General features: G+C 45.4%; 122 protein-coding genes and 3 pseudogenes (2 of these 125 running past the window's edge). 45 read left to right on the top strand and 80 right to left on the bottom strand.

The annotated features are described in order from the left end of the window. Positions 1-215, bottom strand: the 5' portion of a protein-coding gene (gene tamA / locus M4S28_RS15820; RefSeq protein WP_108094167.1) for an autotransporter assembly complex protein TamA. 1498 nt of this gene lie to the left of the window's left edge; the window shows 215 of its 1713 coding nt (coding positions 1-215); its start codon is at positions 213-215; its stop codon lies off the left edge, out of view. Positions 216-410: 195 nt separating this feature from the next. Here tamA and msrA point away from each other — a divergent pair, with 195 nt between their 5' ends. Continuing rightward, on the top strand, positions 411-1040 hold the full coding sequence (msrA, locus tag M4S28_RS15825; RefSeq protein ID WP_017092969.1) for a peptide-methionine (S)-S-oxide reductase MsrA: 630 nt from the start codon (positions 411-413) through the stop codon (positions 1038-1040). A 110-nt stretch (positions 1041-1150) separates the two neighbouring features. Here msrA and M4S28_RS15830 read toward each other — a convergent pair whose 3' ends face one another. Continuing rightward, a complete protein-coding gene (locus tag M4S28_RS15830; protein ID WP_017080878.1) occupies positions 1151-1351 on the bottom strand; it encodes a DUF1107 family protein in 201 nt (66 codons plus the stop codon). A 252-nt stretch (positions 1352-1603) separates the two neighbouring features. Between M4S28_RS15830 and M4S28_RS15835 the strand changes: the two genes are divergently transcribed. The 7 genes from M4S28_RS15835 to M4S28_RS15865 all read left to right on the top strand — a co-directional run bounded on the left by M4S28_RS15835 (position 1604) and on the right by M4S28_RS15865 (position 7393). After that, a complete protein-coding gene (locus M4S28_RS15835) occupies positions 1604-2155 on the top strand; it encodes a YtfJ family protein (protein ID WP_017086687.1) in 552 nt (183 codons plus the stop codon). 90 nt (positions 2156-2245) lie between these two features. Next, a complete protein-coding gene (locus tag M4S28_RS15840) occupies positions 2246-2536 on the top strand; it encodes a DUF2607 family protein (protein ID WP_249632083.1) in 291 nt (96 codons plus the stop codon). Between the two features lie 41 nt (positions 2537-2577). Next, the gene (gene zrgA, locus M4S28_RS15845; protein ID WP_249632084.1) at positions 2578-3315 is read left to right on the top strand and encodes a zinc uptake protein ZrgA; all 738 of its coding nucleotides are present in this window, start codon (positions 2578-2580) and stop codon (positions 3313-3315) included. A gap of 139 nt (positions 3316-3454) precedes the next feature. Beyond that, complete coding sequence (locus tag M4S28_RS15850; protein WP_249632085.1) at positions 3455-4171, top strand: ABC transporter ATP-binding protein; 717 nt, start codon at positions 3455-3457, stop codon at positions 4169-4171. Continuing rightward, positions 4168-5427, top strand: coding sequence for an ABC transporter permease (locus tag M4S28_RS15855; protein WP_004735278.1), 1260 nt, complete (start codon positions 4168-4170; stop codon positions 5425-5427). The genes M4S28_RS15850 and M4S28_RS15855 overlap by 4 nt, the downstream gene beginning before the upstream one ends. 14 nt (positions 5428-5441) lie before the next feature. Further along, positions 5442-5957, top strand: a complete 516-nt coding sequence (locus tag M4S28_RS15860; protein WP_004735277.1) for a DUF3299 domain-containing protein — start codon at positions 5442-5444, stop codon at positions 5955-5957. 527 nt (positions 5958-6484) lie between these two features. Then, a complete protein-coding gene (locus tag M4S28_RS15865; protein ID WP_249632086.1) occupies positions 6485-7393 on the top strand; it encodes a TIGR03899 family protein in 909 nt (302 codons plus the stop codon). A gap of 164 nt (positions 7394-7557) precedes the next feature. On the opposite strand, the gene cysC is transcribed toward M4S28_RS15865, so the two are convergent. From cysC to cysD, 4 genes are all read right to left on the bottom strand, one after another. Further along, a complete protein-coding gene (gene cysC / locus M4S28_RS15870; protein WP_102546400.1) occupies positions 7558-8178 on the bottom strand; it encodes an adenylyl-sulfate kinase in 621 nt (206 codons plus the stop codon). 24 nt (positions 8179-8202) lie between these two features. After that, positions 8203-9927, bottom strand: coding sequence for an SLC13 family permease (locus M4S28_RS15875; protein ID WP_017080873.1), 1725 nt, complete (start codon positions 9925-9927; stop codon positions 8203-8205). A 65-nt stretch (positions 9928-9992) separates the two neighbouring features. Then, entirely contained in the window at positions 9993-11423 is a 1431-nt protein-coding gene (gene cysN / locus M4S28_RS15880; protein WP_249632087.1) for a sulfate adenylyltransferase subunit CysN, read from the bottom strand. An 18-nt stretch (positions 11424-11441) separates the two neighbouring features. Continuing rightward, the gene (gene cysD, locus M4S28_RS15885; protein WP_004735271.1) at positions 11442-12350 is read right to left on the bottom strand and encodes a sulfate adenylyltransferase subunit CysD; all 909 of its coding nucleotides are present in this window, start codon (positions 12348-12350) and stop codon (positions 11442-11444) included. 449 nt (positions 12351-12799) lie between these two features. On the opposite strand from cysD, the gene M4S28_RS15890 reads away from it, so the two are divergent. The 11 genes from M4S28_RS15890 (at position 12800) to M4S28_RS15940 (ending at position 22821) form a co-directional block, all read left to right on the top strand. Next, positions 12800-14776: a bifunctional 2',3'-cyclic-nucleotide 2'-phosphodiesterase/3'-nucleotidase gene (locus M4S28_RS15890; protein ID WP_017069395.1), complete on the top strand. Its 1977-nt coding sequence runs from the start codon at positions 12800-12802 to the stop codon at positions 14774-14776. 349 nt (positions 14777-15125) lie between these two features. Beyond that, positions 15126-15713, top strand: coding sequence for a DedA family protein (locus tag M4S28_RS15895; protein ID WP_017083767.1), 588 nt, complete (start codon positions 15126-15128; stop codon positions 15711-15713). Further along, positions 15710-16843, top strand: a complete 1134-nt coding sequence (locus M4S28_RS15900; protein WP_017078810.1) for an ATP-grasp domain-containing protein — start codon at positions 15710-15712, stop codon at positions 16841-16843. Before M4S28_RS15895 ends, M4S28_RS15900 begins: the two co-directional genes overlap by 4 nt. A gap of 19 nt (positions 16844-16862) precedes the next feature. Continuing rightward, positions 16863-17405 (top strand): DinB family protein, encoded by a 543-nt coding sequence (locus M4S28_RS15905; protein WP_017083769.1) that lies wholly within the window; start codon positions 16863-16865, stop codon positions 17403-17405. Positions 17406-17407: 2 nt separating this feature from the next. Next, a complete protein-coding gene (locus M4S28_RS15910; RefSeq protein ID WP_249632088.1) occupies positions 17408-18157 on the top strand; it encodes an NRDE family protein in 750 nt (249 codons plus the stop codon). Positions 18158-18166: 9 nt separating this feature from the next. Next, positions 18167-18604, top strand: a complete 438-nt coding sequence (locus tag M4S28_RS15915; RefSeq protein ID WP_017091043.1) for a YHS domain-containing (seleno)protein — start codon at positions 18167-18169, stop codon at positions 18602-18604. A 10-nt stretch (positions 18605-18614) separates the two neighbouring features. Continuing rightward, complete coding sequence (locus M4S28_RS15920; RefSeq protein ID WP_004735264.1) at positions 18615-19058, top strand: hypothetical protein; 444 nt, start codon at positions 18615-18617, stop codon at positions 19056-19058. 12 nt (positions 19059-19070) lie between these two features. Continuing rightward, on the top strand, positions 19071-20825 hold the full coding sequence (locus M4S28_RS15925; protein ID WP_249632089.1) for a bifunctional lysophospholipid acyltransferase family protein/GNAT family N-acetyltransferase: 1755 nt from the start codon (positions 19071-19073) through the stop codon (positions 20823-20825). A 71-nt stretch (positions 20826-20896) separates the two neighbouring features. Beyond that, positions 20897-21463 (top strand): Crp/Fnr family transcriptional regulator, encoded by a 567-nt coding sequence (locus tag M4S28_RS15930; RefSeq protein ID WP_004735262.1) that lies wholly within the window; start codon positions 20897-20899, stop codon positions 21461-21463. 57 nt (positions 21464-21520) lie between these two features. Further along, entirely contained in the window at positions 21521-21973 is a 453-nt protein-coding gene (locus M4S28_RS15935) for a GNAT family N-acetyltransferase (protein WP_249632090.1), read from the top strand. Beyond that, the gene (locus M4S28_RS15940; RefSeq protein WP_249632091.1) at positions 21973-22821 is read left to right on the top strand and encodes a DMT family transporter; all 849 of its coding nucleotides are present in this window, start codon (positions 21973-21975) and stop codon (positions 22819-22821) included. Before M4S28_RS15935 ends, M4S28_RS15940 begins: the two co-directional genes overlap by 1 nt. Positions 22822-22880: 59 nt before the next feature. Here M4S28_RS15940 and M4S28_RS15945 read toward each other — a convergent pair whose 3' ends face one another. Continuing rightward, the gene (locus M4S28_RS15945; protein ID WP_249632092.1) at positions 22881-23465 is read right to left on the bottom strand and encodes a LysM-like peptidoglycan-binding domain-containing protein; all 585 of its coding nucleotides are present in this window, start codon (positions 23463-23465) and stop codon (positions 22881-22883) included. A gap of 213 nt (positions 23466-23678) precedes the next feature. Here M4S28_RS15945 and bamJ point away from each other — a divergent pair, with 213 nt between their 5' ends. Together bamJ and M4S28_RS15955 are read left to right on the top strand one after the other, a co-directional pair. Next, positions 23679-24299, top strand: a complete 621-nt coding sequence (bamJ, locus tag M4S28_RS15950; protein ID WP_017078817.1) for a BamJ family beta-barrel-assembly machinery protein — start codon at positions 23679-23681, stop codon at positions 24297-24299. A 134-nt stretch (positions 24300-24433) separates the two neighbouring features. Continuing rightward, positions 24434-24928: a DUF2780 domain-containing protein gene (locus tag M4S28_RS15955; protein ID WP_017083776.1), complete on the top strand. Its 495-nt coding sequence runs from the start codon at positions 24434-24436 to the stop codon at positions 24926-24928. A 304-nt stretch (positions 24929-25232) separates the two neighbouring features. Here M4S28_RS15955 and rplQ read toward each other — a convergent pair whose 3' ends face one another. The 37 genes and pseudogenes from rplQ to fkpA form a co-directional block, all read right to left on the bottom strand. Next, the gene (gene rplQ, locus M4S28_RS15960; protein WP_004729812.1) at positions 25233-25613 is read right to left on the bottom strand and encodes a 50S ribosomal protein L17; all 381 of its coding nucleotides are present in this window, start codon (positions 25611-25613) and stop codon (positions 25233-25235) included. A 24-nt stretch (positions 25614-25637) separates the two neighbouring features. Continuing rightward, entirely contained in the window at positions 25638-26630 is a 993-nt protein-coding gene (locus tag M4S28_RS15965) for a DNA-directed RNA polymerase subunit alpha (RefSeq protein WP_004729813.1), read from the bottom strand. 22 nt (positions 26631-26652) lie between these two features. Next, positions 26653-27273: a 30S ribosomal protein S4 gene (gene rpsD, locus M4S28_RS15970; protein ID WP_004729814.1), complete on the bottom strand. Its 621-nt coding sequence runs from the start codon at positions 27271-27273 to the stop codon at positions 26653-26655. Positions 27274-27304: 31 nt separating this feature from the next. Then, positions 27305-27694, bottom strand: a complete 390-nt coding sequence (gene rpsK / locus M4S28_RS15975) for a 30S ribosomal protein S11 (protein WP_004738778.1) — start codon at positions 27692-27694, stop codon at positions 27305-27307. 19 nt (positions 27695-27713) lie between these two features. Further along, entirely contained in the window at positions 27714-28070 is a 357-nt protein-coding gene (rpsM, locus tag M4S28_RS15980) for a 30S ribosomal protein S13 (RefSeq protein WP_004738779.1), read from the bottom strand. A 149-nt stretch (positions 28071-28219) separates the two neighbouring features. Beyond that, positions 28220-28333, bottom strand: a complete 114-nt coding sequence (gene rpmJ / locus M4S28_RS15985) for a 50S ribosomal protein L36 (protein WP_000868186.1) — start codon at positions 28331-28333, stop codon at positions 28220-28222. 41 nt (positions 28334-28374) lie between these two features. Next, complete coding sequence (gene secY / locus M4S28_RS15990) at positions 28375-29709, bottom strand: preprotein translocase subunit SecY (protein ID WP_004736759.1); 1335 nt, start codon at positions 29707-29709, stop codon at positions 28375-28377. Between the two features lie 20 nt (positions 29710-29729). Further along, positions 29730-30164, bottom strand: coding sequence for a 50S ribosomal protein L15 (rplO, locus tag M4S28_RS15995; RefSeq protein WP_004736758.1), 435 nt, complete (start codon positions 30162-30164; stop codon positions 29730-29732). A gap of 5 nt (positions 30165-30169) precedes the next feature. After that, entirely contained in the window at positions 30170-30346 is a 177-nt protein-coding gene (rpmD, locus tag M4S28_RS16000; protein ID WP_004736756.1) for a 50S ribosomal protein L30, read from the bottom strand. 7 nt (positions 30347-30353) lie between these two features. Beyond that, a complete protein-coding gene (gene rpsE / locus M4S28_RS16005) occupies positions 30354-30854 on the bottom strand; it encodes a 30S ribosomal protein S5 (protein ID WP_004736754.1) in 501 nt (166 codons plus the stop codon). A gap of 14 nt (positions 30855-30868) precedes the next feature. After that, complete coding sequence (rplR, locus tag M4S28_RS16010; RefSeq protein ID WP_004736752.1) at positions 30869-31222, bottom strand: 50S ribosomal protein L18; 354 nt, start codon at positions 31220-31222, stop codon at positions 30869-30871. 9 nt (positions 31223-31231) lie between these two features. Beyond that, positions 31232-31765 (bottom strand): 50S ribosomal protein L6, encoded by a 534-nt coding sequence (gene rplF, locus M4S28_RS16015; protein WP_004736750.1) that lies wholly within the window; start codon positions 31763-31765, stop codon positions 31232-31234. A 10-nt stretch (positions 31766-31775) separates the two neighbouring features. Beyond that, complete coding sequence (gene rpsH / locus M4S28_RS16020) at positions 31776-32168, bottom strand: 30S ribosomal protein S8 (protein WP_004736749.1); 393 nt, start codon at positions 32166-32168, stop codon at positions 31776-31778. Positions 32169-32197: 29 nt separating this feature from the next. Beyond that, positions 32198-32503: a 30S ribosomal protein S14 gene (gene rpsN / locus M4S28_RS16025; RefSeq protein ID WP_004736747.1), complete on the bottom strand. Its 306-nt coding sequence runs from the start codon at positions 32501-32503 to the stop codon at positions 32198-32200. A gap of 16 nt (positions 32504-32519) precedes the next feature. Beyond that, entirely contained in the window at positions 32520-33059 is a 540-nt protein-coding gene (gene rplE, locus M4S28_RS16030; protein ID WP_004736744.1) for a 50S ribosomal protein L5, read from the bottom strand. 24 nt (positions 33060-33083) lie between these two features. Continuing rightward, the gene (gene rplX, locus M4S28_RS16035) at positions 33084-33401 is read right to left on the bottom strand and encodes a 50S ribosomal protein L24 (RefSeq protein WP_004736742.1); all 318 of its coding nucleotides are present in this window, start codon (positions 33399-33401) and stop codon (positions 33084-33086) included. A gap of 11 nt (positions 33402-33412) precedes the next feature. Then, positions 33413-33784 carry a 50S ribosomal protein L14 gene (gene rplN / locus M4S28_RS16040; RefSeq protein ID WP_004736740.1) on the bottom strand — a complete coding sequence of 124 codons (372 nt, stop codon included), beginning with the start codon at positions 33782-33784 and terminating at the stop codon, positions 33413-33415. Positions 33785-33946: 162 nt separating this feature from the next. Further along, positions 33947-34201, bottom strand: coding sequence for a 30S ribosomal protein S17 (rpsQ, locus tag M4S28_RS16045; RefSeq protein ID WP_004736739.1), 255 nt, complete (start codon positions 34199-34201; stop codon positions 33947-33949). After that, on the bottom strand, positions 34201-34392 hold the full coding sequence (gene rpmC, locus M4S28_RS16050) for a 50S ribosomal protein L29 (RefSeq protein WP_004736737.1): 192 nt from the start codon (positions 34390-34392) through the stop codon (positions 34201-34203). Before rpmC ends, rpsQ begins: the two co-directional genes overlap by 1 nt. Then, complete coding sequence (rplP, locus tag M4S28_RS16055) at positions 34392-34802, bottom strand: 50S ribosomal protein L16 (protein WP_004736736.1); 411 nt, start codon at positions 34800-34802, stop codon at positions 34392-34394. Before rplP ends, rpmC begins: the two co-directional genes overlap by 1 nt. A gap of 11 nt (positions 34803-34813) precedes the next feature. After that, positions 34814-35512, bottom strand: coding sequence for a 30S ribosomal protein S3 (gene rpsC, locus M4S28_RS16060; RefSeq protein WP_004736734.1), 699 nt, complete (start codon positions 35510-35512; stop codon positions 34814-34816). An 18-nt stretch (positions 35513-35530) separates the two neighbouring features. Further along, on the bottom strand, positions 35531-35863 hold the full coding sequence (rplV, locus tag M4S28_RS16065; protein ID WP_004736732.1) for a 50S ribosomal protein L22: 333 nt from the start codon (positions 35861-35863) through the stop codon (positions 35531-35533). Between the two features lie 10 nt (positions 35864-35873). Further along, on the bottom strand, positions 35874-36152 hold the full coding sequence (gene rpsS / locus M4S28_RS16070; RefSeq protein WP_004736729.1) for a 30S ribosomal protein S19: 279 nt from the start codon (positions 36150-36152) through the stop codon (positions 35874-35876). 19 nt (positions 36153-36171) lie between these two features. Continuing rightward, positions 36172-36996 carry a 50S ribosomal protein L2 gene (gene rplB / locus M4S28_RS16075; RefSeq protein ID WP_017076297.1) on the bottom strand — a complete coding sequence of 275 codons (825 nt, stop codon included), beginning with the start codon at positions 36994-36996 and terminating at the stop codon, positions 36172-36174. A gap of 14 nt (positions 36997-37010) precedes the next feature. Then, the gene (gene rplW / locus M4S28_RS16080) at positions 37011-37313 is read right to left on the bottom strand and encodes a 50S ribosomal protein L23 (RefSeq protein ID WP_004736765.1); all 303 of its coding nucleotides are present in this window, start codon (positions 37311-37313) and stop codon (positions 37011-37013) included. After that, complete coding sequence (gene rplD, locus M4S28_RS16085; protein WP_004736764.1) at positions 37310-37912, bottom strand: 50S ribosomal protein L4; 603 nt, start codon at positions 37910-37912, stop codon at positions 37310-37312. Before rplD ends, rplW begins: the two co-directional genes overlap by 4 nt. Before the next feature lie 16 nt (positions 37913-37928). After that, positions 37929-38558 (bottom strand): 50S ribosomal protein L3, encoded by a 630-nt coding sequence (gene rplC, locus M4S28_RS16090; protein ID WP_004736763.1) that lies wholly within the window; start codon positions 38556-38558, stop codon positions 37929-37931. A 14-nt stretch (positions 38559-38572) separates the two neighbouring features. After that, positions 38573-38884, bottom strand: a complete 312-nt coding sequence (gene rpsJ, locus M4S28_RS16095) for a 30S ribosomal protein S10 (RefSeq protein ID WP_004736761.1) — start codon at positions 38882-38884, stop codon at positions 38573-38575. Positions 38885-39329: 445 nt separating this feature from the next. Then, complete coding sequence (tuf, locus tag M4S28_RS16100) at positions 39330-40514, bottom strand: elongation factor Tu (RefSeq protein WP_012604914.1); 1185 nt, start codon at positions 40512-40514, stop codon at positions 39330-39332. 146 nt (positions 40515-40660) lie between these two features. Then, on the bottom strand, positions 40661-42757 hold the full coding sequence (gene fusA / locus M4S28_RS16105; RefSeq protein ID WP_017083778.1) for an elongation factor G: 2097 nt from the start codon (positions 42755-42757) through the stop codon (positions 40661-40663). Positions 42758-42923: 166 nt separating this feature from the next. Continuing rightward, complete coding sequence (gene rpsG / locus M4S28_RS16110; protein WP_017073678.1) at positions 42924-43394, bottom strand: 30S ribosomal protein S7; 471 nt, start codon at positions 43392-43394, stop codon at positions 42924-42926. A gap of 103 nt (positions 43395-43497) precedes the next feature. Then, positions 43498-43873: pseudogene (rpsL, locus tag M4S28_RS16115) on the bottom strand (30S ribosomal protein S12). Positions 43874-44054: 181 nt separating this feature from the next. Further along, complete coding sequence (gene tusB, locus M4S28_RS16120) at positions 44055-44330, bottom strand: sulfurtransferase complex subunit TusB (protein ID WP_017083779.1); 276 nt, start codon at positions 44328-44330, stop codon at positions 44055-44057. 8 nt (positions 44331-44338) lie between these two features. Next, on the bottom strand, positions 44339-44695 hold the full coding sequence (gene tusC / locus M4S28_RS16125) for a sulfurtransferase complex subunit TusC (RefSeq protein ID WP_249632093.1): 357 nt from the start codon (positions 44693-44695) through the stop codon (positions 44339-44341). Next, positions 44692-45081, bottom strand: coding sequence for a sulfurtransferase complex subunit TusD (gene tusD, locus M4S28_RS16130; RefSeq protein WP_017083781.1), 390 nt, complete (start codon positions 45079-45081; stop codon positions 44692-44694). The genes tusC and tusD overlap by 4 nt, the downstream gene beginning before the upstream one ends. Next, a complete protein-coding gene (locus M4S28_RS16135; RefSeq protein WP_004729851.1) occupies positions 45075-45800 on the bottom strand; it encodes a helix-turn-helix transcriptional regulator in 726 nt (241 codons plus the stop codon). The genes tusD and M4S28_RS16135 overlap by 7 nt, the downstream gene beginning before the upstream one ends. A gap of 205 nt (positions 45801-46005) precedes the next feature. Then, entirely contained in the window at positions 46006-46782 is a 777-nt protein-coding gene (gene fkpA / locus M4S28_RS16140) for an FKBP-type peptidyl-prolyl cis-trans isomerase (protein WP_249632094.1), read from the bottom strand. Positions 46783-46913: 131 nt separating this feature from the next. On the opposite strand from fkpA, the gene M4S28_RS16145 reads away from it, so the two are divergent. Together M4S28_RS16145 and M4S28_RS16150 are read left to right on the top strand one after the other, a co-directional pair. Further along, positions 46914-47891, top strand: a complete 978-nt coding sequence (locus M4S28_RS16145) for a WD40 repeat domain-containing protein (RefSeq protein WP_249632741.1) — start codon at positions 46914-46916, stop codon at positions 47889-47891. A gap of 5 nt (positions 47892-47896) precedes the next feature. Next, positions 47897-48124, top strand: a complete 228-nt coding sequence (locus M4S28_RS16150) for a SlyX family protein (RefSeq protein WP_004729640.1) — start codon at positions 47897-47899, stop codon at positions 48122-48124. Positions 48125-48304: 180 nt separating this feature from the next. Here the strand turns inward: M4S28_RS16150 and M4S28_RS16155 are convergent, their stop codons facing one another. From M4S28_RS16155 to kefG, 5 genes are all read right to left on the bottom strand, one after another. Continuing rightward, a complete protein-coding gene (locus M4S28_RS16155; RefSeq protein ID WP_249632095.1) occupies positions 48305-49270 on the bottom strand; it encodes an isoaspartyl peptidase/L-asparaginase family protein in 966 nt (321 codons plus the stop codon). A 235-nt stretch (positions 49271-49505) separates the two neighbouring features. Continuing rightward, the gene (slyD, locus tag M4S28_RS16160; protein WP_249632096.1) at positions 49506-50102 is read right to left on the bottom strand and encodes a peptidylprolyl isomerase; all 597 of its coding nucleotides are present in this window, start codon (positions 50100-50102) and stop codon (positions 49506-49508) included. A gap of 94 nt (positions 50103-50196) precedes the next feature. Further along, positions 50197-50397, bottom strand: a complete 201-nt coding sequence (locus M4S28_RS16165) for a YheV family putative zinc ribbon protein (protein WP_086048637.1) — start codon at positions 50395-50397, stop codon at positions 50197-50199. A 169-nt stretch (positions 50398-50566) separates the two neighbouring features. After that, on the bottom strand, positions 50567-52363 hold the full coding sequence (gene kefB / locus M4S28_RS16170) for a glutathione-regulated potassium-efflux system protein KefB (RefSeq protein ID WP_029406061.1): 1797 nt from the start codon (positions 52361-52363) through the stop codon (positions 50567-50569). Then, the gene (gene kefG / locus M4S28_RS16175) at positions 52350-52934 is read right to left on the bottom strand and encodes a glutathione-regulated potassium-efflux system ancillary protein KefG (RefSeq protein WP_004729645.1); all 585 of its coding nucleotides are present in this window, start codon (positions 52932-52934) and stop codon (positions 52350-52352) included. Before kefG ends, kefB begins: the two co-directional genes overlap by 14 nt. A 174-nt stretch (positions 52935-53108) precedes the next feature. Between kefG and M4S28_RS16180 the strand changes: the two genes are divergently transcribed. From M4S28_RS16180 to crp, 6 genes are all read left to right on the top strand, one after another. Then, positions 53109-55031 carry an ABC transporter ATP-binding protein gene (locus tag M4S28_RS16180; RefSeq protein ID WP_249632097.1) on the top strand — a complete coding sequence of 641 codons (1923 nt, stop codon included), beginning with the start codon at positions 53109-53111 and terminating at the stop codon, positions 55029-55031. Then, positions 55028-55498 carry a TIGR02444 family protein gene (locus tag M4S28_RS16185; RefSeq protein ID WP_004729647.1) on the top strand — a complete coding sequence of 157 codons (471 nt, stop codon included), beginning with the start codon at positions 55028-55030 and terminating at the stop codon, positions 55496-55498. The genes M4S28_RS16180 and M4S28_RS16185 overlap by 4 nt, the downstream gene beginning before the upstream one ends. A gap of 275 nt (positions 55499-55773) precedes the next feature. Beyond that, complete coding sequence (locus M4S28_RS16190; protein ID WP_249632098.1) at positions 55774-56766, top strand: hydrolase; 993 nt, start codon at positions 55774-55776, stop codon at positions 56764-56766. 99 nt (positions 56767-56865) lie between these two features. After that, entirely contained in the window at positions 56866-57078 is a 213-nt protein-coding gene (locus M4S28_RS16195) for a YheU family protein (protein WP_004729649.1), read from the top strand. A 77-nt stretch (positions 57079-57155) separates the two neighbouring features. Beyond that, positions 57156-58025 carry a phosphoribulokinase gene (locus M4S28_RS16200; RefSeq protein ID WP_004729650.1) on the top strand — a complete coding sequence of 290 codons (870 nt, stop codon included), beginning with the start codon at positions 57156-57158 and terminating at the stop codon, positions 58023-58025. Positions 58026-58264: 239 nt separating this feature from the next. Next, a complete protein-coding gene (crp, locus tag M4S28_RS16205; protein ID WP_004729651.1) occupies positions 58265-58897 on the top strand; it encodes a cAMP-activated global transcriptional regulator CRP in 633 nt (210 codons plus the stop codon). 183 nt (positions 58898-59080) lie between these two features. On the opposite strand, the gene M4S28_RS16210 is transcribed toward crp, so the two are convergent. From M4S28_RS16210 to pilM, 18 genes are all read right to left on the bottom strand, one after another. Beyond that, positions 59081-59872 carry a DUF1338 domain-containing protein gene (locus tag M4S28_RS16210; protein WP_249632099.1) on the bottom strand — a complete coding sequence of 264 codons (792 nt, stop codon included), beginning with the start codon at positions 59870-59872 and terminating at the stop codon, positions 59081-59083. A 257-nt stretch (positions 59873-60129) separates the two neighbouring features. Continuing rightward, positions 60130-61587: a succinylglutamate-semialdehyde dehydrogenase gene (gene astD, locus M4S28_RS16215; protein WP_108208182.1), complete on the bottom strand. Its 1458-nt coding sequence runs from the start codon at positions 61585-61587 to the stop codon at positions 60130-60132. A gap of 39 nt (positions 61588-61626) precedes the next feature. Beyond that, the gene (gene astA, locus M4S28_RS16220; protein ID WP_065207399.1) at positions 61627-62646 is read right to left on the bottom strand and encodes an arginine N-succinyltransferase; all 1020 of its coding nucleotides are present in this window, start codon (positions 62644-62646) and stop codon (positions 61627-61629) included. 107 nt (positions 62647-62753) lie between these two features. Next, positions 62754-63965, bottom strand: coding sequence for an aspartate aminotransferase family protein (locus tag M4S28_RS16225; protein WP_249632100.1), 1212 nt, complete (start codon positions 63963-63965; stop codon positions 62754-62756). A gap of 465 nt (positions 63966-64430) precedes the next feature. Then, complete coding sequence (locus M4S28_RS16230; RefSeq protein ID WP_017068833.1) at positions 64431-65009, bottom strand: aminodeoxychorismate/anthranilate synthase component II; 579 nt, start codon at positions 65007-65009, stop codon at positions 64431-64433. 200 nt (positions 65010-65209) lie between these two features. Further along, positions 65210-67804, bottom strand: coding sequence for an ExeM/NucH family extracellular endonuclease (locus M4S28_RS16235; RefSeq protein ID WP_249632101.1), 2595 nt, complete (start codon positions 67802-67804; stop codon positions 65210-65212). A gap of 385 nt (positions 67805-68189) precedes the next feature. Beyond that, complete coding sequence (gene trpS / locus M4S28_RS16240; RefSeq protein ID WP_004729658.1) at positions 68190-69206, bottom strand: tryptophan--tRNA ligase; 1017 nt, start codon at positions 69204-69206, stop codon at positions 68190-68192. A gap of 175 nt (positions 69207-69381) precedes the next feature. After that, positions 69382-70068: a phosphoglycolate phosphatase gene (locus M4S28_RS16245; RefSeq protein WP_017083794.1), complete on the bottom strand. Its 687-nt coding sequence runs from the start codon at positions 70066-70068 to the stop codon at positions 69382-69384. A gap of 102 nt (positions 70069-70170) precedes the next feature. Further along, entirely contained in the window at positions 70171-70845 is a 675-nt protein-coding gene (gene rpe, locus M4S28_RS16250) for a ribulose-phosphate 3-epimerase (RefSeq protein ID WP_029222055.1), read from the bottom strand. A gap of 200 nt (positions 70846-71045) precedes the next feature. Then, entirely contained in the window at positions 71046-71894 is an 849-nt protein-coding gene (locus tag M4S28_RS16255; protein ID WP_004729661.1) for a Dam family site-specific DNA-(adenine-N6)-methyltransferase, read from the bottom strand. A 69-nt stretch (positions 71895-71963) separates the two neighbouring features. Beyond that, positions 71964-73481 carry an AAA family ATPase gene (locus M4S28_RS16260; protein WP_249632102.1) on the bottom strand — a complete coding sequence of 506 codons (1518 nt, stop codon included), beginning with the start codon at positions 73479-73481 and terminating at the stop codon, positions 71964-71966. 79 nt (positions 73482-73560) lie between these two features. Continuing rightward, the gene (gene aroB, locus M4S28_RS16265; protein WP_004729663.1) at positions 73561-74649 is read right to left on the bottom strand and encodes a 3-dehydroquinate synthase; all 1089 of its coding nucleotides are present in this window, start codon (positions 74647-74649) and stop codon (positions 73561-73563) included. Positions 74650-74674: 25 nt separating this feature from the next. Next, positions 74675-75193 carry a shikimate kinase AroK gene (gene aroK, locus M4S28_RS16270; RefSeq protein WP_004729664.1) on the bottom strand — a complete coding sequence of 173 codons (519 nt, stop codon included), beginning with the start codon at positions 75191-75193 and terminating at the stop codon, positions 74675-74677. A gap of 176 nt (positions 75194-75369) precedes the next feature. Further along, positions 75370-77088 (bottom strand): type IV pilus secretin PilQ, encoded by a 1719-nt coding sequence (locus tag M4S28_RS16275; protein ID WP_249632103.1) that lies wholly within the window; start codon positions 77086-77088, stop codon positions 75370-75372. Positions 77089-77123: 35 nt separating this feature from the next. Then, positions 77124-77645 (bottom strand): pilus assembly protein PilP, encoded by a 522-nt coding sequence (locus M4S28_RS16280; RefSeq protein ID WP_371995656.1) that lies wholly within the window; start codon positions 77643-77645, stop codon positions 77124-77126. Continuing rightward, positions 77629-78258 carry a type IV pilus inner membrane component PilO gene (locus M4S28_RS16285; RefSeq protein ID WP_249632104.1) on the bottom strand — a complete coding sequence of 210 codons (630 nt, stop codon included), beginning with the start codon at positions 78256-78258 and terminating at the stop codon, positions 77629-77631. Before M4S28_RS16285 ends, M4S28_RS16280 begins: the two co-directional genes overlap by 17 nt. Further along, positions 78251-78850, bottom strand: coding sequence for a PilN domain-containing protein (locus M4S28_RS16290; RefSeq protein WP_102488973.1), 600 nt, complete (start codon positions 78848-78850; stop codon positions 78251-78253). Before M4S28_RS16290 ends, M4S28_RS16285 begins: the two co-directional genes overlap by 8 nt. Next, positions 78834-79859 (bottom strand): type IV pilus assembly protein PilM, encoded by a 1026-nt coding sequence (gene pilM, locus M4S28_RS16295; protein WP_102462300.1) that lies wholly within the window; start codon positions 79857-79859, stop codon positions 78834-78836. Before pilM ends, M4S28_RS16290 begins: the two co-directional genes overlap by 17 nt. Positions 79860-80010: 151 nt before the next feature. Between pilM and M4S28_RS16300 the strand changes: the two genes are divergently transcribed. Continuing rightward, on the top strand, positions 80011-82572 hold the full coding sequence (locus tag M4S28_RS16300; protein WP_249632105.1) for a penicillin-binding protein 1A: 2562 nt from the start codon (positions 80011-80013) through the stop codon (positions 82570-82572). Positions 82573-82684: 112 nt separating this feature from the next. On the opposite strand, the gene oxyR is transcribed toward M4S28_RS16300, so the two are convergent. Then, positions 82685-83578, bottom strand: a complete 894-nt coding sequence (oxyR, locus tag M4S28_RS16305; RefSeq protein WP_017080198.1) for a DNA-binding transcriptional regulator OxyR — start codon at positions 83576-83578, stop codon at positions 82685-82687. Between oxyR and M4S28_RS16310 the strand changes: the two genes are divergently transcribed. The 3 genes from M4S28_RS16310 to M4S28_RS16320 all read left to right on the top strand — a co-directional run bounded on the left by M4S28_RS16310 (position 83577) and on the right by M4S28_RS16320 (position 86319). Further along, complete coding sequence (locus tag M4S28_RS16310; protein ID WP_017080197.1) at positions 83577-83756, top strand: hypothetical protein; 180 nt, start codon at positions 83577-83579, stop codon at positions 83754-83756. The genes oxyR and M4S28_RS16310 overlap by 2 nt on opposite strands. Before the next feature lie 43 nt (positions 83757-83799). Beyond that, on the top strand, positions 83800-84528 hold the full coding sequence (locus M4S28_RS16315) for a glutathione peroxidase (protein ID WP_017073712.1): 729 nt from the start codon (positions 83800-83802) through the stop codon (positions 84526-84528). A gap of 324 nt (positions 84529-84852) precedes the next feature. Further along, complete coding sequence (locus tag M4S28_RS16320; protein ID WP_249632106.1) at positions 84853-86319, top strand: dihydrolipoyl dehydrogenase; 1467 nt, start codon at positions 84853-84855, stop codon at positions 86317-86319. A 329-nt stretch (positions 86320-86648) separates the two neighbouring features. Here M4S28_RS16320 and M4S28_RS16325 read toward each other — a convergent pair whose 3' ends face one another. After that, the gene (locus tag M4S28_RS16325; RefSeq protein ID WP_076656781.1) at positions 86649-86996 is read right to left on the bottom strand and encodes a RidA family protein; all 348 of its coding nucleotides are present in this window, start codon (positions 86994-86996) and stop codon (positions 86649-86651) included. Between the two features lie 86 nt (positions 86997-87082). Between M4S28_RS16325 and M4S28_RS16330 the strand changes: the two genes are divergently transcribed. Continuing rightward, positions 87083-87331 (top strand): DUF3624 domain-containing protein, encoded by a 249-nt coding sequence (locus M4S28_RS16330; protein WP_249632107.1) that lies wholly within the window; start codon positions 87083-87085, stop codon positions 87329-87331. A 254-nt stretch (positions 87332-87585) separates the two neighbouring features. Here M4S28_RS16330 and argH read toward each other — a convergent pair whose 3' ends face one another. The 4 genes from argH to argC all read right to left on the bottom strand — a co-directional run bounded on the left by argH (position 87586) and on the right by argC (position 92938). Then, positions 87586-89460, bottom strand: coding sequence for an argininosuccinate lyase (gene argH / locus M4S28_RS16335; RefSeq protein WP_102447462.1), 1875 nt, complete (start codon positions 89458-89460; stop codon positions 87586-87588). A gap of 347 nt (positions 89461-89807) precedes the next feature. Next, positions 89808-91019, bottom strand: coding sequence for an argininosuccinate synthase (locus M4S28_RS16340; RefSeq protein ID WP_009848894.1), 1212 nt, complete (start codon positions 91017-91019; stop codon positions 89808-89810). A 113-nt stretch (positions 91020-91132) separates the two neighbouring features. Continuing rightward, on the bottom strand, positions 91133-91921 hold the full coding sequence (argB, locus tag M4S28_RS16345) for an acetylglutamate kinase (RefSeq protein ID WP_004729678.1): 789 nt from the start codon (positions 91919-91921) through the stop codon (positions 91133-91135). A 12-nt stretch (positions 91922-91933) separates the two neighbouring features. Then, the gene (argC, locus tag M4S28_RS16350; RefSeq protein ID WP_004729679.1) at positions 91934-92938 is read right to left on the bottom strand and encodes an N-acetyl-gamma-glutamyl-phosphate reductase; all 1005 of its coding nucleotides are present in this window, start codon (positions 92936-92938) and stop codon (positions 91934-91936) included. A 153-nt stretch (positions 92939-93091) separates the two neighbouring features. Between argC and argE the strand changes: the two genes are divergently transcribed. The 3 genes from argE to M4S28_RS16365 all read left to right on the top strand — a co-directional run bounded on the left by argE (position 93092) and on the right by M4S28_RS16365 (position 98029). Then, positions 93092-94228: an acetylornithine deacetylase gene (gene argE / locus M4S28_RS16355; RefSeq protein WP_004729680.1), complete on the top strand. Its 1137-nt coding sequence runs from the start codon at positions 93092-93094 to the stop codon at positions 94226-94228. 251 nt (positions 94229-94479) lie between these two features. Beyond that, positions 94480-97116 carry a phosphoenolpyruvate carboxylase gene (gene ppc / locus M4S28_RS16360; RefSeq protein WP_017077604.1) on the top strand — a complete coding sequence of 879 codons (2637 nt, stop codon included), beginning with the start codon at positions 94480-94482 and terminating at the stop codon, positions 97114-97116. 373 nt (positions 97117-97489) lie between these two features. Continuing rightward, positions 97490-98029: a PadR family transcriptional regulator gene (locus M4S28_RS16365; RefSeq protein WP_004729682.1), complete on the top strand. Its 540-nt coding sequence runs from the start codon at positions 97490-97492 to the stop codon at positions 98027-98029. Positions 98030-98144: 115 nt separating this feature from the next. Here M4S28_RS16365 and metF read toward each other — a convergent pair whose 3' ends face one another. The 3 genes from metF to M4S28_RS16380 all read right to left on the bottom strand — a co-directional run bounded on the left by metF (position 98145) and on the right by M4S28_RS16380 (position 102957). Then, positions 98145-99044 carry a methylenetetrahydrofolate reductase gene (gene metF, locus M4S28_RS16370; RefSeq protein WP_029224094.1) on the bottom strand — a complete coding sequence of 300 codons (900 nt, stop codon included), beginning with the start codon at positions 99042-99044 and terminating at the stop codon, positions 98145-98147. Between the two features lie 317 nt (positions 99045-99361). Continuing rightward, a complete protein-coding gene (locus M4S28_RS16375; RefSeq protein ID WP_249632108.1) occupies positions 99362-101773 on the bottom strand; it encodes a bifunctional aspartate kinase/homoserine dehydrogenase II in 2412 nt (803 codons plus the stop codon). 2 nt (positions 101774-101775) lie between these two features. Then, positions 101776-102957, bottom strand: coding sequence for an O-succinylhomoserine (thiol)-lyase (locus M4S28_RS16380; RefSeq protein ID WP_029224093.1), 1182 nt, complete (start codon positions 102955-102957; stop codon positions 101776-101778). A 208-nt stretch (positions 102958-103165) separates the two neighbouring features. On the opposite strand from M4S28_RS16380, the gene metJ reads away from it, so the two are divergent. Beyond that, a complete protein-coding gene (metJ, locus tag M4S28_RS16385; RefSeq protein ID WP_004729686.1) occupies positions 103166-103486 on the top strand; it encodes a met regulon transcriptional regulator MetJ in 321 nt (106 codons plus the stop codon). A gap of 183 nt (positions 103487-103669) precedes the next feature. Here metJ and M4S28_RS16390 read toward each other — a convergent pair whose 3' ends face one another. Further along, positions 103670-104959, bottom strand: coding sequence for a malic enzyme-like NAD(P)-binding protein (locus M4S28_RS16390; protein ID WP_102457994.1), 1290 nt, complete (start codon positions 104957-104959; stop codon positions 103670-103672). A gap of 332 nt (positions 104960-105291) precedes the next feature. Beyond that, positions 105292-105510, bottom strand: a complete 219-nt coding sequence (gene rpmE / locus M4S28_RS16395) for a 50S ribosomal protein L31 (protein WP_004729688.1) — start codon at positions 105508-105510, stop codon at positions 105292-105294. Between the two features lie 331 nt (positions 105511-105841). On the opposite strand from rpmE, the gene priA reads away from it, so the two are divergent. The 7 genes from priA (at position 105842) to rraA (M4S28_RS16430) (ending at position 113785) form a co-directional block, all read left to right on the top strand. Next, complete coding sequence (gene priA / locus M4S28_RS16400) at positions 105842-108043, top strand: primosomal protein N' (RefSeq protein WP_249632109.1); 2202 nt, start codon at positions 105842-105844, stop codon at positions 108041-108043. Between the two features lie 240 nt (positions 108044-108283). Then, a complete protein-coding gene (cytR, locus tag M4S28_RS16405; RefSeq protein WP_004729690.1) occupies positions 108284-109288 on the top strand; it encodes a DNA-binding transcriptional regulator CytR in 1005 nt (334 codons plus the stop codon). Positions 109289-109410: 122 nt separating this feature from the next. Beyond that, on the top strand, positions 109411-109950 hold the full coding sequence (gene ftsN, locus M4S28_RS16410) for a cell division protein FtsN (protein ID WP_029222060.1): 540 nt from the start codon (positions 109411-109413) through the stop codon (positions 109948-109950). Between the two features lie 222 nt (positions 109951-110172). Next, on the top strand, positions 110173-110721 hold the full coding sequence (gene hslV / locus M4S28_RS16415; protein ID WP_004729692.1) for an ATP-dependent protease subunit HslV: 549 nt from the start codon (positions 110173-110175) through the stop codon (positions 110719-110721). Positions 110722-110779: 58 nt separating this feature from the next. After that, positions 110780-112120 (top strand): ATP-dependent protease ATPase subunit HslU, encoded by a 1341-nt coding sequence (gene hslU / locus M4S28_RS16420; RefSeq protein WP_017077598.1) that lies wholly within the window; start codon positions 110780-110782, stop codon positions 112118-112120. Positions 112121-112275: 155 nt separating this feature from the next. Beyond that, positions 112276-113193: a 1,4-dihydroxy-2-naphthoate polyprenyltransferase gene (locus tag M4S28_RS16425; RefSeq protein WP_017080187.1), complete on the top strand. Its 918-nt coding sequence runs from the start codon at positions 112276-112278 to the stop codon at positions 113191-113193. A gap of 73 nt (positions 113194-113266) precedes the next feature. After that, positions 113267-113785 (top strand): ribonuclease E activity regulator RraA, encoded by a 519-nt coding sequence (rraA, locus tag M4S28_RS16430; RefSeq protein WP_004729695.1) that lies wholly within the window; start codon positions 113267-113269, stop codon positions 113783-113785. Positions 113786-113978: 193 nt separating this feature from the next. Here the strand turns inward: rraA (M4S28_RS16430) and rraA (M4S28_RS16435) are convergent. After that, positions 113979-114464, bottom strand: a pseudogene (gene rraA / locus M4S28_RS16435) (ribonuclease E activity regulator RraA). A gap of 73 nt (positions 114465-114537) precedes the next feature. Then, positions 114538-115343: pseudogene (locus M4S28_RS16440) on the bottom strand (1,4-dihydroxy-2-naphthoate polyprenyltransferase); it runs 109 nt beyond the window's last position.

The raw sequence follows: 115343 nt of genomic DNA on the forward strand, positions 1-115343 counted from the left end.
CCTAACGCATTCAGGGCTTCTTTTATCATAGACTCCAAGCGAGATTGGAACCTTAATGAAACCGAGTACTCTTCTTCAGGAATCGCACTCAGATAAGCATCAACATTATCCTCAAGCGCTCCATTGAGCCCTTTAATTTCAAGGGAAACATCAGCGAAAGCGAGCGTCGATGACAATAGAGTGCCAATCAGAACTGGTAAAGTTTTTCTTATCATGCTTAATTGGTGAAAAAGTTATCAATACGTTAATAAATGAAAAGAAATAATACCGCTAAAAAGACATTGAGTCTGTAATAAATCTTGGAATAACACGGTCTAATTTAAAGACTTAATCAATATGAAGCAGCCGTTAATATGAACCTGGATCTAATGTTAACTTACGCGGTAAACGTATGCGAAAAGGAATATAACATGCTAAACAAACAACAACTGGTTTCCGCAGCAACTGCATTACCGGGAAATGCAGACCCAATCCGAATCACTGAGCGCCATTTTGTCAATCAAACGGACTTGCTCGATGCACCTATGGGTTCCCAACAAGAAGTCCTACTTGGTATGGGATGCTTTTGGGGAGCTGAGCGTTTGTTTTGGCAACTTGATGGTGTTATTTCCACATCCGTTGGCTACGCTGGTGGATACACAGTCAATCCCACTTATGAGCAGGTATGCAGCGGACAAACCGGTCATACCGAAGTCGTTCGTGTCATTTTTGATAGCGAACAAACATCTTTAGCTCGAATACTTGAGACCTTTTGGGAGCGCCATAACCCAACCCAAGGTATGCGCCAAGGCAACGACTTAGGGACTCAGTACCGTTCCGCGATATACACATTCAGCGAACAGCAACAAGCCGTCGCCGAGCACTCTAAACGTGAATATCAACGAGCAATGACTGAATCATTAGGCAACGAGATCACGACGGAAGTTCTGCCTGCTGGAAAATATTTTTTCGCAGAAACCTACCACCAACAATACCTAGCCAAAAATCCTAACGGTTACTGTGGGTTGGGCGGTACGGGTGTGTGCTTCCCTCCGCAATAATGTGTGTTAGGCATACAAACTAGAGCAACATCCATTAAAAAAGGGCTTCCGCTAGGAAGCCCTTTTTCATTGGAAATCTATTTGACGCAATGCAAATCTACAACAGTCAGTTACACCGGCAGCGCAGCAATCGTGCCGTTAACTTCTTTAAAAATAGTGAGCTTTTGTTTGTCTGAAACTTCAGGAAGAAGCACTTTGCCTTGGTCGAAGCGAAACTCTCCGATACCCTCAATAGCAAACTGGCCTTTGAATAGGACTTTAACGAAACGTGCCACCTGACGTGGACGGTAAGTAGAAAATTTTCTTAACATAATACAACCTCAATTCCATTTGAGTACTACAGTCACGTACCTAAACACTAACGTATTCAAAGCACATTCAATCGCTAATTCCTTTAGCAAACAGCAAGATAATCTATTGTTCATCTCGATATTGATGCATTATACCTTTTGGTAACAAGCCTGCAACTTATTTCTACGTCGTACGATAAAAAAGTTAAAGAGGCATTTTTCAAATTTCATATTATACTTCCAGAGCAAACCAATAAGCGGAACAAAAATATAATGAAAAACAAAACTCTACTGGCTTTTTTAGCCGCAGCCTCTCCACTCTTCGCCAATGCTCACAACCTATCTGTAGGTACAACTCTGCCTGCTGTCGATGTTAGCAACTATGGTGAAATCGTACTAAACGACGGAAATACCGGATATCAAGCTTGGGCAACCAATGATCTTCTAGGTAAAGTTCGCGTCGTTCAAGCTATCGCTGGCCGTAGTAGCTCGAAAGAGCTCAACGCACCACTGATGGCAGCCATTACAGCATCGAAATTCGCAGAAGACAGCTACCAAACCACTACTATCATCAACCAAGATGATGCGATTTGGGGTACTGGGTCTTTTGTTAAATCATCAGCCGAAAGCAGCAAAGAAGAATTTCCATGGTCTTCTATGGTGCTAGATGAAGACGGCACGGTAGCGTCATCATGGGCTTTAAAAGAAGAAAGCTCTGCGATTATCGTTCAAGACAAGCAAGGTAAAATATTGTTTGTTAAAGAAGGGGCATTAAACGAATCAGAAGTCACTCAAGTCATTGAGTTGATTAAAGCGAGCCTTTAAGAAGATATTCGCGTCTTTTTCGAGACCTGACCAAAGGATATTGTTATATTATAACAGTATCCTTTTTTAATTCTGTGGTTAAACATACTCATGTGGCAAAACACACCTAACAATGTGAAACGCAAAACAGGCTTCTTGCTTGGGCTGATGCTCATGTTAAGCGTGTTAGCGGCAACACATATGGTGGATATTGACCCCGATCACCACACTTCGCATCACTGTGAGCTGTTTTCGATAAATCAGTTCATTACTGCGCACTCACTGCCACAAGTTCCAGAGTTCCATTCAGAATTTACAGCCACTATTACAGAGCCAGTAATTTCGTTACAGCGCCTGTATTTCGCTTATTTAGCACGTTCACCTCCTGTAAATATCGCTTAATTACCACTACTTTTTAATTAACCTTTATTCAGGAAAAAAACATGAAACCTACTATTTTAGCCGTTGTTATCGGCATGACTGTCTCAACGAATGTTCTAGCTAACGAAGAATTCCGCTCTCACGAAGCACACGTGCACGGTAAAGTTGAAGTGAACATCGCTCAAGATGGGCAAGAGCTGCTTGTTGAAGTAACAGCTCCCGGCGCTGATGTGGTTGGCTTTGAACATGCTCCAGAAACTGCAGAGCAGAAGAAAGTATTTGAACAAGCGATTGCGCAACTGAACAAGCCAGAAGAGCTATTTGGCTTCACAAATGCAAGCTGTACTCTGAAGTTCAAGTCAGTGACGAACACCTTGGAAGACGAACATGACGATCATGAAGGCCATGACCACGCTGAAGGCGAACATGACGACCACGAAGGTCATGACCACGCTGAGCACGATCATGACGACCACAAAGACCATGACCACGCAGAACACGATCATGACGACCACAAAGGCCATGACCACGCAGAACACGATCATGACGACCACAAAGGCCATGACGATGCTGAGCACGATCATGATGACCACGAAGGCCATGACCACTCAGAAGGCGGCCACGGTGAGTTCACTGTCGAGTACCACTACCAATGTTCTGACATTGAAAAACTGGATACCGTGAATACTCAATGGTTCTCTAAGTTCAGCAACACAAAATCAATGACTGTGAACCTGCTAACTGACAGTGCTCAAATTCAAGAAGTGCTTAACGCAGATCGTATTAGTTTTCGATTCTAATTAGCATTAGATTGAATTAAACGTAGATAAGCAGCCAAGTAAGTATTCACTTACTTGGCTGTACAAATCGGTGTGCTCTGGGAATTTATTATTCTAATAACTGTCCAGTAGAGACACCGCTTTAATTATTGGAGCTAATATGTCTTTTGACAGTTCATCACTTGTGGTCAAACTCGAAAATATCAGCTTTCGTTGGAAGCCTGAATTGCCCCCAACGCTAGAGATCCCCTCACTGCATATCCAAGCCCAAGAGCACCTTTTCATCAAAGGACCTAGTGGTTGCGGGAAATCAACATTGTTAGGGTTACTGACCGGAATCAACCAAGCTGAACAAGGCGAAGTATCTATCCTTGGCCAAGATCTCACACAGCTAACACCTCGCCAGAGAGACAAATTCAGAGCCGATCATATTGGTTATATATTCCAACAATTTAACCTGCTTCCTTACTTGTCAGTCATCGACAACGTGACGCTTCCTTGTCAGTTTTCTAAGATTCGTAAGCAGCAAGTCACTGAAAGTCAGAACAGCCTGCAAGCAACCGCTCAAGAGTTGTTGCTCAGATTAAAGCTACCTCAAGCTCTAATGGACAAGCCCGTTACCGAGTTGAGTATTGGTCAACAGCAACGTGTTGCTGCCGCTCGTGCTTTGATCGGCCAACCCAAAATCATTATTGCCGACGAACCGACATCGGCTCTGGATCATGACAACCGAGAAGCCTTTATCGAACTGTTACTAGAACAAGCCAATCAGGCGGATTCTACCCTGATCTTTGTCAGTCACGATCCAACATTAGAAAAACTGTTCACTCGAACCATAGATTTAAAAACCGTTAACCAAGCTAAGGTTGTCGTATGAAAGTAATTACTCACTTAGCCTTAAAAAGCGTACTCAACCGTAAAGCCACAGCCATTCTGACTATTCTCACCGTGGCGGTGTCAGTCATTCTATTACTCGGTGTGGAACGTGTAAGAACCGAAGCTAAGAGCAGCTTTGCGAATACGATTTCAGGTACTGACCTTATCGTCGGTGGCCGCTCTGGTCAGGTAAACCTGCTGCTTTATTCCGTATTTCGAATCGGTAATGCGACCAACAACATCGACTGGAAAAGCTATGAAGAATTTAGCCAGCACAACGCTGTAAAGTGGGCGATCCCAATCTCATTGGGTGATTCACATAAAGGCTTCCGCGTAATGGGCACGAACCATAGCTACTTCGAAAATTATCGCTATGGAAGTAAGCAACCACTTACTTTTCAGCAAGGTAAAGAGTTTAATCAGCTATTTGATGTCGTGATTGGTGCCGATGTCGCGAAGAAGTTAGATTACAAGATTGGTGATCACATCATTCTGGCGCACGGTATCAGTGATGTCGCCTTCAGTCGCCACGACAATCTGCCCTTCACCATTGTCGGAATACTCGCGCCAACCGGCACACCAGTAGATAAAACGGTGCATGTTTCGTTAGAGGCCATTGAAGCGATTCACGTTGGTTGGGAATCGGGGGCTAACCTCGGGCACACACCGAATGCTGAAGCGCTAAAGCAACGTGACTTCCAACCGAAGCAGATTACCGCGATGATGGTTGGCCTTAAATCGAAGATCCAAACCTTTGCACTGCAACGAGAAATCAATAACTACCGCCAAGAACCTTTGAGCGCCATTATGCCAGGCATTGCGCTTCACGAATTATGGGGAATGATGGCAGTAGCAGAACAAGCACTACTGATTGTTTCAGGGTTTGTTGTAATCGCGGGACTGTTAGGGATGCTGAGTAGTCTACTCACTAGCTTGCAAGAAAGACGTCGAGAGATGGCCATTCTGCGCGCGATGGGAGCAAGGCCTCGTCATGTGTTTGGTTTACTGATCAGTGAAGCAAGTGCCCTAACCTTCCTCGGTATCACATTGGGTGTTGCCGTGTTGTTTGCCTTGATCGCAGTAGTTGCTCCTATTGTGCAACAAAGTTATGGTATCAACATATCGATATCCGCAATCACACCTCATGAGTGGAAACTGCTTATGTTGGTGCAAGTTGCTGGAATCATTATCGGCTTTATTCCCGCTTTCAGGGCTTACCGTCAGTCATTGTCTGATGGCATGACTATTCGAATCTAAAATAGGAACCTACGATGCAACGCAAATTCCTACTGATACTTGGGTTACTTATGTTCCCATTTATCAGCACAGCTCACGCTGAAACCACTCAGACTGACGAATCGGTATTAACACTCGATTGGATTGACTTGATTCCAGAATCAGAGCGAGCACAACTCGACTCATTTGGCATGCCGATGGTTAACCACGACAGCATGGACAAACCTCAACAATCGACACTTGGCGCTGTTCGCCCAGAGCTGAATGGCAGCACAGTCAAAATTCCTGGCTTTGTGATTCCATTGGAAGGCGATGAGAACATGATCACTGAGTTTCTGCTGGTACCGTACTTTGGCGCATGTATCCACGTGCCACCGCCACCACCAAACCAAATCATCTACGTGAAGTTCCCTAAAGGTGCACCAATCCAGCAGCTATGGGATGTGATCTATTTAGTGGGTACGCTGAAAACTGAGTCAATAAGCCATGACTTGGCGCAAACCGGTTATCTTATTGAAGGTACTGCGATTGAAGAATATGACGACATGTAGTCATTAGAAGGGTGGCTCAAGGATGAGCTGCCGTCACTGAACGAGTGAGATCATTCAATAACAGTTTAATAACGATTATTTTATTCTAAATTACGCGATGTAATTAGATAAGTACGCTAGAACAGCGACATAAGTAGCGAGTAATAACCCTATACTAAGCTGTTTCTTCAGCTTGTTATCATTGACTTGATTCATAACTCCTCCTTGAGAATTACAACAAATTTAACATTTTATTATCATTAGCAAAAGTAAAATTTTGTTGAAACCTTCAACTCTGCACGCAAAATCTAGCCACCAATAAGATAAAGAGTTACATTTTAGACAGTTATACCAATCACAATAAGTAAGTGTTCAGAAATAGCGTAGGAAAAAGGCTTGAGAACAAGGAAGCTCTTTTCAATAAATAGTTTTGATAAGTAGTTATTCTACAATCAAAAATTCTAACGCAGTTATCGAGCGTTTTAACAAGCTAGGGTGAGCAACTATTTACTACGATTGGTATTGAGTCGTCTCCTAACGGTACTCTTATGTCAGAAACTAAACAGCCAGTGATCATTGAGCATGCTAGCGATACACAGCAAAAGCATGAGAAAAAGCCTCATATTGCCGACAGTGCAAGCAGAATGCTGCACATCGCACAAAGCTTCGGCCTCGATTCCTTAATCAGTCATAGTGCAAAACCCAACGACAAAGCTGAGAGTACGCTTATCGAACGGGCACTATTACGAGAGAAAAAACGTAGAGAGCTTCGCCAAAAGAACCTAGAACAGATTCTAAAGTTGGCACACTCTTCATGTAAGGATGAAGCGGCTGGAGACCCTGATCAGGACTGGCTATACCGTTTCTTCGATATGGCACAAGAGATCCACAATACATCGATGCAGAGGCTATGGGCTCAAGTACTGAAACGAGAAGTCACCAACCCAGGCTCGACGTCGATGAAGGCGCTGCAGATCTTAAAAGACATGACACCAAAAGAAGCGCTCACCCTGCAAAGAGCCGCGTCACTGGGTTGTAGCTTTGGTAGTGATAACAGCAGAAAACTGTTACTCGGCTTTAAATCCCATGCTGGAATCTTCAGCTTTGGCAAAAGGGACACCACCAACACCATCAACCTTGGTGGACACAACCTGCCCTACTCAAGCCTATTACACCTGATTGAACTGGGTATTATTTTGGGGACTGAGTTAGAGTCTGGTGAGATTGATTTCGACCCAGCATTGCACCTAATCTATCAAGGTAAGAGCATGTCACTGGCACCTATCTCAAAAGGGGTCAAGCTGGTTTACTACCGATTCAGCCCAACAGGCAATGAGCTTTGTACCTTGCTTGGTAACAAGCCAAACACGCAATATTACGACCAACTGATAGCGCTATTGAGCCAGAAGTTCACGGTTCAGACAGAAATGAAAAGCAGCGTAAATTACACCGTCTAGACACTCGACGGTGCAAAAAATAGACGGTGTAAAAGTGAAGTGTATTGAGAGGAATAAAGAGAATCTAGAGGTAAGTTTCTTGTCTCGGTAAACCAAGGCTGCACAGCTTATCAGTCATGAATCAGTAGATAAGTAAGCGCTCAGCCTTAGTCATACCAACGATCTCAATTAGCTAAAATATTACGCTTCTCTAAAGCATCAATACACAATTCAACCAGTTCATCGAGTGTCTTCTCACCCGCAGGTAGATCTATCTCAGGGTTCTGAGGCGCTTCGTACACTGAGCTAATGCCAGTAAAATTCGGGATTTCTCCAGCACGCGCTTTCTTATACAAACCTTTAGGGTCACGCTGCTCACAAACCTCGAGTGGTGTGTTCACAAACACTTCTAAAAACTCGCCTTCGGGTAATAAATCTCGCACTAACTGTCTTTCTGCTTGATGTGGGGAAATAAAAGCAGACAACACAATTAAACCCGCATCCGCCATCAATTTAGCAAGTTCACCAATACGACGAATATTCTCTCGGCGATCCTGCTCAGAGAAGCCAAGGTCGCTACATAACCCATGACGCACATTATCGCCATCCAATAAGTAAGTATGGTAACCAAGCTGTGCCAAGCGATTTTCTAATGCTCCAGCGACTGTCGACTTCCCAGAACCAGATAATCCAGTGAACCAGAGCACGGCTGGTTTTTGTGATTTCAGATCAGAGCGGAATGTTTTATCAATCGAGTGTTGATGCCACACAACATTCTCATCTTTTGGTTTGAGTATTGCGGTCATAATTAGTCCTTTAAATAAACAGCATTAAAATGGGAAAAAATAAGGAATTAGGGTCAGCACCAAACCCGAATAGACAATCGAGATTGGGATGCCGATGCGCAAATAATCCGTAAGGTGGTAATTACCTACGCTATAAACAAGTAAGTTGGTTTGGTAGCCGTATGGCGAAATAAAACTGGCACTGGCACCAAACAGAACCGCCATAATAAACGGCATGGGATCGACGCCATAGCCCACGGCCATACTGTAGCCAATGGGGAATGAGAGTGCTGCTGCCGCATTATTGGTCACCAACTCAGTCAGGACCAGCGTCATAAAATAGGTCGCGACTAGCGCTCCAAACACGCCCCAGCCATTAAAGGCCTCCATAAACATCAGTCCCATTCGTTCAGACAACCCAGATGAAATCATCAGTTGAGCAATAGAGAGTGCCGAACCAACAATCACGACAATATCGACGGGGAAGCGGCGGCGAAGCTCACCAAGTTGTACTACACCAAATGCCACCAGCAATAATAAAAATCCCGCTAGCCCTTTAATAATAGGGACTACATCAGCGAGCGATAACCCAATCACACTGGCAAAACCGAGCAACACAAACGTCGATTTATCGGCATCAAGCTTGGCGCTTGAGTCTAGGTCGTTCATCAACACAAACTCTTTATTGTGTTGTTGACGTTGTTCTTCAAAACGTTTTCCTGGAACCAAAATCAAGGTATCGCCAGCGGTTAGAGTGATGTTTCCAAGGCCACCTTCAAGGCGCTCATGACCACGACGAATAGCAACCACAACCGCATCGAAGCGATCTCTAAACTGGCTAGTTTTGAGGGTTTTATTACAGAAGCTTGCCGATGAACTGACTACGACCTCAACAAAGCTCTGGCCGTTCAGGTGATGCTGACCAAACAGGGTTAGTCCTTGGATTTCTTGCAGTGTTGCAACACTCTCGACATCACCACAAAACAGCAATCGATCACGAGCTTGAAGTATGAAGTCAGGGTCTATAGACGCGGTTGTTTTACCGTCTCGAATCACTTCCGCCAAGAACAGTTTTCTCAATGCTCTGAGGTTATTCTCGCTAACGCTGCGGCCAACTAAAGGAGAACCCGGCTCAACTCGCGCCTCGAGAAAGTAAGGTAGATCGTCCTGAGATCCGTCATCGTAGCTTGGTAGGAAGTAACTCAGCGGAATAAGGATCAACACTCCGCCCACCAAAACCGCTAAACCGATCAACGTTGGTGTGAAAAAGTTTAAGCTCGGCAGTCCTGCATCTTCAACAAAACTATTAATGATCAAGTTGGTTGAGGTGCCGATCAATGTCAGGGTTCCACCTAAGATGGCAGCGTATGACAAAGGGATAAGCAGTTTAGATGGCGCATGTTGTTGATTACGTTTGATCGCACCGATCAAAGAAACAACCACCGCGGTATTGTTGGTAAAAGATGAAAGTAACGCTGTGGAAATACCCAACTTCGCAACCACCGTACCTAGCCTACCTTCAGAGATATTACGGCTAACCCAGCTGATTAAGCGAGTTTTCTCCAACGCACTTGAAGCGAGGATCAGAAGAATTAAAGTCAGTAGTGAGGAGTTAGTGAAGTTATTGGCTAGGCTCGACAAATCGATCATGCCAGCCATAAAAGCAATAAACGCCGCGCCAGCAAAGATAAAGCTTGGCTTAATACGGGTAACGAGCAGGCAAGTAATGATGCCGAGCAAAATCGCTAATACAAATCCTTGTTGCCACATATACCCGTCCTTTATGGCGGAAACGATGGGTTTCCGCCTGATTCAATAAGCTGTTACTCAGTCGTTTATGACTTCAGTAGTTGGCTTAGGTCTTTGGCATCCCAATGAGGGAAGTGCTTGCGTACCAATGCGTTGAACTCAAGTTCAAATGCAGAGAAGTTACCGACTTGCTGTTCAACAGAGTCCAAACGGTCTCGAATCAAACCAGCACCAACCGTCACGTTAGTCAGGCGGTCGATAACAATGAAACCACCGGTATCGGCACTCTCACGGTATTTATCCAGCGCGACAGTCTCGTTCAATGACCATTCACACAAACCAATACCATTCAGTGGCAACTCATCAACAGCGTGAGTCGACAGGTTGTTGATGTCATATTGGTGACGAACCGTTTCAACCTGACCGACGGTTTTCTTGCCTGCGATTTTGATGTCGTAAGCTTTGCCCGGTTGTAGTGGTTGCTCTGTCATCCATACGATGTCAGCCAATACATGGTTAGTTGATTCAATTTGAGCATTTTCGAACACAATCAAATCACCACGGCTGATATCGATTTCATCTTCAAGAGTCAGCGTTACTGCCAAACCCGCTTGTGCCGATTCAAGCTCGCCATCAAAGGTCACAATGCTTGCCACCTTAGACGTTTTACCTGATGGCAGCGCCTTGATTTCATCACCCACACTGACACGGCCAGAGGCAACGGTGCCGGCAAAGCCACGGAAATCTAAATTAGGACGATTTACGTACTGAACAGGGAAACGGAATTCGCCCGCAGAACGTTTTTGGTCGATATCGACGTTCTCTAGCACTTCTAATAGCGATGGACCTTCGAACCATGCAAGCTCTTTACTTGGTGCAGCTACGTTAATGCCTTCAAGCGCGGAAACAGGCAGAATTTGAATGTTAGTTTCGCCCTCTAGGTTTTCAGCAAACTCTAGATACTGATCGCGAATCTCCTCAAAACGATCTTGCGAGTATTCCACTAGATCCATCTTGTTGACTGCCACGATGAAATGCTTCAAGCCAAGTAGGTTAGAAATAAACGAGTGACGACGTGTTTGATCCAGGACCCCCTTACGAGCATCAATCAAGATCACAGCCAGATCACACGTTGAAGCGCCTGTTGCCATGTTACGCGTGTACTGCTCATGCCCTGGGGTATCAGCAATAATGAACTTACGCTTTTGAGTCGAGAAGTAACGATAAGCCACATCGATCGTAATCCCTTGCTCACGCTCAGCCTGCAAACCATCAACAAGCAGTGCTAAATCAGGCTTCTCACCGGTAGTACCCACTCGTTGGCTATCAGAGTGAACCGCGGCTAGCTGATCTTCATAAATCTGTTTTGTATCATGGAGTAAGCGACCGATTAACGTACTTTTACCGTCATCTACCGAGCCACAAGTTAAAAATCTAAGCATAGATTTATGCTGATGCTGACTTAGATAACCTTCAATCCCTAGTTCAGCCAATTCGGCTTCTACTGCACTATTCATTTTTCTTTCCTTAGATTCTTAGAAATAACCTTGGCGCTTTTTCAGCTCCATAGAGCCCGACTGATCATGGTCAATCGCTCGACCTTGACGCTCACTAGAGGTCGCCACCAGCATTTCTTCAATAATGCCTGTTAGCGTATTCGCCTCAGATTCAACCGCTCCGGTCAGTGGGTAACAGCCTAAAGTACGAAAACGAACGCTTTTCTCTTCAATCACTTCACCTTCTTGCAGCTCCATACGGTCATCATCAACCATGATCAGCATGCCATCACGCTCAACTACGGGGCGCTTGTCCGAAAGATAAAGTGGAACAATATCGATGCTCTCTAGGTAGATGTATTGCCAGATATCGAGCTCAGTCCAGTTAGATAGCGGGAATACACGAATGCTTTCGCCCTTATTAACCTGACCGTTATAGGTGTGCCAAAGCTCTGGACGCTGGTTTTTTGGATCCCACGTATGGTTCTTATCGCGGAAAGAATAAACACGTTCTTTCGCACGAGATTTTTCTTCATCGCGACGAGCACCACCAAAAGCCGCGTCGAACCCATACTTGTTTAACGCCTGCTTAAGGCCCTGTGTTTTCATGATGTCAGTGTGCTTCGAAGAACCATGTACAAATGGGCTACAACCCATCTCAATACCTTCTGGGTTCTTATGTACTAAAAGGTCGAAGCCGTACTTTTTGGCCGTACGGTCACGAAACTCAATCATCTCGCGGAATTTCCAATCCGTATCAACGTGTAATAATGGGAATGGAATCTTGCCTGGATAAAACGCTTTGCGAGCTAAATGAAGCATCACAGAAGAATCTTTTCCGATGGAGTACATCATCACTGGGTTATCAAACTCAGCCGCTACTTCACGGATAATATGAATACTTTCCGCTTCGAGCTGTTTTAGGTGGGTTAAACGTTCTTGGTCCATTTCAGTGCTTCCTTTAAGGCTCGCGTTACGAGCAATTCATTACTTGGTCTTGCCAAGCAAGGGATTTAACTCATCCACTTGAGTGAATGGGAGTATTGGCACTAGAAGAAAACAGAAGCTTCGTTTGAGCTATCCTTGCTATTCATCTGCCTGATACGTCCTTGATATAGGCATTATGACGAGCCTCTCATATTACTGGAAATTCTAAAATTTCATTTTTTATTCGAAAAGCTAATAAGGGATTGAATTTATCGATAAGCAGGTGAAATGAATGGACTAACATTATCGATATCAATTGAGCATTGATTGAGCAGCTTTGGGAGGCGTCTTGCAGAACACCATAAAGTAATCGATCTAAGTCACGAATTAACATTCGTTGTAATCATTGTTTCATTGGGTTTTGTTACATTACGCAACGAATTTTCTACTATCCACTTTGGAGCTACAAAATGAAAGTTGCAATGAAACCTTTGTCATTGGCTGTACTTGCGGGTCTTGGTTTGACTTTAGCAGGCTGCACAACAACACCAGATACCGATGAAGTGATTAAATTACGTGTCGTAGAAACGACGGATATCCATACCAACCTAATGGATTACGACTACTACAAAGACAAGCCATCGAAAAAAATTGGCTTAGCACGTACTGCAACTCTAGTAAAAGAAGCTCAAAGCGAAGTAACCAACAGCGTATTAGTTGATAACGGTGACTTGCTGCAAGGTAGCCCAATGGGTGACTACATGGCAGACAAAGGCATCGAAGCGGGCGAAGTTCACCCTGCATATAAAGCAATGAATCAACTAAGCTACGACGCTGCAAACCTAGGTAACCACGAATTCAACTACGGTCTTGAGTTCCTAGAAGAGTCTATCAACGACGCTGATTTCCCGTACATCAGTGCTAACGTTTACGACGCAGAAACCAAAGAACACTACTTCACGCCTTATATCATCAAGACGCACACGTTCGAAGATACTGCTGGCGTAGAGCACGAAGTAAAAGTGGGTTACATCGGTTTTGTTCCACCACAAATCATGACGTGGGATAAGAAGAATCTAGAAGGCAAAGTGATCGCTCGCGATATCATTGAGACGGCTAACGAATTAGTGCCTCAAATGAAAGCGGAAGGCGCTGAAGTTATCGTTGCTATCCCTCACTCAGGCGTATCAACTGACCCATACAAAAATGGCGAAGAGAACTCAACGTTCTACCTATCTGAAGTAGACGGCATCGATGCGATCGCATTCGGCCACTCTCACGCAGTGTTCCCAGGTAAAGGTTTTGATGACATTCAAGGCATCGACAACGAAACTGGCACAATGAACGGCGTTGCGGCAGTAATGCCAGGTCGTTGGGGTAGCCACGTTGGTGTTATGGATCTAACACTTGCACAAAAAGACGGTAAGTGGGAAGTCGTTAAAGGCCAATCAGAAGCACGCCCTATCTACGACAAAATAGAGAAGAAATCTCTTGCTGCAGCTGATGAAGGCATCGTAACAGCACTAGAAAAAGACCACGCTGGTACTCGTGAGTTTGTTAACCAACCGATTGGTAAAGCAGACGATGTGATGTACAGCTTCTTGTCTCTAGTACAAGACGATCCAACAGTTCAAATCGTTAACCTTGCACAGAAAGATTACGTTGAACAGTTCATCCAAGGTGACCCTGACCTAGATGGTACGCCAGTACTTTCAGCAGCTGCACCATTCAAGGCCGGTGGCCGTAAGAATGACCCAGCGAACTTCACTGAGGTTGAATCTGGCCAACTGACATTCCGTAACGCAGCTGACTTGTACCTTTACCCGAACACGCTAGTTGCGATGAAGGTAACAGGTCACGAAGTAAAAGAGTGGCTTGAGTGTTCTGCAGGTCAGTTCAACCAAGTGGATGTTAACTCCACAGCACCACAACAGTTGATTGAGTGGGATAACTTCCGTACTTACAACTTCGATGTTATCGACGGTGTTGATTACCAAATCGACGTAACTCAACCTGCTAAATACGATGCAAACTGTAAAGTCGTTAACCCTGACTCACAGCGTATTGTTGGCCTAACTTACCAAGGTAAGCCAATCGACATGAAGCAAGACTTCCTGATCGCAACCAACAACTACCGTGCATACAGCGCTAAGTTCCCAGGTACAGGTGAAGACTTCATCGCATTTGATGCACCAGATGAGAACCGTACTGTTCTTGCAAACTACATCTCTCGCGTAAGCAAAGAGCAAGGTCAAGTGAGCCCAAGCGCGGATAACAATTGGTCATTTGCGCCAATCAAAACAGATAACAAGCTAGATATCCGCTTTGAAACATCTCCAAGCGACAAAGCAGCAGAGTTCATTAAAGAGAAGGGTCAATACCCGATGAAACGTGTTGCGACTGACGATGTTGGTTTTGCTGTTTACCAGATTGACCTAACTAAATAGGTTGCTTAAGTAATCTATAGTTAACGTTATGAAAGGCTGAGTTTAACGACTCAGCCTTTTTCTTTTCTTATAAATGTTCAGTCCAAAGCTCTAATTTGTCGAACGACAAACTCTCGTTCAACCCGCTTCCAAATGCCACGCCTTTAGCTTCAAACAGCAGTCAAACAGCAGTCAAACAGCAGTCAAACAGCAGTCAAACAGCACGACTCAAACCACCAATTGAATAAATCCAACACAAAAAAACACTAATCAGCTGTAAGTTTTTATCTGCTCCTCCTGTCTATTTAATTTACTACACTCAATGAATGGTGGTTAAGCCATTCATCTATAGGATAGATAAGGACATTTGATGAGCACCGTCGAGAGCATTCAAGCATGGTTACATTCAGGAGAAGAGTCGCTGCTATGGCTGATGCTTGGCATCATCGCGCTTTCTTACCTGCTTGAAGATCTTGCGATTGTTACGGCGGCAGGTATAGCGACTCAAGGTCTAATACTTCCTCAATATGCGCTGCTTGCTATTTTCATCGGTATTGCCACGGGTGATCTCGGTCTTTATTACTTAGGGAAGTCAGGACGTTATTTCCGAGGTGTTCGATATAAAGCCCTCACCAATAAGTACTTTCGTTCGCTTCGTACCAAATTACGTCAGAACGCATTCAGCAGCCTTTTTGTTATCCGCTTTATTCCAGGGCTTCGCACCGTCGGGTTTACCTTAAGTGGCTTTTTCGCCATCCCACTGCCTACTTTCTTGTTTGCTGTCATCAGCGCCACCGCGATCTGGACTGGCATTGTCTTCTCTGCCATCTACTATTTAGGGACATCAGCGTGGCTGCAAGCCTCTGAATATCAATGGATCATAATCCCGTGTGCCATCGCTTTGCTGTTTATCGGTAATCGATTAATGAATAAAACCTACTCTAGAGGATTATCATGAGTTCACCGCAAGATATTCGCATCATTCCAGCACATCAAATCAATGCAGGCATGCCTTTGCTTGAAAAAGATACCGTGCGCAGTGTTTCTCCTTATGAGTTTCTTCCAACTTGGTTCTTCTACACGCCAGTGGTGATTCAAAGCCTGATGCAAGGGTTACGGCACTTTGACTGGGCGCTGCCGCTCATCGCCAACCCGAGCATCAAGTTAAGCGGCATGGTAGGCGAATCAAAACACGAGATATTGAGCCTTGCCGGATCTTCAAGTCAGCGTTGGATCTCTCCGTTTATCACCCTCACCAAAACGGATCTCAGCGGTAAGAAACAAGCTGAAGATGCACGCAGCGCACTCATACAATCCGATCTTGATTTCCCGATTGTCGCTAAACCAGATCTTGGCTGTCGAGGCGTAGGCGTCAAGCTGATCAACACACAAGATCAACTTGAGCAATATGTTGAATCTTTCCCAAATAACGCTCGCTTTCTACTGCAAGAAAAGGCGCCTTATCAGGCAGAAGCTGGCGTTTTCTATGTTCGTTACCCAAACAAAAAGCAAGGCGAGATCATCTCGATCACACTCAAATATGCGCCAATGGTGATGGGTGATGGCAAGTCGACACTCAAGCAGTTAATTGAAAATAGCCCGCGTGCTGGGCAGCTCAGTCACCTGTATCTACCAAGGCATGAAGATAAATTGGATCACGTGCTCGCAGAGGGCGAAGAGTTCCAACTCGCGTTCGCAGGTAGCCATAGCCGTGGCTGCATCTTCCGCGATGGCAATCAATACATCACTCGGGCTTTAACTGAACGTTTAGACGAGATATTCGATGACTTCGATGGTTTTCATTTTGGCCGACTCGACGTCAAGTTTAAGGACATGCACAGCCTAATGAACGGCGAGGATTTCACGATCCTTGAGGTCAATGGCGCAAGCAGTGAGGCTGGGCATATCTGGGATCGCAACACACCGCTGCGAGAGATATTTTCTACGCTACTACTGCAATACCGCATTCTTTTTGATATTGGCGCTCAGCAAAAACAACGAGGCCATAAGACTCCTTCTTTCAAAAGCTTATTCGCTGCGTGGCAAGAAGAGCGACGTCTTGTTCAACAATATCCGACCACTGACTAACTTTGTACGAGGACCATGAATGAACCCCATAGCCCAACCAAGCGCCCTCACTTCTTTCTCTCCTAGCATCAAAGGAGCGGTAGAGATATTGAATCAGGGTCTAGAGTTTTTGTTAGCGATATCTGACAGCGACTATCTGACACGAGCAAAGCCGCACGTCACAAGCTCTATTGGTGAGCATACTCGTCACACGCTCGATCTTTTTCACGCTTTAATTTTAAAAGAGAATGCGACCGTTGATTACAACACTCGCCGTCGTGGTCATCCCGTCGAATACGACCGCTCAATTGCAGTAAAAGAGATCCATTATGTGATCAACTGGCTTGAACGACTAGACCGCAGAGATCTCGAAGCGCCTATCATGATCCAAACCGAAGTTTCAATGGATACACAAGTATTCGCCAGCCTGCCTTCTACGTTAGAAAGAGAGGTCACCTTTGCTGCTCTGCATGCCAATCATCACTATGCGATGATCAAGGTGATCACAACCTTTCTTGATGTCGAAACATGCAATACCTTCGGTTATGCCCCAACCACCAGCAGCTATTTGAGGGAGCAATAATCATGTGTTCAGTATCTTGGCTGCTTGAAGACAATGGCTATCAGGTCTTCTTTAATCGTGATGAACAAAAGACACGGGCACTGGCGATGCCACCTAAACAATATCGAGTTAACGGCGTCGATATCATCATGCCACTCGACCCAACCGGCGGTGGTAGCTGGATCAGTATCAATGAATTCGGGCTTTCGCTATGCCTACTCAATAACTATCAAGGCATAGTCCCTGTTGGACCTTTAGTCAGCCGTGGTTTGCTACTCAAGAATCTATCATCGAGTCGTAACATCAGTAAGCTCTCTGATGCATTTCATCAGCTCGACCTGCACTCTTTTGCCCCATTTACCCTGCTGGCTTTCGCGCCGAACTTAACTCAACACCATGGTTTGGTTATCGCCTATATGTGGGATGGCATTCAACAAAAAATAGTCGAAACCGATTCTCCGCTCTTCTCATCCGGTGTTGATTTAGAGCGAGTACAAGCCTATCGACAAGCAAAATACGATCAGCTTATGGCAACGGGTAAGAATCAACAGAACTTACTTCAGTTTCACTCTCACCATCACAGCGAACAACCTCATTTAGCGACCTGTATGCATCGTGAAGACGCGCACACCGTGAGCTTTACACACTTACGCAATCTACACGGCCAAGCCTCTATGTTTTACGCGCCCGGCTCGCCTTGTGAACCCATTAAACCATGCCAGATAAATCAACAGCGTTTTACCTTCGATTTATCACCCGTAATCAATCTATAGGAATCCATCATGAGAAAACTATTAACCATGGTCATGCTACTTGTTAGCCCATACGTATTTGCCGCCGATGAAATCTACACAGGGTTCTTTAGCAGTAAGGCGCTCGATGGCTACGACACTGTGGCTTATTTCACTTCAGGTAAGCCCATTGAAGGCAGTAAAAAATTCAGCACCGAGTACAAAGGCGCGGACTGGTATTTCTCTTCTGAAAAGAATCTGACTTTATTTGTTAATAATCCTGAAAAATATGCCCCTCAATATGGGGGTTATTGCGCTTGGGCTGTTTCAGCAAAAAGTGACTTTGCACCCGGTGACCCGAACCAATGGACAATTGTTGATAACAAGCTTTACCTCAACTACGACCAAGAGATTAAACAGCGTTGGGAACAAGACCAAGCACAACATATTCAAAAAGCCGACACCATTTGGCCGCAACTGATCAAATAAGGGAATAACCATGACATTCACTCCAGCTAAACATATTCCTGCGGCATTTATCGCTTTCGTATTTGTTCAGTCGCTGTTTTTTAAGTTCACAGGCTCATACGAGACTGAGCATATCTTTGGCACCTTGGCGACATGGTCTGGCTTAAGTTGGTTCGGTTCATTTGGCGGCTACTTGATTGGGTTCGCTGAATTGATTGCGGCCATTTTGTTGTTTACTCGTTGGCATGGCCTGGGTGCCATCATGAGCGTGGGAATTATGAGTGGCGCGATTTTCTTCCACCTGTTTACGCCACTCGGTATTCAAATGCCTGAGTTTAATGCAGCGGGTGAAATTGTCGGTTATGACGGCGGATTACTGTTTGGCATGGCATGCCTAGTATGGCTTTGCGGTGCATTTTTAAGTGTAAAAGATTTCAAGAATCAAGACGGTTTCCTAAACAACTTTAGTCAATAAGGTAGCTTCATTATGATTGATAGTCCTTTTCGTTTACCACGTTACACGCCTTTTGGTTTAGGTGAGTCTGTTGTCGAGTGGGCAACTGGGCTATCTAAGCTAGATAAGCTCTATCAAGATAGACCTGATGAGTTATCTAGCTTTGAATTCATGCATCACACCTTGTCAGCATTGAATATCGACTATTCCGTTTCAGCAGGCGCCACTGATAATATTCCCGAACAAGGGCCAGTAGTCATTGTGGCTAACCACCCACTTGGTGCGATTGAAGGCGTGATCCTTGCTGATCTCGTAGGATCGGTAAGAAAGGATGTGAAGGTGTTGGCCAATGAGTTGCTCAAGCGACTGCCTGAACTGGATGATCTTTTCATTGGGGTCGATGTCTTTAACAGTAAAGAATCGAAACGCACCAATGCTAAAGCTATTCGAGATGCCAATCGTCATTTAGCAGACGGTGGACTCTTGATTGTGTTCCCTGCTGGCGAAGTATCGAGTTACCGTAAAGGGGCCAAGACACTAACAGACATCGAGTGGAGCAAATCAGTCGCAAAGTTTGTTAAGCGTCACCAAGCCACCACGGTGCCTATCTTTATCAATGGCAAGAACAGTGAGCTTTTCTACCAAGCGGGTCGTGTTCACCCACTACTGAGAACGGCTTTACTTGGCCGTGAACTTCTTAATAAACAGGCGACGACTATCTCTATCTCGATTGGCTCTTCGATTCCGTATTCAGAGATCAAATCGTTTGAAAAAGAGATGGATATCATCAACTACCTACGACTCAATACCTACCTAATGAGCCAACAAGATAGCCCGAATACGCCAATCCACGCGCCCTCTTTTGACACCCAAGTGATTGCGCCTATTCCACCAGAAGTGTTGGCAATAGAGGTCGGTTCTCTTCCTGAAGAGATGAAGTTACTTGAGCAAGGGGACTTCGAGGTCTACTGTACTCCAAGCCAATCTATTCCTAACTTAATGCGCGATATTGGTCGAGTTAGAGAAGAGAGTTTCCGAGAAGTCGGAGAAGGCAGCGGGCTTGCCTGTGATTTAGATGAGTATGACCTTTACTACCACCAACTGTTTGTTTGGAATAAAACCAAGGCTGAATTAGTGGGTGCATACCGACTTGGTATGGTCGACAAGCTCATCGCTGAGCACGGACTTGATAAGCTCTACTCTCGTAGCCTGTTTAACTACAATCAAGAATTCATCGATACCTTAGACAACAGTATCGAGCTTGGGCGTTCTGTAGTAAGCAAGCCTTATCAAAAGAGCCTTAACTCACTATTACTATTGTGGAAAGGTATCGCGGCCTTCGTGTATCGTCACCCTCAATACACTCACCTATTCGGCCCTGTCAGTATCAGTAATGATTACAGTCATAATGCGCGTCTGTTGATTGCGACGACCTTATCCATACACCATTACGATGAACAAAAGGCGAATCTGGTTTCTCCTTCGTCACCACTCAATACCAGTAATAATGTGTTTTGGCAGAATCACCTGCTATCGTCATTGGCGAGTGTTCCTCTGCTCTCTAAAGTGTTAGCACGTATGGAGCAAGGGAAAGGCCTACCGGTACTGCTACGCCAATACTTAGGGATGAACGGTAAACTTGTGTGCTTTAACGTCGATCCATCGTTTAATGATGCCTTGGATGGCTTGATTGTGGTTAATCTTAAGAAAGTACCATTGAAAACCCTAGGCAAATACATGGGCAGAGACCTCGCTCAAGATTATCTAGAACAGCACGCTCGACATTGATTTAGCCTGCTCTGTACCTCTCCCCAAATAAGTGCGATGATTTCGGCACTTATTTGGGTTAGGTTATTTTCATGCACACCTCTTTTATCGAACAACTACAAAGCTTTGACTTCTCTGAGAGTCAGATTGAATCTCTATTAGCTGTCGCGAAGCCGCTTGAACTGCCAACCCGACACATACTGATCAATCAAGGTGAGATGGCGAGTTCGATCTACTTTGTACTTGAAGGCTTATGCCACGCTTGTTATCTCACTAATGACGGTAAGCAATACAGCAAAGAATTCTACTGGGAACAAGACTGGATCATCGGCTTTGAGAGTTTGATAAAGAACCAAGCGTCCCCTTACCTACTAGAAACGCTCACACCCATCACAATGTTAGAACTGCCAATGAATGCGGTTATCGAGTGGCGTGCATCAAATAACCCTCTGTATTTAAAGCTGTTAGAAACTCAGCTCATGCACAAGGAAAACAAAGAACGCTTTATGTTGCTTTATACCCCAGAGCAACGCTACCAACTGTTCTGCGAACATTACCCCGACCTTGAACAGCGCTTGAACGACAATCAAATTGCGGCTTACCTCGGTATAACCGCGATCAGCCTGAGCAGAATCAAAGGTCGAATTAACAATAGTTAATGCCAACAATCATCGCACATAGTACATTCAGAGCATCGATAATCTCTGGATGTAAACATGATCACTTGGCACTCAATTCCCTTCTCTGAACTTTCAACACAACAGCTTTATCAACTAATTAAATTACGAGTCGATGTGTTCGTTGTTGAGCAAAATTGCCCTTATCCAGAGCTCGATGGTAAAGATACACTCGCAGATGTTGAACACTTGCTTGGCTATGCTGATGCAGAGCTAGTGGCGTGTGCCCGTTTGTTACCACCAGGTACTTCTTACGACAATACCAGCATCGGCCGAGTGGCGACCAAGCAATCAGCAAGAGGTGATGGCTTGGGTCATAAATTGATCAAAGAAGCGTTAACACGCTGTGAGACTCTTTGGCCGAGCAAGACCATCGATATTGGAGCGCAACAACACCTAGAAAACTTCTATGCGAGTCACGGGTTCGAAACTATCTCTGAGATGTATCTGGAAGACGATATTCCGCATGTAGACATGAGATTTGAAAAGTAATGACGAATATCACTGTCGGTATTCTATTGTTGGTTGCAGGTAACTTGTTTGCCTCGCTTTCCGACGTAGCGGTAAAACTGTTGAATGGCGAAGTACCGCCTCTTCAGTATATTTTTTTCCGACAGTTGATATCTCTGCTAATCATCACCCCTTTGTGGCTACAACAGAAAAAAGAACAACGACGCTTACAACAAGCTAAAGTGACCTTTATTCGAGGACAACTGATCCTAATCGGCAGCGGATGTATGGTCGTCGCGATCACCCACCTTTCTTTGGCTACCGCCAACGCAGTATTTTACGTCGCGCCCCTGTTGATGTTACCTCTCTCTATGTTTCTACTGAAAGAGCAACCGGCACTTGGCAAGGTTATCGCCACCACTATCGGTTTTATTGGTGTATTGATTGTCTTGAGGCCATCACAATTTCATTGGGCAGCACTGTTTGCTTTGGGTACAGCACTCACCCTCGCACTATTCAATGTATTGGTAAGAAAGCTTCCTAGTGAGCAAACGGTGGTCACTACGCTGTGGTGGACAACCTTATTCTCTATTCCAGCCTCATTAGTACTGTGCTTCTTATACTGGCAGCCGGTGTCGGTGGAACATTTGGGATACATAGCATTAAGTGCGACGCTAATCTTAAGCTACAACGGACTTGCGGTCGCTGCCTACCAAAAAGCACATTCGAGCCAAATTGCCTTGGCTGAATACTCAGGCTTAGTGTTTGTCGCAATAATAGGCGCTATATGGTTTGATGAGATTCCAGATACGTTAACCTTTATCGGAATTATGCTCATCATCTTACCGCTTGCACCTTTCAAGCGACCAAAAAAAAGAGCTAATCATTAGCTCTTTTCTATCGACTATCTGTATCGGACTAAACGCTTTAACGCAGGATCGGTATTGAGCTACTTACTACGGCCAAAGCCACCGTCAGACAATCGGAAAAACATCACCGAAGTGTTGCCTTTTTCTAGCTGAAGAATGTCTAGTTTCCCGGTCTCGGCGAGTTTGAATCGAACTAGCTGGCCTTTACGAATCTGACTAAGTGGTTTGTCTGCCCCTTCAATACGCACTAGCGCGTTCAAGTCAGACAACGGCAAGTCGTTATTTCGAAAAACCTGCGCTAACGTATCCCCTTGCTTTACAAGATACTCCTGCCAGTTGTTGTTACTCGGTTCTGATGAACTGCTCTTGGCATTTTGCTGTTCGCTTAAGCCAACCGTGTTTATCTCAAGCTCAACGCGCGATGTTGCTGGGGCTACGTCTACTTTAGGTTCTGGTAGCGGCACAAAAAGTAAGATCAATACGATCGGCGAAATCACCATCAATAATCTCTGGTGTAATTTCGGCAATGATCCCCAGGCCTGCAAGGTTGAGGTTTTCATTTTCTTGATATCGATCGAGCTTAATTTCTCTTTGACCTGATTCAGTCGATCCTTGAACTCTGCTAAGTGGTCTACTTTCTGTTTTTTCTTTTGACGACGATTCATGCCACTGCGTCCTATACATTGAATAACTACAGTATAAAAACCAAAGTACCAACAGTATAGATCTTTCCGCTACAACAGAGACCAAAGCAAGAAAATTGACATAGCTGTGATTTGGACACGGTAAAGCGTAAGTGATCAGGGGCTAGCCGTTTATTCAGGCTGCTAATACTGGTATTCTTACCCTTTTCGTACTGACAAAAAGAGTGACTTTTCATGTCTGAAGTAAAATTTGAAACTGTAGAGCAAAAAGCTAGCTACGGTATCGGTCTACAAATGGGCCAACAACTTGCTGGTTCTGGTCTTGAAGGCCTAAACGTTGACGCAATCGCTGCTGGTATCGCAACAGCTCTAGTTGGTGACATGCCAGCTATCGAAGTTGACGAAATCAACAACGCACTACAAGAGCTACACACTCGTGGTGAAGCTGCACGTCAAGAACTAGCTAAAGCAGCTGCTGCTGACGGCGAAGCTTTCCTAACTGACAACGCTCTTCGTTCAGAAGTAACAGTTCTTGAGTCTGGTCTTCAGTACGAAGTACTAACTGAAGGTACTGGCGAAATCCCTACTGCAGACAAGCAAGTACGTGTTCACTACCACGGTGAACTAACTGACGGTACTGTTTTCGACAGCTCTGTATCTCGCGGTCAACCTGCTGAATTCCCAGTAACTGGCGTAATTCAAGGTTGGGTACAAGCTCTACAAATGATGCCTGTTGGCTCTAAGTGGAAGCTATACATCCCTCAAGATCTAGCATACGGTGAGCGCGGCGCAGGTGCTGCAATTCCACCATTTGCAGCTCTAGTATTTGAAGTAGAACTTCTAGCTATCCTTTAATTTTTATAAAAACCTTTAGTAAAACAAAATACTATAGGCAAATAAAATTAAAATAATCCAACGGCGATGTGACTACATCGCCGTTTTTCGTTTATAGTGAATAGGTCGATTACTTTATTACTTAAGGAAGAATAATGAAGAAAATACTCATCACTATGCTCAGCAGCCTTGCTGTAGTCTCTTGCGCTAGCACTAGCGACTCTGAACAAACCGGTTCAACATCAGATACCAACTATTCCCAACTATCGCAAACTGCCCTGATGGCAGCAGTGAATATGTGGTCTCAACAAAACGAAACAACACCACTTGCTGATACCGTTGCTGATCAAGCATCTGTTACCAGCGATCAAGCAATTGGCGGTATCGGTTCAATGTTGGCACTTGCACAAAATTCACTTGGCTCAGCAGACAATAAAGAACTCGCATCACTCATTCCTGGAATGTCTTCACTTGAATCAACTGGCTTATCATCAGTTCTAAGCTCACAAGGTGCTGTTGAAAGTGCGTTTGCTGGATTAGGTATGGATTCGTCAATGGTTACGACATTTGCACCAATCATTCTTCAAGCACTTCAATCACAAGGTGCAACGAGTGGCCTTATGGATTCACTTGCCGCTATTTGGCAGTAGGCCATCGCGATTAGCGATTAGCGATTAGCGATTAGCGATTAGTTGAAGAATATTGTAAGGGCACTTCGGTGCTCTTTTTTGTGCGTGGAAGAAAAGATATTTGAGATACGAGATACGAGATACGAGATACGAGATACGAGATACGAGATACGAGATACGAGATACGAGATACGAGATATTTTTAAAAAATAGATCAGAGCAGGCAAGTAAAAATGCCAAACATCGTGGTGCAATTTTTCAATTCGATAGAAACAAAAAAAGCCGAGCTAATGCTCGGCTTTTTGTATTAAGAATCTAGTATAGATTACTCAGCAGCTTCTTCAGCAGCTGGGCGGTCTACAAGCTCAATGTAAGCCATTGGAGCTTTATCACCAGTACGGAAACCACATTTAAGAATGCGAGTGTAACCACCTTGGCGAGCCGCGAAACGCGGGCCTAGTTCATTAAATAGTTTTGCCACAACTTCGTTATCACGAGTGCGAGCAAATGCAAGACGACGGTTAGCAACACTGTCTGTCTTAGCTAGGGTAATCAATGGCTCAATTACGCGACGTAGTTCTTTTGCTTTAGGCACGGTAGTTTTAATAACTTCGTGACGAACAAGAGAGCTAGCCATGTTGCTGAACATCGCTTTGCGATGACTGCTGTTGCGGTTGAGTTGACGACCACTTTTACGATGGCGCATGACCTAATCCTTCTAACTTTTCGATTAATCTTCAGCGATTGACGCTGGTGGCCAGTTTTCTAGGCGCATGCCTAGAGAAAGACCACGTGAAGCAAGCACATCTTTAATCTCTGTAAGAGATTTCTTACCAAGGTTTGGCGTTTTAAGTAGCTCAACCTCAGTGCGCTGTACAAGATCACCGATGTAGTGAATCGCTTCTGCTTTCAAACAGTTAGCAGAGCGAACTGTTAGTTCAAGATCGTCTACAGGACGTAGTAGGATAGGATCGAATTCTGGCTTCTCTTCCTTCTCCTCAGGTACACGTACATCACGAAGATCTACGAACGCATCCAGTTGTTCAGCTAAAATAGTAGCTGCACGACGGATTGCTTCCTCAGGTTCTAGAGTACCGTTCGTTTCCATATCGATAACAAGCTTGTCTAAATCAGTACGTTGTTCTACACGTGCCGCTTCTACAGCATAGGCGATTTTATCAACCGGGCTGTAAGTAGCGTCAACTAATAGACGACCGATAGGACGCTCATCTTCTTCAGTATGGATACGAGCTGAAGCTGGAACGTAACCACGACCACGTTCTACTTTGATACGCATAGCGATCTCAGCATTGTCATCCGTTAGGTGACAAATTACGTGCTCAGGGTTAGCGATCTCTACATCACCATCGTGGGTGATGTCACCTGCAACAACAGGGCCTGAGCCTGATTTGTTCAGTGTAATAAACACTTCATCTTTGCCTTCAGCAACGCGTACAGCTAAACCTTTAAGGTTTAGAAGGATTTCCAGGATATCTTCCTGAACGCCTTCTTTAGTGCTGTATTCGTGTAGCACACCTTCAATTTCAACTTCTGTTACGGCACAACCCGGCATAGAAGATAGAAGAATGCGGCGAAGAGCATTACCTAGAGTGTGGCCGAAACCGCGCTCTAATGGCTCAAGAGTTACTTTCGCGTGTGTCGTATTGATCTGTTCAATGTCAACAAGACGCGGCTTAAGAAATTCTGTTACAGAACCCTGCATTGTGTCCTCTCTTTTTTTAACCTTACTTAGAGTAAAGTTCGACGATCAAGTGTTCATTGATGTCAGCTGATAGGTCAGAACGCTCAGGCATACGCTTGAATGTACCTTCCATTTTGCTAGCATCTACTTCAATCCAAGTTGGCTTTTCACGTTGTTCAGCAACTTCTAGAGCCGCTTTAATACGAGATTGCTGTTTAGCTTTCTCGCGGATAGAAACAACGTCGTTAGCCGCTACTTTGAAAGAAGGAACGTTTACAACTTTACCGTTAACTAGAACAGACTTGTGGCTAACTAGTTGACGAGATTCAGCACGAGTAGCGCCAAAGCCCATACGGTAAACTACGTTATCAAGACGACCTTCAAGAAGCTGAAGCAGGTTTGCACCTGTGTTGCCTTTAAGACGTGCAGCTTCTTTGTAGTAGTTGCGGAATTGTTTTTCTAGAACGCCGTAGATACGACGAACTTTTTGCTTCTCACGAAGCTGAACGCCATACTCAGATAGACGACCGCGACGAGCGCCGTGTACACCTGGTGCGTTATCAATTTTACACTTGGTATCGATCGCACGGACACCAGACTTAAGGAATAAGTCAGTACCTTCGCGACGGCTAAGCTTCAGCTTAGGACCCAAATATCTTGCCATGATCTTTCTCCAATATTCCTAGAAACGAAACTTAAACGCGACGTTTCTTAGGTGGACGACAACCGTTATGAGGGATTGGTGTCGCATCAACAATGTTAGTGATACGGAAACCAGCAGCGTTCAGTGCACGAACAGTAGATTCGCGACCTGGACCTGGACCCTTAACCATAACTTCCAAGTTCTTTAGGCCATATTCTTTAGCCATTTCACCACAACGCTCAGCTGCAACTTGTGCTGCGAACGGAGTAGATTTACGAGAACCACGGAAACCTGAACCACCTGCTGTAGCCCATGCAAGAGCGTTGCCTTGGCGGTCAGTGATAGTTACGATTGTGTTGTTGAAAGAAGCATGAATGTGCGCTACGCCATCAGCTACTTGCTTGCGTACGCGCTTACGCGCGCGAGTTGGTTGTTTTGCCATTGTACTCTACCTTATCCGACTATTTCTTGATCGGCTTGCGCGGACCCTTACGGGTGCGAGCGTTGGTTTTAGTACGCTGTCCACGTAGTGGTAGACTGCGACGATGACGAAGACCGCGGTAACAGCCAAGGTCCATAAGACGCTTGATGTTCATCGATACTTCACGACGTAGATCACCTTCTACAGTGTATTTAGCTACACCATCACGCAGTTGATCGATCTGCTCTTCAGTTAGTTCACTGATCTTAGCATCTTCAGCAATACCCACTTCAGCTAGAATAGCTTGAGAGCGAGTTTTACCAATACCGTAGATTGCAGTAAGTGCAATTACAGAATGCTTATGATCAGGAATGTTAATGCCGGCTATACGGGCCATTATTCACTCCTAAGGGGGTTCATAAAAGAATTATCCGCAGCAAAGCCCGTTATGGATACGCTGCGGCATACTACTTCTTTTGCACGCAAAAGGTAGGCCGAGGAATATACTCGACTCTACCTAGTATTTCAAGTAAAAATTTCTGCTGATTAGCCTTGGCGTTGCTTATGCTTTGGCTCACTGCAAATCACGCGAACGACACCGTTACGCTTGATAACTTTACAGTTACGGCAGATTTTTTTAACGGAAGCACGAACTTTCATTGCTAAACTCCGTAAATGGAATCGAAATAATTACTACCGAATTAACGGCCGTAACCTTTCAGATTCGCTTTCTTTAACACAGAATCATACTGTTGTGACATCAGATGAGTCTGTACCTGTGCCATGAAATCCATGATAACAACCACTACGATTAGTAGGGAAGTGCCGCCAAAGTAGAAACGAACGTTCCACGCGACCATCATGAACTCAGGAATCAGACATATAAAAGTAATGTATAGAGCGCCCGCAAGGGTTAGTCTAGTCATCACTTTATCGATATATTTCGCTGTCTGCTCACCTGGGCGGATACCGGGTACGAATGCACCAGACTTCTTCAAGTTATCAGCTGTTTCACGTGGGTTAAACACCAACGCTGTATAGAAGAAACAGAAGAAGATTATAGCTGCTGCATAAAGCATTACATACAACGGTTGACCTGGGCTAAGAGCTAATGACACGTCAGTTAACCAACCGAACGCGCTGCTTTCACCATTTTGACCAAACCACTGCGCTAATGTTCCTGGGAACAAAATAATACTTGATGCAAAAATCGCTGGTATAACACCTGCCATATTAATCTTAAGTGGCAAATGAGAACTTTGTGCTGCAAACACTTTACGACCTTGTTGACGCTTCGCATAGTTAACGACGATACGACGTTGACCACGCTCCATGAAAACCACGAAGTAAATTACAGCAAAAGACAATACCGCGATAAACAACAGAAGAAGCACATGCAATTCACCTTGACGCGCTTGCTCGATTGTTTGACCGATTGCAGAAGGCAATCCAGCAACAATACCTGCAAAAATCAGAATGGAAATACCATTACCGATTCCTCGCTCAGTGATTTGTTCACCTAACCACATCAAAAACATGGTACCAGTTACTAAACTCACGGTAGCAATAAGCGTAAACATGGTTTGGTTGATAACAACCAGATTGTCGACCATGTTTGGTAAGCCTGTTGCGATACCAATAGCTTGGAATGTTGCAAGTACAAGCGTGCCGTAGCGTGTATATTGGCTTATCTTACGACGGCCTGCTTCACCCTCTTTCTTGAGTTCCGCTAACGCTGGATGAACTACAGTTAGCAATTGGACTACGATCGATGCCGAAATGTACGGCATGATACCCAATGCTAATATAGATGCACGCTCAAGAGCACCACCGGAGAACATGTTAAACATTTCTACGATGGTACCTTTTTGCTGATCGAACAAATCGGCAAGTACAGCTGCGTCAATACCAGGGATCGGCACAAAAGAGCCGGCTCGGAATACTAAAAGTGCACCAATTACGAATAATAAGCGCGACTTTAGTTCACTTAAGCCGCTTTGAGCACTACGAAAATCTTTTCCTGGTTTCTTAGCCATCTGTACCTCGTTCCTCGAGATTATTCCTCGATTTTACCGCCTGCAGCTTCGATTGCAGCTTTAGCGCCTTTAGTCACGCGTAGACCTTTAACAGTCACAGCTTTGCTTAGGTCACCAGAAAGAACGATCTTAACAAACTCGATGTTCTTAGTGATAACGTTAGCAGCTTTAAGGCTGTTAAGATCAACTACGTCACCTGTTACTTTCGCTAGCTCAGCTAGACGAACTTCAGCAGACACTAGGCTCTTACGAGAAGTGAAACCGAATTTAGGTAGACGTTGTTTTAGAGGCATTTGACCGCCTTCAAAACCTGGACGAACAGAGCCGCCAGAACGTGACTTTTGACCTTTGTGACCGCGGCCACCTGTTTTACCAAGGCCAGAACCGATACCACGACCTACACGCTTCTTAGAAGGTTTAGAGCCAGCAGCCGGTGATAGAGTATTCAAACGCATTCTGATTACTCCTCAATCTTAACCATGTAGTAAACCTTGTTGATCATACCGCGTACGCACGGTGTATCTTCAAGTTCTACTGTATGGTTGATGCGACGAAGACCTAGACCTTTAAGACACGCTTTGTGCTTAGGTAGGCGACCAATTGAGCTTTTAGTTTGAGTTACTTTAATAGTTGCCATCGTGTTCTTACTCCGAAATAGATTCAACAGTTAGACCACGTTTAGCAGCAACCATTTCTGGTGACTTAACGTCTACTAGAGCACCAATCGTTGCGCGAACAACGTTGATTGGGTTCGTTGAACCGTATGCTTTAGAAAGTACGTTATGTACGCCTGCAACTTCAAGTACGGCACGCATTGCACCACCGGCAATAACACCTGTACCTTCAGCAGCTGGCTGCATGTAAACTTTAGAGCCCGAATGACGACCTTTCACCGGGTGGTGAAGAGTGCCTTCGTTAAGCGCAACAGTAACCATGTTACGACGCGCTTTTTCCATTGCTTTTTGAATCGCAGCAGGTACTTCACGAGCTTTGCCGTAACCGAAACCTACGCGACCATTACCGTCACCAACTACTGTTAGTGCAGTAAAGCTCATGATTCGACCACCTTTAACCGTCTTAGATACACGGTTAACAGCGATCAGCTTTTCTTGCAAATCATTAGCTTGTTGTTGTTCTTTAGCCATCTTCCAACCCTACCTTAGAATTTCAGACCAGCTTCGCGAGCAGAATCTGCTAGCGCCGCTACTCGACCGTGGTATTGGAAACCAGAACGATCAAATGCAACTGTAGCTACGCCTTTTTCAAGAGCGCGCTCAGCAACAGCTTTACCAACTGCTTTAGCTGCATCAACGTTACTAGTGTTCTTAACTTGCTCACGGATCGCTTTTTCTACAGTAGAAGCAGCTGCGATAACCTCAGAGCCGTTTGCCGAGATAACTTGAGCGTAAACATGGCGAGGAGTACGGTGTACTACCAAGCGAGTTGCGCCAAGTTCTGCAATCTTACGACGTGCACGTGTAGCACGACGGATGCGAGATGCTTTCTTATCCATAGTGATACCTTACTTCTTCTTAGCTTCTTTAGTACGCACATTTTCATCTGCGTAACGAACACCTTTACCTTTATAAGGTTCAGGAGCACGGTAAGAACGAATGTCAGCCGCAACTTGACCTACTACTTGCTTATCGCAACCAGTAATAATGATCTCAGTTTGGCTAGGGCACTCAGCTTTAATACCTTCAGGTAGAGCGTGCTCTACTGGGTGAGAAAAGCCTAGTGTTAGACCTACAGAGTTGCCTTTGATAGCAGCACGGTAACCAACACCTTTAAGAGTTAACTTCTTAACGAAGCCCTGAGTAACACCCACAACCATGTTATTAACTAGAGCGCGAGCTGTACCAGCCTGTGCCCATGCGTTAGTAACACCTTCTTTCGGACCGAAAGTTAGGTTGTTTTCTTCCTGTGCAATAACTACGGCGCTGTTAAGAACGCGAGTAAGCTCACCTTTGCTACCTTTTACAGTAACTTCTTGGCCGTTTAGTTTCACCTCTACGCCAGCTGGAATAGCGACAGGTGCTTTAGCAACACGAGACATAATCTACTCCTTAAGCTACGTAACAGATGATTTCACCGCCAAGACCTGCTTTGCGAGCAGCACGGTCAGACATCAGACCCTTGGAAGTAGAAACAACTGCAATACCAAGACCACCCATCACTGTAGGTAAAGAGTCTTTATTTTTATAAACTCTTAAACCAGGACGTGATACGCGCTTGATTTGCTCGATTACAGGTTTAGCTTGGAAGTACTTAAGAGTAACTTCTAGCTCAGGTTTTACTTCGCTGTCAACAGCGAAGTCTACGATGTAACCTTCAGCTTTAAGTAATGCAGCAATTGCAACTTTAAGCTTTGAAGAAGGCATTTTTACAGCAACTTTATTTGCTGCCTGACCGTTACGAACTCGGGTCAGCATATCCGAAATCGGATCTTGCATGCTCATAAGATTTACTCCAAATGATTAAGTGGCAATTACCAGCTAGCCTTACGAAGACCCGGAATCTCGCCTTTCATGCAAGCTTCACGAACCTTAATGCGGCTTAGACCGAATTTACGTAGGTAACCGTGTGGACGACCAGTTTGGTTGCAACGGTTGCGCTGACGTGATGCACTTGAATCACGTGGAAGAGATTGCAGTTTAAGAACCGCATTCCAACGATCTTCTTCAGATGCGTTTACATCGCTAATGATAACTTTTAGCGCAGAACGCTTTTCAGCGAACTTAACTACTAGTTTTGCACGTTTAGCTTCACGTGCTTTCATTGATTGTTTAGCCATAACAGTAACCCTACCCTTACTTACGGAATGGGAAGTTAAAGGCAGCCAGCAGAGCTCGGCCTTCCTCATCGGATCCCGCAGATGTCGTGATAGTAATATCAAGACCGCGGACGCGATCGACTTTATCGTAGTCGATTTCCGGAAAGATGATTTGCTCGCGAACGCCCATGCTGTAGTTACCGCGTCCGTCAAAAGACTTAGCGCTAACACCACGGAAATCACGTACACGTGGAAGTGCGATAGAGATTAAACGCTCTAAAAATTCCCACATGCGCTCACCACGCAAGGTTACTTTACAACCAATTGGGTAGCCTTCACGAATTTTGAAACCAGCTACAGATTTACGCGCTTTCGTGATAAGTGGCTTTTGACCAGAGATCGTTGCCATATCAGATGCTGCGTTTTCTAGCAGTTTCTTATCGTTGATTGCTTCACCAACGCCCATGTTTAGGGTGATTTTCTCAATCCTAGGGACTTGCATGACGCTTGTGTAGCTGAACTCTTTGGTAAGCTCAGCGACTACAGACGACTTGTAGTAATCATGCAGTTTCGCCATAGTAGAACTCCAAATTACTTCTAATTAGTTAGAAACAGTTTCGCCGTTAGATTTGAAGAAACGAACTTTCTTGCCATCTTCGATACGGAAACCGATACGGTCTGCTTTACCAGTAGCCGCGTTAAAGACTGCAACGTTAGAAGCATCAATAGCTGCTTCTTGTTCAACGATGCCACCTTGTTGACCTAGAGCCGGAACCGGCTTTTGGTGTTTTTTAACAAGATTGATGCCTTCAACAACAACTTTACCAGTTGTCAGAACCTTAGTTACTTTACCTTTCTTGCCTTTATCTTTACCAGCAAGAATGATTACTTCGTCATTACGACGGATTTTAGCTGCCATGTTGCCGCTCCTTACAGAACTTCAGGTGCAAGTGATACAATCTTCATGAATTTCGCGTTACGAAGTTCACGAGTCACAGGACCAAAGATACGTGTGCCGACTGGTTGCTCAGTAGTGTCATTTAACAATACACAAGCATTACTGTCGAAGCGAATGACAGAACCGTCTGGGCGACGAACGCCTTTACGGGTGCGCACTACTACCGCCTTCAGAACATCACCTTTCTTTACTTTACCGCGAGGAATCGCTTCCTTCACTGTAACCTTGATGACGTCACCGATATGTGCATAACGGCGGTGAGAGCCACCCAGAACCTTAATACACATTACCTTGCGCGCGCCAGAGTTATCTGCTGCGTCAAGTGTACTTTGCATCTGGATCATTGTTAGTGCTCCGCTAAATATTAAAACTAGACCCTCTCGGGTCGGGCTGCCTCTTTAAAAGGGACGCGAATTGTACCACCCTTTTTTTAAATTGGGTAGACAAAAAACAAGCGGCTCCAAAAAATAATTTGGAGCCGCTTATAAGTTATAGAATTACAAAGATTAAATCTTCGCTTTTTCTAGAACTTTAACCAATGTCCAAGACTTAGTCTTAGACAGAGGACGACACTCAGCGATTTCAACTTTGTCGCCTAGGCCACAAGTGTTGTCTTCGTCGTGTGCGTGTACTTTAGTCGTGCGTTTGATGAACTTACCGTAAATTGGGTGTTTTACAGTACGCTCAATAGCAACAACGATAGACTTGTCCATCTTGTCACTTACTACACGGCCTTGCTGGATGCGGTTAGTTTCGCTCATTATGCGCCTGCCTTTTCAGTCAAAACAGTTTTCACACGTGCGATGTCACGGCGTACAGCTTTTAGAGTATGAGTTTGCTGAAGTTGACCAGTTGCAGCTTGCATGCGCAAGTTGAACTGTTCACGTAGCAAATTCAATAGCTCAGCGTTAAGCTCTTCAACGTTCTTTTCGCGTAGATCTTGTGCTTTCATCACATCACCTGCTTAGTTACAAAAGTAGTTTTAACAGGCAGTTTACGCGCCGCTAGGCGGAACGCTTCACGTGCCAACTCTTCAGGTACGCCATTCATCTCGTACATAACTTTGCCTGGTTGGATTTGAGCAACCCAGTACGCAACTGAACCTTTACCTTTACCTTGACGAACTTCAAGAGGCTTTTCAGTAATTGGTTTGTCTGGGAAAACACGGATCCAGATTTGACCTTGACGCTTAATGTGACGTGTCATAGCACGACGTGCCGCTTCGATTTGACGTGCAGTCAGACGACCACGGCCAACAGCTTTAAGACCGAATTCGCCGAAGCTTACTTCAGTACCTTTAGCTAGACCACGGTTACGACCAGTCATAACCTTGCGGAACTTAGTACGTTTTGGTTGTAGCATCGTTCGACTCCTTACTTACGGCCTTTACGCTGCTTCTTAGGCTTATCGCCTTTTGGCTCTACTGCGTTAGCAGCTGGCATACCGCCTAGAATCTCACCTTTGAAGATCCAAACTTTAATGCCGATCACACCGTATTGAGTGTGAGCCGAAGAAGTTGCGTAATCAATGTCTGCACGTAGAGTGTGTAGAGGCACACGGCCTTCACGGTACCACTCTGAACGTGCGATTTCAGCACCGCCAAGACGGCCGCCTACTTGTACTTTGATGCCTTTAGCGCCTAGACGCATAGCATTTTGTACCGCACGCTTCATTGCACGACGGAACATAACACGACGCTCTAGTTGAGACGCGATGCTATCAGCTACAAGCTGACCATCTAGCTCAGGCTTACGTACTTCAGCGATGTTAATTTGCGCTGGTACACCTGCGATTTTAGCTACAGCTGCGCGTAGCTTCTCTACGTCTTCACCTTTCTTACCGATAACAACGCCAGGACGAGCTGTGTGAATAGTCACACGGATGCTCTTCGCTGGACGCTCGATAACGATACGAGATAATGATGCTTTTTGTAGTTCCTTGGTAAGGAACTGACGTACCTTGAAGTCGCCGTCTAGGTTGTCAGCGAATTCGTTGGTATTAGCAAACCATGTAGCATTCCAAGGCTTGACGATGCCAAGACGAATACCATTAGGATGTACTTTCTGACCCATTGCTTACTCTCCTAGTCTTTAGCGATCTGCTACAACAATAGTGATGTGGCTTGAACGCTTCAAGATACGATCCGCACGGCCTTTAGCACGAGGCATAATACGCTTCATGATAGGGCCCTCATCTACGAAGATTTTAGCGACATTTAGATCGTCGATATCTGCACCTTCGTTATGTTCCGCGTTAGCGATAGCTGACTCAAGAACTTTCTTAACTAAAACAGCAGCTTTTTTGTTGCTGAAAGTTAGAATTTCTAGAGCCTGGTCTACCGACTTACCGCGAATTTGGTCTGCAACTAAGCGAGCTTTCTGTGGAGAAATACGAGCAAAGTTATGTTTAGCTAAAGCTTCCATCATCTACTCCTTATTTCTTCTTAGCTTTCTTATCTGCAGCATGACCGCGATAAGTACGAGTTGGTGCAAATTCGCCTAGTTTGTGACCGATCATTTCTTCGGTAACGAAAACAGGGACGTGCTGACGACCATTATGGACAGCGATGGTCAAACCAATCATTGTTGGGATGATCATTGAGCGACGGGACCAAGTCTTAATAGGCTTTTTGTCTCCGCTTTCCACCGCTTTCTCTACCTTCTTCAGCAAGTGTAGGTCAATAAAAGGACCTTTCTTGAGAGAACGTGGCATGGCGATTCCTCTTTATAAATTATTTAGTGCGACGACGTACGATGTACTTGTCAGTGCGCTTATTCTTACGAGTCTTGAAGCCCTTAGTAGGAACGCCCCAAGGAGATACTGGGTGACGACCACCAGATGTGCGGCCTTCACCACCACCATGTGGGTGATCCACCGGGTTCATTACTACACCACGTACGGTTGGACGTACGCCGCGCCAGCGTGAAGCACCAGCTTTACCAAGTTCACGTAGCATATGCTCAGAGTTACCAACTTCACCGATCGTTGCACGACCTTCAGAAAGTACTTTGCGCATTTCACCAGAACGTAGACGGATAGTTACGTATGCACCATCGCGAGCGATGATTTGAGCATAAGCACCAGCCGAACGAGCTAGTTGTGCACCTTTACCAGGCTTAAGTTCAACACAGTGTACAGTAGAACCTACTGGGATGTTGCGCATCGGCAGAGTGTTACCTGCTTTGATTGCAGCATCTACGCCAGATTGAATCTGGTCGCCTGCGTTAACACCTTTAGGTGCAATGATGTAACGACGCTCACCGTCTGCGTACAGAACTAGAGCGATGTTAGCACTACGGTTTGGATCGTATTCTAGACGCTCAACTTTCGCTGGGATGCCATCTTTAGTACGTTTGAAGTCAATCAGACGGTAATGGTGTTTATGACCACCACCGATGTGACGTACTGTAATACGACCGTTGTTGTTACGACCACCGTTCTTAGAGTTTTTCTCTAAAAGTGGTGCGTATGGCTTACCCTTGTGCAGGTCAGCGTTAACAACTTTAACGACGTGACGACGACCAGGGGAAGTCGGCTTACATTTAACAATAGCCATTTTTACTACTCCTGTTATTCCGCGCCGCCAACGAAGTCAAGATCTTGACCTTCTTTCAAAGTAACGTAGGCTTTCTTAACGTCTGAACGACGGCCTTCACGCATACCTTGACGTTTGGTCTTACCCTTTAATACAAGAGTATTTACAGACTTAACTTCAACTTCAAATAGCTTTTCTACAGCTGCTTTGATCTCTTTCTTAGTTGCATCTTTAGCTACTTTGAAAACGATAGTGTTCGCTTTCTCAGCTGCCATAGTTGCTTTTTCAGAGATGTGCGGAGCACGTAGAACTTTTAAGATACGCTCTTCAGTGATCATGCTAGCATCTCCTCAACTTGCTTAACTGCGTCAGCAGTCATCAGAACCTTGTCGAAAGCGATTAGTGATACTGGATCAACACCAGCAACATCACGTGCATCTACTTTGTATAGGTTACGAGCAGCTAAGAATAGATTTTCATCTACTTCGCCAGTCACAATCAGAACGTCGTTTAGCTCAAGCTCTTTAAGCTTAGCTACAAGTTCTTTTGTTTTTGGTGCTTCTACAGAGAAGTTATCAACAACGATTAGACGCTCTTGACGAATCAACTCAGACAGAATGCTCTTCATAGCACCGCGGTACATTTTTTTGTTTACTTTTTGGCTGTGATCTTGTGGTTTCGCAGCAAAAGTAACACCACCTGTACGCCAGATTGGGCTACGAATTGTACCAGCACGTGCACGGCCAGTACCTTTTTGGCGCCATGGCTTAGCACCGCCGCCTGATACTTCAGAACGAGTCTTTTGAGCACGAGTACCTTGACGAGCACCTGCTGCATATGCAACAACTACTTGGTGTACTAGAGCTTCGTTAAAGTCACGTCCGAAAGTAGTCTCGGAAACAGTTAGTGCATCAGCACCTTTAACCATCAATTCCATTACTTACTCCTAGACGTTATGCTTTAACAGCAGGTTTTACGATCACGTTACCGCCTGTTGAGCCTGGTACTGCACCTTTAATAAGGAGTAGATTGCGCTCAGCGTCAACACGTACGATCTCTAGGTTTTGAGTCGTTACACGCTCAGCTCCCATGTGACCTGCCATTTTCTTGCCTTTAAACACGCGGCCTGGAGTTTGACATTGGCCAATTGAACCCGGTGCGCGGTGAGACAAAGAGTTACCGTGAGTCATATCTTGAGTAGAGAAATTCCAACGCTTGATAGCGCCTTGGAAGCCTTTACCTTTAGATGTACCAGTAACGTCTACTTTTTTAATTTCGTTGAAAAGTTCTACGTTTAGCTCAGCGCCAACTTCAAACTCTTCGCCGTTTTCTAAACGGAATTCCCAAAGACCGCGACCTGCTTCTACACCCGCTTTCGCGAAGTGACCAGCTTCAGGTTTAGTTACACGGTTAGCTTTCTTAGCACCAGTAGTTACTTGGATTGCTGCGTAGCCGTCTGTCTCAAGAGTTTTAACTTGAGAAATACGGTTCGCTTCAACCTCAACAACAGTTACTGGGATAGAAACGCCTTCTTCAGTAAATACGCGGGTCATACCCACTTTACGTCCGACTAGACCAATCATTATTCTTATCTCCCTTAACCTAGGCTGATTTGAACATCAACGCCAGCTGCAAGATCAAGACGCATTAGAGCATCAACAGTTTTATCTGTTGGCTCAACGATGTCGATCAAACGCTTGTGAGTACGAATTTCGTACTGGTCACGTGCATCTTTGTTGACGTGTGGAGAGGTAAGAACAGTGAAACGCTCTTTACGAGTAGGAAGTGGAATAGGACCACGAACCTGTGCGCCAGTACGTTTTGCTGTTTCAACGATTTCCGCAGTTGAAGCATCGATTAGCTTGTAATCAAACGCTTTAAGGCGGATACGAATACGTTGGTTCTGCATGAGACAGAGCTCCAATTATTAAAAATTACACAAACAATATCGCCACTCAAGCTCGAAAGAACGAGAGAATGCCGATTGATTTATGTGAAACCGTAGCATCCAAAATCAGGACGCATTGTCAGTTAACTTTTGAAGTAAACACGAAGTTTACTATTTTTATTAACCGCGAACATAAGCTGAGTATACATTACTAGGTAAGACCTACTCCTCAGTGCTCATTGGTTCACAAACCGGCGTTAGCCAGTGCGATGCATTATACAGATCACGTTTTAGTATGCAAGTAGTGTTGGGAAAATAATCGGAATATATTAAAAAGGAACTTGGGGAGGTATGGAGTATTGCGCGGTAAAGGAATGTTTCTCTATAAATAACAAAAGGGAAGCCGAAGCTTCCCTTTTCAGATGCGTGCTCTTCTAATGAAGAGTGAGCAAAAATCTAAATGCTATTAAGCGAAGATTTTAGCTACAACACCAGCACCAACTGTACGGCCACCTTCGCGGATTGCGAAACGTAGACCTTCGTCCATTGCGATTGGAGCGATTAGCTCAACAGTCATTTGAACGTTGTCACCTGGCATTACCATTTCTACGCCTTCTGGTAGAGTGATATCGCCTGTTACGTCAGTTGTACGGAAGTAGAACTGTGGACGGTAACCCTTGAAGAAAGGAGTGTGACGGCCGCCTTCGTCTTTAGAAAGTACGTATACTTCAGACTCAAACTTAGTGTGTGGGTTGATTGAACCTTTAGCAGAAAGTACTTGGCCACGTTCAACGTCATCACGCTTAGTACCACGTAGAAGTGCACCAACGTTCTCACCTGCACGACCTTCGTCAAGCAGTTTACGGAACATTTCAACACCAGTACAAGTAGTAAGAGTAGTTTCTTTGATACCAACGATTTCTACTTCGTCACCTACACGTAGGATACCGCGCTCGATACGACCAGTAACTACTGTACCACGACCTTGGATTGAGAATACATCTTCAATAGGAAGTAGGAACGGTAGATCAACAGCACGCTCTGGAAGTGGAATGTAAGAATCTAGTGCTTCTGCAAGCTCAACGATCTTGTCTTCCCACTGCTTTTCGCCGTTTAGAGCGCCAAGTGCAGAACCTTGAATTACTGGAAGGTCGTCTCCTGGGTACTCGTACTCAGAAAGAAGTTCACGTACTTCCATTTCTACTAGCTCAAGTAGCTCTTCGTCATCAACCATGTCACATTTGTTCATGAATACGATGATGTAAGGGATACCAACTTGACGACCAAGTAGGATGTGCTCACGTGTTTGTGGCATAGGGCCATCTGTAGCAGCAACAACTAGGATACCGCCGTCCATTTGAGCAGCACCAGTGATCATGTTTTTAACATAATCGGCGTGTCCAGGACAGTCTACGTGTGCGTAGTGACGTTCAGGAGTATCGTACTCAACGTGAGAAGTTGCGATTGTGATACCGCGCTCGCGCTCTTCTGGAGCGTTATCGATAGATGCGAAATCTTTAGCAACACCGCCGTACACTTTTGCAAGTGTAGTACAGATAGCAGCAGTTAGAGTTGTTTTACCGTGGTCAACGTGGCCGATAGTACCAACGTTTACGTGCGGTTTCGTACGTTCAAATTTTTCTTTAGACACAATCGTGTTCCTTCCTAGTTATGATTCGCCACGTTCATTATTGAGCGAGACGCGCCAGAAATTGCTATTTTATGCGCCAACTCTCGTTAGCGCAATATTTGGACGCATTGATCTTTCAAAAAATGAAAAAAATGCGTCCCTTTTGTTTAACCACGCTCTGCAATGATTGCTTTTGCAACATTGTTAGGCACTTCAGCGTACTCACTAAACTCCATAGAGTAAGAAGCACGGCCTTGTGTCGCAGAACGTAAATCAGTTGCGTAACCGAACATGACAGACAACGGAACTTGTGCACGAATTATCTTCAGGCCAGCTGTCCCCTCGTCCATACCTTCGATGATGCCGCGACGACGGTTAATATCGCCAACAACGTCACCCATCCAGTCTTCTGGAGTAGTTACTTCAACTTTCATCATAGGCTCAAGCAGAACCGGTTGCGCTTCAAGTGCACCCGATCTGAAAGCCATAGAGGCAGCGATTGTAAACGCCATCTCACTTGAATCTACTTCATGGTAAGAACCATCATATAGTGTAGCTTTGATATCCAAAACTGGATAGCCAGCAAGTACACCATTGTTCATCTGCTCTTCAACGCCTTTAGCGACTGAAGCGATAAACTCTTTAGGTACGATACCGTTGGCAATTTCATCAACGAAGACAAAGCCTTCGCCAGCTTCTGATGGTTCAAGTTTTAGCCACACGTGACCGTACTGACCTTTACCACCATGCTCACGGATAAATTTGCCTTCCGCTTTCGCAGTACCGCGAATCGTTTCACGATAAGCTACTTGCGGGTTACCAACGTTGCAGTTGACGTTAAATTCACGCTTCATACGGTCAACGATGATATCTAAGTGTAGTTCGCCCATACCAGAAATCAGTGTCTGGCCAGTTTCCGCATCCATATCAACGCGGAATGATGGGTCTTCTGCTGCTAGTTTACCTAGAGCGATAGTCATTTTATCTTGATCAGCTTGAGAGCGAGGCTCTACAACGATCTGAATAACTGGATCTGGGAACTCCATACGCTCAAGAACGATTTTATGGTTCTGATCACATAAAGTTTCACCAGTAGTAACATCTTTAAGGCCGATAATGGCTGCGATGTCACCTGCTCGTACTTCTTTTACTTCTTCACGTTTGTTTGAGTGCATTTGAACAATGCGCCCTAAACGTTCACGTTGTTTCTTCACAGAGTTGTAAGCTGTTTTACCGCTTTCAACAACTCCAGAGTAAACACGGATGAAAGTTAAAGTACCAACAAATGGGTCTGTTGCAATTTTAAATGCTAGCGCTGAGAACGGTTCTTTGTCGTCCGCGTGACGTTCAATTTCATTCTCGTCGTCATCAATACCTTTAATTGCCGGTACATCGACTGGAGAAGGAAGGAAGTCAACCACTGCATCTAGAACAGCTTGTACACCTTTGTTTTTGAATGCACTACCACAAGTGGCAAGTACGATTTCATTATTAAGGGTACGAATACGAAGACCTTGCTTGATTTCAGCTTCTGTTAATTCACCTTCTTCAAGGTACTTATCCATCAGCTCTTCATTTGCTTCTGCAGCAGCTTCAACAAGTTCGGTACGATATTCTTCAGCCATTTCTTGCATGTCTGCAGGAATATCTTCGTACGTGAAAGTCATGCCTTGGTCAGCTTCGTTCCAGTTGATTGCCTTCATCTTAAGAAGATCGACAACACCTTGGAAGTTTTCTTCAGCACCAATGTTCAGTTGAATTGGAACAGGGGTTGCGCCTAGGCGGTCCTTGATCTGTTCAACTACGCGCAAGAAATCTGCGCCTGTACGGTCCATTTTGTTAACGAAAACCATACGTGGAACTTGGTACTTATCAGCTTGACGCCATACTGTCTCTGACTGAGGTTCAACACCAGACGAGCCACAGAACACAACAACTGCACCATCAAGTACACGCAGAGAACGTTCTACTTCGATTGTGAAGTCAACGTGTCCAGGAGTGTCGATGATGTTGATACGGTGGTCCGAGAACTGAGCTTCCATGCCACGCCAAAACGTAGTGGTTGCTGCAGAAGTGATCGTAATACCGCGCTCTTGCTCTTGCTCCATCCAATCCATGGTTGCTGCACCATCGTGAACTTCGCCGATTTTGTGAGAAAGACCGGTATAGAACAGAATACGTTCACTTGTGGTTGTTTTACCTGCATCTACGTGAGCAACGATACCGATATTACGGTATTGCTCTATAGGAGTTTTACGAGCCACGGTTGAATCCTCTTATTAGAGACTTAGGGACTATTGCTATGTCTAGATTATGCGTTAAAAGCGATGCTTCGCTAAAAAGTGCTTGCCCTAGAAATAGCAATAGTTCCTAGCATAAGCATAGGAACTAAAGAAGTGCTGCAAGGAACCTTGCAGCACTAAAAAGGTATTACCAGCGGTAATGTGCGAACGCTTTGTTTGCGTCAGCCATGCGGTGAACGTCTTCACGTTTCTTAACCGCAGTACCTTTGTTCTCAGACGCGTCTAGCATTTCAGCAGCTAGGCGTTGAGCCATAGATTTTTCACCACGCTTACGCGCAGCTTCAACTACCCAACGCATAGCAAGAGCGTTACGGCGAACCGGACGAACTTCTACAGGTACTTGGTAAGTTGAACCACCCACACGGCGAGATTTAACTTCTACCGCTGGGCGAACATTTTCAAGAGCTTCTTCAAATACAGCTAAGTGATCTTTACCAGATTTCTCAGCCATAGTTTCTAGTGCAGTGTAAACAATCTTCTCTGCAGTAGATTTTTTTCCGTCAACCATAAGGATGTTAACGAATTTTGCCAGCAGTTCAGATTTGAACTTAGGATCTGGAAGGATCTTACGCTGGCCTATTACGCGACGACGTGGCATGGAATTTCTCCGTTGTCTTCTTCAGGTTTTTTCCAAAACTTTTCAGAATAATAAATAAATAGTGTTTGGCCTTACTTAACGCTTTCTTTTTAAAAAAGACGCATTAAGACTTAGGACGTTTCACACCATACTTAGAACGACCTTTCTTACGGTCGTTAACGCCTGCACAGTCAAGTGCACCGCGAACAGTGTGGTAACGCACACCTGGTAAATCTTTAACACGACCACCACGGATAAGAACAACACTGTGTTCTTGAAGGTTATGACCTTCGCCGCCGATGTATGAAGTAACTTCAAAGCCGTTAGTTAGACGAACACGACATACTTTACGTAGTGCTGAGTTCGGTTTTTTTGGGAGTAGTAGTATATACGCGAGTACATACACCACGTTTTTGTGGGCACGCTTCTAGTGCAGGCACGTTGCTTTTAACAACCTGCTTTACACGAGGAGTACGTACCAACTGGTTAATAGTTGCCATTAACTAGCTCCTGATTTACTTGAAAGTAAGCTTGATGAAAAATCTAGCCCTATTACACATAGTGTAAATAGGGACGCAAAATTCTATTCAGCAGTGGGATGTGTGTCAAGAAATATACAGATCTTTTTTAGCCGTCTAGAGCTCAGGATGGTCTTTTTTTAACCATACTGATAAAACACAGCTACCAAGTTACTGATTTGTCGTTCAAAACCGTTAGTTTGACGAATCCGTCGAAGTCCACTTGATCCAGAGTGCTTGAAGCAAGTTGTTGTAAACCTCGGCTATCGAGATCTGTTTTTAATACCGACACATGTTCAACGGTTGAGATTTGATTGAATAACTCATGATTTGGAAGGCAAACATACACCGCATCTTCAACCAAAAGGATGTGATCCTTTTGTTGCGAGTACGCCAATGCAAGCTTGAGTTTGTCTACTGATTTTACAATATGAAGCATAACGTTCCCTAGAAAGTCAGTATTTTTTGGCTCTGAGCTAACTTCTTCGTCAACTCATTCACTTCAAGCGCAGTCACATCGATCAGTAAGTTATCGGTCGAAAGACCAAACTGATTGAGGCTATGTTGACACACGTAAACCTGCTCGATGTCGTAGAGGTCCATAAGCTTGAATGCAGAAATATAGTCACGTGATAGGGATTTATCAGGCTGTTGAGCCTTGAGGAGCTGTGTAACGCCATTACCGACAAAGAACACGGTAATGTCTTCACTATAGGCTGAAGCCGCTAGCAGTGCGTCTAGCCCTTCCCTGCCCGCTGCCGTCGTATGAGGAAAAGTGTTAAATACAAAAGCCAATTTACTCAAAACTGTACAACCCTATCTTGCGTCAAAAGTGCTTCAGATAAGCTCCCTAACCCAGCTTGGGTAAACCCAGCCGCCAAGTTAGATGCACTCAATTGATGTTGCGTTGCTTCATCCGTGCTGATCACTCCGCGTCTAAGCGCAGCAGCAACACACGTTTCAAGGCTAACATTGTGCTCATCCGCCAGTTTTTGCCAAGCGGAAGCCAAGTCGAATTCATCATTAGCAGGTACGGTAAGGTCAGAGCCATTACTGACGCCATCTTGATAGAAGAATACACTGTGAAGTTTGTGGCCCTGATTAATAAGAGCCACTGCAAACTGGTAAGCACTTCTTGCCGACTGTGAGCCGTAGACCGGTCCATTCACTAAAAGTGTATAGCTTAACAACCCTCTTCATCCTCTGTTTTACGTTGTCGGATGTATAGGTATACGGTGTGCTTAGAGATGTTCAATCGCTCAGCAACACGGTTAATCGCATCTTTGATATCGAAAATACCTTTGTCGTAAAGCTCCATCACGATTTGACGGTTCTTAGTATTGTTCGATACTGATTTGTCGGCATTGATTTCTTCAATGGTGCGTTCAACCGTCTGGTCGACAAGCTCTTCCACATCACTCGCAAAGTTTACTGATGATGCTGCTTCGTCCGCATCTTGCGTAGGCATGAAAGATTGCAGTACTTGTGAGAATGGCGCATCTAAGTTTACGTTAATACACAACAAACCAATCACTCGGTCTTCACCATTGCGGATAGCAACCGTGATCGACTTCATCAATACTCCGCCTTTAGCGCGAGTAAAGTATGAACGTGAGAAGTTACGCTTAGAACCTTCAATATCTTTCAGCATCTTCAATGCGAGATCGGTGATCGGCGAACCAACCTGACGACCTGTATTCTCGCCGTTGGCAATTTTAATCGCAGAAGTATTGAGGTCTTCTAAAGAGTGTAAAACGATTTCACAAAACGGACCGATAAGACTCGCAATACCGTCAACCACGGCCTCATAAGATCTTAGAATGATTTTATCGTGTTCACTGAATGGCATAACGTGGACTGATTCCATTTCAAGTAACACATCTGCATTGACTGTTTCTGTAGTAGTCACTTATTCCTTACCTTCGTGTGAAAAATCAACAAATTTATGTAAGTTTATCAGAAAATTTTAATTGCACACCTAGCTAACATTGCAACTAGTGATTTAGAACAAGTTTAAAAATCAAATACTCACCTTCAAATCATAAAAAAAGCCTAACTCAAAGTTAGGCTTTTTACTCAATCAACGTATTTTAGAATAAAACTTTTAGCTGATATTACTTAGCAGGAGCCGCTTCAGCGTTATCAATTTTAAGTAGTTCAACTTCGAATACTAGCGTTGAGTTAGCAGGGATAGTCGGTGTGTCTTGCTCACCGTATGCGAGCTCTGGCGGGATAACGAACTTGTACTTAGAACCAACTTGCATCAGTTGTACGCCTTCAGTCCAACCTGGGATTACGCGGTTTAGTGGGAATGTTGCTGGTTCGCCACGATCGTAAGAGCTGTCGAACTGAGTACCGTCTGTTAGCGTACCTTTGTAGTGTACTTGAACGGTATCAGTGTCTTTTGGAGAAGCACCTTCACCAGCCGTCATTACTTGGTAAAGTAGACCAGATTCAGTTTGCTTAACGCCTTCAGTTTTAGCGAACTCAGCACGGAAATCATCACCGGCTTTCTTCACTTCTGCAGATTTTTCTGCCGCTTGTGCTTGCATTGTTTCAGCAACACGCTTGTCTAGAGCTTCTAGAGCTGCACGAGTTTCTTCTTCGTTAAGTGCTGTTTTCTCTGCGAATACGTCTTCGATACCTTGAAGAACCATATCTTTGTCTAGGTTAATGCCTAGCTCGCTTGGCTTATCAATGCTTGTGCTTAGGTAGTTCGCGAAAGATACACCGATTGCGTATGCCGCTTTGTCATCTTCTGTTTTAAAGTTTACTGCTGCAACTTTAGCTTCTTCTACCTGTGGAGCTTCTGCCTTTGGTTCTTCTTTCTGACAACCAACTGCTAGCATAACCGTTGCGGCAAGCAGTGATACTTTTAAAACTGATTTCATTGAATTCTCCAATTAATGGCCAAGCCATTGGTTATTGTGCACAAATCTAATGATTAGATTGGTGTGAATACGTTAGTTATAACAATATACTAGTCATATGTCTTTCGACACAAACCGGATTATTAGATGTGATGCGAATATTTTTCCACTCATTGCTATGTACGATTGTCATCACCTTGTTAAATGGTTGCTTTTTCTTTCAAGATGATGAGCAACGTTGGGAAATTGAACCCAATGGTGCCACCAGCTTTGCCCTAAGTAGAGATGGACGCTTCGCCCTGCTCTACTCTCAGCAAAAACAACTGTTACTCTGGGACCTCGTCCAAGATAAAGAACTCGCTCAGCTCGGCCCACAAGATCAATCAGAAAACCAAGTATCGCGTATCCGCATCTCGGACAACGGCCGCTTCGCCATTACCGCCAGCCAGATGAATTTCGCCGTTTGGGACTTATCTTGGACTCAAGCTGAGGGGCTATGGTCTATTTCCGATGGCCTAATTCGTGATGTCGATATATCCAGCAATGGTGAAAAAGTCTTACTTGGCCTGTCTAATGGCAAAGCTATCTATGTGGACTTAGTCACCGGACGCCGTCTTGAGTTCCTTGCTCACCGAGAAAAAGTTAATTCAGTCTCCCTCTCTTCTAATGGCCGCTACGCATTATCAGGCGGCAACGACTACAAAGCTTACCTTTGGGATACCGAATCAGGCTTGGTGTTACGTACCTTCGAGCATGAACAAAGAGTAGTACGAGTTGCACTACAACGGGATGGAGAATTGGCTTTTACTTCCGATGGCGGCAACCAAGCGATAATCTGGGATTTGGAAACAGGTGAACCTCAAGCGCAATTGCAGAGCTGGTCTCGACAGCTGATATTCTCTAGTGCTCGCTTTTCTGACGACGGCAGTATGTTGGTGACGGGTACGCCATCAAGCCAAGTGAGTGTGTGGAATACTCAAGATGGAAAACGCATTTCTCGTCACGATGCCGAGCCATTAAAAGATGCTCGCCCTCCCCGTGCGGTAGTGTATGATGCAGCCTTTGATGAAAAGAACCGTGTGATATCGGGCACCTCTGCGGGCATCGCCCAAGCTTGGAATGTGGATTAAGAACGATGACAGAAAAGCGAATTGAACAACTAGAAAGCCGCGTGAATGACCTAGAATGTCAGTTGGCTTTCCAAGAACAAACCATTGAAGAACTCAATGAAGCGCTTAGCCAACAACAGATGCTGATCACGAGAATGCAAGATCAAATGAAGTTCGTGGTGGGTAAAGTGAAAAATATGGATGGCTCAAACCTTGCTGACGCATCAGAAGAGACGCCACCTCCACACTATTAAGTGCGGTTCCAAATGACGAATTGGTTCTAGCGACGCACATCGCTAGTCTCTCGTCCTCGATGTGTAAACACATTTCAGGACGGGACATAGAAAACTAAAAGGGCGACAGATACTCATCTGCCGCCCTTTTGTTTATTTCACCTGAGTGAATAAGCTAAAGCCAATTAAGCCAATACAAGCTTAGTCATCGGCATAAATCTTCACTTCCACGCAACCGTTCGTATCAACACTCGCACGATACATCCCTGAACTGTTCATACCGAAGTGGATATCACCTTGGCCATCAATAGCAATCAAACCACCTTCTCCGCCCATGGTTTTCAATTCACCTTGAATGATCGTTTCACAAGCCGTGTGCACATCTTCTTTGAGATAACGCATTCGAGCTGCCACATCACTGGCAACCATTTTACGTAGGAAGAACTCGCCCATTCCTGTCGTTGATACGGCCACGTTGCCATTTTCAGCAACAGTGCCTGCACCGATAATTGGAGAATCTCCCACACGACCATACTTCTTATTGGTCACGCCACCGGTACTGGTTGCTGCAGCTAAGTTACCGGCTTGGTCTAACGCTACCGCGCCAACCGTGCCGTACTTTTTATCATCTGGATATTTTTGAGCTTGTTGCTCATCGTATTTTGCTTCAGACAAAGCAAAGATACCTTTCTCTTTCATCGACTGAAGTTGGTCATAACGACGCTCAGTAAAGAAGTAATCTTGCTCGGTGAAGATATACTCATACTCAAACGCAAACTTCTCTGCGCCTTCACCAATCAGCAGCACATGATCGCTTTTAAGCATCACATCACGCGCAAGCTCAATTGGATTTTTGATATGGCGGACACCTGCAATAGCACCCGCATCCATTTCGCGACCGTGCATCACAGAAGCATCCATCTCAACAAATTCGTCATGAGTTAAAACCGAGCCTTTACCGGCATTAAAATGCGGGCTGTCTTCCATCACCTTGACTGACGCAACCACTGCATCCAGCGCATCGCCACCCGATTGCAAAACTTGATAGCCAGCCAAAACCGACTTCTCCAAAGCCTCGGTAATACCCGTTTTTAATTCATCGCTCATTTGCTTTCGCAAGATAGTTCCTGCACCACCATGAATGGCAATTGAAAAAGGCTGTGACATGCAAAATCTCCACTGACGTCGTCTTATAATGTTGTGCTATCAATACCACATTCATGGTTTGATGTCTGATAGCGAAAACCAAACTCTTTACGAATGCTTAGATTTGCGGACACTTAGATTTGCAGACACTGAGTTCGCTAGATTAAAAGTCAGCTCAAAAAGCGAGACTCCTAAACGAAGAAAGCCTCCACAAGGGAGGCTTTCAATATTCTTAAACTAAACCGTTAATTCGGTATTAGTGAGAACCACAGCTACCGCCGCCGCAGCAGCCGTCTTTTTTCTCTTCAGCGTGGTCATGGCCTTCGCCACCACAACAACCGCCTTCGTGGTCATGATCATGATCGTGACCGTGGCTACCACAGCCGCCTTCTTGGTGTACGTGACCGTGTTGAACTTCTTCTTCAGTCGCTTCACGAACGGCTACAACTTCAACGTCAAACGTTAGAGTTTGGCCAGCGAGCATGTGGTTACCATCAACAACAACTTCGTCGCCATCTACTTCAGTAACTTCAACTGGGATTGGACCTTGGTCAGTATCCGCTAGGAAACGCATGCCAACTTCGATTTGCTCAACACCTTGGAATACGTCTGCAGGAACACGTTGAACTAAGTCATCGTTGTGCTCGCCGTAAGCGTCTTCTGGAGTAACCGTTGCTGAGAACTTGTCGCCAGCTATTTTGCCTTCAAGCTCTTTTTCAAGACCTGTAATTAGGTTGTTGTGACCGTGAAGGTAATCTAGTGGAGCTTCTGTAGTTGATTGGTCAACTACTACGCCATCTTCAAGTTTCACTTGATATGCAACACTAACTACTACGTTCTTTTCAATTTTCATGAGAGCTCCAAGGAGGTTTGGACTAAGCTCGAACAGTTGAGCTTAGGAAAAATTCTGTACCGGGATATTATGGGGATCAATTAACGAAACTCAATCATTCTGGCTTAAAAATACCGATCATTTCTTGATTCGCGTGTTCAGATTTCTCTACAGTTTTCGGTTTACGCTGCTCAGTGAAGTCACAATCGACGCATTCCACCAGCTCGATATTATTTTCAACCCACCAGCGGAGTGTGTCTTGAGTCTTGCAGCTTGGGCAGCTCGCCCCTGCGATAAAGCGTTTTTTCTGTTTCACGTTCATATCCTTTACTACTCTGGATTCGCAGTTCTTCCCACATGCTCTATTCGAGACTAAGCAGAGACCGCGTTTATTATTAGATTGGTTCTTTAAGTTACAGTTTTTTAGAACAACTACAGAGCTAAGCTCAAGCGATTAGTTCTAAGTTCTAAGTTCTAAGCTAAGGCTATTGCCAATAGTTTCTAGATTGGTGATCATTTTCCATCTCATGCCCAAAGATCTCTTCAAGCTCTTTACGAGCCTCTTTCGCTCTCTGAGCTAACTCGGCATCTTCGCTATGCTGAGGAAGCAACTCTTTGAGCATACCATTGTCCAATTTCCTAAAATGTGCTTCTGCTCGCTTCGCTTTATATGGATGCATACCAAGTTCAGTCAATGTTTGACGACCTAAATCTAGAGCCCCAAGGAAAGTTTCACGAGAATAGTTGCTTACACCATGGTTAAGTAATTGATACGCTTCAACACGGCTTCGAGCACGCGCTAAGATCTTCAACTGTGGGAAATGCTGCTTACACAAATCCACGGTTTTCATGATTTCGTCCGGAGAGTCGGTACACAGCACAATAGCTTCGGCCTTATCAGCTCCCGCAGCTCGTAATAGTTCAAGGTGAGTTGAGTCACCGTAGAATACCTTGTAGCCGAATTTTCTAAGTATATGGATTTGGCTGGCATCACTTTCAAGAACGGTGATACGAATCTTATTGGCATACATTAGACGTCCAATGATCTGACCGAAACGACCAAAGCCCGCAATAATCACTCGAGGGCTGCGATCAACCACATCAGAAGACATCGCGCTTTCACTGATTTGATTGAGTTGACGAGCAAAGAAGCGATCTTGCAGCTTAAGCATCAATGGCGTGGTTACCATAGAAAGGCTCACAACAACCAGTAAGAACGACACTTGGTCGCCGCTTAAGATGCCTTGTGCACTCGCAGCGGTAAAAATAACGAAAGCGAATTCACCACCTTGGCTGAGAATCATCGCCATACGGCTGCGCGCTTTTGCCTGTGTTCCAAAGATACGAGCTAGCGCATATAGCACTAAGCCTTTCAATACGACTAGAGACGACACCGCGATCAATATTGCGAATGGACTTTCTGCCAGTAAACCTAGATTTACCGCCATACCCACAGAGATAAAGAACAGACCAAGCAGTAACCCTTTGAATGGGTCTATGGCGATTTCAAGCTCATGTCGATATTCACTTTCAGCCAGAAGTACGCCCGCTAAGAAAGTACCCAGTGCCATCGACAAACCTATCTGTTGCATGATCACGGCAATACCAATCACTAATAACAGCGCTGCGACCGTGAACAGCTCACGTACGCCACTCATGACTACGTATCGGAACAGTGGCCTCAATAAGAAGTGACCACCGACAAGCAAACCAATCACACCACCTAGCATCCACAGCATGTCAGCCCAACTGCCGCCCGTATTACCCGCAAGTAGAGGCAACATCGCTAGCATTGGAATAACGGCAATATCTTGGAAAAGTAATACTGCAAAGCCGGATTGCCCCGCTTCTTTACCACCGAGCTCTCGCTCTTCAATAACACGTAAGGCTATGGCTGTCGAAGACAGCGCCAAACCCATACCTATTACGAGGCTGGTTTGCCATGTTAATCCGAACAAACAGGCGATGGCGGTAATAATCAAGGTGGTGATCAGCACTTGCGCACCACCGAGTCCGAGAATAGGCGCCCTCATCTGCCACAGTTTTTTAGGGTTAAGCTCTAAGCCAATCAGGAAAAGCAGCAGCACCACCCCGAATTCGGAGAAGTGCAGAATCGCCTCGACATCACTGATTAAACCAAGCCCCCACGGGCCAATCGCCACGCCAGCTAATAGATAGCCGAGTACTGAACCTAAGCCAGCTCGCTGCGCGATAGGAACCGCAACCACAGCAGCCGCTAAAAATATAACGCTACTTTGTAGAAAATCATTAGTCAGAGCCATCATTCGCCCCTATATCTTGTAGCGGGTCTCGCAGCCAATTTCGATACGCTTCTGCGTGTTGGTAAAGCGTCATATCTGAAACATTTCTCGCCCAGTGTAAAACTAAGGGGGATATCCAGTGCATCTGACACAAAGCAGCAGTTAGCTCGAATGGTTGCAAGATCTCTTGTAATGGATATTTATTATAGCCAGCGGCTCCAAACGCCTCTTCTTTACCACCGGTAGTAATAACACTGCGCCAGTGTTTGCCTTTAAGCGCACTCTGCTCACCGAATGCAAATCCTTTTCCTAACACACGATCAAACCACTCCTTCAATAACGAAGGACAGGAATACATAAACAGAGGATGCTGGAACACAATCACATCGTACTCTAGGAGTAAGTCATGCTCATAAGGCACATCGATAAAGAAGTCTGGGTAGATGGCGTAGAGATCGTGAATTTTGACATGACCGAGCGACTCGACCTTTTTAACCATCATTTGATTAGCAATAGAGGTGTGCGGCTCTGGGTGTGCGTAGATTATTAACACCTTTGGCACGGCTTTGTCTGTCGAGGGAGTATTACTCATTCCTTTGAAACATTCCTTTGAGGGCTAAACGGTGGCAAGGCCACAAGAATTTAAGCAAAAGTTATTAATATGTTATTGGCATCATAACGCAAATTGCATTGTGATCGACTTTTATCTGGTTTCAGCCTACTATGCAGGCGTCTGTTCACCTCTAATTTCTATGCTATTTCAATTATGATTACTTTCTCTGATATTCAATTGCTCCGCGGTGGTAAGCCACTCCTCGACCAAGCATCTGCGACTTTTCATCCTGGCGACAAGATCGGTTTGGTTGGTAAAAACGGCTGTGGTAAATCTACGCTGTTCGCCCTAATCAAGGACGAACTGTCTATTGATGCTGGCTCGTTCAGTAAACCAGCTCATTGGGAAATGGCTTGGGTTGCTCAAGAAACACCAGCATTAGAAAGAACAGCCATTGAATACGTGATTGATGGCGACCGTGAATACCGTGGCCTTGAAGATCAACTGGCGAAAGCAGAACAGGCCGACAACGGCACATTAGTCGCAGAGATCCACGGCAAGATTGAAACCATTGGTGGTTACAGCATCAAAGCACGTGCTGCCGAGTTATTGGATGGCCTAGGCTTTCGCCAAGAGCAAATGACATGGAACCTAACCCAGTTCTCGGGTGGTTGGCGTATGCGTTTGAACTTAGCGCAAGCCCTTCTATGTCGCAGTGACTTACTGCTACTCGATGAGCCTACCAACCACTTGGATTTAGACGCAGTAATGTGGCTAGAGCGCTGGTTACAAAACTACCCAGGCACACTCGTTCTTATTTCGCACGATAGAGACTTCTTAGACCCTATCGTCAACCGCATTGTGCATGTTGAAAACCAGCAGCTCAATGAATACACCGGTAACTACTCATCGTTTGAAACCCAACGAGCGCAAAAGTTAATCCTGCAGCAGGCAATGTTCCAAAAGCAGCAGAAACAAATGTCTCACATGCAGAGCTACATTGACCGTTTTCGCTACAAAGCATCAAAGGCTCGCCAAGCGCAAAGCCGTATTAAAGCACTAGAGAAAATGGAACAAGTGTTGCCCGCTCAGTTTGATAACCCATTCAGCTTTGAGTTTAGAGAGCCAGACGCGCTACCAAATCCAATCATGATGATGGATGAAGTATCAGCGGGCTATGATGACAATCTGATTCTAGAAAAGATTCGCCTAAATCTAGTACCCGGCAGCCGCATCGGTCTGCTTGGTCGAAATGGTGCCGGTAAATCAACGCTAATCAAGCTACTTTCAGGTGAACTGAAACAGCAAGGCGGTGAACTGAGCTATTCGCAAGGCGTTAAGATGGGTTACTTCGCTCAGCATCAATTGGAGACGCTGCACCCAGAAGAAACGCCACTTCAGCACATGATGCAAATTGCGCCGAAACACACCGAGCAACAACTGCGTGACTACTTAGGTAGCTTTGGCTTCCAAGGTGAAAAAGCACTCGACAAGGTGGCGCCATTCTCGGGTGGTGAAAAAGCGCGCTTGGTATTAGCGCTACTGGTATGGCAAAAACCAAACCTGTTGCTACTCGATGAACCAACCAACCACTTGGATCTCGACATGCGTCAGGCGTTGACCTTCGCCCTACAGACATTTGAAGGCGCAATGGTTATCGTATCGCACGACCGTTACCTACTTCGTGCGACTACTGATGATTTATACCTTGTGCACGACCGTCAAGTTGCACCGTTTGATGGTGACCTAAGCGATTACTACAAGTGGCTAACCGAACAACAGAAAGTTGAGCGCAAAGAAGCACAAGCATTGGCACCAGCAAAAGACGGAGCCAACAGTGCAGCAGCGAAAAAAGAGCAGAAACGTAAAGAAGCAGAGTTCCGTAAACTGACGGCACCACTTCGTAAAAAGCTGACTCAATTTGAAAAGCAGATGGATAAGTTAACGCTATCTCTCGAAGAAGCTGAGCAAGAATTATCCGACACTTCACTGTATGAAGCTGAAAATAAGGCTAAACTGAATAAAGTACTCGCTCTCCAAGCGAGAAGTAAGTCACAGCTAGAAGAAGTTGAAATGGATTGGATGTCCACTCAAGAAGAGCTTGAGCAGATGGAACAGGATATGGATAGCTTATGAGCCCAGAGCACGCCCCAATATCACTAACACTGGAACGACTATGGCAATTTAGCCTTCAGTATTACAGTGTGCGCGGTGTAAAGGATGCGTGCCTAGCTTTGCAAAACCAGTTCCACGGCAACGTCAATCTACTGCTGCTTCTCAAATGGCTTGATGAGCAGCAATTGTCTTTTGCCGAAGAAGAGTGGCACAAGGTACAACAGTGCTTAAGCCGCTCTGAAACCCTGCTTCATAGCTATCGAGAGCTGCGTAAGCATCTCAAACCTCAAGTCGTCGATTCCCTCTACCGTGAAGCGCTCCAATTTGAACTGCAGTTAGAGAAGCAACAGCAATCTGATCTCGTCGACTGCATTAATTCTCTTCAGCTTACGGCTAACCAGCAATCACCACTCGCTTTTCAATACTGTCGTTTATTAGGGGCTGAAAACCTCTACGACGCTTTTTCTGAACCAGCACCTCAACCCTAACGCGTTTCCTTTCTCTTATCTTCAATCAAGATCCAAGCTTACCTTGGTGGTATCGCTCTTCGTTTTCACACGAGAGTGGCGCGCATGACTGGCCATATATTTGAAGCTCAATCTCGACAATATTCAATCAGTTACCTACACCTTGTTTTTGTAGCCCGTATCAGTGAAACCCTTGCGCTTATGCCGAGAATCAACCAAGCTCAAATAAAAACGTGGGCGTTTCACTAAAAAGCTCAACACTTTTCAAAGCCCATAAATAAGCATGGACTGTTTTTATGACAATATTTACCGCAGCCGCTGGCCTATCGAATCCGCACTTACAAACCTTAGTGCCACGATTTATTAGAAAGCAGGCATTGTTTGACCCTCAATGGCAAACCTTAGAAACACCCGACGGTGACTTTCTCGATCTTGCTTGGAGCGAATCGCCAGAGGGTGACACCCCAAGTAATGAGGCTCGAAGTAACAAGCCGATATTCGTTCTATTCCATGGCTTAGAGGGAAGCTTTGAAAGCCCTTATGCCAACGGACTGATGAATGCCTTTGCTAAAGATGGCTGGCTATCAGTAATGATGCACTTTAGAGGCTGCAGCGGAAAGCCCAATCGCTTGGCTCGCGCTTACCATTCAGGTGAAGTCGAAGATGCGCGCTTTTTCCTAAGACATCTACACGCCCAGTTTCCCAATAACCCTAAGGTAGCGGTTGGTATCTCTTTGGGCGGTAACATGCTGGCGAACTATTTGGCTGAGTACGCGGACGACCCATTGCTGTCGGCGGCGACGATTGTCTCTGCACCTTTTGATCTGGCTTGTTGCTCTAGTCGTATTGAGCGAGGTTTCTCTAAGCTCTATAAAAAGTACCTGCTCAACTCTCTCAAATCGAATGCCTTGAAAAAGATTAAGCTGTTGCAAGAAAAGCTCGATATCACCGCCGAAACCATTAAGAAGATAGACAAGCTGTATGAGTTTGATGAACGGATTACTGCGCCTCTGCACGGGTTCAAGAATGCTCAGGACTACTATGCTCAGTGCTCAGCGCTTCCAAAACTTAATAAGATTAAACTACCGACTCAGATCATCCATGCCAAAGACGATCCGTTTATGACAGACGACGTAATTCCAAAGTTCGTGTTGCCTGACAACATCGACTATCGCCTGTTTCAAAAAGGCGGCCATGTGGGGTTCATTACCGGTAGCACGCTCAAACCAAGGTTTTGGTTAGAAGAAGCGTTGCCTGCTTACTATGAAAGTATCCAAGATTCGGCATAATGACCGAGCCTTTTTTAAGGACTGAGTAGTAGACGTCACTAGACACAGTAATCAACACATCAATAAACCTATTTATGAACATAAAAGAGAGAAGTATTTATGATCATCCCATGGCAAGACATTGCGCCAGAAACACTGGAAAACCTCATTAAAGAATTCGTGCTGCGTGAAGGCACAGACTACGGCGACGTAGAGGTTTCACTGCAAAACAAGATTGATCAAGTGAAACATCAATTAGCCTCAAAGGAAGTCAGCATCGTGTTTTCTGAGCTGCATGAAACCGTTGATATTCAAGTCACAAAACGCTTCTAAGCTGCGCTCATAAAGGAGCCGTGTTATAGTGGTAAACGATTGCTAACAAGTAAGTTACTCAAAAGACAAGGGTTGTCATGTCCGCTAAACATCCAATTATTGCGGTGACGGGTTCATCAGGAGCCGGCACCACCACCACCTCAGAAGCCTTCCGAAAAATGTTCAATATGATGGACGTGAAGGCCGCTTGGGTTGAAGGGGATAGTTTCCATCGCTTCACTCGACCAGAGATGGATGTCGAGATCCGTAAGGCTCGCGAGCAAGGTAAGCACATCAGCTACTTTGGTCCACAAGCCAACGATTTTGGCGCATTAGAAGAGTTCTTCCGTCAATACGGTAATGAAGGCACGGGTAAAGTCCGTAGTTACCTACATACCTTCGATGAAGCCGTGCCTTACAATCAAATGCCGGGCACCTTTACGCCATGGCAAGAGATCCCCGAAAATTCCGATGTGATGTTCTACGAAGGTCTTCATGGTGGCGTGGTAGATGGCGACATCAATGTCTCGCAGCACGTCGACTTGCTGATCGGCATGGTGCCAATCGTCAACCTTGAGTGGATCCAAAAGTTCGTTCGTGACACACGCGATCGTGGCCACTCACGCGAAGCAGTAATGGATTCCATTGTTCGCTCAATGGATGATTACCTTAATTACATCACCCCTCAATTTTCGCGTACTCACATCAACTTTCAGCGTGTTCCAACCGTAGATACATCGAACCCACTGAACGCCAAAGGGATTCCAAGTTTAGACGAAAGCTTCGTGGTTATACGTTTGCGTGGTATCAAAAACGTCGATTTCCCCTACCTTCTGGCTATGATAGATGGCTCATTTATGTCACGCCACAACACGCTTGTGGTGCCAGGCGGCAAGATGAGTTTTGCTATGGAGCTCATTGTAAGGCCCATCCTACAACAGCTCATCGAAACCGGAAAAATAGGTTAACAAGACGCCATTCTGGTTGATTACTTTTCATACCGTGATCATGTGCACAATTTTGCGTAAAAAATCGTAGCTTGGTCACGATTAAAATCAAGAAATAGTACCTGAAAAAGGATACTATTCTTAAACGAAACACAAGATAGCTTGCAGCGCTCAACGAGTGCTCTTATCCTACAAGTCAATCCAGGCTTAGCTAAAATACGGAAAGCGGCAAGCATACCCTGCAGAGGAAGTAAGATATTATGGTTCTAGGTAAACCCCAAACCGATCCAACATTAGAGTGGTTCCTTTCACACTGTCATATTCATAAGTACCCTTCAAAAAGTACTTTGATTCATGCTGGTGAAAAGGCAGAAACCTTGTACTACATCGTTAAAGGTTCTGTGGCAGTTCTTATCAAAGACGAAGAAGGTAAGGAAATGATTCTTTCTTACCTAAACCAAGGTGACTTCATTGGTGAACTTGGCCTCTTCGAAGAAGACCAAGAGCGTACTGCATGGGTTCGTGCAAAATCTCCTTGTGAAGTAGCTGAAATTTCTTTCAAGAAATTCCGTCAACTTATCCAAGTGAACCCAGATATCCTAATGCGCCTTTCAGCGCAAATGGCAAACCGTCTACAAGTAACTAGCCAAAAGGTTGGTGACTTAGCGTTCCTTGACGTAACAGGTCGTATCGCTCAAACGCTACTTAACCTAGCGAAACAGCCAGATGCAATGACTCACCCTGACGGCATGCAAATCAAGATCACTCGTCAAGAGATTGGCCAGATCGTTGGTTGTTCTCGTGAGACAGTAGGTCGTATCTTGAAGATGCTAGAAGAGCAGAACCTAATTTCTGCACACGGTAAAACTATCGTGGTATACGGCACTCGTTAATCTCGATTAACTGAGCCAAAAATTTGAAAGCCACCAAATGCAAATTTGGTGGCTTTTTTGTTTTCTAAAGATCTAGAGAGCAGATGCGAGATACGAGAAGAACTCACTGAATCCTATTTGTAAACTTCCTCGAAGCGAAGCGTACTCGCATCTTTAGGGTAAAGCCCGTGCTCATATCTTTCTTTAACCGTTGGTGCTCTCAAAGATCTTGTCAGCCGATGCTGCAACAAATCCTGTATAAAGCTCACCATTCGCCATCGCATAGCGCTTAGCAAACTCGTAGAAGCCACCAGGAATCACCTCGTTGCCTTCAACAAATGAAACTGGGACTTTGTCTGCCATTGTAGATGATTGCTCTAATAAGACCTCTGGAGAGCCTTTAACCTGACCGCCAGATGCATTGATAGTGAAACCTGAATCACTCAAATAGTCATTCACAGTCTGTACTTCATCGAACTCATTAAGCTGGTTCACACTCACCGTAAAGTGGTTTGCACCGTAACCATGAGCCGCTAGCCAAGACGCGTATTCACTCTCTTTTGCTAGAACTTGGAAATCCGCGAGGCTCAGATCCCAAAGGCGACCACCAAACAAGAACTCGTGACCTTGAAGCTTACTTGCGTCTACTTGCTCAACCAACTTCGCAACGATCTGTTGTAAGTCACTTGAACACTCTTCTACTTTCAACTCACTAATGAACACTTTTGGTTGGTTTGGTTCTGGGTGCTCGTAGTGCTTAGCCACTAGCTTCTTGCTCTCAAATAAGTAATCGCCACACGCCTTGTAACCTAACTCAAGGAAAGGTTTAGCCAATGTTTCAATACCTAGCGGTGCAACATTGAAAGTACGCAGTGCAATGTGATCATTAATCAGGGCTTCGTCTTCTTTCAGCAAGTGATGCACTTTCTCAGCCGATGGACAAAGCCTATGAATGTAATCGTCCCATAGTGATTTAAAGAGTAGATCGGGCGTCATGGTGACTCCTTGTCAGAGGTTCTAGCAAGCTAGTAATTTGGATTAGAGAGGGAGAGGCTGGACACAGAGTCAGCAGCCATCAGCCTGTGACATACTTGTTCTATTATTATCTACCGCCCAATCTAGGTGTTGGACGTGATGGAAAAAGGAAGCGATAACACCACTTCCTTATTACACAATTAACCAATGAATCTGTTATTCATGAACCTAGAGCTCATAAGCTTATGATTCATGAACTTATAGCTTAAGAGCTTAAACTAAAGCTCAATACCTGGGCTAAATGTCGCTGGCAGTTGAGTTTCACCACCTTCCATTGAAGCCATAGGATAAGCACAGTAGTCAGCTGCATAGTACGCACTTGGGCGTAGGTTGCCTGAAGCACCCGGACCACCAAATGGTGCATCACCACTTGCGCCTGTTAGCTGGCGGTTACGATTAACAATACCCGCACGGATATGGTCAACGAAGTATTCCCACTCTGAATCGTCTGTTGAAACTAGGCCTGCAGACAAACCAAAGCGCGTGTCATTAGCCAATTCAACCGCTTGCTCTAGCGATTGGTAACGAACCACTTGCAACAATGGACCGAAGTACTCTTCATCTGGTAATTCAGCAATGTTGGTTGCATCAATAATACCCGGAGAAACAAACGCCGCTTGACCCGCTTTTGCTTCTACTAGGCTGACACCGCCTAACGATTGCAGATTCGCTTGCGCGTCCAGAATAAACTTAGCCGCAGCTTCAGAGATCTGTGGGCCCATGAAGGGTGCTGGCTCAGCGAATGGCTGATCAACACGAATCTTCAAGGTAGCCGCAACGAGCTTATCGAGCAGTTGATCGCCCTTCTCGCCAACAGGCACATACAAGCGACGTGCACATGTACAACGTTGGCCCGCACTGATGAAGGCCGACTGGATGATGGTATAAACCGTCGCGTCAGCATCACCAAATTGGTCAGTGATCACCATCGGGTTGTTGCCGCCCATCTCTAGCGCCAACATCTTGCCCGGTTGACCAGCAAACTGACGGTGAAGGATATGACCGGTATTAGCACTGCCCGTGAATAGCACGCCATCAAGACCTTTAGCATCAGCCAGTGCGATACCAGTTTCTTTAGCGCCTTGCACTAGGTTAATCACGCCAGCTGGAAGGCCTGCTTCTTGCCACAGTTTCATCGCAAACTCACCCGTCCAAGGTGTCTGCTCTGACGGCTTAAATACCACGGTATTACCCGATAGCAGTGCCGGAACAATATGACCGTTAGGTAGGTGACCAGGGAAGTTGTAAGGACCAAATACCGCCATTACGCCTAATGGGCGATGACGCAGTACGATTTGGTTGCCTGCGGCTTCACGTGAAGCTTCACCCGTACGTTCGTGGTAAGCACGAATAGAGATAGCGATTTTACCCGCCATCGCACCCGCTTCAGTGCGAGTTTCCCAAATCGGTTTACCCGTCTCTTTTGCAATAATCTGTGCAATTTCTTCGCTGTTCTCTTTTACCTTCTCAGCAAAGTTCAACACGATCGCTTCACGCTCTGCAAAGCTCATCTTTTTCCATACTAAGAAAGCGTCACGCGCCGCTGCTACTGCAGATTCAACCTGTGCTGGAGTTGCACTATCGCCTTGCCACACGACTTCATTATTGTATGGGCTTACTGATGTCATGGCGTCGCCTTGACCTGCCACCCACTGCCCTGCTATCCACTGAGTCATACTTCTATCCTTAAAATCTTCGACAGATAATCGCCGCTCTTATTGAGCCAACATGCGAACGAATTCGCCTTCTTTTACTTCAAGAGCGCTTGCTACTTCAGATGATAAAATCACTGTGTCGCTTGCTTGGTCATACGCACCTTTCGCAGCTACTGCGCGGAAGTTCTCAAACGAGGTATTACCAATGAGGAAGTCTTTAGAGCTTGAATGCTCTGCAATTGTCACTTGAGCTCGAATCGCATGACGCACTGATTCGATATTTCTTAGATCACACTCAACCGTTGGGCCCCCATCAAAGATGTCGACATAGCCACGGTTGGTGAAACCTTCACGTTCCAGCAACTTAAGTGCAGGGCGCGTATTGTCATGAACCACTCCAATTACTGCCTGAGCTTCTTTGCTCAGTAGGTTCACATAGATAGGTAACTTCGGCATTAGGTCAGCAATGAAGCCTTTCTTACCAATACCCGTTAGATAATCAGCGAGCGTAAAATCAATCGAGAAGAAGTGCTCTTGCAGCCATTTCCAGAAAGGAGAGTTACCTTCTGCATCTGATACGCCACGCATCTCAGCAAAAATCGTTTTCGAGAAACGCTCTGGGTGTTCTGACATGATCAAGAAGCGACACTTAGACATCAAACGACCATTCAATCCACCACGGAAAGCAGGACGTAAGAACAGTGTGCAGATTTCACTGCACCCGGTGTAGTTATTGCCGAAAGTCAGTAGCTTGACGACGTTATTAACGCCAAGCTTCTGCGATGAGTGAACCACTTTGCTGATGTGGTAAGAGTAAAACGGAACATCCCAGCCAATTGAGGCTTCGATACCTGTGGTACCCGCGACTTCTCCGGTTTCGGTATCAAAGCCAACCATTAGGTAGCCTTCATCACCAGGTTCAGTCACGTCTTGTTTAGCAAAGCTGTATTCAGAATGAGTAATACGGTTGGTTAACAGTTCTTCGTTAACCGGAAGAGATGTGAATCCGTGACCAGATTCAACCGCGCAGGTATGCAACGCGTCGTAATCAGATAATTTTATTGGGCGAACAACTAGCATCAATATTCCCTCCAGATGCAAAACAGGCCCAAAACGAGAATCTTGGGCCTTTAGCAGTACGTCATGGGATCGCTCTAATGGCGATCATTCCTATGACGCCGCTCAGGCTAAACTAGCGTAGCGATTGCTTTGTCTAGTTTTGATAAACCTTCTTCAATTTCTTGTGTAGTGATAACCAATGATGGCGTGAAACGAACCACGTTTGCACCCGCAACCAGTACCATCAAGCCTTGTTTGCCCGCTGCTACTAATACATCACGAGCACGACCTTGCCATGCTTCATTAAGTGCAGCACCTAGCAATAGGCCTTTACCACGAACTTCACTGAATATTTGGTATTTGTCGTTAATCTTAGCTAAACCATCACGGAACATTGCTTCACGTTCTTTCACACCAGCTAGCGTTTCCGGTTGGCTAACGACATCAACAACTGCTTCAGCAACGGCACACGCCAGTGGGTTGCCGCCGTAAGTAGAACCGTGCGTACCGACTTTTAGGTGTGTCGCGAGTTCGGTGGTCGTTAGCATTGCGCCGATTGGGAAACCGCCACCTAGTGATTTCGCTGTACTTAGGATATCAGGTGTCACACCTAGGCCTTGGTAAGCGTAAAAGTTACCCGTACGGCCATTACCTGTTTGCACTTCATCAAAGATAAGCAGCGCATTGTGCTTGTCACACAGTTCACGAACCGTGTTCACGAACTCAGATGTTGGAGAGATGATACCGCCCTCGCCTTGCAGAGGTTCCATCATGATTGCACATGTGCGATCTGATATGTGCGCTTCTAGCGCGGCAATATCGTTGTAAGGCAAGTGAGTTACATCGCCCGGTTTAGGGCCGAAGCCATCAGAGTAAGCCTCTTGACCACCCACAGTTACAGTAAAAAAAGTACGACCGTGGAAACCTTGTTTGAATGCAATGATTTCAGACTTCTCAGGACCGTGCACATCCGCTGCCCAACGACGAGCTAGCTTCAATGCAGCTTCGTTCGCTTCTGCACCAGAGTTGGCAAAGAATACTTTTTCTGCAAAACATACGTCGGTTAGCTTCTTCGCTAGACGCAATGCAGGTTCGTTGGTCATGACATTACTTAAATGCCAAATCTTGTTTGCTTGCTCAGTAACTGCGTTAACCATTGCTGGGTGACAGTGACCCAAACAGCTCACAGCGATACCACCAGCAAAGTCGATATATTCTCGGCCTTGTTGGTCCCAAACGCGTGCGCCTTCCCCTTTTACCGGGATCATTTCCATTGGGTTATAACAAGGCACCATCACCTCATTAAACAGACTACGTTCTACTTTTTTTTCCACTGTCATCGTACATTCCTTTTCGATACCGCAAGCTTCGCAAATAAGCGTACTAGTTCATAAGTGAGACAAAGATATTTTCTCTCGCCATAATCCCGCTGCAGCATTATATTTACATTTAATTAACGTTTTCAATAGTAGATTATTCTTTAGCTATCCCTAACAACCAGCTAAACGTCACTACCTATGACTATTTATGCATCAATTAATCTGTTTTATGAAGCTTTTTTTACCTAAACGTATAACCTGCAACGGCAAAGCCTTACTGGCATTGCGGTATATAGGGTTCGAGAGGAAATAAGGCGAATAATTTTGCATAGGCTAAAAACTTAGCCTGAAGAGAGAGAAATGTTATAAAAAGTGATCGGCGTCAGAGGAGTAAGAGACGCGTAGCGCCCGAATTTAAACGCTTAACGAATGGGCTAACAGGTTCAACTGGCTTATTTAGACGCAAAAAGAGTCAAATTTAAACACTCAACGCGCTAAGAAGTTAGCGAGAAGCTGGTGTCCTTGCTCTGTTTTAATCGATTCAGGGTGAAATTGCACCGCATCAATCGGCAAGGTTTTGTGTTGATAACCCATGATCTCATCCATGCTGCCATCTTCGAATTCCGTCCAAGACGTCAGTTCAAAGCAGTCAGGCAGCGTGCCATTTTTCACCACTAGAGAATGGTAACGTGTCACAGTCAGAGGGTTATTGAGACCTTGAAAAACGCTCTTACCATTGTGGCGGATTGGAGAGGTTTTACCGTGCATCACTTGTCTGGCTCGCACTACTTCACCACCAAACACTTGAGCAATGGCTTGATGACCAAGACACACACCTAAGATCGGCAGTTTACCCACGAAGTGTTCAATGACTTGTAGAGATATTCCCGCATCATCAGGCGTACAAGGACCTGGCGAGATAACAAGATGGCTAGGATTCAGCGATTCAATACCCGCAATATCAATCTCATCGTTGCGAACAACTTTTACAGTGACCCCTAACTCACAGAAATACTGATACAAGTTATAGGTAAAAGAGTCGTAGTTATCGATGATAAGTAACATGGGTCGAAATCGTTTGCTAAATACTAAATGATTGGGAGATATAGGGGCGGTATTGTGCAATACCCATGGCGAAAGGCAAGTGGAAACTGCATTTCGCCAATAATTAAGGCCAACCTAAGTTGACCTTAATTGTTTACAGATAGCCTTAAGTTATCTGAATTGGCCTGCTTGTATAGCAAGCCAATCTATTTGTGATTGAGCTACTTGCGACGACGCCACATTGCTAAACCAAATAGTGACATCAGAGCACCGAAGCCAAATGAACCACCTACTCGCAGTTCAAGAACAGCAGGATCATGATCCGATGAACGGAAGTGATCTTGGTACTTAGGTAGGTCACCTTTGAACTCTTCGTTGTAGTCAAACAACGTCGACTCACCACCATTGATGTGCCAATCGGTCGCATCGACAACCATGTCTTTCAGGCTGTCACTGATCAACAAATGATCCAAGGCACCAACTTCATCATTGTATGAGTAGCTCCAGCTGTCTGGGTGCTTTTGAGCCACAGCATTAATGTATCCATAGTTCTTAGTAATCACCGCACCGTTATCACCAAACTGCTCGACGCCGTCAATGTAAGTGTTACGCGCCGCTTTGATTTGCTTACCGTATTTCTCTTCAGAGTAATCCGTAAGCACCAGCATTGGATCTTCCATGCCGTACGAGTTCATATCCCCCAGAATCACTTTATGGCCTTTGATGCCGTCTAGCGCTTCACCCAAAGCAACTGCTGCAGCCACACGGAAGTTCTCACATGAGCCTTGCTTATCGGCGTCAACGCCACCTTGACCGCCCTGCTCGACCGGTGCAGCATCTTCCCAACACTTAGAACCTTTCGATTTAAAGTGGTTAATCGCAACGGTAAGTTTCTCTTTAGTGCCTTTAACTTTAAAGGTTGGCGCCAATGAGTCACGTTGGTAGTTCTTACCGTCTTCAATCACCTTGCCAGAATCGTCTAACACTTCTGGTGCTTGTTGGCTTGGCATCGCGATAACGCGGCTATCTTTAAGCTTAACCACCTTCTTACGGTAGATAACACCCGTTGTGATTACGTCAGTACCAATCGAGTCCATCTCGTCGGTTACGCCATCTTCATTAGAGTCAACAGCTACAAAGGTATAGCGGTCTTTCTTACGCTCAATGCGATCATTCAGTTGGTTAACAAGCTGCTGAATGGCAGAGCCTTCACCAAAGCCGTTGTTCTCAATTTCCATCAAACCAATGATGTCTGCATCTAAGCGAAGAATCGCGTTCACTATCTTCTCTTGCTGCATCTCAAACTCGGTGATGGTGTTCGCACCACGGTTGTTGCCGTGTTGATTCGCGTCACCGCCAAATGGAGAGTTGAAGTAGTTCAAAACATTGAAAGTCGCGATGCGAAGGTCGCCTTCATCCATGTCTGGTTTGTCAGTACGCGGATCATTACGTACAAAGTTCTCAGCCGAGATCTGGTTAGTTGTCACTAAGCGGTACTCACCGTAGCTGTAGGTAAGTACGCCTTCTAGACCAACAATGGTGTCATCAATACGAATGTAGTCTTCTGTTGAGCCATCTTGGTCGATATCGGTGCGGCCAAAGTCTGGATAGAAAGGAACCTGTCCGTCACCCGCTTTTTGATCGGTTTCAACGAAAAGACGACGGTCTGCGTTATCTTCCGTTTGTTGTTTCGCGTCTTCAGAACCTGCTGCGAAAAGCTGGTTCGGCTGCATGTTAATACGCTCATGTGCCAGTACCATGTTGTTACGACGACCCGAGTAGTCATAACCAAAGGTACGAGTCACACGCATATCAAGCGCTTCGGTCGTTTTCACCAACATGCCTTCGTAGCGTTCAAGCGTTGCAGCGAAGTTCTCATCACTGTCTAGCGCTTCTATCGCCGTTGCTTCAGGTGCTTGTTGTTCGCCCTGTTTTAGCCATTGGTTGTTTTCAACTTTAAGCTGAGTATGGCTGTAGTATTCTTGAACCTTACCTTTCACACACACTACGTCGCCCGCAGCCAGTTCTGAGCTCGATTGATTCGTGTGGATAAATAGACCTTCAGAAGTACTTGAATTGAAGTCATCCTCAAGTGCTTGCAGGTAGAAGCCTTTGGTTATGCCTGTAGTCACCGCACTCACAACACCTTTGACGAAATACTCATCGTCAGTGATGTAAGGATAGCCATCAATGAACGGTGATGTTGCGCCCTCGCCTTGGATCTCTTGAATGGTTGTGAATACTGGGTCAGAGCCATCTTGTGTACAAGTGAACGCTTCTGGTAGTTCAACACTGTCTAATGAACCTAAGCCTTCAATGCTGTCTTTTGGTAACGACACCCACTGTGAAGCATCGAATGTTGCCGAAGGAGTTTGTGTCGCTCGAACCAAAGTAACATCTTTACCCCAATCCACATCACCCATCAAACCAACAATATCGTGTACCGAGTTATCTGAATTCAAGATAGCCAGCGGGTCGTCACCGTTATGGTTAGCAATCGACGCATTGAGAATGTCAGCGACGGCTTTAATCTCATCACTCGCACTCGTATGAGCGACAACAAGTACCTCACCAGGCGCTAAAACGTGGCCATCTAAAGGTAAAGTGGCGCCCCATGAGCCGTTGCCATTCGCAGACTTCGCCAGCGAGTAACCATCTAAATTCATGCTGCTATCGCCGTTATTAGCAATCTCAACCGCTTTGTTGTAGCTGCCGCCTTCCACATATTGTGAAATAAACAAATCAGCGTGTGCACTTGCTGTTAGCAAGCTACCAATTGCCACTGCTAGCAATGAAGGTTTGTGTAAAAGAGCCATCCGTTTCACCTGAGTTCATCGATTTATAGTTACTGCCGTCTATGGGCAGTCATGTATTTTGTGGTAACTATCAGGTTTATTTATGAAAGGAATAAGTCAGTTAGCAAGAAAATGAGGAACTTATCACTTAACAATCATCAATTGTTTGGCACGTTATGTATTTCCAACACAAATAGAAATAAGCAAGATTTTATAAACCCTAAGGAGAGGGAATAGGATCGCCTGCACAGCATTAATATTATGAATATGTTAGCGAGATAATGCTTAAATCATCAATTCAAACAAGAGATTTACTGGGAGAGCAAATGGAACGGGCACTAAAAAGCCCAAAGTAAACAGCGTCTACTTTGGGCTTAAATTCTGAAACGAGTGGCTTTAGCTCACCCTACGGGCGAGTAACAAAACCAACTGCTTCGTATGCTTTTTTCAGTGTCACGGCAGCGCGCTCAGAGGCTTTTTCTGCACCCGCTTTCATTACTGCATCCATGTAAGCACGATCAGCACGGATACGGTGGTATTCAGCTTGGATTGGCTCAAGCATCTCAACCAATGCAGCACCGACATCTTTCTTGAATGGACCGTACATTTCAACGCCTTGGTATTGCGCTTCGATCTCTTCGAACGTTTTACCCGTCGCTGCAGAGTACAGACCCATTAGGTTAGAGATACCCGCTTTGTTTTCCCAATCATGAGCAATACGTGGTGGCGTTTCTGCGTCAGTCTGCGCTTTGTTGATCTTCTTGATGATCGACTTCGGCTCTTCTAACAGAGTAATCACGTTCTTACGGTTATCATCTGACTTAGACATCTTCTTAGTCGCATCTTGCAGGCTCATCACACGTGCATTCACTGTTGGAATGTAAGGTTCTGGTACTTGGAAGATTGGCGTTTCAGGGCCGTAGATGTTGTTAAAGCGATTTGCGATATCACGCGCTAGCTCTAGATGTTGTTTCTGGTCGCTACCTACTGGCACTTGGTGAGCACCGTAAAGCAGGATATCTGCAGCCATCAACACTGGGTAATCGTATAGGCCTACGTTTACGTCATTTGAGTGACGTGCAGACTTATCTTTAAACTGAGTCATACGGCTCAGTTCACCCATTTGTGTGTAACAGTTAAGAAGCCAACCAAGTTGAGCATGCTCTGGTACGTGTGACTGAACAAATAGCGTGCTCTTCTTTGGATCAACACCGACAGCAAGACAGATTGCTAATGCGTCTAGAGTCGCTTCATGCAGTGCTTTCGGATCTTGGCGAACCGTAATTGCGTGAAGGTCTACAACACAGTATTGGCAATCGTAATCATCTTGCATCTGTTGCCATTGACGTAGAGCACCCAAGTAGTTACCGATACTTAGTTCACCAGATGGTTGAACACCACTCAATACGATGGGCTTGCTCATGCTTTTAATTCCTTTGCTTGTTCGCTAAGCTCGTTAACTTAGTTTCTTAACGTAGTATCTGAAAAACTTAGCTTCTTAACTTTAAAATAGAAAGCCGCACAGCTCTTCTGTACGGCTCATCCAGTGTACTCATTGATAAGTATTTTGCTAGTAGGTTAGCTAACTTTTGTCCGCTTTATGCTGAAACTAGAACGACATCTAGTAATTGTGCAATGTTGTCTGCGACATAGTCAGGGTTTGATACTGAAATCGGCTCACCGTGGTTATAGCCGTAAGTCAGACCAAACGAGTGGCAGCCTGCGTTCTTAGCCGCTTTGATGTCGTTGCTTGAATCGCCTACCATCAGCATATCTTCAGCCTTCACATTATGCTTTTCCAGCAACCAGTTCAGCGCTACTGGGTTCGGCTTTTTCTCTGGGAAAGAGTCGCCACCCAACACATCAACAAAGTACTTATCGATACCGTGCTGCGCCAGAACATCTGGTACAAATTTCGAAGGCTTGTTGGTGACAAGCGCCATGGTGAAGCCCGCTTTATCTAGCTCAGCTAACGTCTCTTTAACCGATGGATAAAGGTGGCTTAGCTTATGGCCGCCCTGCTCGTAGAAATCATCAAACAGGATGCGCGCTTTCTTCAGAAGCTCAGGCTCTAGGCTTGGATCAACCGTAAGATTACGGCTCAATGAACGTCCAATAAGAACATCAGCACCATTACCCACATAGTCGCGAACTTGTTCTTCGCTTACTGAAGAAAAACCCAGTTCCTGACAAGCTTGGTCAGCGGCGACAGCCAAATCAGGCACGCTATCTAACAAGGTTCCATCCAAATCAAAGGCAATCAGTTTTATTGAGCTTAATGACATCTTACTTTCCTATTTATTATGTTCGTCTTATGAGTTGAGCTCCAAGACGTAAAAAAGGGGCCAATTAGCCCCTTAATATTCAATCTATCTGTAGTTTTACGATTATGCGTTTACTTTTGCAAGCTCTGCACGCATCTCATCAATCACTTCTTTGTAATCTGGTTGATTGAAGATAGCTGAACCGGCAACGAACATATCTGCGCCCGCTTCTGCGATTTCACGGATATTATCTACCTTCACGCCGCCATCAATCTCAAGGCGGATATCACGGCCAGATTCGTCAATAAGTTTACGAACAGCGCGCAGCTTATCGAGAGTGTGAGGAATGAAAGATTGACCGCCAAAGCCAGGGTTCACAGACATTAGTAGAATCATATCTACTTTATCTAAGATGTAATCAAGGCAAGAAAGTGGCGTTGCTGGGTTAAGTACGACACCCGCTTTACAGCCGTGTTCTTTGATTAGCTGTAGAGTACGGTCAACGTGCTCAGATGCTTCAACGTGGAAGGTAATCATTGATGCGCCGGCTTTAGCAAACTCAGGTACGATGCTGTCTACTGGCTTAACCATTAGGTGAACATCGATAGGAGCTGTGATGCCGTAGTCGCGCAACGCTTTACAGATCGGTGCACCAAAAGTCAGGTTAGGTACGTAGTGGTTATCCATCACATCGAAGTGCACAACGTCGGCACCGGCTGCGAGTACTTTTTCTACGTCTTCACCAAGACGAGCAAAATCTGCAGACAAAATCGATGGAGCGATTAGAAAATCTTTCATACCAAACCTCTTAAGAGTGAGTAAATTGCGAATATCACCGCCTTGTGACATCTCGTACACGAATACAAGACTCAATCCCAAGACTATTTGGTGTGCAATTCTACCTAAGCACCTAAGCAGATTCTAGCAGTTCGAAAGATTAGTTTATGAAAGTACCCGTTGGTCACTCAATTTAATGAGTTCGAGGGTTATGGTGACGACTACAATTCTGTTGAAGCGTGTTGCTGGTTTTTCTCTTTATGAAAAAGTGCCAGTAACTCATCAACTTTATTACGCCCTGCGCCATTACGGCTAATGGTGCGCTTAACCTTGACCACGTTCAGTTCCGCACCATGGTATAAACGGCGCGTTAAGGTAGTGTCATGGTTTGAAATCAAGACAGGGATGCCTCGTTCCATTGCCGCTCTTTCTGCAACATCAGCCAAGGCCGCTTGATCATCTAAGCTGAAGCCATTACCCGCATAAGAGGTAAAGTTAGCAGTACTAGACAATGGCGCATAAGGAGGATCACAATAAACCACACAGCCTTTACGGGCGCGGCTAAAGGTCTCGCTATAACCTTCACAAACAAACGTCGCTTTCTTCGCTTTCTCAGCAAAAAACTCCAACTCAGCTTCTGGAAAGTAAGGTTTTTTATAAGAACCAAATGGAACGTTAAAACCGCCCTTCTTGTTGTAACGACACAAGCCATTGAAGCCAAATCGGTTCATGTACAAGAAAGCTAACGAGCGATACATGACGTTATCTGTACCATTGAACTCAGCGCGAACATCTAAGAACACCTCTCTACGGTTATTCTCCGGACAGAACCAACGCTTCGCTTCAGTGATATAGGTTTCAGGATCGGTTTTAAGTAGATTGTATAGGTTGATAAGATCGGGATTGATATCTGCAAGCAGGTACTGTTCAAAATCAGTATTCAGAAATACTGAGCCGGCACCGACAAACGGTTCTACCAATTTACGAGCAGGTGGCAGGTGACGTTGGATGTCTTCAACTAGGCCATATTTACCACCAGCCCATTTTAGAAAGGCACGCTGCTTTTTCATTTACTGCTCTATCTATCAACTCAAAAATAAGGCTGCGGAATGTAACATATTTTGAGGCTAAGCTCAGGGTTATTTCGCACGTTCTATCTCTCGATGCACTTGATTCATCGATTTTGCCCAAGGTTCCAACTGCTGAAGTGGTTTTGATAACGCACTTACGGCATCTCGCGCGACTTGAATCGTTGGATAATCTTGATAAGTGATAATAAACCACTTGGTGTCGTTACGAAGTGTTGGGTAAATACGAACCTTGTCCTCGACGTCATATTCTTCAATAAAAGACTGAACATCTTCTAATGACGTCATCGCGCTCAACTGTAAGGTATAAGCGCGTGGCGAGATAGCTTGTAACTCTTCGCGAGCAAATGAGAAGGTGATCTTTTTCGTCGGCGGTGTTGATTCTGTTAGGTCAGTATCTTCATCAACTGAAGCTTGTGACTCGTTTTTCGCCGCATCAGGTTGCGCGCTAACCGCGGCACCTGTGTTTTCTTCTACGGCAGCATCAATCGCACTGGTATCGGCACTTTTCGGCTTGTCATCAAGCAAGGCATCAACCACATCAGAAGTAATCACAACACGTTGCTGCTCTTGTTTCACCTCGCCAACACTGGCTGTACCTTCCACCACAACCGGTGGTAAAGATGAACTGTCATCGTCAGCACCTTGATAGCTCATGTCAGTGTCGGCTTCAGAATCTGAAGATCCGTCGACTCCGGCTTGCTCGGTACCACTTTCCACTTCAAACGTTGGGATAGCGGTCTGTTCAATGGGAGCGATAAGTGATTGCGCTTTATCGTCAGGGGTTGGTTGACTGAACATCCACCAATAGCCACCACCAATTAAAACCAACAACAAGGCCACCACCATCGCGATATTGATGGGTGAGCCAATAATTGAGCGAATAATAATCCTTTTTTCCACTTTCAATTCTCCTAAAGCCATTAACTCACCGGGCAAAGGTTGCGCTTTATTAAACGCACGTCGCACGCGAGTTTCAGACTCATCATCAACATATCGAATCACTAGGGATTCAAAGAAATGTTCCGCTTCTGGTTGAGAAAGATCATCGATCTCGAGGTCGATAGGCTTGTGTGGTTGCCCGTAACTAAGACGTGTTAGTAGCGTGTCTAGATGGCCAATTTCCGAGAAGAGAACGATATTGATCGTCCATTGAGGGTTTGATTGAGCTTCAAGTACCAACATCCATAATTCGGATACCAATAGCTCAGACAGTCGATGGGCATCATCTACAACGATAACCACATTACACGACTCTCCATCCAGTAGCCTTGCAAGGCTATCTGATAAAGAATCATGTTGATTAAACAGGGGATCAGAAACAATTTGGCTAAGAATAAGCGCGCGACGTTGTTGATCGTCTTGGCTTGGGTGACAAAGCAGTAAACACTGATTTTTTTCTGTCGACCATGCTTCAAGGTAACGTTGAGCCAACCAAGATCGGCCAGAGCCAGCTTTGCCCGCAACCGTTACAAGGTTTGAACCAAAGTTAGTCAAAAGCTGTAAGCGCTCTAGCAGCTCAACTTGAGACTCTAACTCTAATACTCTTAATTCATGAGCCAAACTCATTGGGGATCCCTACTGATAAGATCGATCAGTAAAACGCTTCAGCTGCCTAGAATTTAGCTAGGCAACCTCACAACCAAATTTAAAGAGTACGGCAGAAATCAATCGCTTGTTTAATGATGTCTTGAGGCACATCAGCGACCACTTCAGCGGTACCAATACTTGTTGGTAATACCAAACGTAACTGACCAGACAGCACTTTTTTATCACGCATCATGTGCTTCATAAAGTCTTCAAAAGACATGCTTTCTGGCGTATGGATTGGCAGTTTCGCATTCTTGAGTATAGAAATAATTCGCTCAAGTTGCTGCTGAGAGATCAGGCCCTGTAATTGAGCGGTTTTCGCTGCCATTACAGTGCCTGACGACACAGCTTCACCATGTAGCCAATTACCATAGCCTAGTTCTGCTTCGATCGCATGACCAAATGTATGACCTAGGTTCAATAACGCTCTGATTCCTGACTCTTTTTCATCTATAGCAACCACTTCAGCCTTAATTGCACAACAACGAGCAATCGCGGTAATCAGTGCATCTTCATCTAGTTGATAAAGTTTCTCTAGATTCTGTTCCAACCAATCAAAAAAGACTTCATCGTAAATGATGCCGTATTTGATCACCTCAGCAATGCCCGCTGCGAACTCACGCTCTGGAAGCGTTGATAAGCAGTTAGTATCGATGATGACAGATTTTGGTTGGTAAAAAGCGCCGATCATATTCTTGCCAAGGGGATGGTTCACTGCAGTTTTACCGCCTACAGAGGAGTCCACTTGAGAAAGAAGGGTCGTCGGGATTTGAATGAAATCAATACCGCGCTGGTAGCAAGAGGCAGCAAAACCGACCAAATCACCGATAACACCACCACCCAAAGCAATCACCACCACATCGCGGCTGTAATTTCCTTCAAGCATGTAGCTCATCACTGAGTTGAACGTTTCAAGTGTTTTGTATTGCTCACCGTCTGGCAACTCTAAAAGAGAAGTTTGACAGCCTACTTGATCCAACAACGATAAAATTTTATCGGCATAAAGAGGCGCTACTGTCACATTACTGATAACAACAACTTTCTGTTTGCCTGATAAAAAAGAAAGGTACGCCGGGTCTTCAAATAACCCGGCGCCAATAGAGATAGGGTAGCTACGCTCAGCTAGATTGACCGTAATCCGTTCCATGGGTTTGCTCTCCGAAAAAATGAACTTAACGTTCTTCTAGCATTTTTACGATCTGGTTGGCTACCACTTTTGCACTTTGATCGTCGGTACGAACTGTGTAGTCCGCCACTTCGTCGTATAGTGCGTTGCGAGATACAGCTAGATCTTCTAGCACATCACGCGGGTTGTCTGTTTGAAGTAGAGGGCGTTTCTTGTCGCGGTTAGTGCGAGCAAGTTGCTTTTCAATTGTTGTTTCTAGGTATACAACAATGCCTCGTGCAGATAGACGGTTACGGTTTTCTTTGCTCAGCACTGAACCACCGCCTGTCGCAAGAACAATACCTTGTTCTTCTGTCAGATCGTTGATTACAGATTCTTCGCGCTTACGGAAACCATCTTCGCCCTCAACATCAAAAACCCATGCGATGTCTGCGCCAGTGCGCTCTTCGATCACAGTGTCAGAGTCTAGAAACTCCATATGAAGTTGGGAAGCTAGGTGTCTACCAATTGTACTTTTGCCGGCGCCCATTGGGCCAACAAGAAAAATATTGCGTTTCTCAGCCATGTTTTTAGCAGTAATTTACAACGTTAATTCAATGACATCGCCACAAGGTAGGTCAGTACAAGTACTGAAATTAAAAGGCCCGTGGCACCGATTCCTCACAGATAATTCGTGATAAGACCCGAAATTATCAAGGTTAGGTGCCACTAATGCAACTTTATTTTTAATCTAATTGTTCATTACTGAATCACAACTTTGGGTGTAACAAAAATAAGTAGTTCACTTTTACCCACATTTTCATAGCTACGACGGAATAATGCACCCAAAACTGGCAGGTCTCCTAACAGAGGAACTTTGTCCACTGTACTGCTCACACTGTGCTGAAATATTCCACCAAGTACGACTGTTTCACCATTATTAACAAGCACTTGCGTCCCTATTCGTTGAGTATCAATGGCAACAGCCTCACCCGTTCCCGTTTTTACTACTTGCCCTGGCCTATCTTGGGTCACGCTTAAATCCAATACCAAACGATTGTCGGGCGTGATTTGTGGTGTCACCTTAAGACTCAACACTGCTTTCTTAAATGCGACCGAAGTAGCACCACTTGAAGACGACTCTAAATAAGGAATTTCAGTACCTTGCTCAATATAAGCGGGTTTTTTATTGGTGGTGATTAAACGTGGGCTGGAAATAATCTCAGCTTTTGACTCTTGTTGTAATGCCGACAATTCAAGATCAAGCAAGGTATCTGAACCCAGTTTGGCCACCTGAAACGCAATGCTTGAGGCATTAGGAGATGTCGCCCCTAGATTAACGTTGAGGAAATCGTCAATCGCACTATTCCCACCATTATCGTCATACGGCGTAATTTGCGATGGATGGTTGCCCTCTATCGAGCCGCCAACTTTGAAGCTACCGTTAGTGGAAGAAACACCCCAACGCACCCCTAACTCATCAAGGTTACCCTCGGTAACGGTTACAATGCGCGCCTCTATCTGGACTTGCTTCACGGGGATGTCCAAAGATTCAATGATGCCTCGTATCACGGCAATGTTTTCTTCCAGTTCACGAATCAATAGGGAATTGGTGCGTTCATCAATGGTAATCGAGCCACGATCGGACAACATGCTCACCGCACCTTCACCGCCAATCATGTCGGCAATGTCGGTGGCTTTAGCAAAATTAATCTTGATGATTTCCGACTTAAGCTCCCCTAACTCCTCTTCCAAGCGAGATTTCTCTAACGCTTGTTGCTCTCGAAGATCGAGTTCTGCTTTTGGCGCCACCAAAATAACATTGCCATCAACGCGCTTATCTAGCCCTTTAACTTGCAAGATAATGTCGAGAACTTGCTGCCAAGGTACGCCATCTAAACGTAAAGTTAGGTTACCAGCTACCGAGTCAGACACGACGAGATTGAAATCGTTGTAGTCAGCAATCAGCTGTAGGACATTTCGTACCGGGATATCTTGGAAGTTAATCGATATCAGTTTGCCCTCTTTTTCTAAAACGCTTTTCTCTTTGGTCGCTTCATTGATAACAGGCTTGCTGATCACCACCTCTATGAAACGACCTTTTAGGTTATATTCATACTGATAGTCACCAGCGATCGTCGCCAACAGTCGTGTGCTGGACGTCTCTTTATAGACTTCAATACCTTCCACTAGGGTCGCGAAATCCTTCACATCCAAAAGATAAAGCTTATCGTCATTAACTTGAGTATTGAGTAATTCGATACTTAACCCTTCCTGAGCACGTTGAACATCCACCACAGCGGTGCTGGTTGCCAGCTCAATAATAATGACGGCGTCTTTATCTTTGTTTACCCTAAAATCAATACTCTCCAATTGATTAGGTAAGCTTTCGGCGTGACTGAGCACACTAAAGACCAACATCACAGACACAGCAAAACCTTGTAGAGCCTTGCTCACTAATCCACTTATTCCTTTAATCATATTTACATCTCATATCCACATCATGTGACATTGGTTTACTTCAGAGCCAGTCTAACGTTGCGCTTATGCCAACAACCTAAGCCATCTGGAAGAGTTTCATTAATCTGAACGTACTGGCTCGTCACTTTAGTAACTCGGCCATTGTTTAAGCCGATAAACTGGCCTTTTTTGACGTTTACCACGTTCCCTTTGGGTGTTTGCACTAACCCAAACACACTTGTTCCGCTTCCCATGACGCCTCTTAAACGAAGCTTACTCAACGGGTACTTTTCTAATTTCCCATTACGAGAACGCGCGCTAGGTTGCCAACAGCCTTTCTTAACTAAAGGCTGATTTTGCACGATGGCTTCTTTAGGCAGTTCAAACGGAGGACGAAAGGCACGGCGCTGATAAGTAGCGGCCAAAAATTCAGTCGCAGGAACCAGTTGTTCCACCTCTTTTCTCGCTTTGGCCTCAACTTGCACTACAAAGTCTTCTAACGAATCTTCATTCGCTTTACAGCCCGTGAGTACAAGCAATAGTAATGTTGAATAAAACACGCTATTGGGTTTCATCATTGACCTCCGATTTAAATTGGTAGGTATAAGCTCGGACCCTGAAGTGCAGCGTGCTACTTTCTTGACTGACTCGCTGCCAATTCACGTCATCAAAGCTGATGATGCGTGGCAGCTTAGCGATGGCCGCAGAGAAATCACCAATCTCGTGGTAGTCACCCGTCAGCTCGATGTTGAGCGGTAAACGATAGAGAAACTCTTTGTTCTGCTTCTGCCCCCAGTCAATTCGCGTAAATGTCAGCTTATTATCCAATCCAAGCTCGTTCACAGAGGCCAACATACTGGCTAGCTCTTTTTGAACGGGCAATTGCTCCAATAGATAGTCGTAACGGCTAGTTAGCTCATCCAGCTGGCTCTGAAGCTTAGGTAAGACCGCAACCTTATTGGCCTTTATTCTCAAGGTCGCTTTTAAGGTCTGCTCCTGTTGCTTCATCTGTTGCAGTTCATCGTCGAGCGGCAGCACATAAAGCCAAGTGCCAACACCTTGGATTAACACTATCAACACCAGAATCACGAGAAGCTGAGGCAACAATGGCCATTCGGTGATCTCATCAACATCGAGATCTTGCAAACTCATCCTGTTTTGCCAACTAATCTTATTTTGAAGGTTAGCCATGATGCGCCCCCTTCTCTTTTCTGCTCGCGGTTGTGTTTTCTAAAGACACAGGGCTAAACACAAAAGAGACCTTGAAGGTCTGAAACTCTTTATTGAAGCGCTTGCGGTTATGAACGATAGAGTGCATCTCGACCCCTTTCAGAGAATCTGAACGCTCGAGGTTGTCCAACATCGTAGCGAGACGAGCAGTACTGTCGCTAATGCCCGACATTTCAATCTCCTGACCATTCATCTTTATCTTGTCGACATACACACCTTCAGGAATAAGCTCCGGCATCAGATTCATAAAGTCGGTGGTCTTGTTGCGACCAAGCTGCAACGATTCGACTACATCAAGCCTGGTCAGAATCGCTTTATGCTCCTGCTCTGCGACCTTTAATGACTGAATTTGTCGGTCGAGCTCGGCAATATATCGATTGAGGTAACTAAGACGGGCTTGCTGCTTGGCTTGTTGGTCGTAAAAATAGTGACCAACCGCCCATTGTCCTGCAAGCGCGATGATGACGCCAAGAATGATCAGATGGATAAAGCGCTTCTTGTGCTGAGCGCGAATCTCATCACGCCACGGCAGCAGGTTAATTTGATGCAACATGCTTTTCTCCCTGCCACTTGAGTCCACTCATCGCCATACCCGCCGCAATACCGAAATGTTGCCAGTTCGTTGGTAACCGACGTCGCTTCGCCACCTTATTCTCAAATAGAGATAAAGGGTTCAGTGACTCGCAACTCAACTGAAAATGACGTTCTAGCTCTTCGGTTACCATAGGAATGCTGGCGCCCTCGCCCATCAACCAGATCCCTGAGATAGGTTGCTGTGCATTTCCTGATGAATAGAGCTGTAATTGACGCTTGAGCTTCTCAATCAAATTAACAATAAATTGATGTATATCTTCAGTGGTGGCGAACACACTCTCGATATCACTTGCAGCACCATGGCTACGAAGATCTTTGGTACCAAAAGCGATATCTTTATAAAACGGTGCCAAACCTTGTGGAATAATGCCTAACGACGTTTGGTCGATTCCCACATCCACCAGCAGCCAATTTTTCTTTTCGGGGTACAGGCGCGATGCCATTTGCCAGATGTTAAGCAACCCATGCGCCTGCGTGTCTACCACCACAGGTTTAAAACCAGCTTTGGTCAAAGCATCCGCTCGGCTATCCACCACTTCTTTACGAGTGGCGTATACCTGATAACTGCTTGTCGAACCTTTACCAAATCGTTTGTCTTCCAGCTTTACAAAATCTAAACTCAGCTCCTCTATCGGAAAGGGAGATTGATGAGCAAAGGTTTGATAGATCGAAAACTCTTTTTCTCTGTCTTCTAACTCACTCTCTATTTGCAGTACTTTGCTGATCACCGTGTTATCAGGTACTGAAATGGCGACGTTGCAACAGCCAAAAGGCAGACCTTTCCTAAGTTCTTTAAGTTTCTTAACAGTTTTCTGATACTCCAAAGTATGGTTAGCTGTAAAAATGTCGTCCGAAATCGGCAGCTCTTTGTATCCCACTAGGGCATACAACTCCCCCACGGGTTTTAGTACCACGGCTTTGATGCTGTGATGATTTATATCTATACCTGTAATTAATGATGAACCCATGTGACCTAGCTCCTGAAGTGCCAAGCATTTCGTTGATTATCTAGGGGTTGTGATTATTAGTTAAATAAGCGTTAATAAACGAAAGCTAAGTTTTTAGCCTAGAGTACAAGGGTTTGCTGCTTATCAGCCTTAACTAATCAGGGATTATCCGGTGAAGTTCATAAAGCGATTATTCATATTTACATTGATTTGCATGATTCTTGGAGTCAGTACAATTTTTGGGTTTTATTATTACGTAAAACCAGAGTTGCCTGATGTTGCCACTTTGCGTGACGTGAAGCTCCAAACGCCAATGCAAGTCTTCAGCCAAGACGGTAAGTTGATCTCTCAATTTGGCGAAAAGCGTCGTAACCCAGTGACTTATGACGAGATTCCTCGCCACTTAGTTGAAGCTCTGATTGCCACCGAAGATAGCCGTTTTTACGAACACCCAGGTATTGATCCAATCGGTATCACCCGTGCAGCGCTCGTCGTTGCAATGTCGGGTTCAGCCAAACAAGGGGCGAGTACCATTACTCAGCAGCTTGCGCGTAACTTCTTCTTATCTAATGAGAAAAAGATAATGCGCAAGATCAAAGAGATCTTCATTGCGATCCATATCGAGCAACTGCTTAGCAAAGAAGAGATCATGGAGCTTTATGTAAATAAGATCTTCCTTGGTCACCGCTCGTACGGTTTTGGCGCGGCAGCGCGTGTTTATTTCGGTAAAGATCTCCCTGAGCTTACCCTTAGTGAAATTGCTACGCTGGCGGGTATGCCAAAAGCACCGTCCACGATGAACCCTATCTATTCGATTGAGCGCGCGACTCACCGTCGTAACGTGGTATTACGTCGTATGTTAGACGAGAAATACATCACTCAAGCAGAGTTCGATGAAGCTCGTAGCGAAACATTGATATCGAAATACCACGGTGCAGAGATTGAACTGAGCGCGCCGTATGTTGCTGAAGTAGCACGTGCGTGGATGGTTGAACGCTATGGCGAAGCTGCTTATACATCAGGCATGAAGGTTTACACGACCGTTGATTCGAAACTGCAAAAAGCAGCGAACCAAGCGGCGATTAAGAACCTACTTGGCTACGATGAGCGTCACGGCTACCGTGGTGCAGAAAAAGTATTGTGGCAGACGGCTCAATCAGCTTGGGATCAGGAACAAATCGTTAAACACCTTAAGTCTCAACCAACCTATGGTGACTTAGTCCCTGCTGTTATTACCGCGGTTGATTCAAAAAGCGCTCAAGTTTGGGTTAAAAACCAAGGCGAAGGCACTATTGAGTGGCAAGGCATGAACTGGGCACGTAAATTCCTAACGGATAATCGCCAAGGACCAGCACCCTCTCAAGCGAAAGAGATTCTTGCTGTTGGTGAGCAAGTTTGGGTTCGCCATGAAGCAATTACAGGAGACGAAGTATCTGAAGAACCGACAGAAGAGTCAGCAGAGGCGAAGTCAGAAACACCTGTTGAATGGCGACTAAGTCAAGTACCCAATGCGAATACTGCTTTTGTTGCAATGAACCCGAACAACGGCGCAGTATTGTCGATGGTGGGTGGCTTTAACTTTGTTCACAACAAATTCAACCGTGCGACGCAATCTATTCGTCAGGTGGGTTCTGGTATCAAACCATTTATCTACTCAGCGGCAATTGATAAAGGCTTAACGTTAGCATCACTGATCAACGATGCGCCTATTAATCAATGGGATAAGAGCCAAGGTACCGCATGGCGACCAAAGAACTCACCACCGACCTACGTGGGTCCTACGCGTTTACGTATTGGCTTAGCTCAATCTAAAAACGTAATGGCTGTACGTGTGCTGCGTGAAGTTGGCTTAGATGATACTCGTAACTACCTAACTCGTTTTGGTTTTGATATTGACGAAGTACCTCGCTCTGAAACCATTGCTCTAGGTGCGGGTAGCTTAACGCCAATGAAGGTAGCTCAAGGTTACTCAGTATTCGCTAATGGCGGCTACTACGTTGAACCTTTCTACATCAGCCGTATTGAAACGCCATTTGGTGAGACTGAATTCGAAGCGACACCAAAAGTGGTTTGTAAGGACAATTGCGATCATAAGGTTGCCACAGACCCAATGGCCGATGAGTTTGCGGAGCAAGACGTTGATGCCAAAGTACAATACGCACCTCAAGTTATCTCTGAACAGAACGCATTCCTTGTTCGTGAAATGATGTACAGCAACATCTGGGGCGGCGGTGACTGGAGTGCTGGCACAGGTTGGAATGGTACAGGTTGGCGAGCGCAGCCGTTGAAGCGTCGTGACATTGGCGGTAAAACCGGTACAACCAATGACTCGAAAGATACATGGTACAGCGGCTACGGCCCTGGCATGGTGGCAACGGTATGGGTTGGTTTTGATAACCACAACCGTAACCTAGGTCGAACTAAAGCGAACTCTAACCTTGGCAAGAGCCAGATTACCGGTGCCGAAGCGGGCGCTAAAACGGCAGAGCCTGCATGGGTTGACTTCATGGGTACAGCGTTAGCGGGCGTTCCTGCACAACGTAAAGAGATTCCGGAGAACATCGTTCGTGTTCGTATCGACCGTGAAACTGGCTTACTGACTAACAAGTTCGATAGCTCATCGATGTTCGAGTACTTCGAGAAAGGCACAGAGCCAACTGAGTACATCACTGAACGTTTCAATGATGACATCTACTCAACGTCATCAGGCGAAGCAGTAGAAGAGCTATTCTAGCTAGGGTTTGTTGAACCTAGTAAGATGAACCAACAAAAAAGGGTTGATATGAATTCATATCAACCCTTTTTTTATATCTACATCTGAACGAACTCAACTCTAAACTCGAGTGCTAAGCCGTTTTTTCCAATTGAGTTCGGATAGCCTCAGCCAGTTGCTCAAAACGCCCCTTTAGCGGAGAGCCCGGTCGGTAGGCAACAACAATGCGACGTGAAGGTGTTGGATTCACCGCTGGCACGTAACACACGCCATCTTTCTGCTTTTCCTTTGGGACCGATAACTGAGGTAACAAGGTAATGCCCGCCCCTGCCGCTACCATGTTACGCAGCGTTTCTAAGCTGGTCGCTTTAAAGCGTTCATCATCTTTTGCACCCGCAGCAAAACAGAAGCCCAAGGCTTGGTCTCGTAAGCAGTGACCATCGCCCAGTGCAAGTACGGTTTGTCCATTTAACTGCAGCATATCGACAGCGTCCTGCTGTGCCCATTCATGGTCACACGGTACGGCAACGCTTAATGGTTCGTCATAGACATCAATCTCTTTGAACGCCGCCGTTTCATCTACCGCAGCCAGCACCAAGCAATCAAGCTTGCCATCTTCTAACTGGCTCACTAACTGATGTGTCTGCGCTTCGTGCAGGTAAAGCTCAAGATCGGGGAAACTCTCTTTTAGATAAGGTATGATCTTAGGCAAAATGTACGGGCCAACGGTCGGGATAAAACCAATATGCATCGGCCCCGTCATCGCTTCACCGTGTCCACTTGCCATATCTTTAAACGTCTTTACCTCGTTGAGAATGCGCTTGGCTTGCTCAACAAGTTGTAAACCTGATTCTGTAAATATTACCTTCCTTGGGCTACGCTCGGTTAATTGAAGTCCAATTTCATCTTCCAGTTTGCGTATCTGACCGCTCAATGTCGGCTGACTTACAAAGCACGCTTCTGCTGCTTTTCGAAAATGTTTGTGCTCAGCGAGCGCCACCAAGTATTCAAAGTCACGAATGTTCATGCTCAGTCTCTTACCTCAGGTTTTAATAAGAACAAGGGTTTTAATAGAAACATTTAAAAGAAAAATGCTCTTGATAGAATTTACCTATCAAAACCATAACATCAAACGATTAGAGCTATCAAAGGATTTATCTAATAATGGGCTCAACGAAACGAAACAGAGCAAAGAAAAACGTTAAGCTCTGATAGAACAAAATTAAAATACTATTTAAGGAAATCAATATGTTTGCATCTAAAGAAGGTCAATCAATCCCTCAAGTAACATTCCCAACTCGCCAAGGTGATGCATGGGTTAACGTAACGACGGAAGAGCTATTCAAAGACAAGACAGTTATCGTATTCAGCCTGCCAGGTGCGTTTACACCAACATGTTCTTCAAGCCACCTACCTCGTTACAACGAGCTGCACTCTGTATTCAAAGAAAACGGCGTTGATGACATCCTTTGTGTTTCTGTAAACGACACGTTCGTAATGAACGCATGGAAAGCAGACCAAGAAGCTGAAAAAATCACATTCATCCCAGATGGCAACGGCGACTTCACAGACGGCATGGGTATGCTAGTTGAGAAAAACGACATCGGCTTTGGCAAACGTTCATGGCGCTACAGCATGCTGGTTAAAAACGGCGTGGTAGAAAAAATGTTCATCGAAGAAGACGTACCAGGCGACCCGTTCAAGGTTTCTGATGCTGATACTATGCTTAACTACCTTGCTCCTGAACACAAAGAGCAAGAGTCAATCACAGTATTCACTAAGCCAGGCTGTCCTTTCTGTATGAAAGCGAAACAAAACCTAATCGACAAAGGTCTAAACTACGAAGAAGTGGTTCTAGGTAAAGACGCAACAACAGTAAGCCTACGTGCAATCTCTGGTCGCACTACCGTTCCTCAAGTATTCATCGGTGGCAAACACATCGGTGGTAGCGAAGAACTAGAAGCTTTCCTAGGTTAATCACTTAGTCGCTAATAAACGCTTAGTAATTAAATAACCTAAGTAATTAAATAGCTTAGTAATACCAGCTAACCCACCCTCTTGTGGGTTAGCGATTCCAAACCACTCTTATCTGAGCTTTGGAAAAAGAGACAGCTTCTGACTCGCCAATTTTTAACTAACCTATAGTTAGTAACAAGAAGCAGTTAGTAACAAAAAGCTGAATCACAAGCTAAACCTAATAAAACAGAATCACAAAACTGAACCGCAATCCTGACTCTCAAAAAATCACCAGAGTTGGAGGGGTTCGTTCACACTAAATTTAGCCATTGCGAGAAAATTATTATGAAACAAGTCAATGTAGATGTAGCAGTTATCGGGGGCGGTACGGCAGGTCTAGGTTCTTACCGCGCTGCAAAAGCACACACTGACAGTGTCGTGATGATTGAAGGCGGCCCTTACGGTACAACCTGTGCTCGTGTTGGTTGTATGCCATCTAAACTGCTTATTGCAGCTGCAGAAAGTGTACATCACATCGAGAAAGCTCCGGCTTTTGGCGTTCACCCACAAGGTGATATCGTGATTAACGGCCGTGAAGTGATGGACCGAGTGAAATTTGAACGTGACCGTTTTGTTGGTTTTGTTTTAGAAGGTGTTGATGAAATCCCAGAGCAAGACAAGATCTCTGGCTACGCAAAGTTCTTAGACGACAACACGCTACAAATCGATGACCACACGGTTGTCACCGCTAAGCGTATTGTTATCGCGACCGGCTCTCGCCCTGCATACCCTGCAGTTTGGAATGAACTTGGTGACCGCCTAATCATTAACGATGACGTGTTCAGCTGGGATGATTTACCAGAGTCGGTTGCAGTATTTGGTCCGGGCGTTATTGGCCTAGAGCTTGGTCAGTCACTGCATCGCTTAAGTGTAAAGACCAAGCTGTTCGGTTTGGGTGGTCAAGTGGGCCCAGTGACCGACCCAGAAATCATGGCGTATGCAGATAAAGCCTTCAATGAAGAGTTCTACCTAGATGCTGACGTAAAAATCGAAAGCATGAAGCGCATTACCACTGAATCAGGTGAAGATCGCGTCGAAATCCAGTTCATCAATAAGCAAGGTGAACTAGAAACCAACATCGTTGAGTATGTGCTGGCAGCAACAGGCCGTCGTCCTAACACTGATAAGCTTGGCCTAGAGAATACCTCTCTAGAACTTGATGAACGTGGTGTGCCAATCGCCGACCACTACACGCTACAAACATCGTTACCATCAGTCTTTATTGCTGGTGACGCAAGTAACCAACTGCCTCTGCTACATGAAGCAGCTGATCAAGCACGTATTGCGGGGGATAACGCAGGTCGCTTCCCAGAGATTCGTGCAGGCTTACGCCGCTCTAAAATCTCTGCGGTATTCTCTGACCCACAAATCGCGATGGTTGGTGAAACATACAAAGAGATCATAACCCGCTTAGGCACATGTGGTTGTTTCGCAACCGGTGAAGTGTCTTTCGAGAACCAAGGTCGTTCACGAGTGATGCTACGCAACAAAGGTATTCTGCACGTTTACGGCGAGCAAGGTACAGGCCGTTTCCTTGGTGCCGAGATGATGGGACCAAACGCAGAACATTTGGCTCACTTACTCGCATGGGCACACCAGAAAAAGATGACGGTTTCTGAAATGTTGGATATGCCATTTTACCACCCAGTAATTGAAGAAGGTGTACGAACAGCGCTACGTGACCTGAATGCGAAACTGCACCTTGGTCCAGAGATGGTGAAACACTGTCTAGATTGTGGCCCTGGTTGTTAATCTCAGGTCGTTGAAAAACTAGCAGTTTGGTCTATCAACAAAGACTAGATACTAAAAAGGAAAGCCATTGGCTTTCCTTTTTGTTTTTGGCCACGAGCAAACTATAGATTCCCGATTACGCTCCTTCGTCGCTAACGGGAATGACGTAACTTTTAACGCACATCTGAGCCGAAGCCAATCAGTGTGATGGTCGTTTTAAAAACGCATCTAAGCTGAAGCAGACCAAAGTGACGCATCAGCTAAACCAAAACTTAACCGTCATTCCAGAACCGAGGGACGAGGTATCTGGAATCTCTTGAAGCCATTGCTTGTCGCTAAAGGCTTAGCGATTACTTCTCAGCAGCAATCACAGAGATCTCAACAAGTAGCGCTTCACGAGCCATGTCGCCAGTCACACATGCGCGAGCTGGAGCGTGGCCTTCAGGTACCCATGCATCCCATACTGCGTTCATTTCTTGGAAGTCTTTCATGTCTTTCAAGTAAATCGTTGCTGACAGCATGTGCTCTTTGTCGCTGCCTGCTTGTTCAAGTAGCACTTCTACTTTATCTAGCATTGTCTGTGTTTGTTCTGTGATGTCTTTGGTTGCATCAGCACACACTTGGCCACATAGGTAGATTGTACCGTTGTGTTTAACAATACGGCTCATGCGTTGCTTCGTTTCTTGGCGCTCAATCATCGATCTTCTCTCTCTATGTCACCGTGATCCAATATCTTGTGACGTGGTATTATCAGGCAACAAGCATAACGCGAATTAAGCCTAAGATGACATGTGTTCATTGCAATAAAAATGAAAAAATCTTCAACAAACTCGGTCGCTGCCAACGTTGCATGAACCAGCTAATGGTGTTGTCGCTAGTAAGTTGGGGAGCATGGTGGTTATTTTTCAGAGAAGACCCGAAAACCATTAATGCCATCGTCTTGAGGATGGCCGCGTTGGCATTCAGTAGTTTGCTGTCACTACATTGGATAATGAAATTTGTGGTGCTGCCTTTAAGGAAGAAGAAGCGCTAGCTGAGAGACTTTATTAGATAAACGATAATGGCTAGATGTTCGATTCAATGACCCGATAGTGCTTCGATTTAACGACCTATCCTCATTTCCCAAACAGCAGATAGAAAAAAGCCCCAGAACCAATCGATTCTAGGGCTTTCTTAGAAAATTCTAAGAAAAAGCAGTGGTACTTTAATAGACCGGACTTTTCTTAATTTGTTCCCAAAAAAGATCAATTTTTTGATCTTTTTTTTAGGGACTATAAAATCAATGCTTTATGCAACATTAACCTTAGCGATGATCTGCTCTACCAAGTTCACTTCCAAGGCCACTTCATCACACGCATGTTGACGAGGACACTGGTCACAATCTTTCAGCACCTTCTCTGGCAGCAGAGATTTTGATGTCGGTAAGAAGTCATGCTTCATAAAGAACTCTGGAGTACGAGTCAGTACAAACACCTTCTTAATGGCCATTTGTCGTGCTTTATCAACTAAGTGCTGCACAATCGCGGTACCCTGCCCTTGACCTTGCCACCCAGCCTCAACACCGAGCGAGCGAATTTCCGCTAAACCAGAGTCATACACATAGAGTGATGCACAACCTGTCACCTCACCATGATGTTCTGCGACAGCAAACGAGCCAATATCACGCACCAGTTCATTACGAGAACGAGGTAGGTTTTCACCCATGTTCGCCCAGTAGGCCACCATGCCTTCCAACGCTTCAATATCCGTCAGACGAGCAGGACGAACCTTCACGATGGAAGTGTCACGCTGTGATAAACGCTTCTCAGCTTGGTCAACCGCGAAAGCCACTTGCTGTGGTGATACACCGCCTAGCGCGCTACGTTTTTCAAGACACGATTCAATGGTCAGGATGTCATACACATCCTCTTCAATCACCTCAGAGAACTCTTTCATCTCTGCGATGGTTAACTCTTCTAATGCACAACCTTTAGCAATCGCCGCCACTACCGTCACACCAACAATATGGTGAGCTTCACGGAAAGGAATGCCTTTCGCTACTAGGTAATCAGCCAGTTCGGTTGAGTTCGCGTAGCCTTGTTTCGCTGCTTCAAGTGTACGTTCGCCATTCACTTTAATGCCGTCAAAACAAAGAGCAGCCATCTCCATACAATCATTCCAAGTGTCTAAAGCGTCGAACAGACCTTCTTTATCTTCTTGCATATCTTTGTTGTACGCCAAAGGCAGGGCTTTCACTGTCATCATCATTGCGGCTAATGAACCATAAACACGGCCAGTTTTGCCACGGATAAGTTCGAGCGCATCAGGGTTTTTCTTCTGTGGCATCAGAGATGAACCTGACGTCACGGTATCCGCTAACTCGATGAAGTTCGATTCACCTGAGTTGTAGAAAATCATATCTTCTGCAAGACGTGAAAGGTGAAGCATTGAAATAGAAGCGATCGACATCAGCTCCATCACATGATCACGGTCAGAAACTGAATCTAGAGAGTTGCGCGTTGCACGACGGAAACCTAAGTTGTGAGCTAACTCTTCACGGTCCATCGGGTAAGCGGTTCCTGCAAGGGCACCAGAACCCAGCGGACATGTATCTAGACGCTTAATCGCATCATTCAAACGTGAGTAATCACGCTCAAGCATTTCAACGTAAGCCAAGCACCAGTGAGCAAAAGTTACCGGCTGAGCACGCTGCAAGTGAGTGTAGCCAGGAAGCACGGTTTCTTGATGCTGAGAAGCGACATTCACCATTTGGCTTTGCAGACGATCAAGCGCTAACAGCAGCTGATTACCTTGTTGACGACACCAAAGTTTAAGGTCAGTCGCTACTTGGTCATTACGAGAACGGCCAGTGTGAAGTTTTTTGCCCAAATCACCGACTTTACCGATAAGTTGTTGCTCAACCCAGCTGTGAATATCTTCTGCATCAGAACGTAAGATCTGTTCAGGATCTTCCATCACTTCAAGTTTTAGCTCGTTCAGTGCAAGCTCTAGTCTTTGCTGTTCTTCTTCTGTTAGAACGTTGACCGATTGTAGAGCCTTTGACCAGGCAATAGAGCCCACAATGTCTTGCTCAGCCAATCGGTAATCAAAACGAAGAGAATCGTTAAAATCTTTGAACCGGGTGTCTGCTGCTTGGGTAAATCTACCGCCCCATAATGCCATTGTGTATCTCCTAATTGCACAGTGCTCACTGTTTTTGCAAATGATAATTCTGATTAAGATTCAGTATTTTTCTGATGGTTTAAACTTACGGCAATTCAAAATGAAAATAAAGTATTAATTCATTATTTTCACATATTTATTCACCAAGAGATCAATCCGTTGATTATTTTCAGCGTGGAGCGCGAATTATATGCCATTCGACAGTAAAAACCGAAGCTGATTTATGAAACAAACAGAAAGCAAAAAGCCCACTCACTAATCAATAGTAAATGGGCTTTGCATAATGATGTCTGTTTACTGGCCTTCAACCTTTCGCTAAAGGCTAGCTCACTAACTCATTGTTCGGATTACTTTTGGCTATTCAGAGCACGGATACGGCTTGATAGCGAGTAAAGACGGATGAAGCCTTCAGCGTGGCTTTGGTCGTAAACTTCATCTTCGCCAAAGGTTGCAAACTCTTCTGAGTACAGGCTGTTGTCAGAACGCTTCTGAGTCACCGTTGCATGGCCTTTGTAAAGTTTGATAACCACTTCACCATTCACGTCTTGTGCTAGCTCATCTGTTGCTGCAAGAATTGACTTACATAGCGGAGTGAACCAACGGCCATCGTATACAAGGTGAGAAGCTTTAACACCCAACTCTTCACGGAATTCAAATGCCGCTTTATCAAGAACCAATTGCTCTACTGCACGTAGTGCTTCCATCATGATTGTGCCACCTGGAGTTTCGTAACAACCACGAGACTTCATACCAACAAGACGGTTCTCTACGATATCGATACGACCAACACCGTGTTTAGCACCCTTCTCGTTTAGGTAAACCAGCGCGTTGTATGGCGTCATTGTTTCGCCATCAACCGCTACCACTTCACCTTTTTCAACTTTAAGCGTCACTGTTTCAGATTCGTTTGGCGCTTGCTCCGGGTCTACAGTCCAAGCCCAGCAATCTTCATCAGGTGCGTTCCATGTGTTTTCTAGAACACCACCTTCTGTAGAGATATGCCATGCGTTTGCATCACGCGAGTAAATCTTGGTAAGAGAAGCCGTACAAGGGATGTTACGCTCAGCTAGGTAGTCTAGACACTCTTCACGGCTCACTAGATCCCATTCACGCCAAGGTGCAATTACGTGTAGGTCTGGTGCTAGTGCAGCAAATGCACCTTCAAAACGAACTTGGTCATTACCCTTACCTGTACAACCGTGGCATAGTGCGTCTGCACCTACTTTACGTGCAACTTCAACCTGAGCTTTCGCAATGATTGGACGAGCCATTGAAGTACCTAACAAGTATTTACCTTCGTAGTAAGCACCTGTTTTAAGCGTTGGGTAGATGTAATCTGCCACCATCTCTTCTTTAAGGTCAGCGATGTAACACTCAGACGCACCAGACGCTTTTGCTTTCTCTTCGATTCCAATCAGCTCTTCATCGCCTTGGCCTACATCAGCAACAAATGCGATAACTTCGCAGTCATAGTTCTCTTTCAACCATGGGATGATTACTGATGTGTCTAGACCGCCAGAGTAGGCTACTACAACTTTCTTTACGTTAACTTTGCTCATTTTCTTTCTCCTAGTTTCCATACTGCACATGGCGGTCAGCGTTGGAAATCACTTTAATAATTATATATTTAATTTATTTATCTAAATTCTTTAGTAGTAACTCGTAGTGAGGTCTACTGAGGTAAAAACTGTGTTCCTATGCTCTTACCTGCAAAAAGTTGTGTCAGCTTGTCTGGGTATCGCCAGGTTGCAACTTCAATTGGTCGTCCTAGGTCATTAGCCGCTTCTAGTGCAGCTTGTACTTTCACGATCATGCCATCGGTAATCACTTTACCTTTAATAAGGTCATCGGCTTGTTGCTGATTAAGGCTTGGAATCAGGTGGCCTTTACCATCTAACACACCACTGACATCAGAAAGCAGTACCAGTTCAGCATCAAGCGCGCCTGCAACAGCAACTGCAGCTTGGTCTGCATTAACGTTCATCAGTTGGCCTTGCTCAGTCAAACCAATCGAGCTAATGATTGGCAGTGCGCCAGCATTAAGAATCGCTTGCAGGACGGTTGAGTCGCCCGGCTCCGCTTTACCTACTGCACCTAATTCAGGGTTCAGCTCGCTGACTTTACATAGACCACCATCAGCTAGGCTCAAACCAACGGCGTTGATGCCGTCTTTAATCGCCTGACCTTGAAGCAATTTGTTGGCCGTGCCCGCTAGCGCACCAGCGATCAAAGGAATCTGATCATAAGGAGTAACACGTAGCCCTTCTTTCTTAACGGTTTCAAGGTTCAACTTATTCATCAAATCATCAACAAGGTAACCACCGCCGTGAACAATCACGATTGGTCGCTGTGCCTGCTGTTGGTAAGCTGAAATCGCACCAAATAACTTGCTAAGTGTTTCACCACAAGATAGCGCAGCGCCACCTAACTTTATGATTAATGGTTGATTATTAAGGCTCATATCTAGATTTCCTTACACTAACGCAGTTAATGGCGCAAAACCATAACGTAAATTTAAACACTGCATCGCTTGACTAGATGCACCCTTTAATAAGTTATCAATCGCTGAAACAACGATGATGTGCTGACCTTGTACCTTCCAACCTAAATCGCAGAAAGGTGTTTGTTCTACATCTTGAATTCTTGGCAATGTCTCTTCGAGTAATCTCACAGCTGGTTTACCTTGATAAGCTTGCTCGAAGGCCTCTTGTATCTGTTGCTCTGTCACACCGTCAGCCAGTTTCATGGTAATGGTCGCTAAAATGCCACGCTTAAAGTTGCCTAGGTGCGGGGTGAAAATCACATCACATCCTAGGTGTGCAGCCATTTCAGGTTGATGACGGTGGTTGAATACACCATAAGCTTGCAGGCTTACTTCGCAGAAGCTGTTGACCATACTCGCCTTACGGCCGGCTCCAGTGACACCACTGGTCGCGTTAATCACCGGCCATTGATTCTCATCCAGTAACTTCGCTTCAACTAAAGGCTTAATCGCCAGCTGTGATGCCGTTGGGTAACAACCCGCGACAGCGACAAGTTGAGCCTCTTTGATTTCTTGCTCATTCCATTCAGCTAAACCGTAAGCCGCTTTGTCTAGCCATTGTTCGTGTTGATGTTCAAAACCGTAAAACTCTTGATAGAAGTTTTCGCCTTTAACTCTGAATGCACCCGATAGGTCGAACACTTGGCAATCGTTCTCAAGGAAGATTGGCGCTAGGTCGTGACTTACCTCGTGTGCAGTGGCTAAGAAAACCACATCAGACTGTTTAGCCACTTCTTCCGGATTTGTTAAAGGTTGCACTGGCATATCAATCAGGCCAGCTAACTTACCGTGCAGTGCAGCGATAGGTTTGCCTGCGTCTACACTATTGGCTGAGACATATAAACCTGATAGCGTGAGCTCAGGGTGTCTGTTTATCATTAGAGCCAGTTCTGCTCCTGTGTAGCCGCTTGCGCCAATGATCGTGGTTTTCAACATCTCAACACATCCATTCTTGAGGTAAGTTACATTTCAAATTTGACTATTCATACTTAATTTTTAGCTTTATTTGATTTCTTATGCATTAAATATGATTTAATATGTGTTTTACCGACTTATGGTTTTCCTGTCAATAGTAGAAGTGAAGTTATTATGCAATTACCGAGTTTTCTTGAGGTCTATAAAGGCCTAATTTCCACCGACTCCATTAGCTCAACCGATCCAAGCTGGGATCATGGCAACGAGAAAGTGATCGAAAAAATGGCTCAATGGTTTAAAGACGTAGGCTTTAGTGTTGAGGTGGTAGAGGTCGAACCCGGCAAGCATAATATGGTCGCAAAGATGGGTTCTGGCGAAGGGGGCTTATTGCTTGCAGGACACAGCGATACGGTGCCATTCGATGAAGGACGTTGGAATTTCGATCCTCACGCACTAACAGAACACAACAACCGCTTCTACGGATTAGGCACGGCCGATATGAAAGGCTTTTTCGCTTTCGTTTATGAAGCCGCGAAGAAGATGGATTGGAGCAAACAGACCAAGCCGCTCTACGTATTAGCAACCTGTGATGAAGAAACCACTATGTTGGGTGCACGTCATTTCACTGAAAATGCGCCATTTAAACCGGATTACTGCATCATTGGTGAACCAACTAGCCTAGTGCCGATTCGTGGTCATAAAGGCCATGTCGCTAATGCTGTTCGAGTAACGGGTAAGTCAGGCCACTCTTCTGATCCGGCATTAGGCGTCAACGCCATCGAGATCATGCATGAAGTGCTGTTTGCTTTAATGCAGCTGCGTGACAAGCTAGTCAAAGAGTATCATCACCCGGGTTTTGCAATTCCAAGCCCTACTCTAAACCTTGGTCATATTCACGGTGGCGACAGCGCTAACCGTATCTGTGGCTGCTGTGAACTGCACTATGACGTTCGTCCTTTGCCCGGTATTAGCTTAGATGGCTTAGATAACATGCTGCGCAGCGCACTTAAAGAAGTGGAAGCAAAATGGCCGGGCAGAATTGAGATTACTCCACTGCACGAACCTATTCCGGGTTACGAGTGTCAACACGATCACCCATTTATTGGTGGCATGGAATCAGTTTGTGAAATTGAATCGCAAACCGTGAACTACTGTACTGAAGCACCTTTCCTTCAAGAGTTATGTCCAACCTTGGTGTTAGGTCCAGGCTCAATTGACCAAGCTCACCAACCGGATGAGTTCTTAAGCTTCGATTTTATTGACCCAACAATTGATGTTCTGAGTAAATCGATCCGTAAATATTGTTTCTAGTTATTACTTCCCTTCCAATATTTTCGTATATAGGCCACCCAAAAAGGTGGCTTTTATTCTGTTATCCCTGACACAGCCTGATCTTGTAATTAAATTTCACTTTTTCTCTAAGTTTTGAAAAATTTACTTCTCCCGCATTTTTAAACCTAATAATTGCAAACTTAGAATGCTTTATTTGACTAGATACAGCACTTTTCGCTAGATTGTGTACTTAACAAGGAACAATGGATGTAATTTTTTTACGAGGCAGGATGACAATGAACGAGAAATACGCCGCTCTCAAGAGTAACGTAAGCATGCTGGGACGCTTGCTAGGTAACACAATCCAAGATGCACATGGTGACGTTATCTTAGAGAAAGTGGAGACTATCCGTAAACTTTCCAAATCCGCCCGCGCAGGCAACAAAGCTGACCGTGACAGCCTAGTTGAAGAAATCAAAAACCTGCCGAACGAACAACTCACTCCTGTTGCTCGTGCATTTAACCAATTTCTCAACCTCACCAACATGGCAGAGCAATACCACACCATCTCTCGCCACTGTGAGGAGCATGTTTGCGAACCAGACGTGCTGCAATCTCTATTTTCTAAACTAAATCAAAATGACATCAGCAAGCTAGACGCGGCTCAAGCCGTTCGCGACCTGAACATTGAACTCGTTTTGACCGCTCACCCAACAGAAATCACTCGTCGAACCATGATCAACAAGCTGGTTAAGATCAACGAGTGTCTGTCTAAATTAGAATTAAGCGACCTATCACACAAAGAACGCGTGAAAACCGAACGTCGCCTAGAGCAGCTTATCGCTCAAGGTTGGCACTCTGATGTGATTCGTCAGCAACGCCCTACACCACTTGATGAAGCTAAGTGGGGCTTTGCGGTTGTAGAAAACTCTCTATGGGAAGCCGTGCCTGATTTCCTACGTGATATGGATGGCCGACTAAAAGGTTACCTTGGTGAAGGCCTACCAATCGATGCGCGCCCAGTTCACTTCTCATCTTGGATGGGTGGCGACCGCGATGGTAACCCATTCGTAACGCACACCATCACCAAAGAAGTACTGCGCCTATCTCGCTGGAAAGCCGCTGATCTTTACCTAGGTGATGTGAACGAGCTGATTACCGAACTGTCGATGACGAAGTGTAATGATGCCGTTCGTGAATTGGCTGGCGATGAGCACGAAGCTTACCGTGCAATCCTTAAGAGCCTACGCACTCTGCTGAACAACACGCTAGAAGTGCTTGACGCAAAACTGCATGATGCTGAAGTACCGAAGAAAGAAACACTGCAGAACATCGACCAACTTTGGACACCACTTTACGCGTGTTACCAATCGCTGCACGAATGTGGCATGGGCGTAATCGCGGATGGTTCTCTGCTTGATACCCTACGTCGCCTAAAAGCATTCGGTGTGCATTTAGTTCGTCTCGATGTTCGTCAAGAAAGTACACGTCACTCAGATGTCCTATCTGAACTGACTCGCTACCTAGGCATTGGCGACTACGACCAGTGGAGCGAGCAAGACAAGATTGCTTTCTTAACCAATGAATTAAGCTCAAAACGCCCACTGCTACCGCGCGACTGGGAGCCATCTGAACAGGTCAAAGAGGTTTTAGACACCTGTAAGGTCGTTGCTGCTCAACCTCGCGAAGCCTTTGGTGCTTACGTAATTTCTATGGCTCGTACAGCATCGGATGTGCTGGCTGTTCACTTGCTGCTGCAAGAATGTGGTTGCCCGTACCGCATGGACGTATGTCCATTGTTCGAAACGCTGGACGACTTGAACAACTCAGAAGCTGTAATGAAACAGCTAATGAGCATCGATTTGTACCGTGGCTTTATCCAGAACCACCAAATGGTGATGATCGGATATTCTGACTCAGCAAAAGATGCTGGCGTAATGTCTGCAGGTTGGGCGCAATACGACGCAATGGACAAGCTGGTTAAGGTTTGTGAAGAAGAAGGCATTGAACTGACTCTATTCCACGGTCGTGGTGGTACAGTTGGTCGTGGTGGTGCTCCAGCGCATGCTGCACTTCTTTCTCAGCCACCTAAGAGCTTGAAAGGCGGCTTACGTGTAACAGAGCAAGGCGAAATGATCCGCTTTAAACTTGGCTTGCCAGATGTTGCCGTAAACAGTTTCAACCTATACGCAAGTGCGATTCTAGAAGCGAACCTTCTGCCGCCACCTGAGCCAAAGCAAGAGTGGCGCGACCTAATGGAAGTGCTTTCTCAAGTTTCTTGTGAGGCTTACCGCAACGTGGTTCGTGGCGAAGAGAAATTTGTACCTTACTTCCGTCAAGCGACACCAGAGCTAGAGCTCGGCAAACTGCCACTCGGTTCTCGCCCAGCAAAACGTAACCCGAACGGTGGCGTAGAAAGCTTACGTGCGATTCCATGGATCTTCTCTTGGAGCCAAAACCGTTTGGTACTTCCAGCATGGTTAGGTGCAGGTGAAGCAATCCAATACTCAGTCGATCAAGGCCATCAAGCGCTACTTGAAGAGATGTGTCGCGAATGGCCATTCTTCTCTACTCGTCTAGGTATGTTGGAAATGGTGTACTCGAAGTGCAACATGGAAATTGCGAAGTACTACGACCAACGCCTTGTTGATAAAGAACTGCTGCCGTTAGGTGAGTTACTGCGTGAACAGCTGCAAAAAGACATCAAAGCGGTACTAAATGTAGAGAACAACGAGAACCTGATGCAGAGTGACCCTTGGGGACTTGAGTCAATTCGTCTACGTAACATCTACGTTGAGCCACTAAACATGCTTCAAGCGGAACTGCTTTACCGTACTCGTAAGTGTGAAACACCACCAGCAGAGCTAGAAGAAGCACTAATGGTGACGATTGCAGGTATTGCAGCAGGTATGCGAAATACTGGTTAATTAGTAATTCCTACTATAACTTAATCAGCATTTACATCTAAAAAAAGAACAAAAGGTCGCCATGTGCGGCCTTTTTATTTCACCAGATAACCACTAGTAAGTATTTTGTCAGTTTTTCGGGTTATTTTGTCCATGTATTCTACTTTATGCTTATTATTTAGATATACTACTGCTCCGCTGCGGAAACACTCCAAAAAAATAATCTGCAGCAACTTGACCTATAAACTGGTCAACCTAGGTGATAAACGGCTTTGTAAGGTGACATAACCAACCGCCGAGTTGGTGCTACTTAGACATAACCAATATAACGTGCCATTAGAAGCACACTTGTTGTCTAAGTATTTGTTTACTGTTTACCATTTGGATTTCAGACATGTCATTACCACACGTAATTCTAACCGTTTTAAGTACACGCGATGCTACTGGTTACGATATCACAAAAGAATTCTCTTCAAGCATTGGTTACTTCTGGAAAGCTAGCCACCAACAAGTTTACCGCGAGCTAAATAAAATGGCTCAGAACGACCAGGTAACTTGCGTGCTTGAGCCTCAAGAAGGCAAACCTGATCGTAAAGTTTACTCTATCACTGACGCAGGCCGTGGCGCGCTAGGTGAATGGTTTGAACAACCAACTGCACACCCAACCGTTCGTGACGAGTTCTCAGCTAAGCTTATGGCTTGTGCTGTACAACCTGCTGACGCTTACCGTGTACAACTTGCTGAGCTAGTTGAAGAGTCTCGCAAACTGGTTTCTCACTACAAAGAAATCGAAGCGGCTTACTACGCAACGCCATCTACACTAGACAAGCAAGCACGCCTAGAGCGTTTAACGCTTCGTCGTAACCTACTTATCCGTGAAGCATGGATTGTATGGGCGGACGAAGTACTGCTTGAACTTGGTGCTCTTGCTTAAGTTAAGCTAGACGCTAGAAAAGCAAAAGGCTTGAACTCTTAGAGTCCAAGCCTTTTTTGTATCTATCGGATTTGAGATTTACAGCAAATAGCGCTTTAACAAGGCTGAAGCTTAATTACAGCGCAGCAACTTGTGGGCGAACACCTAGAGTATGGCAAAGTGCGTAGGTCATTTCTGCACGGTTTAGCGTGTAGAAGTGGAAGTCTTTCACACCTTCACGGCTCAGCGTACGAACCATATCGATCGCTTGGCTCGCACCGACTAACTGGCGAGTCGTTGGATCATCATCCAAGCCTTCGAATTGCTTCGCCATCCAGCCCGGTACTTTTACGTTATTCATCGCAGCGAAACGAGACGCTTGTTTGAAGTTAGAAACAGGTAAGATGCCCGGAACAATCTCAACATCAACACCAGCCGCCACACAACGGTCACGAAAACGTAGGTAGCTTTCTACATCGAAGAAGAACTGAGTGATGGCACGGTTAGCACCGGCATCCACTTTACGCTTTAGGTTAATTAGGTCAGATTGAGCGCTTTTTGCTTCAGGGTGAACCTCAGGGAATGCCGCTACTGAGATATCAAAATCGTGGCGAGATTTAAGCAGCTCGACTAAATCAGACGCGTACATCTCTGGCGCACCGCCGCCTGCTGGAATGTCACCACGCAACGCAACAATGCTTTCAATGCCATTTGCCCAGTAGTCGTCAGCAATTTGAATCAGCTCGTCGCGGCTCGCATCAATACATGTAAGGTGTGGTGCTGCCACTAGACCCGTTTGGTTCTTAATTTCTTTAATGATTGAGTGGGTACGGTCACGTTCACCCGAGTTTGCACCGTAAGTTACCGATACAAATTTTGGTTGAAGTGTTTTAAGGCGGTGAACAGAGTTCCACAAGGTCTCTTCCATCTTCTCACTGCTTGGTGGAAAAAACTCAAATGACACATTGATGTTGTCAGAAAGCTCAGCGATATTCTGATTTAAAGCGTCGATATGACTAGCGTGTGTGTATCCCATCTTACTCTCCCTGTGGCAAAAGCAACCACTAAAACTCAAATCCTTAAACGACGTTTAGACGTCTATATGTCTGTAGAATGTATTGAATACGATTTAATGTCAACAGATCCATTATGAATTTTTCTCAAGTAGATCGTGAGTAAAACTCAAGTCGTTAGATGGGTCGCAAAGCAGAAATAATGTAGAAAAAAGGCTGACAAACACATCGTGCTTTCAGCCTTATTTATCTTAGTGAATAGTATGCTATTTACGTACTAAAACAATTGATCTGGGTATCAACCCAATTGTTCTGAGTATTAAACCAACCGATCTGAAAATCAAAACAGGCTAGACATTCTGTTTAAGTCAGATTGAATTGCACCAGCAGTGACTTCACGCCCTGCACCTGGGCCGCGAATAACCAATGGATTATCTTTGTACCATTTGCTCTCAATCGCAAAGATATTATCGCAGGGCAGTAAGTTCGCCAGTGCGTGCTCTTTCGATAGTGCTTCAACGCCTACGGTTGCTTTACCATTCTTCTCCAAACGCGCTACGTAACGTAGAACCTTTTGTTGAGAGTGCGCTTTTTCCAAACGCTCAGCTAACTCTTCGCTCAGCACAGAAGCCTTATCAAAGAAATCATCCACCGATAGCTCTTGCAGCTCTGCAGGTACTAGCGATTCGACTTTGACGTTTTCAGGTTCGATATCCAAACCCGATTCACGTGCCAGAATCACCAGCTTACGCATGACGTCTGAGCCATCGAGATCAGCACGAGGATCCGGTTCCGTCAGGCCTTGTTGCCACGCTAAATCAACCAGTTCGCTGAATGGCACCGTGCCATCAAACTGTTGAAACAACCAAGATAAAGTGCCAGAGAAGATACCAGACAGCGCAATGATATCGTCACCGCTCTCACGCAGGTCTCGCACAGTGTGGTTGATAGGTAAACCAGCACCCACTGTCGCGTTGTACAGCCAGTGGCGGCTGATCTTAGCGAAAGCATCTTGTACCTGATGGTAATACTCGCTCGATGCAGATCCTGCCACCTTGTTAGCCGAGATCAGGTGGATACCTTGTTGTGCAATTTGCAGATACTTTGCTGCAAGCACAGGGCTTGCGGTGACATCGAGTACCACAGCTTCATCGTAACCCTGAATAGAACCTAAACGCTCTAGCCAGTCGTTACCATTGTTGGCAATCGCTTCATCATCAAAACGTTTACCAACTGAAGTCGCATCAATGCCTTGATCGTCGAACCAATAGGTTTGGCTATCAACCACCGCAACCAATTCAAAGTTCATCCCACGACGCTTTTCAAGTTCCGCTTTTTGCTCGGAAAACAGGCTTAACCAACTTGAGCCAATGTTGCCCTTACCACACAAGGCAATCGCAACACGCTTCTGAGCTTGGAACAGTTGAGAGTGAATGCCTTTCACTAGGCTTGATGTTTCACTCTTACGAATCACAGCCACCAAGCTTAAGCCTGAGTTCGCTTCTGAGATGAACTCAACCGGCGAGCTCTTGAGCTGCTGGTAGAAACCGTAGCAATGGTTCGGGTTCTTAGTCACACCCGCACCCACTGCAGCAATCAGAGAAAAACCTTCTTTCAGTTTAATCTCAGCTTCAATCGCGTGGTCTTGTAGATATTCTAATGCACCACCAGCGATCTCTTCCGTGTAAGCAAGGCGCAAGCAGTGTTGATCGGGTTCTAATTCATAAGCAAGCGGCTCTAATTGAGCACGCTTAAGCCCTTCAAGGACTTCACTCTCCAGACGGTCGAAATCATGGCCGTGACCAAAAGTCAGTTGCACGATAAGAACTTCATCCAAAGAGGTAATGATTTTTGCACCACGCCCCGATGCCAGTACTCGCTCTATCTGTGTAGAGCCCGCCTCCGGCTGGTAGCTGCAGCGCAAGCTGAGATCCATAGCACTTTGAGCGACAGGCTGTAGCGTTCGGCTGTGTAGCACTGGAGCCGCAAGACGAGCTAATTCACTGGCTTCATCAAGGCGAAGCAGAGGTAATAAACACGCATCCGAAACCAAACGAGGGTCCGCGCTGTATACGCCCGCCACATCACTCCAGATTGTCACGCGTTCAACTTCCGCCAGAGCACCAATCACGGTTGCTGAGTAATCCGAACCGTTACGACCAAGCAGTACCGTTTCGCCTTCGCAGTTCTGAGCCATAAAGCCAGTAATTACCACGCGGCAATGTGCATGCTGCGCCAAGGCTTCTTTAATCAGAGGATAAGAGCGTGCGCGGTCAACTTCAGGTTGAGCACCCGCTTCTGCACGTAAAAAGGCACGCGCATCTTGAGCAACCGCTTGTAAGTCATGCTGGCATAACAACGTCGCCAACAAACGTGAAGACCAAACCTCACCATGACCCAGTACTTGTGCTTTTTGTGCTTCACTCAAGGGAGCCGTTAGCTCACCCAAAGCGGTAAATTCTTGTTGGATGGTTGCCGTTAGTTGCGAGGCGGCTTCACCTTCAAGCAGAGCCTCAATCAGTTCAAGTTGAAACTGACGAAGGGTTTGCAGGCATTCATGAGCAATACGACCATCTTTGTCGAGCGCTTCGATAAACTCAATTAAGCGGTTGGTTGTTTTGCCTGCGGCCGATACCACTACCAAATCCGTCGCTGATGAATATTCTCTAAGAATGTTGACCACGCGTTGATAACATTCAGGGTTCGCTAAACTGCTGCCACCAAATTTATGTAGCTGGCGAAAGGTTGCCATTATTAAGCCTCCCCTTCAGCAATAAAGCGTTGTGTTTTTTCAAACGCTTGCTTGAGATCGTCGATTAGGTCTTCCGCATCTTCAAGGCCAACAGAAAGGCGCAGTAGTTGTTGAGAAACACCCGCTTCTGCCAATGCTTCTTCGCCCATCGCACGGTGAGTCATCGACGCAGGGTGACAAATCAGGCTTTCAACCCCACCCAGTGATTCAGCCAAAGAAAATAGCTCTAACTTATCTACAAAATATTTAAGTGCTTCAAAAGAGCCCGCAAACTCAAAGCTCAACATGGAACCAAAGCCCAACTGCTGTTTCTTCGCGATCTCGTGACCCGGGTGTTCAGGAAGGCTTGGGTGGTAAATAGTGCCCACCAGATCTTGTTGTTGCAGCGCCGTCAGAATTTCACGTGAACTCTCTTCGTGAACACGCATACGCGCACCTAGCGTACGAATACCACGTAGAGTCATGTAACTATCAAATGGTGTGCCGGTCGCACCAATACAGTTGCCCCACCATGCAAGCTCTTCAGCGTGCTCCTCAGTTTTCGTCACGACAACGCCACCAATAACATCTGAGTGTCCGTTGATGTATTTGGTGGTTGAGTGGATAACAAAATCAGCACCCAGCTCTAAAGGCTTTTGGAACACAGGCGTCAAAAACGTGTTATCGACAGCAACCAGAGCACCAACCTCTTTCGCTTTACGGCAAGTCTCTGCAATATCAACCACACGAACCAACGGGTTCGATGGCGTTTCTATTAAGATCAACTTTGGCTTGAGCGCGATCGCCGCATCCAACGCTGCTTGATCCGATTGATCAACGAACAAGACTTTGAAGTCACCTTTTAGCGAGCGGGTATTAAATAGGCGGTAAGTACCACCGTAGCAGTCGTGTGGTGCGATAATAAGATCATCGCCACCTAAGAAAGCAGAAACCCATAAATTAAGCGCCGAAGTGCCGCAGTTAGTCACCACTGCACCTTTGCCAGACTCAAGCTCAAACAATGCCGTTTCTAATAAACCACGATTTGGGTTACCAGAACGGGTGTAATCGTACTTTGGCACTTCACCAAAAGCGGGAAACCCATAGTTAGTCGAAAGATAAATAGGTGGGACAACGGCATGGTGTTGCGTGTCTGACTCGATACCAGTACGTACTGCGATTGTTGCTGGCTTCCGGCTGCTCATAGGTGCTTCCTTACAAGTTTTGCGTCTGAGAATCACAGCGGCTTGTCGGCATTCTGCGGCTGTGTTAGATATATGTTATTCACTTTACTTTCATAAATGTGAGACGTCAACACTTCTGGACGTCTATATGTCTTTGCTTATGGCAGTAAATCCCGCTAAAATCACCACTATTAATTTATTCTAACAACTAAAGTGATGAAGGTACGCAATGGCCGACTGGAATGGTGAATACATAAGCCCATATGCTGAGCATGGAAAGAAAAGCGAACAAGTAAAAAAAATTACAGTTTCTATCCCTCTAAAAGTGTTAAAGGTTCTTACTGACGAGCGCACTCGCCGCCAGATTAATAACCTACGCCATGCAACAAACAGTGAGCTACTGTGCGAAGCCTTTCTACATGCGTACACAGGCCAACCACTGCCAACGGATGAAGATCTCCGTAAAGACCGTCCAGACGACATCCCGACTGAAGTGAAAAAGCTGATGACAGAGATGGGTATCGAATTCGAAGCGTTTGACGAAGAATAAAAACAACTCAGTCACTGCCTTCAATATTGATTCGCTATAGCTGAACCTTATTTGTCTCATCACCCACTACGTTATCGGTAGCTGCTCTGTGAATGATAGACATAAAAAAACCGACTCCTATGAGTCGGTTTTTTATTATTCTTTTTCGCTCAATAGAGCAACAGCTATTACGCTATTAAGGCATTAAGCCATATAGTTAGCAGGCATCTCAATACGAGCTACGCCAGATTCAACGGCCGCTACTGCAACCGCTTTTGCTACGCGAGGAAGTAGACGTGGGTCCATTGGCTTAGGAATGATATAGCCTTTACCAAACTCCAGTGCAGTCTCACCTGCAGCAGCGAGTACTTCAGCCGGAACTTCTTCTTTCGCTAGTTCACGAATAGCTTTAACCGCAGCCAGCTTCATCTCATCATTGATTTCGCTCGCACGCACATCAAGCGCACCACGGAAAATGAATGGGAAACAAAGTACGTTGTTTACTTGGTTCGGGTAATCGCTACGGCCTGTACCCATGATAAGGTCAGAACGAACTTCATGAGCAAGCGCTGGCTTGATCTCTGGATCTGGGTTTGAACATGCAAACACAACAGGCTTATCAGCCATCAGCGTGAGTGCTTTAGCTGGTAGCAGGTTAGGACCCGATACGCCCAAGAACAGGTCAGCGCCTTCAATAACATCTTCAAGCGTGCGCTTGTCCGTGTTATTTGCGAATAGCGCTTTGTATTCATTCAAGTCTTCACGACGAGTGTGGATTACACCTTTACGGTCAAGCATGTAGATCTTCTCACGCTGAGCACCACACTTAATCAGCAGTTCCATACAAGCAACCGCCGCTGCGCCAGCACCTAAACAAACGATCTTACACTCTTCAAGCTTCTTACCTTGAAGCTCAATCGCGTTCAGCATACCTGCAGCCGTTACAATCGCTGTACCGTGTTGGTCATCATGGAAAACAGGGACATCACAACGCTCAATCAGGCGACGCTCAATCTCAAAACAGTCAGGTGCTTTGATGTCTTCTAGGTTAATACCGCCGAATGTATCTGCGATATTCGCAACCGTATCAACGAACTCATCGATTGTGCGGTGTTTTACTTCAATATCGATAGAATCTAAACCAGCAAAACGCTTAAACAGTAGCGCTTTACCTTCCATAACAGGTTTAGAAGCAATAGGGCCAAGGTTACCTAGGCCAAGAATCGCTGTACCGTTAGAGATAACGGCAACCATGTTGCCTTTACCTGTGTACTTATAAACGTTATCAACGTTCTGTGCGATCTCGCGAACAGGCTCAGCCACGCCTGGGCTGTATGCAAGTGCTAGGTCTTCTGCAGAGTTTGCAGGCTTCGTCAGTTCTACGGCAATTTTGCCTGGAATTGGGAACTCATGGTAATCAAGAGCTTGCTGACGGAATTGTTCTTGAGGCGATAACGCTTGAGAGGATTGATCTTGGCGGCTGTCTTCAGACATAGGTGTAGGTTCCTAGGATATTATTATTTGGGGGATCTTGTTCATGTTAATAGATGTACTTCAAAGTTCCTAGGTGGTTAAAGCCTCTGTCTCATTAAAAAACGAGATTTCACTACTAATAAGACCAGTGAGCAGTTGAAATTACTATCGCTTGTTGAACTTTCGAGCGGATTTCAAGAATGGAGTGTGGGGTGTAAGTTATGAAACAAAATTCAAGCGGGTTGACTGTCGTTCTCGAGACGTTGATGGCTGAATAAGATTCAGCGTTTTCTTAAATTTCAGGCAACAAAAAAGGACACCGAAGTGTCCTTTTTATGTCTAAATAGCGAGAATTACTTCTTGCTAGAAAGAGCACCGAAACGCTTGTTGAAGCGATCAACACGGCCGCCAGTATCTACGATACGTTGCTTACCAGTGTAGAATGGGTGACATTTGTCACATACGTCTAGGTGGATAGATTCTTTTGCAAGCGTTGAGTTGAACTCAAATGTGTTGCCGCAAGAACAAGTTGCAGAAACTGCTTTGTATTCTGGGTGGATACCAGTTTTCATGGGATAACCTCAAGTAGGCCGTGTCGCTATACGATTCTAAGCCGCACACCACACGTAGTTAAAAAATAAAATAAAGACACCGCTGCATCACTAAACTGCGATAAAGCCATACCTTTAAGGCGCAGTATAGTAATGAATCTATAAGGCAGGATCAACTGGTTTGATACATTTTTCACCAATAGCCTCTTTATTTCCTTTGTCGGCCTGAGATTTCGGGCTCTCGTTATCTTCCTGCGTTAACTCGATACTCTCATCCAAACTGCTCCTCGAATTTAACGCCCTTATCCATTAGACTGTTCGCTCTCGTCAACTCAGATAAAGCTGTCCCTTTATGCGTCCAATGATTGCCCGCGTGGCACTGCCTGTTCCACTAGACAAGCAGTTCGATTACAAGATTCCTAACCACCTATTCCCGATTATTGGTGGACGAGTCTCTGTGCCTTTTGGACGACAAACCTTAACAGGTATTGTTACAGCTCTGGTTAACGAATCTGAATTCGAGCTAGACAAGCTCAAGCCCATTAAAGCCTTATTAGACAACCAACCTGTTTGGCCAGAATCGGTCTACTCACTCTTGGTATGGTGCAGCCAGTTCTATCAGTATCCACTGGGTGAAACCTTGGCTAATGCTCTACCAAGCGCTTTACGAAAAGGCAAAGCTGCCGACTTCGCAACGCTTGTCGAGTGGCAATTGACCCCATCAGGCAGAGATCAACTGATGCAAGGCTTTGGTCGTGCGGTTAAGCAAGCCAAAGTGATGCACATGCTTGAGCACGGCCCTATTCCTCATCAAGAATTCATTGGTGAAGAAGTCGGGAGCGCGGTGCTTAAGACTTTGGAAGAGAAAGGTTGGATTGAGTCGGTAGAGAAAAAGCCAAAGCGCCAACCATGGCCAGTTGAACTTGAAAACGAACAAGACAAGCCGAAGCTCAATGCTGAACAAGCGATCGCGATTGCGACAGTAAATAGCCAAACCGATTTTAGTTGCTTCTTGCTCGAGGGGGTTACCGGCTCAGGTAAGACCGAAGTCTACCTGAATATGATCAAGCCGATTCTCGACCAAGGTAAACAAGCGTTAGTCTTGGTACCGGAAATAGGCCTCACTCCACAAACGATTAATCGCTTTAAGCGTCGTTTTAATGTGCCTGTTGAGGTGATTCACTCTGGATTAAACGATTCTGAACGACTGAATGCTTGGCTATCGGCGCGCGATAAAATAGCGGGCATTGTGATTGGTACGCGCTCGGCTCTGTTCACTCCCTTCGCTGATCTGGGAATTATCATTGTCGATGAAGAGCACGACGCCTCTTATAAGCAGCAAGATAGCCTACGCTACCACGCTCGTGATGTAGCCATCATGCGTGCTCATAAAGCGCAGATCCCGGTTGTGTTAGGCTCGGCGACTCCGGCCTTTGAAACGCTGCACAACGCTCAGATCGGTAAATACAGTTATCTCACCCTTACTTCACGTGCGGGTGTCGCGCTGCCGACCACCAATAAAGTGTTGGATGTGAAGGGTGAATATCTAGAAAGTGGCTTGTCTGCGTCGTTGATTGCTGAAATGCAAAGACACCTCAAAGCAGGCAACCAAGTGATGTTGTTTCTCAACCGTCGTGGGTTCTCTCCCGCACTGATGTGTCACGATTGTGGTTGGACAGCAGAATGTAAGCGTTGTGATGCCTACTACACCTATCACCAGTACAGTAATGAAATGCGCTGCCACCATTGTGGTTCGCAACAGCATATCGTACACAATTGCCAAGGCTGTGGTTCAGCTAACTTGGTGACGGTGGGTGTAGGTACCGAACAGTTAGAGGCTCAACTTGGTCAGCTATTCCCTGAATACAAAACCATTCGTATTGACCGAGACAGCACCCGCCGCAAAGGCAGCTTAGAAAGCGCGCTAGAGTCGATTCGTAAAGGTGAATACCAAATTCTTATCGGTACACAGATGCTTGCTAAAGGTCACCACTTTCCTGACGTGACACTTGTGGCGTTATTGGATGTTGACGCCTCTTTATATAGTAGTGACTTCCGCGCCTCTGAACGGTTGGCTCAACTGTTTACTCAAGTCGCCGGTCGAGCAGGCCGTGCCAGTAAGCCGGGTGAGGTTATCTTACAAACTCACCATCCAGAACATGGCTTGTTACAAGCGTTGCTGCACAAAGACTATAACCACTTTGCCCAAACCGCATTGGCCGAGCGTAAACAAGCGATGCTGCCACCTTATACCTTTATGACTCTGTTTAGAGCGGAAGCCAATGACACACGTTTGGTGGAAGAGTTCTTGCGTCAGGTTCGTCATACATTAGAATCGCACCCCTTGTTTGACCAATATTGCATGGTTCTAGGTCCCACCCCAGCGCCACTGGCCAAGCGAGCGGGAAAATCACGCTGGCAGTTGATTCTACAAACTCAGACTCGTTCGTTAATGCAGAAGTTATTAATGAGTGCGAAGCCGGCAATTAATATGTTACCTGCTGCGAAAAAAGTCCGTTGGTCACTCGATATTGAGCCGCAAGATTTGACCTAAACCTACTTGGGTTAAAACTAATGATAAGTTTGTTCACAAATATTTCATATTTCTCGTGAGCAACCTCACACTAGTCATGTGATTTTTGTTAATCTAGCCGTAACTTTACACGGATGAAACGAATAAAATATTGCAATAAAAAAAGTGTTAGCAACACTTTCATAATATCTATCCGATTGTATTAATTATTCACGCCTTAAATACTTAGGCGACAAAGGAACTTAAAAGAGGGTTTAATTTATGGCGACAATGAAGGATGTTGCCCAGCTAGCAGGCGTCTCAACGGCAACGGTATCACGTGCATTGATGAACCCTGAAAAAGTCTCGGTTTCTACTCGTAAACGAGTTGAGACAGCAGTACTTGAAGCTGGATACTCACCCAATACATTAGCTAGAAATTTACGTCGCAACGAATCAAAAACCATCATCACTATCGTTCCTGATATCTGTGACCCTTACTTCGCCGAAATCATTCGTGGTATCGAAGATGCCGCTGTAGAGAATGACTACCTCGTTCTACTGGGTGACAGTGGCCAACAAAAGAAGCGTGAGTCTTCATTTGTTAACTTGGTCTTCACAAAACAAGCAGACGGTATGCTACTGCTTGGCACTGATCATCCGTTTGATGTCAGTAAGCCTGAGCAAAAGAATTTACCGCCAATGGTTATGGCGTGTGAATTCGCACCTGAGCTTGAACTGCCAACGGTTCACATCGACAACCTAACCTCTGCATTTGAAGCCGTGAATTACCTCGCTCAGTTAGGTCATAAGCGCATCGCTCAGATCTCTGGGCCAACGACTGCAACCCTGTGTAAGTTCCGTCAACAAGGCTACCAACAAGCATTGCGCCGCGCTGGAGTATCAATGAACCCAGCTTACAGCACTGTGGGCGATTTCACCTTTGAAGCGGGTGCGCAAGCGGTTCGTCAATTACTAGCACTTCCTGAACAACCTACAGCGATCTTCTGTCATAACGATGCGATGGCGATTGGTGCGATTCAAGAAGCGAAGAAGCTAGGTTTACGCGTTCCTCAAGACCTATCGATTGTTGGCTTCGATGACATCCAATTCGCTCAATACTGCGATCCACCGCTAACCACTATTTCTCAGCCTCGTTATGAGATTGGACGCCAAGCGATGTTGATGATGCTTGATCTATTGAAGGGCAACGATGTGCAAGCAGGTTCGCGTCTGCTTGAAGCTAAATTAGTCGTTAGAGGCAGCACCGCACCACCTCGAATGTAACCCTCAGAAATACCCTTATAAATCTGCGGCACATTTTGATGTGCCGCTTCCATTTCTGCACTATTATCCTCGCGCAATCTGGATTACCATGAGGACAGAATCAGCAACTATTGAATTGTCTTGTGGCTAATAGAGATTATGTAAAGCGTGGTCGTGGCACGAAAAAACCGACCAAGAAACAAGCCCCTCGCCGTAAACCTTGGCGCAGTGGTCTTTTGGCGATCCTCCTTGCCGGTGGTTTTGGTTATGGACTTTACTTATTGAGTAATGATCCTGAGCCGCCAGCACCAACACCTGTGGCTACCAAACCAAAACCTAAGCCAAAACCAGCGAAAGTGATTCCACCGCCTCCAGAAGAGAAGTGGGACTACGTTGAAACGCTGCCAAGCCGCGAGATTGAAGTTAAAGCCAAAGAGCAAGAGATCTCTAAGATCCCTTACGTGATGCAGTGTGGCGCTTACAAAACGTCAGCACAGGCAGAAACGCGCAAGTTAGATATTGCGTTCCAAGGTATCTCGAGTGAAATCCGTAAAAAAGACGGCAGTAGCTGGTACCGTGTGGTTCTAGGGCCATACAAGTTGAAGCGTGACGCCGAACGCGATCGCCATAAGCTGCAACGGGCGAAAATCGAACCTTGCGCTATTTGGAAAGACACCGATTAGATTTAGCGATAGTCGCAGTCTTAATCTTAGCAAAAGCCTAAAACCAAACTCCGAAAGCCTCCCATTGTGGAGGTTTTCTTTTATTTACTCCCTTTAGTCAGTTTTCCTTACAACTTCCGCCGATAAGTTGCGCGACATCACTCGCCCTTCCTTGAATTATCCGAGCACCATCCTCATATACTTTTTATACCCAAAGATAAGAAATATTAAGAGGCCCTACTCGTGACTACCATTGTATCTGTACGTCGTAATAATAAAGTCGTCATCGCGGGTGATGGACAAGTATCTCTAGGCAATACTGTAATGAAGGGCAATGCCCGTAAAGTACGTCGCCTATACAACAATAAAGTACTGGCAGGTTTTGCTGGCGGTACGGCAGATGCTTTCACGCTATTCGAAAAATTTGAAAGCAAGCTGCAAATGCACCAAGGCCACCTAACCAAAGCTGCCGTTGAGCTGGCGAAGGATTGGCGTAGCGATCGTGCTCTACGTAAATTAGAAGCACTGCTAGCAGTCGCGGATGAAACCGCTTCACTGATCATTACTGGTAACGGTGACGTCGTTCAACCAGAAAACGACCTGATTGCGATCGGTTCGGGCGGTAACTTCGCTCAAGCAGCAGCGACTGCACTATTAGAAAATACTGATTTAGATGCGCGTGAAATCGCAGAAAAGTCGCTGAACATTGCTGGCGATATCTGTGTATTCACCAACCATCACCACACTATTGAAGAACTAGAAAGCACCGTTGAGCTGCCAAAGCCAGAGTAACGACCGCTTCCATCAATAACGTTGTATTCAACAGTGATTAAAGAATTAAGGAAAAACCATGTCTGAAATGACTCCTCGCGAAATTGTTCACGAACTCAATCGCCACATTATCGGCCAAGACAACGCTAAGCGTTCAGTGGCTATCGCTCTACGTAACCGCTGGCGTCGTATGCAGCTTGAAGAAAGCCTGCGTGTTGAAGTTTCGCCAAAAAACATCCTGATGATTGGCCCAACGGGTGTGGGTAAAACTGAAATTGCTCGCCGTCTAGCGAAACTCGCTAATGCGCCGTTCATCAAGGTAGAAGCAACTAAGTTCACCGAAGTGGGCTACGTTGGTAAAGAAGTTGAGACCATCATCCGTGATCTAACGGACGTTGCGATCAAGATGACACATCAACAAGCGATGGAAAAAGTACAGTACCGCGCTGAAGAACAAGCTGAAGAACGCATTCTTGATGCCCTTCTACCACCAGCACGTGATGCTTGGGGTCAGAACGAGCAATCAACTGAAGACACCACCTCTTCAAACACTCGTCAGATTTTCCGCAAGAAACTGCGTGAAGGTAAGCTAGACGACAAAGAGATCGAAGTCGATGTAGCCGCACCGCAAATGGGCGTTGAAATCATGTCACCTCCAGGTATGGAAGAGATGACCAACCAGCTGCAAGGCATGTTCCAAAACCTAGCGGGCGACACCAAGAAAAAGCGTAAGATGAAAATCAAAGATGCATTCAAAGCACTGACGGAAGAAGAAGCTGCGAAGCTTGTGAACCAAGAAGAGCTAAAAGAGAGCGCGATCTTCAACGCTGAAAACAACGGCATCGTATTCATCGATGAGATCGACAAAATCTGTAAGCGTGGCGACAGCTCAGGCCCAGACGTATCTCGCGAAGGTGTTCAGCGCGACCTACTGCCTCTAATCGAAGGCAGCACAGTATCAACGAAGCACGGCATGGTTAAAACTGACCACATCTTGTTTATCACATCAGGTGCATTCCAAGTGGCTAAGCCATCAGATCTGATCCCTGAACTGCAAGGTCGTCTGCCAATCCGCGTAGAACTTGAAGCACTATCAGCACATGACTTCAAACGTATTCTTACTGAGCCAAAGGCATCACTGACCGAGCAGTACATTGCCCTGATGAAAACAGAAGATGTCGGCATTGAGTTCACTGAAGATGGCATCAACCAGATTGCAGACGCAGCATGGCGTGTGAACGAAACCACTGAAAACATCGGTGCGCGTCGTCTACACACAGTCATGGAGCGCCTAATGGATGAAATCTCATTTGACGCAACAGACCGAGCAGGCAGTAAATTGCTGATTGATGAAGCTTATGTAATATCTAAGCTTGGCGAGCTCGTGGAAGACGAAGACCTAAGTCGCTTCATCCTGTAGCACACAAAACTCCAACTTATTGCTCTATCTCAAAGAAATAGCAGCTAATAAGCGAATTCAAGGCCCACTTTCGAGTGGGCTTTTTATTACCCGAAAAATGGGCGTATACTCAAATCACAGTTTGAAACGAAGACTTACAAAGAAATAGACCTACGATGAAACAATCTCTACTGATTTGGCTTGATGCCGCACGACCAAAAACTCTGCCTCTCGCACTCGTCTCTATTCTTACAGGAAGTAGTTTAGCGTTCGCCGGCGGTCAGTTTTCTCTATCAATAGCCCTACTGGCTTTTTTAACTGCCACCTTATTACAAATTTTATCGAACCTAGCCAATGACTATGGTGACGCAGTAAAAGGCACAGACAACGAAAACCGTCTGGGGCCAACACGCGCAATGCAATCCGGCGCGGTGACCGCGAAAACTATGAAGCAAGCCATCATCCTCAACATCGTGTTTACCATGCTCGCTGGGCTGATTCTTATTTTTCATGCCTTAACCTCGATTGAAAGCATCTTATCTTTCATCGCGTTAGGCGTATTAGCCATAATGGCTGCCATCGCTTACACCGTGGGCAATAAACCTTATGGTTATATTGGCCTTGGCGACTTATCGGTATTTATCTTCTTCGGTTTGTTAGGCGTTTCAGGCACATACTTCTTACATACAGGTCATGTAGAACCAAGCCTATTCCTTCCAGCGCTAGGCTGTGGATTAATGGCGGTTGCAGTACTCAACATCAACAACATGCGTGATATAGAGAACGACAGCGAATGTGGTAAGCGCACCATGGCGGTTCGCCTAGGGCAACGCAAAGCCAAGCACTATCATTTTGCACTGCTTGGTCTCGCCCTTGCTTCTTTCGCTATCTACCTACTGATTCAAGAAAAACCGGTCTGGATCAGCCTGCCGTTTTTATTGAGCATTGTTATTGTTTACAAACATGGCAAGGCCGTTTGGGAAACCGAAAAACCAGCGCAGATTGCACCAATGATGCCAGTGATTGTGAAATGCTCACTGGTCACTAACCTATTGTTTGCAGGGGTTGTCGTAGCTCAAACTCTATTGAGTTAAATGAGACTAATCATTGCAAAGGGATCAAGCACCGATATACTCAAAGTAAGCTCATTGTTCAAAAGGTATACTAATGGAATACAACACTTCAGCACTGTGCGACATATATTTGGATCAAGTTGATGTCGTGGAGCCCATGTTCAGCAACTTCGGTGGACGTGCATCCTTCGCAGGACAGATCACGACATTAAAGTGTTTTGAAGACAATGCTTTGATTCGCTCCGTATTAGAGCAAGATGGTCTGGGACGTGTGTTGTTAATCGATGGTGGCGGCTCACTACGCAAAGCGCTGATCGATGCTGAGATTGCCCTACTTGCCGAAGACAATGAGTGGGAAGGTATTGTGGTTTACGGCTGTGTTCGTGAAGTCGATGAGCTAGAAGACATGAACATTGGTATTCAGGCTTTGGCTTCTATCCCTGTTGGTGCGAGCCAAGAAGGTGTCGGCGAATTGGACGTACCGGTCAACTTTGGCAGCGTGACCTTCTTACCGGAAGATTACCTCTACGCAGACAACACCGGTATTATTCTTTCGGCAGAGCCTCTAGATGTAGAACTTGATCTGGATGTTGAAGAAGAAGAGATCGAGTAACTCTCACTCAGCTTCAAATAATAAAACAAACCATAAGAACACGAAGCATAAGAATACAAACAAAAACGCCCGCTACTCAGTAGCGGGCGTTTTTTTGTATTCTTATGCTTCTGTGTTCTTATGGTTTGTGTTATTATTTGAAGGCTGAGTGAGAGTTACTCTATCTCATCTTCTTCAACATCCAGATCAAGATTCATACATCTAGAGGCTCTGCCGAAAGAATAATACCCGGTGGGTGTCTGCGTAGAGGTAATCTTCGGTTAGAGGTCACGCTGCCAAGTTGACCGGTACGTCCAATTCGCCGAAACCTTCTTGGCCTCGCACCAACAGGGATAGTAGCCAAAGCCTGAATACCAATGTTCATGTCTTCTAGCTCATCGGACTTCACGAACACACCGTAAACCACAATACCTTCCCACGCATTGTCTTCGGCAAGTAGGGCAATCTCAGCATCTGATCAGCGCTTTGCGCGTAGTGAGCCGCCACCATCGATTAACAACACACGTCCCAGACCATCTTGCTCTAATACGGAGCGAATCAAAGCATTGTCTTCAAAACACTTTAATGTCGTGATCTGTCCTGCGAAGGATGCACGTCCACCGAAGTTGCTGAACATGGGCTCCACGACATCAACTTGATCCAAATATATGTCGCACAGTGCTGAAGTGTTGTATTCCATTAGTATACCTTTTGAACAATGAGCTTACTTTGAGTATATCGGTGCTTGATCCCTTTGCAATGATTAGTCTCATTTAACTCAATAGAGTTTGAGCTACGACAACCCTGCAAACCAATAGGTTAGTGACCAGTGAGCATTTCACAATCACTGGCATCATTGGTGCAATCTGCGCTGGTTTTTCGGTTTCCCAAACGGCCTTGCCATGTTTGTAAACAATAACAATGCTCAATAAAAACGGCAGGCTGATCCAGACCGGTTTTTCTTGAATCAGTAGGTAGATAGCGAAAGAAGCAAGGGCGAGACCAAGCAGTGCAAAATGATAGTGCTTGGCTTTGCGTTGCCCTAGGCGAACCGCCATGGTGCGCTTACCACATTCGCTGTCGTTCTCTATATCACGCATGTTGTTGATGTTGAGTACTGCAACCGCCATTAATCCACAGCCTAGCGCTGGAAGGAATAGGCTTGGTTCTACATGACCTGTATGTAAGAAGTATGTGCCTGAAACGCCTAACAAACCGAAGAAGATAAATACCGATAAGTCGCCAAGGCCAATATAACCATAAGGTTTATTGCCCACGTGTAAGCGATGGCAGCCATTATGGCTAATACGCCTAACGCGATGAAAGATAAGATGCTTTCAATCGAGGTTAAGGCATGAAAATAAGAATCAGCCCAGCGAGCATGGTAAACACGATGTTGAGGATGATGGCTTGCTTCATAGTTTTCGCGGTCACCGCGCCGGATTGCATTGCGCGTGTTGGCCCCAGACGGTTTTCGTTGTCTGTGCCTTTTACTGCGTCACCATAGTCATTGGCTAGGTTCGATAAAATTTGTAATAAGGTGGCAGTTAAAAAAGCCAGTAGGGCTATTGATAGAGAA

Origin of the sequence: Vibrio sp. J383 (assembly GCF_023503985.1) — a bacterium.
GTDB classification, from domain to species: domain Bacteria; phylum Pseudomonadota; class Gammaproteobacteria; order Enterobacterales; family Vibrionaceae; genus Vibrio; species Vibrio splendidus.

Bases quoted from the DNA above. Each gene is read 5' to 3' on its own strand.
- msrA (WP_017092969.1), top strand. From the start codon at position 411: ATGCTAAACAAACAACAACTGGTTTCCGCAGCAACTGCATTACCGGGA.
- M4S28_RS15830 (WP_017080878.1), bottom strand. From the start codon at position 1,351: ATGTTAAGAAAATTTTCTACTTACCGTCCACGTCAGGTGGCACGTTTC.
- M4S28_RS15835 (WP_017086687.1), top strand. From the start codon at position 1,604: ATGAAAAACAAAACTCTACTGGCTTTTTTAGCCGCAGCCTCTCCACTC.
- M4S28_RS15840 (WP_249632083.1), top strand. From the start codon at position 2,246: ATGTGGCAAAACACACCTAACAATGTGAAACGCAAAACAGGCTTCTTG.
- zrgA (WP_249632084.1), top strand. From the start codon at position 2,578: ATGAAACCTACTATTTTAGCCGTTGTTATCGGCATGACTGTCTCAACG.
- M4S28_RS15850 (WP_249632085.1), top strand. From the start codon at position 3,455: ATGTCTTTTGACAGTTCATCACTTGTGGTCAAACTCGAAAATATCAGC.
- M4S28_RS15855 (WP_004735278.1), top strand. From the start codon at position 4,168: ATGAAAGTAATTACTCACTTAGCCTTAAAAAGCGTACTCAACCGTAAA.
- M4S28_RS15860 (WP_004735277.1), top strand. From the start codon at position 5,442: ATGCAACGCAAATTCCTACTGATACTTGGGTTACTTATGTTCCCATTT.
- M4S28_RS15865 (WP_249632086.1), top strand. From the start codon at position 6,485: ATGTCAGAAACTAAACAGCCAGTGATCATTGAGCATGCTAGCGATACA.
- cysC (WP_102546400.1), bottom strand. From the start codon at position 8,178: ATGACCGCAATACTCAAACCAAAAGATGAGAATGTTGTGTGGCATCAA.
- M4S28_RS15875 (WP_017080873.1), bottom strand. From the start codon at position 9,927: ATGTGGCAACAAGGATTTGTATTAGCGATTTTGCTCGGCATCATTACT.
- cysN (WP_249632087.1), bottom strand. From the start codon at position 11,423: ATGAATAGTGCAGTAGAAGCCGAATTGGCTGAACTAGGGATTGAAGGT.
- cysD (WP_004735271.1), bottom strand. From the start codon at position 12,350: ATGGACCAAGAACGTTTAACCCACCTAAAACAGCTCGAAGCGGAAAGT.
- M4S28_RS15890 (WP_017069395.1), top strand. From the start codon at position 12,800: ATGAAAGTTGCAATGAAACCTTTGTCATTGGCTGTACTTGCGGGTCTT.
- M4S28_RS15895 (WP_017083767.1), top strand. From the start codon at position 15,126: ATGAGCACCGTCGAGAGCATTCAAGCATGGTTACATTCAGGAGAAGAG.
- M4S28_RS15900 (WP_017078810.1), top strand. From the start codon at position 15,710: ATGAGTTCACCGCAAGATATTCGCATCATTCCAGCACATCAAATCAAT.
- M4S28_RS15905 (WP_017083769.1), top strand. From the start codon at position 16,863: ATGAACCCCATAGCCCAACCAAGCGCCCTCACTTCTTTCTCTCCTAGC.
- M4S28_RS15910 (WP_249632088.1), top strand. From the start codon at position 17,408: ATGTGTTCAGTATCTTGGCTGCTTGAAGACAATGGCTATCAGGTCTTC.
- M4S28_RS15915 (WP_017091043.1), top strand. From the start codon at position 18,167: ATGAGAAAACTATTAACCATGGTCATGCTACTTGTTAGCCCATACGTA.
- M4S28_RS15920 (WP_004735264.1), top strand. From the start codon at position 18,615: ATGACATTCACTCCAGCTAAACATATTCCTGCGGCATTTATCGCTTTC.
- M4S28_RS15925 (WP_249632089.1), top strand. From the start codon at position 19,071: ATGATTGATAGTCCTTTTCGTTTACCACGTTACACGCCTTTTGGTTTA.
- M4S28_RS15930 (WP_004735262.1), top strand. From the start codon at position 20,897: ATGCACACCTCTTTTATCGAACAACTACAAAGCTTTGACTTCTCTGAG.
- M4S28_RS15935 (WP_249632090.1), top strand. From the start codon at position 21,521: ATGATCACTTGGCACTCAATTCCCTTCTCTGAACTTTCAACACAACAG.
- M4S28_RS15940 (WP_249632091.1), top strand. From the start codon at position 21,973: ATGACGAATATCACTGTCGGTATTCTATTGTTGGTTGCAGGTAACTTG.
- M4S28_RS15945 (WP_249632092.1), bottom strand. From the start codon at position 23,465: ATGAATCGTCGTCAAAAGAAAAAACAGAAAGTAGACCACTTAGCAGAG.
- bamJ (WP_017078817.1), top strand. From the start codon at position 23,679: ATGTCTGAAGTAAAATTTGAAACTGTAGAGCAAAAAGCTAGCTACGGT.
- M4S28_RS15955 (WP_017083776.1), top strand. From the start codon at position 24,434: ATGAAGAAAATACTCATCACTATGCTCAGCAGCCTTGCTGTAGTCTCT.
- rplQ (WP_004729812.1), bottom strand. From the start codon at position 25,613: ATGCGCCATCGTAAAAGTGGTCGTCAACTCAACCGCAACAGCAGTCAT.
- M4S28_RS15965 (WP_004729813.1), bottom strand. From the start codon at position 26,630: ATGCAGGGTTCTGTAACAGAATTTCTTAAGCCGCGTCTTGTTGACATT.
- rpsD (WP_004729814.1), bottom strand. From the start codon at position 27,273: ATGGCAAGATATTTGGGTCCTAAGCTGAAGCTTAGCCGTCGCGAAGGT.
- rpsK (WP_004738778.1), bottom strand. From the start codon at position 27,694: ATGGCAAAACAACCAACTCGCGCGCGTAAGCGCGTACGCAAGCAAGTA.
- rpsM (WP_004738779.1), bottom strand. From the start codon at position 28,070: ATGGCCCGTATAGCCGGCATTAACATTCCTGATCATAAGCATTCTGTA.
- rpmJ (WP_000868186.1), bottom strand. From the start codon at position 28,333: ATGAAAGTTCGTGCTTCCGTTAAAAAAATCTGCCGTAACTGTAAAGTT.
- secY (WP_004736759.1), bottom strand. From the start codon at position 29,709: ATGGCTAAGAAACCAGGAAAAGATTTTCGTAGTGCTCAAAGCGGCTTA.
- rplO (WP_004736758.1), bottom strand. From the start codon at position 30,164: ATGCGTTTGAATACTCTATCACCGGCTGCTGGCTCTAAACCTTCTAAG.
- rpmD (WP_004736756.1), bottom strand. From the start codon at position 30,346: ATGGCAACTATTAAAGTAACTCAAACTAAAAGCTCAATTGGTCGCCTA.
- rpsE (WP_004736754.1), bottom strand. From the start codon at position 30,854: ATGGCTAAAGAACAACAACAAGCTAATGATTTGCAAGAAAAGCTGATC.
- rplR (WP_004736752.1), bottom strand. From the start codon at position 31,222: ATGGATAAGAAAGCATCTCGCATCCGTCGTGCTACACGTGCACGTCGT.
- rplF (WP_004736750.1), bottom strand. From the start codon at position 31,765: ATGTCTCGTGTTGCTAAAGCACCTGTCGCTATTCCAGCTGGCGTAGAG.
- rpsH (WP_004736749.1), bottom strand. From the start codon at position 32,168: ATGAGCATGCAAGATCCGATTTCGGATATGCTGACCCGAGTTCGTAAC.
- rpsN (WP_004736747.1), bottom strand. From the start codon at position 32,503: ATGGCTAAACAATCAATGAAAGCACGTGAAGCTAAACGTGCAAAACTA.
- rplE (WP_004736744.1), bottom strand. From the start codon at position 33,059: ATGGCGAAACTGCATGATTACTACAAGTCGTCTGTAGTCGCTGAGCTT.
- rplX (WP_004736742.1), bottom strand. From the start codon at position 33,401: ATGGCAGCTAAAATCCGTCGTAATGACGAAGTAATCATTCTTGCTGGT.
- rplN (WP_004736740.1), bottom strand. From the start codon at position 33,784: ATGATCCAGATGCAAAGTACACTTGACGCAGCAGATAACTCTGGCGCG.
- rpsQ (WP_004736739.1), bottom strand. From the start codon at position 34,201: ATGAGCGAAACTAACCGCATCCAGCAAGGCCGTGTAGTAAGTGACAAG.
- rpmC (WP_004736737.1), bottom strand. From the start codon at position 34,392: ATGAAAGCACAAGATCTACGCGAAAAGAACGTTGAAGAGCTTAACGCT.
- rplP (WP_004736736.1), bottom strand. From the start codon at position 34,802: ATGCTACAACCAAAACGTACTAAGTTCCGCAAGGTTATGACTGGTCGT.
- rpsC (WP_004736734.1), bottom strand. From the start codon at position 35,512: ATGGGTCAGAAAGTACATCCTAATGGTATTCGTCTTGGCATCGTCAAG.
- rplV (WP_004736732.1), bottom strand. From the start codon at position 35,863: ATGGAAGCTTTAGCTAAACATAACTTTGCTCGTATTTCTCCACAGAAA.
- rpsS (WP_004736729.1), bottom strand. From the start codon at position 36,152: ATGCCACGTTCTCTCAAGAAAGGTCCTTTTATTGACCTACACTTGCTG.
- rplB (WP_017076297.1), bottom strand. From the start codon at position 36,996: ATGGCTATTGTTAAATGTAAGCCGACTTCCCCTGGTCGTCGTCACGTC.
- rplW (WP_004736765.1), bottom strand. From the start codon at position 37,313: ATGATCACTGAAGAGCGTATCTTAAAAGTTCTACGTGCTCCGCACATC.
- rplD (WP_004736764.1), bottom strand. From the start codon at position 37,912: ATGGAATTGATGGTTAAAGGTGCTGATGCACTAACTGTTTCCGAGACT.
- rplC (WP_004736763.1), bottom strand. From the start codon at position 38,558: ATGATTGGTCTAGTCGGACGTAAAGTGGGTATGACCCGCGTATTTACT.
- rpsJ (WP_004736761.1), bottom strand. From the start codon at position 38,884: ATGCAGAACCAACGTATTCGTATCCGCCTTAAAGCGTTTGATTACAAG.
- rpsG (WP_017073678.1), bottom strand. From the start codon at position 43,394: ATGCCACGTCGTCGCGTAATAGGCCAGCGTAAGATCCTTCCAGATCCT.
- tusB (WP_017083779.1), bottom strand. From the start codon at position 44,330: ATGCTTCATATTGTAAAATCAGTAGACAAACTCAAGCTTGCATTGGCG.
- fkpA (WP_249632094.1), bottom strand. From the start codon at position 46,782: ATGAAATCAGTTTTAAAAGTATCACTGCTTGCCGCAACGGTTATGCTA.
- M4S28_RS16145 (WP_249632741.1), top strand. From the start codon at position 46,914: ATGCGAATATTTTTCCACTCATTGCTATGTACGATTGTCATCACCTTG.
- M4S28_RS16150 (WP_004729640.1), top strand. From the start codon at position 47,897: ATGACAGAAAAGCGAATTGAACAACTAGAAAGCCGCGTGAATGACCTA.
- M4S28_RS16155 (WP_249632095.1), bottom strand. From the start codon at position 49,270: ATGTCACAGCCTTTTTCAATTGCCATTCATGGTGGTGCAGGAACTATC.
- slyD (WP_249632096.1), bottom strand. From the start codon at position 50,102: ATGAAAATTGAAAAGAACGTAGTAGTTAGTGTTGCATATCAAGTGAAA.
- kefB (WP_029406061.1), bottom strand. From the start codon at position 52,363: ATGGCTCTGACTAATGATTTTCTACAAAGTAGCGTTATATTTTTAGCG.
- kefG (WP_004729645.1), bottom strand. From the start codon at position 52,934: ATGAGTAATACTCCCTCGACAGACAAAGCCGTGCCAAAGGTGTTAATA.
- M4S28_RS16180 (WP_249632097.1), top strand. From the start codon at position 53,109: ATGATTACTTTCTCTGATATTCAATTGCTCCGCGGTGGTAAGCCACTC.
- M4S28_RS16185 (WP_004729647.1), top strand. From the start codon at position 55,028: ATGAGCCCAGAGCACGCCCCAATATCACTAACACTGGAACGACTATGG.
- M4S28_RS16190 (WP_249632098.1), top strand. From the start codon at position 55,774: ATGACAATATTTACCGCAGCCGCTGGCCTATCGAATCCGCACTTACAA.
- M4S28_RS16195 (WP_004729649.1), top strand. From the start codon at position 56,866: ATGATCATCCCATGGCAAGACATTGCGCCAGAAACACTGGAAAACCTC.
- M4S28_RS16200 (WP_004729650.1), top strand. From the start codon at position 57,156: ATGTCCGCTAAACATCCAATTATTGCGGTGACGGGTTCATCAGGAGCC.
- crp (WP_004729651.1), top strand. From the start codon at position 58,265: ATGGTTCTAGGTAAACCCCAAACCGATCCAACATTAGAGTGGTTCCTT.
- M4S28_RS16210 (WP_249632099.1), bottom strand. From the start codon at position 59,872: ATGACGCCCGATCTACTCTTTAAATCACTATGGGACGATTACATTCAT.
- astD (WP_108208182.1), bottom strand. From the start codon at position 61,587: ATGACTCAGTGGATAGCAGGGCAGTGGGTGGCAGGTCAAGGCGACGCC.
- astA (WP_065207399.1), bottom strand. From the start codon at position 62,646: ATGCTAGTTGTTCGCCCAATAAAATTATCTGATTACGACGCGTTGCAT.
- M4S28_RS16225 (WP_249632100.1), bottom strand. From the start codon at position 63,965: ATGACAGTGGAAAAAAAAGTAGAACGTAGTCTGTTTAATGAGGTGATG.
- M4S28_RS16230 (WP_017068833.1), bottom strand. From the start codon at position 65,009: ATGTTACTTATCATCGATAACTACGACTCTTTTACCTATAACTTGTAT.
- M4S28_RS16235 (WP_249632101.1), bottom strand. From the start codon at position 67,804: ATGGCTCTTTTACACAAACCTTCATTGCTAGCAGTGGCAATTGGTAGC.
- trpS (WP_004729658.1), bottom strand. From the start codon at position 69,206: ATGAGCAAGCCCATCGTATTGAGTGGTGTTCAACCATCTGGTGAACTA.
- M4S28_RS16245 (WP_017083794.1), bottom strand. From the start codon at position 70,068: ATGTCATTAAGCTCAATAAAACTGATTGCCTTTGATTTGGATGGAACC.
- rpe (WP_029222055.1), bottom strand. From the start codon at position 70,845: ATGAAAGATTTTCTAATCGCTCCATCGATTTTGTCTGCAGATTTTGCT.
- M4S28_RS16255 (WP_004729661.1), bottom strand. From the start codon at position 71,894: ATGAAAAAGCAGCGTGCCTTTCTAAAATGGGCTGGTGGTAAATATGGC.
- M4S28_RS16260 (WP_249632102.1), bottom strand. From the start codon at position 73,481: ATGAGTTTGGCTCATGAATTAAGAGTATTAGAGTTAGAGTCTCAAGTT.
- aroB (WP_004729663.1), bottom strand. From the start codon at position 74,649: ATGGAACGGATTACGGTCAATCTAGCTGAGCGTAGCTACCCTATCTCT.
- aroK (WP_004729664.1), bottom strand. From the start codon at position 75,193: ATGGCTGAGAAACGCAATATTTTTCTTGTTGGCCCAATGGGCGCCGGC.
- M4S28_RS16275 (WP_249632103.1), bottom strand. From the start codon at position 77,088: ATGATTAAAGGAATAAGTGGATTAGTGAGCAAGGCTCTACAAGGTTTT.
- M4S28_RS16280 (WP_371995656.1), bottom strand. From the start codon at position 77,645: ATGATGAAACCCAATAGCGTGTTTTATTCAACATTACTATTGCTTGTA.
- M4S28_RS16285 (WP_249632104.1), bottom strand. From the start codon at position 78,258: ATGGCTAACCTTCAAAATAAGATTAGTTGGCAAAACAGGATGAGTTTG.
- M4S28_RS16290 (WP_102488973.1), bottom strand. From the start codon at position 78,850: ATGTTGCATCAAATTAACCTGCTGCCGTGGCGTGATGAGATTCGCGCT.
- pilM (WP_102462300.1), bottom strand. From the start codon at position 79,859: ATGGGTTCATCATTAATTACAGGTATAGATATAAATCATCACAGCATC.
- M4S28_RS16310 (WP_017080197.1), top strand. From the start codon at position 83,577: ATGCTCAGTCTCTTACCTCAGGTTTTAATAAGAACAAGGGTTTTAATA.
- oxyR (WP_017080198.1), bottom strand. From the start codon at position 83,578: ATGAACATTCGTGACTTTGAATACTTGGTGGCGCTCGCTGAGCACAAA.
- M4S28_RS16315 (WP_017073712.1), top strand. From the start codon at position 83,800: ATGTTTGCATCTAAAGAAGGTCAATCAATCCCTCAAGTAACATTCCCA.
- M4S28_RS16320 (WP_249632106.1), top strand. From the start codon at position 84,853: ATGAAACAAGTCAATGTAGATGTAGCAGTTATCGGGGGCGGTACGGCA.
- M4S28_RS16325 (WP_076656781.1), bottom strand. From the start codon at position 86,996: ATGATTGAGCGCCAAGAAACGAAGCAACGCATGAGCCGTATTGTTAAA.
- M4S28_RS16330 (WP_249632107.1), top strand. From the start codon at position 87,083: ATGACATGTGTTCATTGCAATAAAAATGAAAAAATCTTCAACAAACTC.
- argH (WP_102447462.1), bottom strand. From the start codon at position 89,460: ATGGCATTATGGGGCGGTAGATTTACCCAAGCAGCAGACACCCGGTTC.
- M4S28_RS16340 (WP_009848894.1), bottom strand. From the start codon at position 91,019: ATGAGCAAAGTTAACGTAAAGAAAGTTGTAGTAGCCTACTCTGGCGGT.
- argB (WP_004729678.1), bottom strand. From the start codon at position 91,921: ATGAGCCTTAATAATCAACCATTAATCATAAAGTTAGGTGGCGCTGCG.
- argC (WP_004729679.1), bottom strand. From the start codon at position 92,938: ATGTTGAAAACCACGATCATTGGCGCAAGCGGCTACACAGGAGCAGAA.
- argE (WP_004729680.1), top strand. From the start codon at position 93,092: ATGCAATTACCGAGTTTTCTTGAGGTCTATAAAGGCCTAATTTCCACC.
- ppc (WP_017077604.1), top strand. From the start codon at position 94,480: ATGACAATGAACGAGAAATACGCCGCTCTCAAGAGTAACGTAAGCATG.
- M4S28_RS16365 (WP_004729682.1), top strand. From the start codon at position 97,490: ATGTCATTACCACACGTAATTCTAACCGTTTTAAGTACACGCGATGCT.
- metF (WP_029224094.1), bottom strand. From the start codon at position 99,044: ATGGGATACACACACGCTAGTCATATCGACGCTTTAAATCAGAATATC.
- M4S28_RS16375 (WP_249632108.1), bottom strand. From the start codon at position 101,773: ATGGCAACCTTTCGCCAGCTACATAAATTTGGTGGCAGCAGTTTAGCG.
- M4S28_RS16380 (WP_029224093.1), bottom strand. From the start codon at position 102,957: ATGAGCAGCCGGAAGCCAGCAACAATCGCAGTACGTACTGGTATCGAG.
- metJ (WP_004729686.1), top strand. From the start codon at position 103,166: ATGGCCGACTGGAATGGTGAATACATAAGCCCATATGCTGAGCATGGA.
- M4S28_RS16390 (WP_102457994.1), bottom strand. From the start codon at position 104,959: ATGTCTGAAGACAGCCGCCAAGATCAATCCTCTCAAGCGTTATCGCCT.
- rpmE (WP_004729688.1), bottom strand. From the start codon at position 105,510: ATGAAAACTGGTATCCACCCAGAATACAAAGCAGTTTCTGCAACTTGT.
- priA (WP_249632109.1), top strand. From the start codon at position 105,842: ATGCGTCCAATGATTGCCCGCGTGGCACTGCCTGTTCCACTAGACAAG.
- cytR (WP_004729690.1), top strand. From the start codon at position 108,284: ATGGCGACAATGAAGGATGTTGCCCAGCTAGCAGGCGTCTCAACGGCA.
- hslU (WP_017077598.1), top strand. From the start codon at position 110,780: ATGTCTGAAATGACTCCTCGCGAAATTGTTCACGAACTCAATCGCCAC.
- M4S28_RS16425 (WP_017080187.1), top strand. From the start codon at position 112,276: ATGAAACAATCTCTACTGATTTGGCTTGATGCCGCACGACCAAAAACT.
- rraA (WP_004729695.1), top strand. From the start codon at position 113,267: ATGGAATACAACACTTCAGCACTGTGCGACATATATTTGGATCAAGTT.